The 109,120-nt window shown below is 64.4% G+C and carries 116 protein-coding genes, 1 tRNA gene and 2 pseudogenes (2 of these 119 cut by a window edge); 61 read left to right on the plus strand and 58 right to left on the minus strand.

Annotated features, from left to right (window positions below; genetic code table 11):
- Together MRBLMA1_RS00590 and ctrA are read left to right on the plus strand one after the other, a co-directional pair.
- A protein-coding gene (locus tag MRBLMA1_RS00590) for a LysR family transcriptional regulator (protein ID WP_133652337.1) crosses the window boundary here: on the plus strand, positions 1 to 514 show its 3' portion. 380 nt of this gene lie to the left of the window's left edge; the window shows 514 of its 894 coding nt (coding positions 381–894); its start codon lies beyond the left edge, outside the window; its stop codon occupies positions 512 to 514.
- Between the two features lie 209 nt (positions 515 to 723).
- Complete coding sequence (gene ctrA, locus MRBLMA1_RS00595; RefSeq protein ID WP_025549663.1) at positions 724 to 1,431, plus strand: response regulator transcription factor CtrA; 708 nt, start codon at positions 724 to 726, stop codon at positions 1,429 to 1,431.
- Between the two features lie 111 nt (positions 1,432 to 1,542).
- Here ctrA and MRBLMA1_RS00600 read toward each other — a convergent pair whose 3' ends face one another.
- The 3 genes from MRBLMA1_RS00600 to MRBLMA1_RS00610 all read right to left on the minus strand — a co-directional run bounded on the left by MRBLMA1_RS00600 (position 1,543) and on the right by MRBLMA1_RS00610 (position 4,280).
- Positions 1,543 to 1,887: a hypothetical protein gene (locus MRBLMA1_RS00600; protein ID WP_363734484.1), complete on the minus strand. Its 345-nt coding sequence runs from the start codon at positions 1,885 to 1,887 to the stop codon at positions 1,543 to 1,545.
- Between the two features lie 349 nt (positions 1,888 to 2,236).
- Entirely contained in the window at positions 2,237 to 2,929 is a 693-nt protein-coding gene (locus MRBLMA1_RS00605; RefSeq protein ID WP_363734485.1) for a hypothetical protein, read from the minus strand.
- Positions 2,930 to 3,029: 100 nt separating this feature from the next.
- Positions 3,030 to 4,280: a S8 family serine peptidase gene (locus tag MRBLMA1_RS00610; RefSeq protein ID WP_363734486.1), complete on the minus strand. Its 1,251-nt coding sequence runs from the start codon at positions 4,278 to 4,280 to the stop codon at positions 3,030 to 3,032.
- A gap of 163 nt (positions 4,281 to 4,443) precedes the next feature.
- On the opposite strand from MRBLMA1_RS00610, the gene MRBLMA1_RS00615 reads away from it, so the two are divergent.
- Both MRBLMA1_RS00615 and MRBLMA1_RS00620 read left to right on the plus strand, forming a co-directional pair.
- Positions 4,444 to 4,932 carry an RNA polymerase sigma factor gene (locus tag MRBLMA1_RS00615; protein ID WP_363734487.1) on the plus strand — a complete coding sequence of 163 codons (489 nt, stop codon included), beginning with the start codon at positions 4,444 to 4,446 and terminating at the stop codon, positions 4,930 to 4,932.
- Positions 4,929 to 5,627 carry an anti-sigma factor family protein gene (locus MRBLMA1_RS00620; protein ID WP_363734488.1) on the plus strand — a complete coding sequence of 233 codons (699 nt, stop codon included), beginning with the start codon at positions 4,929 to 4,931 and terminating at the stop codon, positions 5,625 to 5,627. Before MRBLMA1_RS00615 ends, MRBLMA1_RS00620 begins: the two co-directional genes overlap by 4 nt.
- A gap of 19 nt (positions 5,628 to 5,646) precedes the next feature.
- Here MRBLMA1_RS00620 and MRBLMA1_RS00625 read toward each other — a convergent pair whose 3' ends face one another.
- From MRBLMA1_RS00625 to MRBLMA1_RS00645, 5 genes are read right to left on the minus strand one after another with little or no spacing between them, the layout of a single operon-like run.
- The gene (locus tag MRBLMA1_RS00625; RefSeq protein WP_363734489.1) at positions 5,647 to 6,411 is read right to left on the minus strand and encodes a metallophosphoesterase; all 765 of its coding nucleotides are present in this window, start codon (positions 6,409 to 6,411) and stop codon (positions 5,647 to 5,649) included.
- A gap of 43 nt (positions 6,412 to 6,454) precedes the next feature.
- On the minus strand, positions 6,455 to 7,009 hold the full coding sequence (gene dcd / locus MRBLMA1_RS00630; protein ID WP_133652330.1) for a dCTP deaminase: 555 nt from the start codon (positions 7,007 to 7,009) through the stop codon (positions 6,455 to 6,457).
- A gap of 6 nt (positions 7,010 to 7,015) precedes the next feature.
- Positions 7,016 to 7,474 (minus strand): cytidine deaminase, encoded by a 459-nt coding sequence (locus tag MRBLMA1_RS00635; protein ID WP_363734490.1) that lies wholly within the window; start codon positions 7,472 to 7,474, stop codon positions 7,016 to 7,018.
- Complete coding sequence (locus MRBLMA1_RS00640) at positions 7,471 to 8,136, minus strand: glycoside hydrolase family 25 protein (RefSeq protein WP_363734491.1); 666 nt, start codon at positions 8,134 to 8,136, stop codon at positions 7,471 to 7,473. The genes MRBLMA1_RS00635 and MRBLMA1_RS00640 overlap by 4 nt, the downstream gene beginning before the upstream one ends.
- 32 nt (positions 8,137 to 8,168) lie before the next feature.
- Positions 8,169 to 8,651 (minus strand): UPF0262 family protein, encoded by a 483-nt coding sequence (locus MRBLMA1_RS00645; RefSeq protein WP_025549400.1) that lies wholly within the window; start codon positions 8,649 to 8,651, stop codon positions 8,169 to 8,171.
- Positions 8,652 to 8,786: 135 nt separating this feature from the next.
- Between MRBLMA1_RS00645 and MRBLMA1_RS00650 the strand changes: the two genes are divergently transcribed.
- Positions 8,787 to 10,268: a replicative DNA helicase gene (locus MRBLMA1_RS00650; RefSeq protein WP_363734492.1), complete on the plus strand. Its 1,482-nt coding sequence runs from the start codon at positions 8,787 to 8,789 to the stop codon at positions 10,266 to 10,268.
- Between the two features lie 38 nt (positions 10,269 to 10,306).
- On the opposite strand, the gene MRBLMA1_RS00655 is transcribed toward MRBLMA1_RS00650, so the two are convergent.
- The 8 genes from MRBLMA1_RS00655 to MRBLMA1_RS00690 all read right to left on the minus strand — a co-directional run bounded on the left by MRBLMA1_RS00655 (position 10,307) and on the right by MRBLMA1_RS00690 (position 17,811).
- Positions 10,307 to 10,702 carry an MAPEG family protein gene (locus MRBLMA1_RS00655; RefSeq protein ID WP_363734493.1) on the minus strand — a complete coding sequence of 132 codons (396 nt, stop codon included), beginning with the start codon at positions 10,700 to 10,702 and terminating at the stop codon, positions 10,307 to 10,309.
- 176 nt (positions 10,703 to 10,878) lie between these two features.
- Positions 10,879 to 11,670: a phosphoadenylyl-sulfate reductase gene (locus MRBLMA1_RS00660; protein ID WP_133652325.1), complete on the minus strand. Its 792-nt coding sequence runs from the start codon at positions 11,668 to 11,670 to the stop codon at positions 10,879 to 10,881.
- Positions 11,663 to 12,103 carry a DUF934 domain-containing protein gene (locus MRBLMA1_RS00665; RefSeq protein WP_363734494.1) on the minus strand — a complete coding sequence of 147 codons (441 nt, stop codon included), beginning with the start codon at positions 12,101 to 12,103 and terminating at the stop codon, positions 11,663 to 11,665. The genes MRBLMA1_RS00660 and MRBLMA1_RS00665 overlap by 8 nt, the downstream gene beginning before the upstream one ends.
- Positions 12,096 to 13,727, minus strand: coding sequence for a nitrite/sulfite reductase (locus MRBLMA1_RS00670; protein WP_363734495.1), 1,632 nt, complete (start codon positions 13,725 to 13,727; stop codon positions 12,096 to 12,098). Before MRBLMA1_RS00670 ends, MRBLMA1_RS00665 begins: the two co-directional genes overlap by 8 nt.
- A gap of 3 nt (positions 13,728 to 13,730) precedes the next feature.
- Positions 13,731 to 14,027: a DUF2849 domain-containing protein gene (locus tag MRBLMA1_RS00675; protein ID WP_133652322.1), complete on the minus strand. Its 297-nt coding sequence runs from the start codon at positions 14,025 to 14,027 to the stop codon at positions 13,731 to 13,733.
- Complete coding sequence (cobA, locus tag MRBLMA1_RS00680) at positions 14,024 to 14,812, minus strand: uroporphyrinogen-III C-methyltransferase (RefSeq protein WP_363734496.1); 789 nt, start codon at positions 14,810 to 14,812, stop codon at positions 14,024 to 14,026. Before cobA ends, MRBLMA1_RS00675 begins: the two co-directional genes overlap by 4 nt.
- A gap of 108 nt (positions 14,813 to 14,920) precedes the next feature.
- A complete protein-coding gene (astD, locus tag MRBLMA1_RS00685) occupies positions 14,921 to 16,354 on the minus strand; it encodes a succinylglutamate-semialdehyde dehydrogenase (protein WP_363734497.1) in 1,434 nt (477 codons plus the stop codon).
- Between the two features lie 62 nt (positions 16,355 to 16,416).
- Complete coding sequence (locus MRBLMA1_RS00690) at positions 16,417 to 17,811, minus strand: protein adenylyltransferase SelO family protein (RefSeq protein WP_363734498.1); 1,395 nt, start codon at positions 17,809 to 17,811, stop codon at positions 16,417 to 16,419.
- 40 nt (positions 17,812 to 17,851) lie between these two features.
- On the opposite strand from MRBLMA1_RS00690, the gene MRBLMA1_RS00695 reads away from it, so the two are divergent.
- The 5 genes from MRBLMA1_RS00695 (at position 17,852) to MRBLMA1_RS00715 (ending at position 22,309) form a co-directional block, all read left to right on the plus strand.
- Positions 17,852 to 18,721 (plus strand): alpha/beta fold hydrolase, encoded by an 870-nt coding sequence (locus MRBLMA1_RS00695; RefSeq protein ID WP_363734499.1) that lies wholly within the window; start codon positions 17,852 to 17,854, stop codon positions 18,719 to 18,721.
- Between the two features lie 15 nt (positions 18,722 to 18,736).
- Entirely contained in the window at positions 18,737 to 19,888 is a 1,152-nt protein-coding gene (locus tag MRBLMA1_RS00700; protein ID WP_363734500.1) for a glycosyltransferase family 4 protein, read from the plus strand.
- 94 nt (positions 19,889 to 19,982) lie between these two features.
- The gene (locus tag MRBLMA1_RS00705; protein ID WP_363735355.1) at positions 19,983 to 21,386 is read left to right on the plus strand and encodes an NAD(P)H-dependent flavin oxidoreductase; all 1,404 of its coding nucleotides are present in this window, start codon (positions 19,983 to 19,985) and stop codon (positions 21,384 to 21,386) included.
- A complete protein-coding gene (locus MRBLMA1_RS00710; protein WP_133652316.1) occupies positions 21,386 to 21,598 on the plus strand; it encodes a DUF2093 domain-containing protein in 213 nt (70 codons plus the stop codon). The genes MRBLMA1_RS00705 and MRBLMA1_RS00710 overlap by 1 nt, the downstream gene beginning before the upstream one ends.
- Positions 21,599 to 22,153: 555 nt before the next feature.
- Complete coding sequence (locus MRBLMA1_RS00715; RefSeq protein WP_166666310.1) at positions 22,154 to 22,309, plus strand: hypothetical protein; 156 nt, start codon at positions 22,154 to 22,156, stop codon at positions 22,307 to 22,309.
- 309 nt (positions 22,310 to 22,618) lie between these two features.
- On the opposite strand, the gene rplI is transcribed toward MRBLMA1_RS00715, so the two are convergent.
- The 3 genes from rplI to rpsF are packed head-to-tail and all read right to left on the minus strand — an operon-like array spanning position 22,619 to position 23,877.
- Positions 22,619 to 23,215: a 50S ribosomal protein L9 gene (gene rplI, locus MRBLMA1_RS00720; protein WP_133652315.1), complete on the minus strand. Its 597-nt coding sequence runs from the start codon at positions 23,213 to 23,215 to the stop codon at positions 22,619 to 22,621.
- A 13-nt stretch (positions 23,216 to 23,228) separates the two neighbouring features.
- Complete coding sequence (gene rpsR / locus MRBLMA1_RS00725; protein ID WP_004212076.1) at positions 23,229 to 23,453, minus strand: 30S ribosomal protein S18; 225 nt, start codon at positions 23,451 to 23,453, stop codon at positions 23,229 to 23,231.
- A 13-nt stretch (positions 23,454 to 23,466) separates the two neighbouring features.
- Entirely contained in the window at positions 23,467 to 23,877 is a 411-nt protein-coding gene (gene rpsF / locus MRBLMA1_RS00730; protein ID WP_363734501.1) for a 30S ribosomal protein S6, read from the minus strand.
- 326 nt (positions 23,878 to 24,203) lie between these two features.
- On the opposite strand from rpsF, the gene MRBLMA1_RS00735 reads away from it, so the two are divergent.
- Positions 24,204 to 25,607: a GntP family permease gene (locus MRBLMA1_RS00735; protein WP_363734502.1), complete on the plus strand. Its 1,404-nt coding sequence runs from the start codon at positions 24,204 to 24,206 to the stop codon at positions 25,605 to 25,607.
- Between the two features lie 73 nt (positions 25,608 to 25,680).
- Here MRBLMA1_RS00735 and MRBLMA1_RS00740 read toward each other — a convergent pair whose 3' ends face one another.
- From MRBLMA1_RS00740 to MRBLMA1_RS00760, 5 genes are all read right to left on the minus strand, one after another.
- Positions 25,681 to 26,040: an RcnB family protein gene (locus tag MRBLMA1_RS00740; RefSeq protein ID WP_363734503.1), complete on the minus strand. Its 360-nt coding sequence runs from the start codon at positions 26,038 to 26,040 to the stop codon at positions 25,681 to 25,683.
- 166 nt (positions 26,041 to 26,206) lie between these two features.
- The gene (locus MRBLMA1_RS00745; protein ID WP_363734504.1) at positions 26,207 to 27,412 is read right to left on the minus strand and encodes an ABC transporter permease; all 1,206 of its coding nucleotides are present in this window, start codon (positions 27,410 to 27,412) and stop codon (positions 26,207 to 26,209) included.
- Positions 27,413 to 27,476: 64 nt separating this feature from the next.
- Positions 27,477 to 28,178: an ABC transporter ATP-binding protein gene (locus tag MRBLMA1_RS00750; protein ID WP_133652310.1), complete on the minus strand. Its 702-nt coding sequence runs from the start codon at positions 28,176 to 28,178 to the stop codon at positions 27,477 to 27,479.
- 5 nt (positions 28,179 to 28,183) lie between these two features.
- Positions 28,184 to 29,749 carry an efflux RND transporter periplasmic adaptor subunit gene (locus MRBLMA1_RS00755; RefSeq protein ID WP_363734505.1) on the minus strand — a complete coding sequence of 522 codons (1,566 nt, stop codon included), beginning with the start codon at positions 29,747 to 29,749 and terminating at the stop codon, positions 28,184 to 28,186.
- On the minus strand, positions 29,742 to 31,211 hold the full coding sequence (locus tag MRBLMA1_RS00760) for an efflux transporter outer membrane subunit (RefSeq protein WP_363734506.1): 1,470 nt from the start codon (positions 31,209 to 31,211) through the stop codon (positions 29,742 to 29,744). Before MRBLMA1_RS00760 ends, MRBLMA1_RS00755 begins: the two co-directional genes overlap by 8 nt.
- 127 nt (positions 31,212 to 31,338) lie before the next feature.
- On the opposite strand from MRBLMA1_RS00760, the gene fabD reads away from it, so the two are divergent.
- The 13 genes from fabD (at position 31,339) to MRBLMA1_RS00825 (ending at position 41,451) form a co-directional block, all read left to right on the plus strand.
- Positions 31,339 to 32,274 carry an ACP S-malonyltransferase gene (gene fabD / locus MRBLMA1_RS00765; protein ID WP_363735356.1) on the plus strand — a complete coding sequence of 312 codons (936 nt, stop codon included), beginning with the start codon at positions 31,339 to 31,341 and terminating at the stop codon, positions 32,272 to 32,274.
- Positions 32,271 to 33,101 carry a crotonase/enoyl-CoA hydratase family protein gene (locus MRBLMA1_RS00770; protein ID WP_363734507.1) on the plus strand — a complete coding sequence of 277 codons (831 nt, stop codon included), beginning with the start codon at positions 32,271 to 32,273 and terminating at the stop codon, positions 33,099 to 33,101. The genes fabD and MRBLMA1_RS00770 overlap by 4 nt, the downstream gene beginning before the upstream one ends.
- A gap of 1 nt (position 33,102) precedes the next feature.
- A complete protein-coding gene (gene fabG / locus MRBLMA1_RS00775; RefSeq protein ID WP_363734508.1) occupies positions 33,103 to 33,843 on the plus strand; it encodes a 3-oxoacyl-[acyl-carrier-protein] reductase in 741 nt (246 codons plus the stop codon).
- A gap of 220 nt (positions 33,844 to 34,063) precedes the next feature.
- Positions 34,064 to 34,297 (plus strand): acyl carrier protein, encoded by a 234-nt coding sequence (locus tag MRBLMA1_RS00780; RefSeq protein WP_007689016.1) that lies wholly within the window; start codon positions 34,064 to 34,066, stop codon positions 34,295 to 34,297.
- A 179-nt stretch (positions 34,298 to 34,476) separates the two neighbouring features.
- Complete coding sequence (fabF, locus tag MRBLMA1_RS00785) at positions 34,477 to 35,736, plus strand: beta-ketoacyl-ACP synthase II (RefSeq protein WP_363734509.1); 1,260 nt, start codon at positions 34,477 to 34,479, stop codon at positions 35,734 to 35,736.
- Between the two features lie 10 nt (positions 35,737 to 35,746).
- Positions 35,747 to 36,718, plus strand: coding sequence for an endolytic transglycosylase MltG (gene mltG / locus MRBLMA1_RS00790; RefSeq protein ID WP_363734510.1), 972 nt, complete (start codon positions 35,747 to 35,749; stop codon positions 36,716 to 36,718).
- Positions 36,719 to 36,897: 179 nt separating this feature from the next.
- On the plus strand, positions 36,898 to 37,176 hold the full coding sequence (locus MRBLMA1_RS00795; RefSeq protein WP_363734511.1) for a hypothetical protein: 279 nt from the start codon (positions 36,898 to 36,900) through the stop codon (positions 37,174 to 37,176).
- 49 nt (positions 37,177 to 37,225) lie between these two features.
- A complete protein-coding gene (locus MRBLMA1_RS00800) occupies positions 37,226 to 37,681 on the plus strand; it encodes a periplasmic heavy metal sensor (RefSeq protein ID WP_363734512.1) in 456 nt (151 codons plus the stop codon).
- Positions 37,678 to 38,259 carry an RNA polymerase sigma factor gene (locus MRBLMA1_RS00805; RefSeq protein ID WP_363734513.1) on the plus strand — a complete coding sequence of 194 codons (582 nt, stop codon included), beginning with the start codon at positions 37,678 to 37,680 and terminating at the stop codon, positions 38,257 to 38,259. The genes MRBLMA1_RS00800 and MRBLMA1_RS00805 overlap by 4 nt, the downstream gene beginning before the upstream one ends.
- A 31-nt stretch (positions 38,260 to 38,290) precedes the next feature.
- The gene (locus MRBLMA1_RS00810; protein WP_363735358.1) at positions 38,291 to 40,045 is read left to right on the plus strand and encodes a copper resistance system multicopper oxidase; all 1,755 of its coding nucleotides are present in this window, start codon (positions 38,291 to 38,293) and stop codon (positions 40,043 to 40,045) included.
- Positions 40,042 to 40,974, plus strand: a complete 933-nt coding sequence (locus MRBLMA1_RS00815) for a copper resistance protein B (RefSeq protein ID WP_363734514.1) — start codon at positions 40,042 to 40,044, stop codon at positions 40,972 to 40,974. Before MRBLMA1_RS00810 ends, MRBLMA1_RS00815 begins: the two co-directional genes overlap by 4 nt.
- 81 nt (positions 40,975 to 41,055) lie before the next feature.
- Entirely contained in the window at positions 41,056 to 41,244 is a 189-nt protein-coding gene (locus tag MRBLMA1_RS00820; RefSeq protein ID WP_007688211.1) for a DUF1328 domain-containing protein, read from the plus strand.
- Positions 41,245 to 41,247: 3 nt separating this feature from the next.
- Complete coding sequence (locus MRBLMA1_RS00825; protein WP_133652298.1) at positions 41,248 to 41,451, plus strand: DUF5818 domain-containing protein; 204 nt, start codon at positions 41,248 to 41,250, stop codon at positions 41,449 to 41,451.
- 22 nt (positions 41,452 to 41,473) lie between these two features.
- Here MRBLMA1_RS00825 and MRBLMA1_RS00830 read toward each other — a convergent pair whose 3' ends face one another.
- A complete protein-coding gene (locus MRBLMA1_RS00830; RefSeq protein ID WP_363734515.1) occupies positions 41,474 to 41,740 on the minus strand; it encodes a hypothetical protein in 267 nt (88 codons plus the stop codon).
- A 411-nt stretch (positions 41,741 to 42,151) separates the two neighbouring features.
- Between MRBLMA1_RS00830 and acnA the strand changes: the two genes are divergently transcribed.
- From acnA to MRBLMA1_RS00845, 3 genes are all read left to right on the plus strand, one after another.
- Positions 42,152 to 44,821, plus strand: a complete 2,670-nt coding sequence (gene acnA / locus MRBLMA1_RS00835) for an aconitate hydratase AcnA (protein WP_363734516.1) — start codon at positions 42,152 to 42,154, stop codon at positions 44,819 to 44,821.
- Positions 44,822 to 44,947: 126 nt separating this feature from the next.
- Positions 44,948 to 45,187, plus strand: a complete 240-nt coding sequence (locus MRBLMA1_RS00840) for a CBU_0592 family membrane protein (protein ID WP_363734517.1) — start codon at positions 44,948 to 44,950, stop codon at positions 45,185 to 45,187.
- A gap of 173 nt (positions 45,188 to 45,360) precedes the next feature.
- Positions 45,361 to 46,071 (plus strand): glutamine amidotransferase, encoded by a 711-nt coding sequence (locus MRBLMA1_RS00845; RefSeq protein ID WP_363734518.1) that lies wholly within the window; start codon positions 45,361 to 45,363, stop codon positions 46,069 to 46,071.
- 42 nt (positions 46,072 to 46,113) lie between these two features.
- Here MRBLMA1_RS00845 and MRBLMA1_RS00850 read toward each other — a convergent pair whose 3' ends face one another.
- Positions 46,114 to 46,770: a glutathione S-transferase gene (locus tag MRBLMA1_RS00850; RefSeq protein WP_363734519.1), complete on the minus strand. Its 657-nt coding sequence runs from the start codon at positions 46,768 to 46,770 to the stop codon at positions 46,114 to 46,116.
- Between the two features lie 127 nt (positions 46,771 to 46,897).
- Between MRBLMA1_RS00850 and MRBLMA1_RS00855 the strand changes: the two genes are divergently transcribed.
- Positions 46,898 to 48,121: a polyhydroxyalkanoate depolymerase gene (locus MRBLMA1_RS00855; protein ID WP_363734520.1), complete on the plus strand. Its 1,224-nt coding sequence runs from the start codon at positions 46,898 to 46,900 to the stop codon at positions 48,119 to 48,121.
- Positions 48,122 to 48,170: 49 nt separating this feature from the next.
- On the opposite strand, the gene MRBLMA1_RS00860 is transcribed toward MRBLMA1_RS00855, so the two are convergent.
- From MRBLMA1_RS00860 to MRBLMA1_RS00880, 5 genes are all read right to left on the minus strand, one after another.
- Positions 48,171 to 48,524 carry a YbaN family protein gene (locus tag MRBLMA1_RS00860; protein ID WP_363734521.1) on the minus strand — a complete coding sequence of 118 codons (354 nt, stop codon included), beginning with the start codon at positions 48,522 to 48,524 and terminating at the stop codon, positions 48,171 to 48,173.
- Positions 48,524 to 49,828: a sensor histidine kinase gene (locus MRBLMA1_RS00865; protein ID WP_363735359.1), complete on the minus strand. Its 1,305-nt coding sequence runs from the start codon at positions 49,826 to 49,828 to the stop codon at positions 48,524 to 48,526. The genes MRBLMA1_RS00860 and MRBLMA1_RS00865 overlap by 1 nt, the downstream gene beginning before the upstream one ends.
- A gap of 161 nt (positions 49,829 to 49,989) precedes the next feature.
- Positions 49,990 to 50,655 carry a response regulator transcription factor gene (locus MRBLMA1_RS00870; RefSeq protein ID WP_044662519.1) on the minus strand — a complete coding sequence of 222 codons (666 nt, stop codon included), beginning with the start codon at positions 50,653 to 50,655 and terminating at the stop codon, positions 49,990 to 49,992.
- A gap of 50 nt (positions 50,656 to 50,705) precedes the next feature.
- The gene (locus tag MRBLMA1_RS00875; protein WP_414714620.1) at positions 50,706 to 51,044 is read right to left on the minus strand and encodes a hypothetical protein; all 339 of its coding nucleotides are present in this window, start codon (positions 51,042 to 51,044) and stop codon (positions 50,706 to 50,708) included.
- Positions 51,045 to 51,183: 139 nt separating this feature from the next.
- Entirely contained in the window at positions 51,184 to 51,924 is a 741-nt protein-coding gene (locus MRBLMA1_RS00880) for an SIMPL domain-containing protein (RefSeq protein WP_414714744.1), read from the minus strand.
- A 138-nt stretch (positions 51,925 to 52,062) separates the two neighbouring features.
- Between MRBLMA1_RS00880 and MRBLMA1_RS00885 the strand changes: the two genes are divergently transcribed.
- From MRBLMA1_RS00885 to MRBLMA1_RS00900, 4 genes are all read left to right on the plus strand, one after another.
- On the plus strand, positions 52,063 to 53,841 hold the full coding sequence (locus MRBLMA1_RS00885) for an ABC-F family ATP-binding cassette domain-containing protein (protein WP_363734522.1): 1,779 nt from the start codon (positions 52,063 to 52,065) through the stop codon (positions 53,839 to 53,841).
- A 71-nt stretch (positions 53,842 to 53,912) separates the two neighbouring features.
- Positions 53,913 to 54,638: a VIT1/CCC1 transporter family protein gene (locus tag MRBLMA1_RS00890; protein WP_363734523.1), complete on the plus strand. Its 726-nt coding sequence runs from the start codon at positions 53,913 to 53,915 to the stop codon at positions 54,636 to 54,638.
- A gap of 36 nt (positions 54,639 to 54,674) precedes the next feature.
- A complete protein-coding gene (locus MRBLMA1_RS00895) occupies positions 54,675 to 55,220 on the plus strand; it encodes a glutathione peroxidase (protein WP_363734524.1) in 546 nt (181 codons plus the stop codon).
- A 16-nt stretch (positions 55,221 to 55,236) separates the two neighbouring features.
- Positions 55,237 to 55,869 (plus strand): trimeric intracellular cation channel family protein, encoded by a 633-nt coding sequence (locus MRBLMA1_RS00900; RefSeq protein WP_363734525.1) that lies wholly within the window; start codon positions 55,237 to 55,239, stop codon positions 55,867 to 55,869.
- A gap of 54 nt (positions 55,870 to 55,923) precedes the next feature.
- Here the strand turns inward: MRBLMA1_RS00900 and MRBLMA1_RS00905 are convergent, their stop codons facing one another.
- Positions 55,924 to 56,229, minus strand: coding sequence for a plasmid stabilization protein (locus tag MRBLMA1_RS00905; protein ID WP_363734526.1), 306 nt, complete (start codon positions 56,227 to 56,229; stop codon positions 55,924 to 55,926).
- Positions 56,230 to 56,357: 128 nt separating this feature from the next.
- Here MRBLMA1_RS00905 and MRBLMA1_RS00910 point away from each other — a divergent pair, with 128 nt between their 5' ends.
- From MRBLMA1_RS00910 to MRBLMA1_RS00930, 5 genes are all read left to right on the plus strand, one after another.
- Positions 56,358 to 56,699: a hypothetical protein gene (locus tag MRBLMA1_RS00910; protein WP_363734527.1), complete on the plus strand. Its 342-nt coding sequence runs from the start codon at positions 56,358 to 56,360 to the stop codon at positions 56,697 to 56,699.
- Positions 56,696 to 56,944: a hypothetical protein gene (locus MRBLMA1_RS00915; protein ID WP_363734528.1), complete on the plus strand. Its 249-nt coding sequence runs from the start codon at positions 56,696 to 56,698 to the stop codon at positions 56,942 to 56,944. Before MRBLMA1_RS00910 ends, MRBLMA1_RS00915 begins: the two co-directional genes overlap by 4 nt.
- Before the next feature lie 144 nt (positions 56,945 to 57,088).
- Positions 57,089 to 58,018, plus strand: coding sequence for a DUF808 domain-containing protein (locus tag MRBLMA1_RS00920; protein WP_363734529.1), 930 nt, complete (start codon positions 57,089 to 57,091; stop codon positions 58,016 to 58,018).
- Between the two features lie 3 nt (positions 58,019 to 58,021).
- Positions 58,022 to 59,398: an MATE family efflux transporter gene (locus MRBLMA1_RS00925; RefSeq protein ID WP_363734530.1), complete on the plus strand. Its 1,377-nt coding sequence runs from the start codon at positions 58,022 to 58,024 to the stop codon at positions 59,396 to 59,398.
- Between the two features lie 104 nt (positions 59,399 to 59,502).
- Positions 59,503 to 59,823, plus strand: a complete 321-nt coding sequence (locus MRBLMA1_RS00930) for a hypothetical protein (RefSeq protein ID WP_133652280.1) — start codon at positions 59,503 to 59,505, stop codon at positions 59,821 to 59,823.
- 134 nt (positions 59,824 to 59,957) lie between these two features.
- On the opposite strand, the gene rnr is transcribed toward MRBLMA1_RS00930, so the two are convergent.
- Both rnr and sppA read right to left on the minus strand, forming a co-directional pair.
- Entirely contained in the window at positions 59,958 to 62,267 is a 2,310-nt protein-coding gene (gene rnr / locus MRBLMA1_RS00935; protein ID WP_363735362.1) for a ribonuclease R, read from the minus strand.
- A 274-nt stretch (positions 62,268 to 62,541) separates the two neighbouring features.
- A complete protein-coding gene (gene sppA / locus MRBLMA1_RS00940; protein WP_363734531.1) occupies positions 62,542 to 64,440 on the minus strand; it encodes a signal peptide peptidase SppA in 1,899 nt (632 codons plus the stop codon).
- 155 nt (positions 64,441 to 64,595) lie between these two features.
- Here sppA and gpmA point away from each other — a divergent pair, with 155 nt between their 5' ends.
- From gpmA to MRBLMA1_RS00980, 8 genes are all read left to right on the plus strand, one after another.
- A complete protein-coding gene (gpmA, locus tag MRBLMA1_RS00945) occupies positions 64,596 to 65,282 on the plus strand; it encodes a 2,3-diphosphoglycerate-dependent phosphoglycerate mutase (RefSeq protein WP_363734532.1) in 687 nt (228 codons plus the stop codon).
- A 125-nt stretch (positions 65,283 to 65,407) separates the two neighbouring features.
- Positions 65,408 to 65,902, plus strand: coding sequence for a 5-(carboxyamino)imidazole ribonucleotide mutase (gene purE, locus MRBLMA1_RS00950; RefSeq protein WP_363734533.1), 495 nt, complete (start codon positions 65,408 to 65,410; stop codon positions 65,900 to 65,902).
- A 1-nt stretch (position 65,903) separates the two neighbouring features.
- Entirely contained in the window at positions 65,904 to 66,974 is a 1,071-nt protein-coding gene (locus MRBLMA1_RS00955; RefSeq protein WP_363734534.1) for a 5-(carboxyamino)imidazole ribonucleotide synthase, read from the plus strand.
- Positions 66,975 to 67,072: 98 nt separating this feature from the next.
- Complete coding sequence (locus MRBLMA1_RS00960; RefSeq protein WP_363734535.1) at positions 67,073 to 67,606, plus strand: dihydrofolate reductase; 534 nt, start codon at positions 67,073 to 67,075, stop codon at positions 67,604 to 67,606.
- 8 nt (positions 67,607 to 67,614) lie between these two features.
- Positions 67,615 to 68,553, plus strand: a complete 939-nt coding sequence (locus MRBLMA1_RS00965; RefSeq protein WP_363734536.1) for a bifunctional riboflavin kinase/FAD synthetase — start codon at positions 67,615 to 67,617, stop codon at positions 68,551 to 68,553.
- Positions 68,554 to 68,587: 34 nt separating this feature from the next.
- A complete protein-coding gene (gene ileS / locus MRBLMA1_RS00970) occupies positions 68,588 to 71,455 on the plus strand; it encodes an isoleucine--tRNA ligase (protein ID WP_363734537.1) in 2,868 nt (955 codons plus the stop codon).
- A gap of 143 nt (positions 71,456 to 71,598) precedes the next feature.
- Complete coding sequence (gene lspA / locus MRBLMA1_RS00975) at positions 71,599 to 72,111, plus strand: signal peptidase II (RefSeq protein WP_363735363.1); 513 nt, start codon at positions 71,599 to 71,601, stop codon at positions 72,109 to 72,111.
- Positions 72,111 to 72,521 carry a DUF3035 domain-containing protein gene (locus tag MRBLMA1_RS00980; protein ID WP_133652272.1) on the plus strand — a complete coding sequence of 137 codons (411 nt, stop codon included), beginning with the start codon at positions 72,111 to 72,113 and terminating at the stop codon, positions 72,519 to 72,521. The genes lspA and MRBLMA1_RS00980 overlap by 1 nt, the downstream gene beginning before the upstream one ends.
- A gap of 14 nt (positions 72,522 to 72,535) precedes the next feature.
- On the opposite strand, the gene MRBLMA1_RS00985 is transcribed toward MRBLMA1_RS00980, so the two are convergent.
- The 8 genes from MRBLMA1_RS00985 to MRBLMA1_RS01020 all read right to left on the minus strand — a co-directional run bounded on the left by MRBLMA1_RS00985 (position 72,536) and on the right by MRBLMA1_RS01020 (position 80,641).
- Positions 72,536 to 72,865, minus strand: coding sequence for an ArsR/SmtB family transcription factor (locus tag MRBLMA1_RS00985; protein ID WP_363734538.1), 330 nt, complete (start codon positions 72,863 to 72,865; stop codon positions 72,536 to 72,538).
- Positions 72,852 to 73,307, minus strand: a complete 456-nt coding sequence (locus tag MRBLMA1_RS00990) for an SRPBCC family protein (protein ID WP_363734539.1) — start codon at positions 73,305 to 73,307, stop codon at positions 72,852 to 72,854. The genes MRBLMA1_RS00985 and MRBLMA1_RS00990 overlap by 14 nt, the downstream gene beginning before the upstream one ends.
- 64 nt (positions 73,308 to 73,371) lie before the next feature.
- Entirely contained in the window at positions 73,372 to 75,306 is a 1,935-nt protein-coding gene (dxs, locus tag MRBLMA1_RS00995; RefSeq protein WP_363734540.1) for a 1-deoxy-D-xylulose-5-phosphate synthase, read from the minus strand.
- A gap of 46 nt (positions 75,307 to 75,352) precedes the next feature.
- Entirely contained in the window at positions 75,353 to 75,823 is a 471-nt protein-coding gene (locus MRBLMA1_RS01000; RefSeq protein ID WP_363734541.1) for a Fur family transcriptional regulator, read from the minus strand.
- A gap of 52 nt (positions 75,824 to 75,875) precedes the next feature.
- Entirely contained in the window at positions 75,876 to 76,202 is a 327-nt protein-coding gene (locus MRBLMA1_RS01005) for a DUF423 domain-containing protein (RefSeq protein WP_363734542.1), read from the minus strand.
- A complete protein-coding gene (locus MRBLMA1_RS01010; RefSeq protein WP_363734543.1) occupies positions 76,199 to 78,019 on the minus strand; it encodes a monovalent cation:proton antiporter-2 (CPA2) family protein in 1,821 nt (606 codons plus the stop codon). Before MRBLMA1_RS01010 ends, MRBLMA1_RS01005 begins: the two co-directional genes overlap by 4 nt.
- A complete protein-coding gene (locus MRBLMA1_RS01015) occupies positions 78,019 to 78,441 on the minus strand; it encodes an iron-sulfur cluster assembly scaffold protein (RefSeq protein WP_363734544.1) in 423 nt (140 codons plus the stop codon). The genes MRBLMA1_RS01010 and MRBLMA1_RS01015 overlap by 1 nt, the downstream gene beginning before the upstream one ends.
- Positions 78,442 to 78,562: 121 nt before the next feature.
- Positions 78,563 to 80,641: a transglycosylase domain-containing protein gene (locus tag MRBLMA1_RS01020; protein WP_363734545.1), complete on the minus strand. Its 2,079-nt coding sequence runs from the start codon at positions 80,639 to 80,641 to the stop codon at positions 78,563 to 78,565.
- A 109-nt stretch (positions 80,642 to 80,750) separates the two neighbouring features.
- Here MRBLMA1_RS01020 and MRBLMA1_RS01025 point away from each other — a divergent pair, with 109 nt between their 5' ends.
- Positions 80,751 to 80,945, plus strand: coding sequence for a hypothetical protein (locus MRBLMA1_RS01025; protein WP_363734546.1), 195 nt, complete (start codon positions 80,751 to 80,753; stop codon positions 80,943 to 80,945).
- A 75-nt stretch (positions 80,946 to 81,020) separates the two neighbouring features.
- Here MRBLMA1_RS01025 and MRBLMA1_RS01030 read toward each other — a convergent pair whose 3' ends face one another.
- Complete coding sequence (locus tag MRBLMA1_RS01030; protein WP_363734547.1) at positions 81,021 to 82,316, minus strand: MFS transporter; 1,296 nt, start codon at positions 82,314 to 82,316, stop codon at positions 81,021 to 81,023.
- Positions 82,317 to 82,473: 157 nt separating this feature from the next.
- On the opposite strand from MRBLMA1_RS01030, the gene pgsA reads away from it, so the two are divergent.
- From pgsA to MRBLMA1_RS01045, 3 genes are read left to right on the plus strand one after another with little or no spacing between them, the layout of a single operon-like run.
- The gene (gene pgsA, locus MRBLMA1_RS01035; RefSeq protein WP_133652261.1) at positions 82,474 to 83,037 is read left to right on the plus strand and encodes a CDP-diacylglycerol--glycerol-3-phosphate 3-phosphatidyltransferase; all 564 of its coding nucleotides are present in this window, start codon (positions 82,474 to 82,476) and stop codon (positions 83,035 to 83,037) included.
- Positions 83,038 to 83,040: 3 nt separating this feature from the next.
- On the plus strand, positions 83,041 to 83,301 hold the full coding sequence (locus tag MRBLMA1_RS01040) for a MoaD/ThiS family protein (protein ID WP_363734548.1): 261 nt from the start codon (positions 83,041 to 83,043) through the stop codon (positions 83,299 to 83,301).
- Positions 83,298 to 83,738 (plus strand): molybdenum cofactor biosynthesis protein MoaE, encoded by a 441-nt coding sequence (locus MRBLMA1_RS01045; RefSeq protein ID WP_363734549.1) that lies wholly within the window; start codon positions 83,298 to 83,300, stop codon positions 83,736 to 83,738. Before MRBLMA1_RS01040 ends, MRBLMA1_RS01045 begins: the two co-directional genes overlap by 4 nt.
- Before the next feature lie 84 nt (positions 83,739 to 83,822).
- On the opposite strand, the gene MRBLMA1_RS01050 is transcribed toward MRBLMA1_RS01045, so the two are convergent.
- Both MRBLMA1_RS01050 and MRBLMA1_RS01055 read right to left on the minus strand, forming a co-directional pair.
- Complete coding sequence (locus MRBLMA1_RS01050; RefSeq protein WP_133652258.1) at positions 83,823 to 84,749, minus strand: hydrogen peroxide-inducible genes activator; 927 nt, start codon at positions 84,747 to 84,749, stop codon at positions 83,823 to 83,825.
- 39 nt (positions 84,750 to 84,788) lie between these two features.
- Positions 84,789 to 85,562 (minus strand): sulfite exporter TauE/SafE family protein, encoded by a 774-nt coding sequence (locus MRBLMA1_RS01055; protein ID WP_363734550.1) that lies wholly within the window; start codon positions 85,560 to 85,562, stop codon positions 84,789 to 84,791.
- A gap of 160 nt (positions 85,563 to 85,722) precedes the next feature.
- On the opposite strand from MRBLMA1_RS01055, the gene epsC reads away from it, so the two are divergent.
- From epsC to MRBLMA1_RS01070, 3 genes are all read left to right on the plus strand, one after another.
- Positions 85,723 to 86,433 carry a serine O-acetyltransferase EpsC gene (gene epsC, locus MRBLMA1_RS01060; protein ID WP_363734551.1) on the plus strand — a complete coding sequence of 237 codons (711 nt, stop codon included), beginning with the start codon at positions 85,723 to 85,725 and terminating at the stop codon, positions 86,431 to 86,433.
- On the plus strand, positions 86,433 to 86,792 hold the full coding sequence (locus MRBLMA1_RS01065; RefSeq protein WP_363734552.1) for a DUF2794 domain-containing protein: 360 nt from the start codon (positions 86,433 to 86,435) through the stop codon (positions 86,790 to 86,792). The genes epsC and MRBLMA1_RS01065 overlap by 1 nt, the downstream gene beginning before the upstream one ends.
- A 225-nt stretch (positions 86,793 to 87,017) precedes the next feature.
- The gene (locus tag MRBLMA1_RS01070; protein WP_363734553.1) at positions 87,018 to 87,947 is read left to right on the plus strand and encodes an NAD(P)H-dependent flavin oxidoreductase; all 930 of its coding nucleotides are present in this window, start codon (positions 87,018 to 87,020) and stop codon (positions 87,945 to 87,947) included.
- 71 nt (positions 87,948 to 88,018) lie between these two features.
- Here the strand turns inward: MRBLMA1_RS01070 and MRBLMA1_RS01075 are convergent, their stop codons facing one another.
- Both MRBLMA1_RS01075 and MRBLMA1_RS01080 read right to left on the minus strand, forming a co-directional pair.
- Positions 88,019 to 88,891 (minus strand): alpha/beta fold hydrolase, encoded by an 873-nt coding sequence (locus tag MRBLMA1_RS01075; RefSeq protein ID WP_363734554.1) that lies wholly within the window; start codon positions 88,889 to 88,891, stop codon positions 88,019 to 88,021.
- 137 nt (positions 88,892 to 89,028) lie between these two features.
- Positions 89,029 to 90,984, minus strand: coding sequence for a hybrid sensor histidine kinase/response regulator (locus MRBLMA1_RS01080; protein WP_363734555.1), 1,956 nt, complete (start codon positions 90,982 to 90,984; stop codon positions 89,029 to 89,031).
- Between the two features lie 164 nt (positions 90,985 to 91,148).
- Here MRBLMA1_RS01080 and MRBLMA1_RS01085 point away from each other — a divergent pair, with 164 nt between their 5' ends.
- The 4 genes and pseudogenes from MRBLMA1_RS01085 to MRBLMA1_RS01100 all read left to right on the plus strand — a co-directional run bounded on the left by MRBLMA1_RS01085 (position 91,149) and on the right by MRBLMA1_RS01100 (position 93,777).
- Entirely contained in the window at positions 91,149 to 92,081 is a 933-nt protein-coding gene (locus tag MRBLMA1_RS01085; protein WP_363734556.1) for a sugar kinase, read from the plus strand.
- A 62-nt stretch (positions 92,082 to 92,143) separates the two neighbouring features.
- Positions 92,144 to 92,217: transfer RNA gene (locus MRBLMA1_RS01090), tRNA-Gly, on the plus strand.
- Between the two features lie 152 nt (positions 92,218 to 92,369).
- Positions 92,370 to 92,486, plus strand: a pseudogene (tnpB, locus tag MRBLMA1_RS01095) (IS66 family insertion sequence element accessory protein TnpB); the annotation flags it as partial.
- A gap of 253 nt (positions 92,487 to 92,739) precedes the next feature.
- Positions 92,740 to 93,777: an SRPBCC family protein gene (locus tag MRBLMA1_RS01100; RefSeq protein WP_363734557.1), complete on the plus strand. Its 1,038-nt coding sequence runs from the start codon at positions 92,740 to 92,742 to the stop codon at positions 93,775 to 93,777.
- A gap of 2 nt (positions 93,778 to 93,779) precedes the next feature.
- Here the strand turns inward: MRBLMA1_RS01100 and MRBLMA1_RS01105 are convergent.
- Positions 93,780 to 93,950 (minus strand): annotated as a pseudogene (locus tag MRBLMA1_RS01105) (transposase); the annotation flags it as partial.
- A gap of 116 nt (positions 93,951 to 94,066) precedes the next feature.
- The gene (gene pobA, locus MRBLMA1_RS01110) at positions 94,067 to 95,236 is read right to left on the minus strand and encodes a 4-hydroxybenzoate 3-monooxygenase (RefSeq protein WP_363734558.1); all 1,170 of its coding nucleotides are present in this window, start codon (positions 95,234 to 95,236) and stop codon (positions 94,067 to 94,069) included.
- Positions 95,237 to 95,345: 109 nt separating this feature from the next.
- Between pobA and MRBLMA1_RS01115 the strand changes: the two genes are divergently transcribed.
- Positions 95,346 to 96,230 (plus strand): helix-turn-helix domain-containing protein, encoded by an 885-nt coding sequence (locus tag MRBLMA1_RS01115; RefSeq protein ID WP_363734559.1) that lies wholly within the window; start codon positions 95,346 to 95,348, stop codon positions 96,228 to 96,230.
- Here MRBLMA1_RS01115 and MRBLMA1_RS01120 read toward each other — a convergent pair.
- From MRBLMA1_RS01120 to MRBLMA1_RS01155, 8 genes are all read right to left on the minus strand, one after another.
- Positions 96,225 to 97,241 (minus strand): aldo/keto reductase, encoded by a 1,017-nt coding sequence (locus tag MRBLMA1_RS01120; protein WP_363734560.1) that lies wholly within the window; start codon positions 97,239 to 97,241, stop codon positions 96,225 to 96,227. The two genes, MRBLMA1_RS01115 and MRBLMA1_RS01120, sit on opposite strands and share 6 nt — an antisense overlap.
- A 52-nt stretch (positions 97,242 to 97,293) precedes the next feature.
- A complete protein-coding gene (locus MRBLMA1_RS01125; RefSeq protein WP_363734561.1) occupies positions 97,294 to 98,232 on the minus strand; it encodes a Gfo/Idh/MocA family oxidoreductase in 939 nt (312 codons plus the stop codon).
- Positions 98,233 to 98,262: 30 nt separating this feature from the next.
- Positions 98,263 to 98,637 carry a hypothetical protein gene (locus tag MRBLMA1_RS01130; RefSeq protein ID WP_363734562.1) on the minus strand — a complete coding sequence of 125 codons (375 nt, stop codon included), beginning with the start codon at positions 98,635 to 98,637 and terminating at the stop codon, positions 98,263 to 98,265.
- A gap of 94 nt (positions 98,638 to 98,731) precedes the next feature.
- The gene (locus tag MRBLMA1_RS01135; protein ID WP_363734563.1) at positions 98,732 to 99,628 is read right to left on the minus strand and encodes a class III extradiol dioxygenase subunit beta; all 897 of its coding nucleotides are present in this window, start codon (positions 99,626 to 99,628) and stop codon (positions 98,732 to 98,734) included.
- Positions 99,628 to 100,050 (minus strand): protocatechuate 4,5-dioxygenase subunit alpha, encoded by a 423-nt coding sequence (gene ligA, locus MRBLMA1_RS01140; protein ID WP_363734565.1) that lies wholly within the window; start codon positions 100,048 to 100,050, stop codon positions 99,628 to 99,630. The genes MRBLMA1_RS01135 and ligA overlap by 1 nt, the downstream gene beginning before the upstream one ends.
- Positions 100,047 to 101,069 (minus strand): amidohydrolase family protein, encoded by a 1,023-nt coding sequence (locus tag MRBLMA1_RS01145; protein WP_363734566.1) that lies wholly within the window; start codon positions 101,067 to 101,069, stop codon positions 100,047 to 100,049. Before MRBLMA1_RS01145 ends, ligA begins: the two co-directional genes overlap by 4 nt.
- Positions 101,066 to 101,953, minus strand: a complete 888-nt coding sequence (locus MRBLMA1_RS01150; protein ID WP_363735364.1) for an NAD(P)-dependent oxidoreductase — start codon at positions 101,951 to 101,953, stop codon at positions 101,066 to 101,068. The genes MRBLMA1_RS01145 and MRBLMA1_RS01150 overlap by 4 nt, the downstream gene beginning before the upstream one ends.
- Before the next feature lie 64 nt (positions 101,954 to 102,017).
- Entirely contained in the window at positions 102,018 to 103,169 is a 1,152-nt protein-coding gene (locus MRBLMA1_RS01155) for a LysR family transcriptional regulator (protein WP_363734567.1), read from the minus strand.
- A 105-nt stretch (positions 103,170 to 103,274) separates the two neighbouring features.
- Between MRBLMA1_RS01155 and ligK the strand changes: the two genes are divergently transcribed.
- From ligK to MRBLMA1_RS01170, 3 genes are read left to right on the plus strand one after another with little or no spacing between them, the layout of a single operon-like run.
- The gene (gene ligK, locus MRBLMA1_RS01160; protein ID WP_363734568.1) at positions 103,275 to 103,949 is read left to right on the plus strand and encodes a 4-carboxy-4-hydroxy-2-oxoadipate aldolase/oxaloacetate decarboxylase; all 675 of its coding nucleotides are present in this window, start codon (positions 103,275 to 103,277) and stop codon (positions 103,947 to 103,949) included.
- Positions 103,942 to 105,006 carry a 4-oxalomesaconate tautomerase gene (locus MRBLMA1_RS01165; RefSeq protein ID WP_363734569.1) on the plus strand — a complete coding sequence of 355 codons (1,065 nt, stop codon included), beginning with the start codon at positions 103,942 to 103,944 and terminating at the stop codon, positions 105,004 to 105,006. The genes ligK and MRBLMA1_RS01165 overlap by 8 nt, the downstream gene beginning before the upstream one ends.
- Positions 105,003 to 105,890 carry an amidohydrolase family protein gene (locus tag MRBLMA1_RS01170; protein ID WP_363734570.1) on the plus strand — a complete coding sequence of 296 codons (888 nt, stop codon included), beginning with the start codon at positions 105,003 to 105,005 and terminating at the stop codon, positions 105,888 to 105,890. Before MRBLMA1_RS01165 ends, MRBLMA1_RS01170 begins: the two co-directional genes overlap by 4 nt.
- A 57-nt stretch (positions 105,891 to 105,947) precedes the next feature.
- Here MRBLMA1_RS01170 and MRBLMA1_RS01175 read toward each other — a convergent pair whose 3' ends face one another.
- Positions 105,948 to 107,072, minus strand: a complete 1,125-nt coding sequence (locus MRBLMA1_RS01175; RefSeq protein ID WP_363734571.1) for a mannitol dehydrogenase family protein — start codon at positions 107,070 to 107,072, stop codon at positions 105,948 to 105,950.
- Between the two features lie 430 nt (positions 107,073 to 107,502).
- Here MRBLMA1_RS01175 and MRBLMA1_RS01180 point away from each other — a divergent pair, with 430 nt between their 5' ends.
- Positions 107,503 to 109,120 carry the 5' portion of an NPCBM/NEW2 domain-containing protein gene (locus MRBLMA1_RS01180; RefSeq protein ID WP_363734572.1) on the plus strand. It continues 275 nt past the right edge of the window, so the window shows 1,618 of its 1,893 coding nt (coding positions 1–1,618); the start codon lies at positions 107,503 to 107,505; its stop codon lies off the right edge, out of view.

The following is a 109,120-nucleotide window of genomic DNA, read 5'->3' on the forward strand; positions in this document are numbered from 1 at the left end:
CCACCTCTCCGACGCACGCATCGACCTGGTGGAAATGGGCCTGGACGCCACCATCCGCATCGCCGACATGCCCGACAGTTCGCTTCGGGCCCGACGCCTGGCCGATGTCGAACTGCATGTGGTGGCGTCGCCCGCCTATCTGGCGGAACGGGGACGCCCCGCCCATCCGTCCGACCTGGGCAGCCATGATTGCCTCTGCTATTCCAACACGCCGACGCCTGAGGTCTGGCGCTTTTCGGGGCCGGGCCAGCAGAATGTCGTGGTGCAGGTACGCGCCCGCCTGACTGTCAACAGCGGCGAGGCGATGCTGCCGGCCCTGCGTGCCGGGGTCGGCATTGCCCGTCTGCCCGACTTCATCGTCGGGCAAGCGCTGGCCGCTGGTGAACTGGAAGAACTGTTGGTGGACTGGCGGCCGCCGCCGATCGGCATCCATCTGGTGACGCCGCCGTCGCGGTTGCGGCCCGCGCGGGTCGATGCGGTGCTGGATTTCCTCACCCGCCATCATGGCTGCTGAGTTCTCGTTTCGAAGACGAATCCATATTGACTCCATCTGAATCATTTCGTGTTCAAAACGTTGAAAACAGATTCAAAATAGCACGACTCGTGGAATTCTGCCGGTTAGCGAAAAATTAACCTTTGTCCTTCAGAAGTTTTTTGGTTAATGAATTGGAGCGGTCGTCGTTCTCTGGGGGTGAACGGAACCGCTACGCAAAGGGGCTTCACATGCGCGTGCTGCTAATCGAAGACGAACCGACGACGGCCAAGGCGATCGAGCTGATGCTCACCACCGAGGGGTTCAACGTCTACACGACCGACCTGGGCGAAGAAGGTCTCGACCTCGGCAAGCTCTACGACTACGACATCATCTGCCTCGACCTGAACCTGCCGGACATGCACGGCTATGACGTGCTCAAGAAGCTCCGTGCGGCGAAGGTGCAAACGCCCGTGCTGATCCTGTCCGGCGTGGCGGAAATGGACAGCAAGGTTCGCTCCTTCGGCTTCGGCGCCGACGATTATGTGACGAAGCCCTTCCATCGCGAGGAACTGATCGCCCGCATCCATGCGGTGGTCCGTCGGTCCAAGGGGCATTCGCAGTCGGTTATCCGCACCGGCAAGCTGGCGGTGAACCTGGACGCCAAGACCGTGGAAGTGGACGGCAACCGCGTCCACCTGACCGGCAAGGAATATGCGATGCTGGAGCTGCTCTCGCTCCGCAAGGGCACGACGCTGACCAAGGAAATGTTCCTGAACCACCTTTATGGCGGCATGGACGAACCCGAACTCAAGATCATCGACGTCTTCATCTGCAAGCTGCGCAAGAAACTGGCGCTGGCCTGCGGCGGGGAAAATTACATCGAGACCGTATGGGGCCGCGGCTATGTGCTGCGCGATCCCGACGAAGCCGAGGAATTCGCGACCAAGGTCGCCTGACCGTACCATAGCGACGGAAGAAAAGGCTGCCGGTTCCAGTGGGATCGGCGGCCTTCTTCATTCATGTGTTCTGCGACGGGCAGAACCTGACGGCTCCGGAAAGATGCGAAATCATCGCCACTTATTATCGGTGTCCGGCCCCTGTGCACGCGTCCGAAAGCCAGGCCGTTTCGTTTCGATCGAGGGACGGAATGCGTCAGGCACATGATATCCTTCGGTCGGCCGATCGATAGTGACGCGGTTTCTGACCGCCTCCGGATTGATCTCGGCCGTCAGTTGCACGCCAAAGCTCTGCCCCTTGCGCCACGCGATCCGACCATGGGCAGGCCGGCAGTCGGGCAGGAGGATGACCACGCTCTCTCCCACGGCGAGTTCGCGGTCGCACCGCCCGCCCAGGCCCATTTCCGAAACGTCGCGGACCAATATGTCGATCTCACCATGATCTGGATGACGCATACGTGCCTTCAGCAGTCTGCGCTGGCGATCATGAAGCCGCTTGGAAGCAAAATCGGAATCCGAAACGGACATTCCGTACCGTATCTCTTCAATATGGTGCCGCGACGCACCTTTGGCGACCTTCGGTTCCGTTCGACATGGCCGAAGGAACCCTATGATGTGCAATCTAGACCTTTAGGCGCGCCATGAAAAGCGCGATCATCTTAAACCATTTATATCAAAGGCTTTTGATGCCCGGTTCAGAAAGCGTGAAGGCTGGCGATCCGGTGAGGATCGCCAGCCTTCGATCAGGCGGGGAGGCGGCAATAGGGCTGAAAGCCGGGCGGGGACATGCCGCCTCCGGGCGAGGTCAGTTGGCCGCCTGATCCGAGTTTGTCGAACTGCCTGAACCGGATGCCTGTCCGCTGCCCGACATCTGCCCGGAGGCATCAACGGATGCCAGGCCGTTTGCGCTGTTCGCCGCGCCGCTGGCGGCGCCCGCAACGCTGCCCGCGGCATTGCCGGCTACAGTACGGGTGTCATTCGCGGCATTGGCGGCGCGGTCGCGCGCTGCCCCTGCGGTGGCGCTGGCACGGTCCCTGGCCTCGCCTGCGGTTGTGGCGGCGCGATCCCGCGCTGCGCCGACGGTGCTGCCGGCCTGGTCGCGCAGGCCACCCACGGCGTTGCGCACGTCGCCGGTGCCAAGCGTGTCGGCCGTCAGGCTGCCGCTTGCCGATCCGCTGGCAGAACCCGAAGCGTTGCCGCTGTGGCTCTTGCCGTGGCGGCTGACCGATCCGGAGGCAGAACCGTTGCCGCTGCCATGGCCGGAACCGCTGGCGCCGACGCGGCCATTCTCCAGGTCGATGCTGCGGTCGAGGCCAACGCCGCCCGAACCGCTCAGCGTACCGCCCAGCGATCCGCCCACGCCGCCCATGCCGCCCAGCGCGCCGCCCAGGCCGCCGCCGAGCATGCCGCCGCCACCGCCACCCAGCAACTGGGCAGAGGCGGGCGCGGCGGTGAGAGCAGCGAGAGCGGCGGTAGCAATCAGGAATTGGACTTTCATCGATCGTCTCCTTGTTCGTTGTCGATCCGATGGCAGGACAACGGAAGGGCGATCCACTTTAATCCCCGAATGTCATAAAAATTTTTCAAATATTTGAAAATCAATCATTATTTCTGCAATTGCCGCAAATGACGCTGAGCCCGGCATTGCGCTTTGCTTCCGCGCGCAAGGCTTGCACGCTGCCGGTAGCGAACAGCCGCCCCGCCACCAGCGGCGCCGCGAAGGACGTGCCGCGAACCTTGCCCTTGCCGCCATCGACCCGCGCTGCATTCATGTCGGCCCCCGGCGCTGCGAAGTCGACGTGACGCGCTCGCCCGGCCTCGGGCAGGACACGGCCGCGCCCGTCTATGCCGGTGACGGCGACTACCCCGGCATAGGAGGCGGGATAGGCCGGAGGGGCGGCCGGACCGTCATTGCCTACCGCCGCGACAATGGACAGGCCGTGTTCCCGTGCCAGTCGGATCGCGCCGGCAAGCAGCGGATTGTCCGGCCCCACCAGGCTGACCGTCACCACTTCGGTCCCGCGCGCCACCATCCAGCCCAGCGCCCGCGCAATCGCGAAGGCGCTGCCGCCCGCCGGATCATCGCCATAGACATCCGCCACCAGCAGCGGCGCGCCAGGCGCCGCACCCCTGATGCTGCCTGTCCCGCTGATCAGGGAGGCTACCGCTGTCCCATGTGCGCTGGCGCGAGGAGCGCCGCGGGCGAAGCCCCGCTGCTCGATCACGCCGGTCAGCGCCGGGTGGCGGGCGACGCCGCCGTCGATCAGGCCTGCCACCTTGCCGCGAGCCGTCCCGCTCTCCGCCAGTGCGGCTGCGGAAATGCCGATCGAAGGTCCGCTGGGGAAATAGAGATTGTCGGCGCTGGCCTGTGCCTCCGGCGCGAGCGATCGAACCTGTTTCAACGCGCGCGACAGGCTGCGGCCCTGCGGCACGGTCAGACGCGCGATGTTTAGGTCCAGCCCTTCTATGGCCGCATTTTCCACGCCATAGCCGGCTGAACGCAGCGCCTCGACGCTTTCCGTCCGCGCTCCGGTCAGCAATATCACCCCGCGCCGCGCCGGCTGGCGCCGGTCGTCCAGTTCCACCTCATCCCCATGCCGCCGCAGCAGATCGTCGATTCGCGCCGCCCGCGCCGCTACCAGCCGGTCGGCCAGCCGCGCGGGCGACAATTGGTCGAGCCCAGCCTGATCCAGCGCGCCGTCCACCCGGTCCAGCACTTGCGGCACGATGCCGCCCACTGGTCCGCTGACCTGACCCAGGGTGCCGCCGGTCGCGGGTAACAACTGCGCCTGCGCGCCCGGTGCGGTCAGCAGCAGGCCTGCGACGATCCATGGACGCGTGAATTTCATCTCGACCTCTCTACCACCGACCTTTTCACAATCGGACTGCTTTACGGTCCTTTCGCTCTCAAAATGATTCATTGCGAAAAAATTTCCGATACAAGTTCCGTGCTCAGGGATGAAACGTGCGGCGATGGTCGTTTCATCCTTCAGGAAGCTGAATGGAGACCGGATGTCGTTCGAAAGCGATCTGTTGGCGATCCTGCCCCGGCTGCGCCGCTTTGCCGCCAGCCTGTCGCGGGACCGCGCCGATGCGGACGATCTTTGCCAGGCGGCGTTGGAAAAGGCGCTCCGGGCACGCGATCAATGGCAGCCGGGGACAAGACTGGATAGCTGGATGTATCGGATCATGCGCAATCTCTGGATCGATGAGGGCCGCTCCCGGCAGCGCGCCGCCCGCACCTTCGCGCCGGAGGAGGCCGGCGAGCATGTCGGCCATGCGGGCGACCGGGATGTGGAGGCGCATGTCATGCTGTCCGACGTCGACCGCGCCATGCACAGCCTGCCCGAGGAGCAGCGGGAGGCGATCGCGCTCGTACTGGTGGAGGGGCTGTCCTACAAGGAGGCGGCGGAGGTGCTGGACATTCCGATGGGCACGTTGACGTCGCGGCTGGTACGCGGGCGCGGCGCGCTCATCGAACTGCTGGGGGAAGCGGCATGACGGATATCGACGAAACCATGCTGATCGCCCTGGTGGATGGCGAACTGGACGAGGTGAGCCGGCGGCGCATCGAGCGTGCGGTGGCGGAAGACCCGGCTTTGGCGGCCCGGCTGGATATGCATGTCCGCCTGCGGGAGCGGTTGGCGGATCATTATGCGCCGATCGAGGCCGAGCCTGTGCCGGCTGCGATGCGGGCCTTGTTGCAGGCGGAGGCGAAGGTCGTCCCCCTCGCTCGTCCGGTGGCGGCGCGGCGGCACGCCTGGATGACGGGCGGCGCGATTGCCGCGAGCCTGTTGCTGGGTCTTGGCATCGGACATTTTTCTGGCGGCGGCGGCGACAGTCCGGTCGCGGTGGAGCAGGGCACCATGGTCGCGCAGGGCGAACTGGCATCAGCGCTTGAAACCCAACTGGCTTCCGCTCAGGACAGCGTGCCGATTCGCATCGGCCTCAGCTTCCGGCGCAAGGGCGGCGGCTGGTGCCGCAGCTTCGAAGGGCAGGCCATTTCGGGCGTCGCCTGTCGCCAGGAGCAGGGCTGGCAAGTGCAGCAGCTTGTGCCGGGTTCGGGGCAGGAGACTGCCTATCGGCAAGCGTCTTCGGGCGATGCGCGCCTCATGGCGACTGTCGATGCCCTGATGGATGGCTCCCCCCTCGATGCCGCGCAGGAGAAAGCGGCCAAGGCCAGGCGCTGGCAATAGGACAGGCCGGGAAAGCTGGTCAGGCCCCGGTCTGCAGAAACCAGCGCCTGTCCTCTTCCAGCCCGATGGCGGTCAACAGGCCGCTGCGGAAGGCGCCGGTGTCGATGCCGATCCGGTTGGGCTGCACGTCCACATCGTCGCTGATGCTGTGGCCATGAACGATCATCTTGCCGAAATGGTGGCGATGGTTCAGGAAATCGCCCCTGATCCATCGCAGATCGGCGGCAATCTGCGCGTCGAGGGCGATCCGCGGCCGAACCCCGGCATGTACGAAGAGATAGTCGCCAAGCGGCAGCATATCGGGGAAAGCGTCCAGAAAATCGACATGATCGCGGGGGACATGCGCCAGCATCCATTGCGCGATCGCCTCGTCGTCCATCCCGACGCTCTGCCCGGGCTCCAGGCCGTAGCTTGCCAGCGTCTCCACCCCGCCATAACGACGGAAGAGGGCGGCGGCCCGCACATTTCCGCGCGCCGCCGCCACGAACATTTCCTCATGATTGCCCTTGAGGAAATGGACGTCCTCGCCCGCATGCGCCAGGTTGATCGCCCGTTCGACCACTTGCCGCGACTGCGGTCCCCGGTCGACCAGATCGCCCAGCAGGATCAGCAGCCGGGGCAAAGGGCGTCTGTCCGCTTCGTCCAGCGCGATCCTGTCGAGCAATTGGGCAAAAAGGTCGTCGCGGCCGTGAACGTCACCTATGGCATAGACGCGCCTGTCCGGGCCCACGCTGGGGGAGGGCGCGTCGTCCGGCGCCTTCCGCCTGCGGAACGGGATCAGCATGGCAGGCTTGCCTCACACATCATGCCGCCAATGTCGCACAGCGTTACAGGCGCGGCAATGTCACGCCCTGCTGCCCCATATATTTGCCCGCCCGGTCGGCATAGCTGGTCTCGCACGGTTCGTTGCCCTTGAGGAACAGGAACTGGCACGCGCCCTCATTGGCGTAGATCTTGGCGGGAAGCGGCGTCGTGTTGGAAAATTCCAGCGTGACATGCCCTTCCCAGCCGGGTTCCAGCGGTGTCACGTTCACGATGATGCCGCACCGCGCATAGGTGGATTTGCCAAGGCAGATCACCAGCACGTCGCGGGGCACGCGAAAATATTCGACCGTGCGGGCCAGCGCGAAGCTGTTCGGCGGGATGATGCAGACGTCGGTCTTGCGGTCGACGAAGCTGTTGGCGGCGAAATCCTTGGGATCGACCACGGCGCTGTCGACATTGGTGAAGATCTTGAACTCGTCCGCCACCCGCGCATCATAGCCGTAGGAGGAAAGGCCATAGCTGATGCAGCCGTCGCGTCGCTGGCTCTCCACGAACGGCTCGATCATGGCGTTGTTTTGCGCCTGTTCGCGAATCCACTTATCCGACAATATCGACATGGCTGTTCAGCTCTTTCCGGGGGTGATGCCCAAATCGGCAGGACCGAAGGCAAGGGGCAGAAGGTCGGCGACGCGATGTTCGACCAGCGCGTCTCCTTCCGGTGCAGCGCAATAGATGGCGAGCGTCCGCCCGGCCATCTGCTCGGCTTCGTTCATGACCTGGCGGCATCGGCCGCAGGGGGTGACGATGGCCTCGCCCGATGCGACGCCGTCCGCGCCCATGGCGCCGCCCACGACCGCGATCGCCTCGACATCGGCAAGGCGGCCCTGGGTATTCGCCGCCGCCAGCGCCACCGTTTCGGCGCATAGTGACAGGCCGTAACTCGCATTCTCGAAATTGCAGCCGGTCACGACCTGCCCGTCGGTCAGCCGCACCGCCGCGCCGACGGCGAAGCGACTATAGGGCGCATGCGCATGGCGCATCGCCTCCCTTGCCGCCTCGATCAGCTTTTCCGTCGCATTCATCGTGCCATCACATCCCATCGCACCGGACCGTCGATGCCGTCGATATGCCGCATATCATTGGCTGTCCACATCACCCATCTGCGCTTCCCGCTATCGGGCGCGAAGAAATTGCGGTCCAGCCACAAAGTCCGGTTGATCCCCGATGCAATGGCATATCGGGCATCGAAATCGTCGCTGACATTCAGCAGGACCGGCGTGCCCGCATGACTTTCGATCAGGTTGATGAGCGTGTTCAGTTCCGAAAGCACTGCATCCTGCCCCGGCCGGGCGCGGCAGCCCGGCTCGAACGCCAGCCTGATGACCGGCGGCAGGGCGGCATTGTCGCGCGGCACCATGGCCATGAAGCCGGTGGCCTGTTCCGAGGCACTGGCGCAGAGGCTGAAATCGAGCGCAGCGCCATAGCGCATCCCTGCCGCGCGCGCTGCGGCCCAGTTCGCCTCGAACGCCGGATCGCGAAAGCGCCCGCCGCGCGAGGCGCGGATATAGGCGAAATCGGTTCCCTGCGCCGCCAGCGTGCCCCAGTCGATCGAGCCATTGTCCGATGATACCGACACGCCCTGCGTCGGGAACGCCTCCCGATCGGGGGCCCATTCGCGCGCGTAGAGCCATCCGCCCAGCGCCATCAGGCCCAGGACGGCAAGAAGCAGGCAGAAACGAGCCATGAAATGGCCGGCGCTGATGATACGGATGCCCCTTACCCCTTGATATGCAGGACGCAGATCAGCGTGAACAGGCGACGGGCCGTGTCGAAGTCGACCTTGATCTTGCCGTCCAGCCGCTCGATCAGTGTCTCGGCGGCAGCATTGTGGATGCCCCGGCGTGCCATGTCCACCGTTTCGATCTGCTGCGGTGAAGCATTGCTGATCGCCTGGTAATAGCTGTCGCAGATCGCGAAATAATCGCGGATCGGGCGGCGGAACCGCCCAAGGCTCAGAATGATCGCCTCCAGCGGGTCGCCATTTTCACGGCGTATCTCTATGACCAGCCGGCCTTCCTCGACGCGCAGATGCACCTTGTAGGGGCCGGCATAGCCGTCCTCATGGCTGCGCTGCGGCTCGAAATAATTATCCTCCAGCAGGTCGAAGATGGCGATGCGCCGCTCCTGCTCCACATCGGCATTGCGCCAGAGGATCGTCCGCTCGTCGAGCGTGATATCGATGATGCGCGGATCGGCCATGAACGCTATGGTCAGTGCGGCGGAGCACAGGGAAATGCAACCGGGAAAAGCAGGGCGCCGGGTTGTCCACAGCTTTTCCCAATCGTTTCAATGTCGGACCTTGCGCGCCGCCGTCAGCGAAGCGATGAGGGGGCAATGGTCGAACTCGTGCAAATCAACCCCGCCGCAGAAACCGGCATCACCGAACTCCCGCGCAACGTCGAGGCGGAGGCCGCGCTGCTGGGCGCGCTCATGATCGACAACCGCATTGCCGAGGATGTGCAGCTCAAGCTGAAGCCAGAGCATTTTTTCGAGCCCTTGCACGGCCGCATCTACGAAGCGGTGATGCGGCTGGTCGAACGCGACATGGTCGCCAACCCCGTGACGCTGAAACCGATGCTGGAGCAGGATCCGGCGCTCAAGGAACTGGGCGGTGTCGGCTATCTGGCGCAATTGACGGGCAATGGCGCCGCGTTGCTGGGTGCGCGCGACTTCGCGGCGCAGATCTATGACCTCGCCCTGCTGCGCCAACTTGTCCATGTCGGGCGCGAACTGGTTGAAAGCGCTCTCGACACCAGCGAGGACGTGAATCCACGCGAACAGATCGAGCAGGCTGAGGTCGCCCTTTACAAGGTTTCCGAAGGGGAGGGGGAAACCGGCTCGGTCAAGAGCTTCGCCACCGCCACGACCATGGCGGTCCAGATCGCGGAGCGGGCGCTCAACAGTGGCGGGCATGTGTCGGGCATCACCACCGGCATCAACAGCCTGAACGAAAAGATCGGCGGCATGCACAATTCGGATCTCATGATCCTTGCGGGTCGTCCGGGCATGGGCAAGACGTCGCTGGCGACCAATATCGCCTATAATGCCGCCTCGCGCTGGCTGCGCGACAATGCGGACGGCATTTCGCCGGAAAAGAACATGGGCGCGAAGACCGCCTTTTTCAGCCTGGAAATGTCCGCCGACCAGCTCGCCACGCGCGTGCTGGCGGAACAGTCGGGGATCAGCGGCGAAGCGCTGCGCATGGGCAAGATCAGCCGGTCAGACTTCCAGAATCTTTCGCGGGCAGCGCGCGAGTTGCAGGAATTGCCGCTGTTCATCGACGACACGCCTGGCCTGACCATCGCCGCGCTGCGCACGCGCGCCCGCCGTTTGAAGCGGCGGCATGACATTGGTTTCGTCGTGGTCGACTATCTCCAACTGCTCCAGGGCACGGGTAAGGGCGATAATCGCGTCAACGAAATTTCGGAAATTTCCCGCGGCCTCAAAACCTTGGCCAAGGAACTCAACTGCCCGGTTCTGGCGCTGTCCCAGCTCAGCCGCGCCGTCGAACAGCGCGAGGACAAACGGCCCCAATTGTCCGACCTTCGCGAATCAGGCTCCATCGAGCAGGACGCGGACATGGTCTGGTTCGTGTTCCGCGAGGATTATTATGTCGCCGCGAAGGAGCCGGGGAACAAGGAGAGTTCCGAGCATCTGGAATGGGCGCAGGAGATGGAGCGCATCTACGGCCTTGCCGAAGTGATCATCGCCAAGCAGCGCCATGGCTCGACCGGGCGCATCCGCATGAAGTTCGATGCGAAGATCACCCGCTTCTCCGATCTGGCGGAGGGCAGCTACATGGACGATTATGAATAGCGGCGCGATGCGCAGGAAAATGGGCGCAGGAAAATGGTTCAGCCCGAAACGAAGGCCTGAAAGACCAGCGCGAGCCCGATCATGCTGACCAGATAGGCGATCGTCCGCACCACGGGCACGCCCATGCCGTAGAGCGGGAGATACACGGCCCGCGCACCCAGCCAGAGCCAGCCGCCGATCGCTGTCATCCCGCTGGTTTTCCCCACGATCACCACGCCGATCAGGGTGATGATCGCGATGGGATAGGTTTCCAGGAAATTGGCCTGCGCCCGCACCAGCCGCCCACCGACGGGATCAAGCGGCGGCAATTCCTCATCCCGCGCACCCATATTCCACTTGGTGCCATATTGCCGCGTCTTGATATGCGCCGCCGCGAAGATGTGGACCAGCAGCAGCACGCAACTCCACGCCAATATCTTCAGCTCGACGGCCATATCCTGTCCTCCGCTCGGTCTGTCATGAACGGCGACCATATCGCGCCTGAAGGGCGCGCGCCATCAGTCTCCGTTCCGGCATAAGACGATGGCTCGCTCCGGGGCCGGCTCCGGGGTTGCTGCCCGGCTGTCAGGTCAACCGGACATGCGCGTCGCGGGCAGGATGTCCTTTTCGGTCAGAACACCGGCTGGTTGGCCGGATCGTCCGGATCGGCGATGGGGGAGGGGATTGGCGTCACCGGCGTGTGAATGCCGCACTCCACCTTGTCCCAACCACGCCAGCGGCCGGCGCGCGGGTCTTCGCCCGGCAGCACCTTGGACGTGCACGGTTCGCAACCGATGGACAGATAGCCTTGCGCCTCCAGCGGGTGGCGCGGCAGCTTTTCCGCCTCGAAATAGGCCTCCAGATCGTCCTTCGTCCAGTCGCCCAGCGGATTGATCTTCAGACGGCCGTCTTCGATCTCGAAACGGGGCAGGTTCTGCCGCGTCACCGACTGAAACGCCTTCCGTCCGGAAATCCAGGCATCCAGGCCATTTTTCGCGCGGCTCATCGGTTCGACCTTGCGGATCTCGCAGCAGCCATCGGGGTCGTAGGACCAGCGCAGGCCCGTCTCGTCCTTCTTCGCCAGCACGTCCGCATCCGGCACGACCGTCCGGCTGTCGGTAAAGCCCAGTGTGCTGATCAGCGTTTCGCGATAATCCAGCGTCTCACGAAACATCTTGAGCGTGTCGACGAAGATCACCGGCACGGTCCTGTCCGCCTTCGCCACCAGCGACAGCAGAACCGCGCTTTCCGTGCCGAAGGAGGAGACGACGGCGACATTCCCCGCCAGCCCCTCGGCAAAGACGGTCCTGAGCATCGAAAGCGTGTCGACGCCACTGAAGCGCGCATTGAGAGCATCCGCGTCCGCCTGGGTAAAGGCGGGGCGGGCATCGATCACGTCAAGCTTGCGGGCAGGTTCAGCCATTTGCAGTCTCCGGGTGCCGCTTCGCCCAGACTGGGCGGCGGCCGTCGATCGTCTTCTGATAGACATCGTCATAACGGCGGAGCGCGCGCTCCACGGCGGCATCGTCCAGCGCCTTGTCGGGCCGGAAGCTGTCGAAGCCGCAGCGGCGCATCGCGACGATCTGGTCCACCAGCACATCGCCCACGGCGCGCAGCTCGCCGATATAGCCGGCCTCGCGCAATATCCGCGCCGCCGAATAGCCGCGCCCGTCGCCGAACGCCGGGAAATTCACCTCCACCAGCGACAACCTGTCCAGATGGGGCAGCAATTCGCGGGCATCCTCGCCCGCTTCGATCCGGACGGCGGTCGAATTGGACTGGCCGGTGAAGGATTCGACCGTGACGGCCGGTTCCTGGCCGACTTCGCCTTCGCGGAAGGAGAGGAACTCAACCATAGATCGCCTCCTTGAAGGGCTTCATGCCAAGACGGCGATAGGTGTCGAGGAAGCGTTCACCTTCCTCCCGCTGCGCAAGATAGATGTTGGTGACCTTCTCGATCGCATCGACCACGCCGTCCTCCGAAAAGCCGGGTCCGGTGATCTGCCCGACGCTTGCATCCTCCGCACCCGATCCGCCGAGCGAGAGCTGGAAATTCTCCACGCCCTTCCGGTCCACGCCCAGCACGCCGATATGGCCGGCATGATGATGGCCGCAGGCATTGATGCAGCCGGAAATCTTGACCTTCAGCTCGCCCAGTTCCTTCTGCCGGTCCGCCGCGGCGAACCGTTCCGACAGCTTCTGCGCCAGCGGGATGGAGCGGGCATTGGCAAGGCTGCAATAATCCAGGCCGGGGCAGGCGATGATGTCGGTGATCAGGTCCAGATTGGCCTCCGCCAGTCCGGCCTCGTCCAGCTTTTGCCAGACGGCGTGGAGGTCCGCCTTCTTCACATGCGGCAGGACCAGGTTCTGCGCATGGGTGACGCGCAGTTCGTCGAGCGAGTATTGCTCGGCCAGGTCCGCCACCAGCGCGATCTGCTCTGCCGAGGCATCGCCCGGAATGCCGCCGCGCGGCTTCAGGCTGATGTTGACGATGGCATAGCCCGGTTGCTTGTGCGCCGCGACCTGCCGGTCCACCCACAGGGCAAAGGCTGGATCGTTGCGATCGACGCTGCCGTCCAGGCCCGTTTCATAGGCGGGACCAGCGAAATAGGCGCGGATGCGGTCCAGTTCCTCGGTCGGCGGGTTGAGGCCCAGCGTCCGCATATGGGCGAATTCTTCCTCGACCTGCCGCTTATATTCCTCGACACCCAGCTCGTGGACCAGGATCTTGATCCGCGCCTTGTACTTGTTGTCGCGCCGGCCATAGCGGTTATAGACGCGCAGGCACGCCTCCAGATAGGAGACGATCTCCTCTTCGGGCACGAAATCCCTGATGAGCGGGGCAACCATCGGGGTGCGGCCCATGCCGCCGCCGGCATAGACCTCCGCACCGATCCGGCCGTCGCGCGACACCAGCTTCAGGCCGATGTCGTGCAGCCGCATGGCGGAACGGTCTTCCTCGCTTGCGATCACCGCGATCTTGAACTTGCGCGGCAGGTAGGTGAATTCGGGATGGAAGGTCGACCATTGGCGCAGCAGTTCCGCCCAGGGGCGCGGATCGGCCACCTCGTCCGCCGACACCCCGGCATATTGGTCGGAAGAGATGTTGCGGATGCAATTGCCGCTGGTCTGGATGGCATGCATCTCGACCGTCGCCAGTTCGGCAAGGATGTCCGGCGCGTCGGCCAGCTTGATCCAGTTATATTGCAGGTTCTGCCGCGTCGTGAAGTGGCCGTAGCCCCGGTCATATTTCGCCGCGATCTCTCCCAGCTTGCGCATCTGACGGGCGCTCAGCGTGCCATAGGGGATGGCGACGCGCAGCATATAGGCGTGAAGCTGGAGATAGAGGCCGTTCATCAGCCGCAGCGGCTTGAACTGGTCCTCCGTCAGTTGCCCGGCCAGACGGCGCTGGGTCTGGTCGCGAAATTCCTCGACGCGGGCGTCGACGATGGACTGGTCGTAGCTGTCGTAACGATACATGGTTCAGATCACCCAGTTGCCGGCATCGGCGTCATTCGGTTTCAGCGTCAGGTCGGGGCGCACCGTTGGCCCCAGAGCGCGGATGCGGTCCTTGATATGTGCGGGGCGCACGCCCTCTCCGGTCACGGTCGCATCGATCACATAGGCGCCCACGACCCGCAACGCGGCTTCCTCCGCGCGGGCCAGATCCTCGCCCTTGTCGCTCACGTCGACGGAATCGCCGACCTGCCGCGACCAGCCGTCGCCCGCCCACCAGATCACGTCCCCGGTGCCGAGGTCATTGCCGGTCAAAATCTTCACTTGTCAGTCTCCGCCCCAAATGTCTCCTGCGCGACCCAGCCGGCCAGCACATCCTGCGCCAGCGCATAGGCCGCAACCTCTCCCACCACAATCAGGGCGGGACTTTTCACCTTTTCCCGCGCCACCATCTCGCCCAGATCGGCAAGCAAGGTGCGCAGCGTCCGCATGTCGGCGCGCGTGCCGTTTTCCAGCACGGCCACGGGAATCGCCGGGGACACGCCGTCGGCGATCAGCTTGTCGGCAATGTCTGCCGCCGTCGCCACGCCCATATAGATGACGAGCGTGCGCCCCGCGCCGGCCAGGCCCGACCAGTCCTGATCGGTCAGCCCCTTGCATTGCCCCGCAACGAAGCTGACCGCGCTCGCCGCTGCGCGGTGGGTGAGGGGCAGCTGCGCCTGCGCGGCACAGCCGACGGCGGCGCTGATGCCCGGCACGATCTCCACCGGCACCCCGGCGGCGCGGCATGCCTCCATCTCCTCGCCGCCGCGGCCGAAGATGAAGGGGTCGCCGCCCTTCAGCCGGACGACCCGGCGCCCGGCGAGCGCCAGTTCGACGAGCAGGGCATTGATCCCGTCCTGCGGCACCGAATGACGGCTGCGCTGCTTGGCGACCGAGATCAGTTCGGCTTGCGGGGAGGCAAGCGCCAATATCTCGACGGAAACCAGCCCGTCATGCACGATCACCTCGGCCTCGCCGATCAACCGCGCCGCGCGCAGCGTCAACAGTTCCGGATCGCCCGGACCAGCACCGACAAGGGTGACAGTGGCAGTGGGAGTTTCAGCCATGCTGGGCAGATGGCGAAATCGGCCCGTGGTTTCAATTCAGAATGCATTGGCCAGGGCGAAGGAAAATTTGGGAGGGGTCGATCTGACGCCGTCGCCCCGACCCGACGCTCAATCGCCCATCGTGCTGGTGTCGATGTCCTTCAGGCCGACGCCGATGGACGCGCGCGGCTGCTCGATTTCCACCGACACGACCGGATAGGCGCAATAATCCGCCGCATAATAGGCGCTGGGCCGATGGTTCCCGGAAATGCCCACCCCGCCAAAGGGCGCGGAGGAGGATGCTCCGTTGGTGGGGCGGTTCCAGTTGACGATGCCCGCCCGGATATTGGCCCAGAACTGGTTATATTGTTCCGGCGATCCCCCGATCAAAGCCGCGGACAGGCCGTAGCGGGTGTTGTTCGCCTCCCGGATCGCGGATTCGAAATCCGGGACGCGGACGACCTGCAACAAGGGGCCGAACAGTTCGATGTCGGGCCGTTCGGCCATGGCGGTCACGTCGATGATCGCTGGCGTGACGAAGGGCAGCCCCTTGGTCGTGCGGACCATATGCTTGATCGGCTTGCCGCCGTTGCTCATCAGGTAGAGGAAGCTCTCCGTCAGCTGATCGGCCGCCTGATTGTCGATCACCGGGCCCATATAGGGCGCGGGGTCGGCATGGGGATGATCGACGATCAGCCGGTCGGCCAGCTTCTTGACCTCTCCGACCAGCGTGTCTGCCAACTCGTCCTTGACGATCAGCCGGCTCGCCGCGGTGCAGCGCTGCCCGCTCGACAGGAAGGCCGACTGCACGATCAGCGTCGCGGCGCTGGGGACGTCTGCCGTATCCCAGGCGACGATCGGGTTGTTCCCGCCCATTTCCAGCGCCAGTATCTTGCCCGGATTGGCGGCGAACTGCCGGTTGATCGCAATGCCCGTCTGGGCCGACCCGGTGAAGAGGATACCACTCACATCGGGATGGGCGGCCAGCGCCTTGCCCTCATCCGGGCCACCCAGCACCAGCCGGACGGCATCCTCCGGCACGCCGGCCTCATGGTAGAGGCGCACCAGCATTTCACCTACCGCAGGCGTCTTTTCCGATGGCTTGAAGACGACGGCATTGCCTGCCAGCAGGGCAGGTACGATGTGACCGTTGGGCAGATGCGCCGGGAAATTATAGGGGCCCAGCACCGCCATGACGCCATGGGGCTTGTGCCGCACGGACTGGCGAGCGCCCATTGCCGCCTCCAGCCGCCTTTGTCCGGTGCGTTCGGAAAAGGCGGCGACGGATATATCGACCTTGTTCATCACCGCCGTCACTTCGGTCCGCGCATCCCACAGGGGCTTGCCGGTCTCGCGCGCGATCAGGTCTGCCAGCGCCTCTTCATTGGCGCGCACGACATTGACGAAGCGGCGCAGCGTTTCGATGCGATAGGCGATGGGCTGGGCGGCCCATCTGGGCCAGGCGGCACAGGCGCGGGCAACCTCCGTCGCCACATCGCTGGCAGTCCCCTGCCACAGAAGTTCGCCAGTGGCGGGTTCGAACGAAGTCAGCGCGGCGGACATGCTGCCGATATGGCAATTAATTCCGCTTTAGGGAAGAGCCTGGCTCCCGATAGAAGCTCCGCTCAGGGCACGCCTGGCGCCTCCCCCAAAGCATCGCCCATGCGCCGGATCGCAGCCACCTTGGCATGCAGCGGCGTCCAGTCATCATCCCTGTCGATGGCGCTCCAGATCGCCTCCACCTCATCGATATGCATGGAGCAGGGCAGCGGATCGGCCCAATAGCCATGATCCTTCGGCCCCTTTGCCTCAAATCCGGCAATGGCCTCGCGAAAAGCGGCCCATTCTTCCCCGGCATAGGGCGCGCCGTCGCGCGGATCGCCGCCACGCCAGTCATGGAAGAAGATGTCGATGGGCCTTTGGCTGGCGATCATGCCTCGCACGGCGGCCTCGACCATGGTGGAGGCGTCATCCGTCGGCTCCACGCCCAGCCGCCAGCAGAAGCGGCGCGCCATCGCCTCGGCATAGAGTGCCGGAAAACGCTCCAACTGCTCGACCAGCGGTTCCGCCTCCACCAGCGGACGCAGCGACACGGCAAGCTGCGCCGCGTCCCAATGGATCGCCTCCGCCTGCCGTCCGAAGGCATAGAGGCCGGCATGGTCGAAATAGGCGGCTGTGAATCCCGGCTCCCATAGCGGCGTGAACCGCCACGGGCCATAGTCGAAGCTTTCGCCCGTCACATTGATATTGTCGCTGTTCAGCACGCCATGGACGAAGCCCGCCACCATATAGCTTGCCGCCAGATCGGCCGTGCGCTCCACGACCCGGCCCAGCAATTGCGCCGGCGGATTGTCCCCTGGCACTTCGCCATAAAGCTTCGTCAGCGCATAGTCGACCAGCCGCTCCAGCAGCGCCCTGTCGTCGAAATAGGCGGCGCGCTGGAATGACCCGATGCGGATATGCGAGTGGCTGAGCCGCACCATCACCGCGGCGCGGGTGGGGGAGGGTTCGTCATGGCGCTCCAGCGCCTCGCCCGTCTCTATGATGGAAAATGTCTTGGAGGTGTTGACGCCCAGCGCTTCGAGCATCTCCGTCGCCAATATTTCCCGCATGCCGCCCTTCAGCGTCAGCCGTCCGTCGCCGAAGCGGCTGTAGGGCGTCCGGCCCGAACCCTTTGTGCCCAGGTCCAGCAGCCGACCCGCCCCGTCGCGCAGTTGCGCGAACAGGAAGCCGCGGCCGTCCCCGATATCGGGATTGTACACGCGGAACTGATGCCCATGATAGCGCAGCGCCAAGGGCTGGGGCAGCGATCCCTCCAAAGGCCGGAATCGCCCGAAATGCGCCAGCCATTCCTCCTCGCCCAGCTCGCCCAGGCCCACCGCATCTGCCCAGCGATCGTTGCGGAAACGCAGGATGGCCTGGGGAAAGTCGGCGGCCGCGACGGGGTCGGCGAAATCGGGCTGCAGCGCGGCGATTTCATTCGCGGGGCTGAATTTGGCGGGTTGCAGGGCAGGGCGCATGCGGCGATATGGGGGATGCAGGGTGGAAGGATCAAGCAGCTTGAGCAGCTATGGCGACGGATACTGGTGGTCCCCCGATGGACTGAGGCTCCATTATCGCGATTATGCTGGCGGGGATGACGGTCGTCCGCCCTTGCTCTGCCTGCCCGGCCTGACGCGCAACGCCCGCGATTTCGAGCCTCTCGCCGCGCGCCTTGCCGGACAATGGCGCCTCATCTGCCCCGACATGCGCGGTCGTGCCGAAAGCGCGCAGGCGAAGGATCCGATGACCTATGTCCCGCTCACCTATCTGCAGGACATCAGCCGCCTGCTGGCGGATCTGGGCATCACCCGCTTCGTCGCCATCGGCACGTCGCTGGGCGGCATCATCACCATGCTGATCGCGGCTACCCACCGCGAGTGGCTGGCGGGCGCGCTGCTCAACGATGTCGGGCCGACACTGGAGGAGGCGGGGCTTGCGCGTATCCGCACCCATGTCGGCATCGGCCAGTCCCATCCAAGCTGGGTTCACGCCGCTCGCGCATTGGCGGAATCCAATCGCGACATCTATCCCGGCTATGGCCTCGATCAATGGCTGGCCATGGCCAAGCGGCTCTACCGCCTGAACAGCTCGGGCCGGATCGTCCTTGACTATGACATGCGCATAGCCGAGCCGCTGCGGGTCGCCGGCAGCGAGGCGAGCGTCGACATGTGGCCGGTCATGCAGGCCTTCCGCGGAATCCCGACGCTGGTGCTGCGCGGCGAGCGCTCCGACCTGCTTTCCGCCGCCACTGCCGCCCGAATGGTGGAGGAGATCGGCCCCGGCGCGGAGTGCGCGGTCATCTCCAATGTCGGTCATGCCCCGGTCCTCGATGAGCCTGAATCCGTTGCCGCCATTGATCGGCTGCTGGAGCGGGTCCTGAATGGCTGAAGCGGCTTGAGCTGGATGGAGCGTTTCTCCGCGCGGCAGTCTCGGCAGATCGACGGCCCGCCCCGGTTGCTGCATGTCCACGGCAGCTTCTCCCTTGGCGGCAAGGAGGCGCGCGCCGTGCGCCTGATGAACCTTTGGGGTGATCGCGCCCGTCACAGCATCGTCAGCGCCGCGCCCCGATTGATGAGCGCGCGCGACGCCATCGATCCCGCAACGCCCGTCGATTTCCCGGAGGCGCCACCGCTGGCCGGCAGGCCGAGCATGGCGCGGTTCAGGGCCATTGCGGCTTTCCTTGCGGATTATGACCTTGTCCTCAGCTATAATTGGGGCGCGATGGATGCGGTGATGGCGCAGCGTATCCATGGCGGCCCGCCGCTGGTTCACCATGAGGACGGCTTCAACGCGGATGAGGCGGGCGGGCTCAAGCCTCAGCGCAACCTCTATCGCCGCCTGGCGCTTCAGCGGGCCCATGCGCTGGTCGTCCCGTCCGTCCGGCTCGACGGCATTGCGCGCGATGTGTGGCGTCAGCCGCCTCGCAAGGTCCATCTGATCCGCAACGGCATAGATACGGCGCGCTATGCCCTGCCGCCCCTGCCGAACGCCATTCCAGCCCTCGACCGGACGGCCGGCAAGCTGCTGGTGGGGACGGTGGCCGGCCTGCGCCCGGTCAAGAATATCCGTCGCCTCGTCCGCGCCGTCGCGCCGCATCGCGACCGGCTTCAACTGGTTGTGGTGGGGGAGGGGCCAGAGCGCGAGGCCATATTGGCGGAAGCGGGAAATCATGGCCTGGCCGACATCTGCATGGCCGGGTTCCTGCCGGAACCCTGGCGCTTCATGGGTCTGTTTGACATCTTCGCCTTGTCTTCCGACAGCGAGCAATTTCCGATCTCGCTGGTGGAGGCGATGGCGGCGGGCCTCCCGGTCGCATCTACCGATGTGGGCGACGTCGCGACCATGGTCGCGCCCGAAAACCGCCCGTTCGTCGTTCCGAACGAAACGGCCCTGTCCTCCGCGCTCGGCACCCTCGCCGACGATGCCGACCTGCGGCAACGGCTTGGCGAGGCGAATTGCCACCGCGCCAGGCGCGATTTTGCCGAAACGGCGATGGTGGATGCCTATGCCGCCCTTTATGGCCAGGCACTATCCAGCCCCCATATTTTGCGGTAGGGCGCGCCCAACTATTCGTCATCCGACCGTAAAGCTGCTATAGGGCGGCGTTCATGTGGTCGGGGGCCACGGGATTTTTGCGCGGGAGATTGCGTTGTTCAAGGGGTTGAAGCCCATCGTTTACGGCGGCCGGGAAGTCTGGCCCTTGGTAGAAGGCGGCAAGGGGGTGGCCGTTTCCAACCATGCCAGTTCCGGCGCCTGGGCGGCCGCCGGCGGCATCGGCACGGTGTCGGCCGTCAACGCGGACAGCTATGACAGCTTCGGCAACGTCATTCCCCAGATCTATCACGGCCGCACCCGTCGCGACCGCCATGAAGAACTGATCGCCTATGCCATAGACGGCGCGGTCGAACAGGTGAAGCGGGCCTTCGAAATCGCGGGCGGCAAGGGCGCGATCAACATCAACGTGCTGTGGGAGATGGGCGGCGCGCAGCGCGTCCTCCACGGTGTGCTGGAAAAGACCAGGGGAATGGTCGCGGGCGTGACCTGCGGCGCGGGCATGCCCTACAAGCTGTCGGAGATCGCCGCCTCCTACGGCGTCAACTATCTGCCCATCGTCAGTTCCGGCCGCGCCTTCCGCGCGCTCTGGAAGCGCGCCTATTCGAAGGCGTCGGAATGGCTGGCGGCGGTGGTCTATGAAGACCCGTGGCTGGCGGGCGGCCATAACGGCCTGTCCAACGCCGAAGATCCCAAGGTGCCACAGGATCCCTATCCTCGCGTCCGCGACCTGCGCGCCACCATGCGGGAGGGGGGCATTTCCGACGATGTGCCCATCGTGATGGCCGGCGGTGTGTGGGCGCTCAAGGATTGGAACGACTGGATCGACAATCCGGAACTGGGCGCGATCGCCTTCCAGTTCGGCACCCGGCCGCTGCTGACGCAGGAAAGCCCGATCCCGCAGGCGTGGAAGGAAAGGCTGATGCAGCTCGAACCCGGCGACGTGCTGCTCCATCGCTTCTCTCCCACCGGCTTCTACAGCTCAGCTGTGCGCAACCCCTTTCTGCGCCAGCTTGAAGCCCGTTCCGAACGGCAGATTCCGTTCAGCACCGAACAGGCGGGCGACCATACGCATCAGCTTGATGCAGGCGTGAAGGGCAAGAATTTCTGGGTGACGCGTGGCGACCTGCTGCGCGCTCGCGAATGGGTGGGGCGTGGTTTCACCTCCGCGCTCAAGACGCCGGACAACACGCTGGTCTTCGTCACCGAGGACGAAAGGGCAGAAATCCGCAAGGACCAGACCGATTGCATGGGCTGCCTCAGCCAGTGCGCCTTTTCGAGCTGGATGGATAGCGAGACCAACTCGACCGGCCGCCTGGCCGATCCGCGCAGCTTCTGCATCCAGAAGTCGCTGCAGGAGGCGGTGCATGGCGGCGACCTTGACAAGAACCTGCTCTTCGCCGGCCATGGTGCCTATAAGTTCAAGCAGGATCCCTTCTATTCCAACGGGTTCGTGCCGACCGTGAAGCAGCTTGTCGATCGCATCCTGACGGGCGACTGATGGCGGACATTCAGGGATTGGCGGTGCTGCATTACGACACGCCGCATTTTGATGTCGTGCGTCCGGGACAGTTCGTCCTTTGCGCGGTTTCGGGCGCGCGGATCGATCTGGAAGACCTCAAATATTGGAGCGCGGAGTTTCAGGAGGCCTATCGCGGGCCGGAGGAAGCAACTCGCTCCTTCCTGAAGCATCGCGGCGCGGATTTTCGCTAGGCGCCATAATCAGCCTGATTGCCGTAAATCCTGCTGCGCGGCCTCATTTCCGGTTGGGCTCTGGCCCTTCAAGGCCGTATTTTTTCCTTTTGGCGCGCTAATGGCGCAGCTTGCCGCACTTATCCTGTTCCTTTATCCGCGCTGATGGTTTATCCTCTGTGAACGAAGCGGCGAAGATCGCTCGAACAAGGAAGGATGGTAATGATGTCGCGGATCGACATTTTTGGTGATCGCATTTGTGTCGTGACGAGCCTGCTGATCGTGGGCTGGTTCATCTACAACGTTGCATTCTGATCGGCGTTTCACCCTCATCCTCGAACATATTGCCCTGACTCGTCGGCGGATGCCGGACTTGGTATCGGTGAAACCTGCCGCCTGACTGCCCCTAAGCAAAACTATCTTTCATATATCTACAATAGAAGTAGAGATAATCGCGAGCGCAGTGCTCCGCGGCTTTTGAAGGATGTCAGCTTGCTCCGCGTCACCAACGGCTAAAGCGCACGGTACCGAAGCGACGACGCCAGGTTTCGTGTTCCTCCTCGACAGGAGAAGACGATGACCCAGAATGCCATTCGCACCCGCCGACAGCGCCCGTTCGGCGCCAGCCCGCAGATCCATATCCCGCATTCCTCCTGGAACCGCGCCAATCGTTCAGCCGAAGGCGCGGCTCCGTTCAAGCCGGACGAATTCTGGAGTCGGCTCGGCCTTTGAACGGCGAGTGGGATTTTCCCGCGGATCAGCTTTCGGGAGCGCGGGCATTCATGCTTGCGCTCCCGTCCTCATTTGCCGTCGGGCAATGCCTGTCCTCTTCCCGGCGTCCTGCTCGTTGCCTGCCGGAAGGGAAGGCTGGCTGTCCCGCTACACCCCCGGCCGCCTTGTCAGAATAGGGTTCATGTATGCGCCCTGTCGATCCGTCGACGTTCGAAAATCCCTTTCGCTATTCCATGTCGATGCCGACGACCCAACAAAAAAGCCGCCCGGTGAGGGGCGGCTTCTCTGTTTTGGTCCGGAAAGGGAAACTCAGGCTTCTTCGGCCGGCGCTTCTTCGGCTTCCACGGCGATTTCGCCGGGTTCCGCATTCGGATCATAATCTTCGGTAAAGCCGCTCTCGTCCTTTTCGAACAGATCGGCCATCACGTCGACGCCCTGCGACTGCAGTTCGGCTTCTTCGGGCGAGCGGGCGACGTTCACCGTGATGGTCACGGCGACTTCGGGGTGCAGCGCGACCTTGACGTCGAACACGCCCAGCGTCTTGATCGGGCGTTCCAGCACGACCATCGCCTTGGTGACGTTGGTGATGCCTTCGGCATGCAGCGCTTCGACGACGTCACGGACGGCGACCGAGCCGTAGAGGTGGCCGGCGTTCGACGACTGGCGGATCAGGACGATCTGCTTGCCGTTCACGCCTTCGGCAGCCTTTTCGGCGTCCGTGCGGCGGGCGGCGTTGTCGGCCTCGATCTTCGCGCGGTTCGCTTCGAAGACCTTCTTGTTGGCGTTGTTGGAGCGCAGCGCCTTCTTGTTGGGCAGCAGGTAGTTACGGGCGTAACCGTCCTTCACGGTGACGACGTCACCAATGGCGCCCAGCTTCTCGATCCGTTCGAGGAGAATGATTTCCATGAGTCTTACTCCCTCACTTCACGATGTAGGGCAGCAGGCCCAGGTGACGGGCGCGCTTGATGGCCTGGGCCAGCTCGCGCTGCTTCTTGGCGGAAACCGCGGTGATGCGGCTGGGGACGATCTTGCCGCGCTCGGACACGAAGCCCTGCAGCAGACGGACGTCCTTGTAATCGATCTTCGGCGCATCCTTGGCGGCGAAGGGGCAGCTCTTGCGGCGGCGGAAAAACGGGCGTGCCATGATTCAGATCTCCTTATTCGCCGGCGGCTTCTTCGCGCTCGCGGCGCGGGCCACGATCGCCGCGGTCACCACGATCGCCGCGCGGACCGCGCTCGGCGCGTTCCTGCTTGCGCATCATGACCGACGGGCCGGTTTCCAGCTCATCGACCTTGATGGTCATGTAGCGGATGATGTCTTCGTTGATCTGGGTCTGGCGCTCCAGTTCCGCCACGACGCCGGCGGGGGCATCGATGTTCAGCATCACATAATGCGCCTTGCGGTTCTTGGCGATCTTGTAGGCGAGGCTGCGCAGGCCCCAGGTTTCCACCTTGGTCACCTTGCCAGCATTTTCCTCGACGATCTTGGTGGCGGTTTCCGCCAGAGCGTCCACCTGCGCCTGTGCCAGATCCTGGCGCGCAAGGAACACATGCTCGTAAAGAGCCATGGGTATTGCCTCATCTGTTGGCCGATCGCTGACGCCCACCCCATGTGGAACGCCCCTCCGGCTGTCGTCCAAATGCATTCATCCGCGCGGCCGCGAGTCACCCCAAGCCGTGCGAAGCGGCGCCTATGACGGAAATGCGGTGGAAAGGCAAGGATGGATTGGCGCAGAAGGATGCGGCAAATACGCCGTTGGCCTTGAGCTTGTCGAAGCCGTCTACTTCCCCTTATCCTTGTCGGCAAGAAACAGAAAGCACTTCGGCGTTCCGTCGAGGCGGTGGCCCGATCGAGCGATAGGAACGAATGCGGGTTGGCAAGGGGGGAATGTAGATGGCGGTCGGGATCGCGGCGCTTTCGCTGATTTTGCTGATGATCGCGGCCTATCGGGGGATGAGCGTCATCGTGATGGCGCCGCTGCTGGCGATGCTGGCCGTCTTCCTGACCGATCCTGCTGCCGTGCCCGCGGTCTTTTCCGGCCTGTTCATGGACAAGGTCGGCAGTTTCCTGAAGCTCTACTTTCCCGTTTTCCTGCTGGGCGCATTGTTCGGGAAGCTGATCGAGATTTCGGGCTTCTCGCGGGTGATCGTGACGGCCGTGATCCGGCTGGTGGGCGCCGACCGCGCGATCCCGGCGATCATGCTGGTGACCGCGCTGCTGACCTATGGCGGCGTGTCGGTCTTTGTCGCGGTGTTCGCCGTCTATCCCTTCGCCGCGGAGATGTTCCGGCAGGGCGACATTCCCAAGCGGCTCGTGCCCGCGACCATCGGCCTTGGCGCCATCACCTTCACCATGGATGCGATGCCGGGAACGCCGCAGATCCAGAACATCATTCCCACCAGCTTCTTCGGCACGACCGCCTGGGCCGCGCCGGTGCTGGGGCTGATCGGATCTGCCTGCATCATGGGGCTGGGCCTCGCCTATCTGGGCTGGCGTCGGCGGACGATGCGCGCGGCGGGGGAGGGCTATGGCGCGCCCGAGACGCTGTTGAACGAACCCGAAGCAGCGGACATGGGCGAGAGAGCCGCGCATCCGCTGATTGCCCTTCTGCCGCTGCTGGTGGTGGGATTGGGCAATCTGACGTTGACCATGCTGATCCCGCGCCTGGTGCCAGGGGCGGATGTCAGCGTGTCGCTGGCCGGCCTGACCGATCCCGTCACCGTGAAGGTGGCGCAGGTCGCCGCCCTCTGGGCCGTGGAGGGCGCATTGCTGCTGGGCATCGCAACGATCCTGCTCTTCGCCTTCGCGCAGGTGGCGCGGCGATTTGCCGATGGGGCAAAGGCAGCAGTGGGCGGCGCGCTGCTGGCGGGGATGAACACGGCGGTCGAATATGGCTTCGGCGCGGTGATCGCCGCGCTGCCGGGCTTTCTGATCGTGAAGGAAGCGTTGAAGGCGGTGCCCGACCCGCTGATCAATGAGGCGATCACCGTGACCTCGCTTGCCGGGATCACCGGCTCGGCTTCGGGTGGGCTGTCCATCGCTCTGGCGGCCATGGCGGAACAGTTCGCCGCGGTGGGCGATGCGGCGGGCATCCCGCGCGAGGTGCTGCACAGGGTGGCATCGATGGCCAGCGGCGGCATGGACAGCCTGCCGCATAATGGCGCCATCATAACCTTGCTCGCCGTGACCGGCCTGACCCACCGGCAGGCCTATAAGGACATTTTCGCCTTGACCCTGATCAAGACCTTCACCGTGTTCATGGTGATCGCGGTCTATTATCTGACAGGGTGGGTTTAGACGGACCCCGGAGCATGGCTCCGGGGTCCGATCTTATCGACCGGCGATCGGTTCCGATCGCCTTGAAATCGCTCTAGCGGATCGCGCCGGTGATGACCGAGGCGATGATGCCGCTGGTGACCGCGACCAGAAGGGCGTCATTGCCCGACCGGACCCAGTGATAACCGCGCGGCGGCGTGCGCAGGCGATAACCGCGATAATTGTCGATCACGCGATAGTTGCTCGCATAACGGCGGTCGAAGCGCTGGCCCTTCGCCCAGCGGCGATGATTGTCCTTGCGGACCACCGTGGTCTTGGTGACGGTGCGGCCGTGGGGGCCATGCTTCACCACCTGATGCACTTCTCTCTGGGGTGCTGCCTGCGCCTGGCTGGCGACCATGGGGCTTGCGATCATGGTGGTGGCGGTCAGGGCCGCCAGAAACTTCCTGAACATGGACTTGCTCCTTCTTCTATCTTGCCGCCGGCTGTCCCGGCGTTGAAGCAGAAGTAGGATTTATTTGTCGCACGCTTGTGCCATCGACCAGCAAGGAGTGTCGGAAATTGTAACAGAAAGGGAATAGGGCTGAACTTCCATTCAGGATTATTCTGTTGGCCTCGACCTATTCATGGCGCAGCGCGTCTATGGGATTGAGCGCGGCGGCACGGCGCGCCGGGAAATAGCCGAATACAACCCCGATCGCCGCAGAAAAGAGGAAGGCGATCGCATTCACCTTCACGTCGAAGATGAAGGGCACCTGCATCAGCGGTGCTATGGCGACGGAGGCGACAAGCGCAAGGAACAGGCCGATCAACCCGCCCAGGCAGGACAGCACGATCGCCTCCACCAGAAACTGCATCAGCACTTCGCGCGCGACCGCGCCGATGGCAAGGCGGATGCCGATCTCGCGGGTACGTTCGGTGACGGACACCAGCATGATGTTCATGATGCCGATGCCGCCGACCAGCAGGGAAATCGCCGCCACCGCCGCCACGATCTGCGTCAATATGGTGGTGGTGCCGGTCAGCGTGTCGCTGATCTGCTTGGTATCGAAGACGTTGAAATTGTCCTCCGCCCCTGGCTTGATCTTGCGCCGCTCGCGCATGAGCTCCTCCAGGCTCGTCTGGACGACACTGGTGTCATAGGCGTCGTCCACGGCGACCATGATCTGGCTGATGTCGCGGTCGCCGGTGAAACGGCGCTGGACGAACTTGATCGGCATGACGACGACGTCGTCCTGATCACCGAAGCCGCCCTGGCCACGCGTGGCGAGCGCGCCGATCACCTGGCAGGAAACGCCCTTGATCCGCATGCGCTTGCCGACGGGATCATTGCCCTGGAACAGGTTGGTGCGCACCGTGTTGCCGATGATGCAGACGGGCTTTCCCGCCTCTTCCTCCTCCGGCATGAAGAGGCGGCCCGTATCGGCCTTCCAGCTTTGCACCTCGAAATAGGCGGCGGTGGTGCCATAGACGGTGGTGGACCAGTTGCTGCCTTCATAGATTGCCGTGCCGCTCGACTGCACCATCGGCGCGACCGCGCGGACGCCGGTCAGCTGATTTTCGATGGCGGTGAGGTCGGCCGGCTTGAAGTCGGGCGGGCGCGGGCCGCCACCGCCCCGGCCGAAACCCTGTCCCGGGCGAAGCTGCAGCACATTGGCGCCCAGCGAACTGATCTGCTCGCGTACGGCGGCGGTCGCGCCATTGCCCAGCGTCACCATGGTGACGACCGCCGCCACCCCGATGATGATGCCCAGCGTGGTGAGGAAGCTGCGCAGCTTGTGCCGGTTGATCGCGCGGAAGGCGAGGATGACGGTGGTGCCCAGCATTTTCAGCGCGCGCCCTTGCGCAGTTTCGTCACCCTTGCGGGAATGACAGATAGAGCGAAGCCGGTCACGCCGTGACCCCCTGCTCGACGCGTTCCACCAGCCCGTCCTTGAAATGGACGATGGTCCGCGCAAAGGCGGCCATGTCCGGTTCATGCGTGACCATCAGCACGGTGATGCCGCCATTGCGGTTGAGATCGGTCAGCAGTTCCATGATCTCCACCGATCGTTCGGAATCCAGATTGCCGGTCGGTTCGTCGGCCAGCAGCACGTCGGGCTGGGTCACGATGGCGCGGGCAATGGCGACGCGCTGCTGCTGGCCGCCGGACAGTTCGGCGGGCGTGTGGTCCCACCAGTCCTTGAGGCCTACCTTGTCCAGCGCGGCCATGCCCGCCTCATAACGGGTCTTCTTGTCTTCGCCGCGATAGAGCAGCGGCAGCTCTACATTCTCCAGCGCGGTGGTGCGGGAAAGAAGGTTGAACCCCTGGAACACGAAGCCAAGATAACGGCGGCGCAGCAGCGCGCGTTGATCGCGGTCCAGCGTTTCGACATGGCGGCCCTTGAACAGGAACGATCCGCCGGAAGGCACGTCGAGGCAGCCCAATATGTTCATCGTCGTCGACTTGCCGGAACCGGACGGCCCCATGACCGCCACGAAATCGCCCTGCGTGATGTCGAGGTCGATGCCCTTCAGCGCCTGAAACGCCGTGGGGCCGGATCCGTAGATCTTGGTTACACCGCGAAGGGAGATGATCGGGTCTGTCGCCATGGGCGTCAGGTTCCGCTCTGGCGGCCGGAGCCACGCGGTTCGCGGGTCGGGCCCTGGGGCGCAGCCGGAGCGACGGGGGCGGTTTCCGGCTTCCCGTCGCCCGAATTGCCGAGCTTGCTGACGGTGGCGGGGCTGCCGTCGGTGGACGCGCCACCGTCTGACCTGCGGTTGCGGTCACGCGGCCCCCCGGCCTGCGATCCACCCTGCGGGCCGCCATTGGCCTGATCCTCTGCCGGGGCCTGCTGGCCGCTGGCAAGCTGGCCCGTGATGACGCGCATGCCGGGCTTGAGGTCGCCGCCGGTGATGACGGTACGCGCGCCATCGCTCGCACCGACGGTCACCTGCACCGCCTTGGGGTTGCCGTCCTCGCCGATGACGTAGACGGTCTGGCTGCTGCCCATTCCGAAGCTGACCTGCCGGCTCGCCCCGCCCCGGCGGAAACGGCGGGGACCGGGGATGATCTGGCTGGTGATGCCGCCGTCATTCTTGCCCGCGCTGGGCTTGAAGCGGAGCGCGCTGTTGGGGACGAGCAGCACGTCATGCAGTTCCTGCGTCACGATGTCGGCGGTCGCGGTCATGCCGGGGCGCAATATCTCGTCCTTGTTGTCCACTGACAGCACAGCCGTATAGGCCACCACCGCTCCCGCCGTGCTGCTGGCCGTGCTGCTGCCCGACGAGGAGGACGAACTGCTGCTGGCGCTGTTGGAGCCGACATTGACCCGCGTCACCCTTGCCGGAAAGGTGCGGCCGGGGAAGGCGTCGACGGAGAAATTGGCGCTCTGGCCATCCTTCACCTGTCCGACATCCGCCTCGTCCACCGAAACCTCGACCTCCATCTGTGTCAGGTCTTCCGCAATGGTGAAGAGCACCGGCGCGTTGAGCGAGGCGGCGACGGTCTGGCCCGGCTCTATATCGCGGGACAGCACGACGCCGGTCACCGGCGATACGATCTGCGCGATGGAAAGATTGGTCTGGGCCGTGGAAAGCTGGGCCTGCGAAACGTGCACCTGCGCCTGCGCCGAGCGCAGATTGGCGAGCGCGGAACTGTAGTCCGCGCGGGCGGCGTCCAGTTCCGTCTTGGCGGGAACGCGTCCGCCCGAGAGCCTGAAGACGTTGAGCTGGCGGTCCAGCGTCGCCTTGGCCAGCGCCGCCTGCGCTTCCGCCTGCGCCACGCTGGCCTGCGAGGAAGAAAGCTGCGCGCGGTTCTGGTTGATCGCGTCGACCAGCCGCCGGGTGTCAAGTTCGGCCAGCTTCTGTCCCTTGGTCACGCGATCGTTCACATCGACATAGACCGCCGTGATCTTGCCCGATTGTTCGGAACCGACATCGACCTGGTTGATGGGCTTCAGATTGCCGGTTGCGGAAACGGAGACGGTAAGGTCGCCCTTCCGCACCTCGCGCGTCGCATAGCTCGGCTTGTCGTCCCCCGAAAAGCATCGCGCAAGCAGCAGGACGAGGATCAGCAGGGCGACGCCGACGGCGCCGCGCACCGCCCATTTGCGCCACGGCTTCTGAGGCCGCGCCCCCAGAAAGTCGTTGAGGTCCTGATCGCTGGTCACATCGTTACTCATTGGGGCGATTTTCCATGTTCTGCCAGCCGCCGCCCAGCGCATTGTAGAGCTGGGCAAGGCCAAGGACCTCGTCGGATTGCGCGCTGGCAAGGCTGTTGCGCGCGTTCAAAAGGCTGTTCTCGCTCTGGGACAGCGTCTGGAAGTCGATCAGGCCCGCCTGATACTGGCTGCGCGCCAGGATCGCCGCGTTGTTCGACGCTTCATAGGCGGTCGCGAACTCCGCCTTGCGGGCGCGGGCGCTCGACAGCGATGCCATGGCATTCTCCACATCCTCCAGCGCGGTCAGCACCGTCTGCTTGTAGGCGGCGAAGGCAGCGTCGGTGGCGGCCCGCTGCGAACGCACCTGCGACGCCAGGCGGCCGCCATCGAAGATGACCTGCGCCACATTGGCGAAGACGCCGCCGGTGATGAGGCTGAACAGGTCTTTGAAACTGTTCGAAGTGGTGCCGATATTGCCGCTCAACCCCAGCGAAGGGTAAAGCCGCGCCTGCGCCACGCCGATGCGCGCGGTCGCGGCTGCCAGCGCCCGCTCGGCGGAACGCACGTCGGGGCGCTGGCGCAGCGTGTCCGCTGGAATGCCGGTTGTGATCTGCGTGGAGGCAGCGGGGATCGGGGCAGGGGTTTCAAGGCTCCGGGTCGCCTCGCCAGGAGCCTGGCCCGTGAGCACGGCAATGCGGTTGAGGCTGCCCCGGAGGCTGGCCTCAAGCTGGGGCACGGTCGCGTTGGTCTGCGCCAGTTGCGCCCGCGCCTGCTCCGCGTCGAGCGAGGAGACGAGGCCTGCCTGGAGCCGCCAGTTGGCGATGTCGTAATTGTCGCGCTGGATCGCCTGCGTCTCGCGCGCGACGCGCAACTGCGCCTGCGCCAGGCGCGCCTGCACATAGTTGGTGACGAGTTCGGAAATGATCGTCGCCCGCACATTGGCGAGGTCGTAGCCGGAGGCGGCCAGATCGGCCCGCGCCGCTTCGGCCGACCGGGAAAGCTCGCCGAACAGGTCGACCTGCCAGCTTGCACTGGCGCTGACCGAATAGCTGCTCGACCAGTTTGACCCGCCGCCGCCGATGGGATTGCCGCTGGGGTCCAGCCGCCCGCCCGCGTCGCGGCTGCTGTAATTGCGTCCGCCGCTGGCCGAACCGTTCACCTGCGGCAGGAAGGCGGCGCGCGCCTGCCGCAACGACTCCCGCGCCTGGCGAAGGCGCGCCTGCGCCTGCACGATATCCAGATTGCCGGCGATCGCCTGGTCGATAAGGGCACTGAGCGCCGGATCGTCGAGGCGCCTCCACCAGGTGGCAAGCTCCGCCTCGTCGACCGGAGCGGCGGCGCCCTCCATATAGGTGGCCGGCACGCCAAGCGACGCGGGAGCGGGGGCGCGATAGCCGGGACCGGCCGCGCAGCCCGACAGGACCAGCGCGGTTCCCGCGATCCATGCAATGCGATATCGCACCTTTTCCTTAAACTCCGTCATCGTTAAAGGCGGTCCACCAAATAGAACTGCCGAATTGGGCCGGGTGCCTCAACGGTGTTTGTGTCTCAAAGTGTAACGACTTTGAAAAATTGCGCTTTTGCAGGCGCGCGCATGTAGAAGGTGGATGATGAGGGCATTTCTTTTTCCGGGGCAGGGCAGTCAGTCGGTCGGCATGGGCAAGGCGCTGGCAGACGCGAGCCCGGCCGCGAAGGAGCTGTTTCAGGAGGTCGACGACGCTCTGTCGCAGCATTTGTTCCGCATCATGACGGAAGGTCCGGAAAGCGACCTGACGCTCACGGAAAATGCGCAGCCCGCGATCATGGCCAATGCATTGGCGACACTGCGGGTGATGCAGAAGGAAGGCGGTTTCTCCCTGGCCGAAAAGGGCGATTTCGTCGCCGGCCACTCGCTGGGCGAATATAGCGCGCTCTGTGCCGCCGAAGCGTTCGATATCGGCACCACTGCCAGGCTGCTGAAGCTGCGCGGGCAGGCGATGCAGGCCGCTGTGCCGGTTGGCGAGGGCGCCATGGCGGCGCTGCTGGGCGCCGACATCGAAAAGGCGCAGGCGCTGGCGGAGGCCGCCGCCGAAGGCGAGGTCTGCACCGTCGCCAATGACAATGATCCGACGCAGGTGGTGATTTCCGGCCATCGCGGCGCGATCGAGCGCGCCGTCGCCCTGGTGAAGGAGCATGGCATCAAGCGCGGCGTGCTGCTGCCCGTGTCAGCGCCCTTCCACTGCCCGCTGATGCAGCCGGCCGCCGATGTGATGGCGCAGGCGCTGGGCAATGCCCCGATCAACACGCCGCTGCTGCCGGTCTATGCCAATGTGCTCGCAAGCGCGATCGCCGATCCGGAGGAAATCAAGCTGCGCCTCGTCGAGCAGGTGACGGGCCGCGTGCGCTGGCGCGAATCCGTCGCCGCCATGTGGGATGCGGGCGTCACCGAATTCGTCGAGCTGGGCGGCAAGGTGCTGGGTCCGATGGTCAAGCGGATAGCGCCCGACGCCACGGTCCGCAGCATCGTGACGATGGACGATGTAGAGGCGGCATTGGGGGCATTGTGAGCAACGACAAGGGAAGCGATGCGAACGCCGCTCCCATCCTGACCAGCCGCGACGGGGCCGTGCTGACGGTCACGCTGAACATGCCCGATCGGCGCAATCCGATCTCCGATCCGGCGATGGTCGATGCCCTTTGCGCCTTGTTCGAGGAGGCGGAGCGCGACCTGTCGGTGCATGTGGCGATCCTGACAGGCGCGGGAAGCGCCTTTTCCTCAGGCGGGGACCTCAATGCGATGCGCCCCGACGCCGGCGGCCTGCGCGCATCACTGCCGGCGCAGACGCGGCGCAATTACCGGGTGGGAATCCAGCGGCTGCCGCTGTTGTTCCAGGCGCTCGAGCTGCCGGTGATCGCGGCGGTCAACGGCCCGGCCATGGGCGCGGGCTGCGACCTGGCCCTGATGTGCGATGTCAGGATCGCGGCGCAGTCGGCCAGATTCGCCGAGTCCTTCGTCAAGCTGGGCATAATTTCCGGCGATGGCGGCGCGTGGCTGCTGCCGCGCATCATCGGCTTTTCCAAGGCTTCGGAACTGGCGCTGACAGGCGAGACCATCGATGCCGAAGAGGCGCTGCGGATCGGGTTGGTGAGCGAGGTGGTGCCGGATGGCGATCTGCTCGCCGCCGCCCGCAAGGTCGCCGACAGGATCGCGGCCAATCCGCCCCATGCGACGCGGATGACCAAGCGGCTGCTGCGCGCGGCGCAGACGGCGGAATTGAACCAGATCATGGAAATGGCGGGCGCGATGCAGGCGCTGGCCCATGCGACGGCGGATCATGATGAGGCGATCGACGCCTTTTTCGAACGCCGGGCGCCGAACTTCAAGGGAGACTGACATGTTCGATCTGACAGGCATGACCGCGCTGGTGACTGGCGCTTCGGGGGGCATCGGCTCCGCCATTGCAAGGGCCCTCGCGGCGCAGGGCGCCACGCTCGCCCTTTCGGGCAGCAATGAGGAGAAGCTGAAGGCCTTTGCCGCGGAACTGGGCGGCGATCACAGGACGCTGGTCTGCAACCTCGGCGATCCCGCGGCGGTCGACGGACTGGTCGGCCAGGCAGTGGAGGCGCTGGGCGGCAAGATCGACATTCTCGTCAACAATGCCGGCATCACCCGCGACAACCTGATCCTGCGCATGAAGGACGATGAATGGTCCGACGTGATCGCCGTCAATCTGGAGGCTGCCTTCCGTCTGGCCCGCGCCGCCGCCAAGCCGATGATGAAGGCGCGTTTCGGCCGCATCATCTCGATCACCTCGGTCGTTGGGGTCACCGGCAATCCGGGGCAGGCCAACTATGCCGCGTCCAAGGCGGGCATCATCGGCATGTCCAAGTCGCTGGGCCAGGAACTGGCGAGCCGCGGGATCACCGTGAACTGCGTCGCGCCCGGCTTCATCCGATCCGCCATGACCGACGCGCTGAACGATGCGCAGAAGGGCGCGATCCTGGCCAGGATCCCGGCCGGCGATCTGGGCACGGGCGAGGATATCGGCGCGGCCGTCGTCTATCTCGCCAGCAAGGAAGCGGGCTATGTCACTGGCCAGACGCTGCACGTGAACGGCGGCATGGCGATGATCTGAAGGGCACGGAAGCGCAAGACGCGGGCCCATGTCCATCGCCCGGAAATTTTCGGCATTTGCAAAATGGCGGCCTTGTGCCATCGGGACCGGCGAGTCGAATGCAGGTGGGGCGATGCCATCCGATTGTTTCTTGCCTCTTGCCTCTCGTTGGGCTTGCCTCTAGGGCATGCCTTAACAAATATTCAGAACCATCAACGATACCCAGTAAGAAGGACCACTCATGAGTGAGACCGCGGATCGCGTAAAGAAAATCGTCGTCGAGCATCTGGGCGTCGAAGCCGAAAAGGTGACCGAGGATGCAAGCTTCATCGACGATCTGGGCGCTGACAGCCTGGACATCGTTGAGCTGGTGATGGCGTTCGAGGAAGAGTTCGGCGTCGAAATCCCTGACGATGCGGCGGAGAAGATCGCCACCGTCAAGGACGCCATCGATTATATCGACAGCAAGCAGTAAGAACGTCTGGCGGCCTGCCCGACACCGGGCGGGCGCAGCGTTTTAAAAGGAAATGGCTCCTCCTGTCCGGCAAAACCGGGTCTTGGGGAGCCTTTTCGTATCTGCTCCCCGTTCACAAGACCGTCTTGAATGGCTAGATGAACGGCGTTGAGCCAAAGAAGAATTTTCGGAGCAAGCATATGCGTCGTGTTGTCGTCACCGGCCTTGGCATGGTCAGCCCGCTTGGCGGGGATGTGGAAACGACCTGGAAGAACATCATCGCTTCCAGATCCGGCGCGGCGACGATCACCCGCTTCGACGCCAGCGAATATAAGTGCCGCATCGCCTGTGAAGTGAAGCCGGCCGATCATGAATATGGCTATGACGCCGGCCTTGATGTCGATCACAAGATCCAGCGGCAGGTCGACCCGTTCATCGTCTTCGGCATTTCCGCCGCCAGCCAGGCGCTGCGCGACGCCGGCCTTGACAATATGAGCGAGGAGGAGCGGCTGCGCGCCGGCTGCTCCATCGGTTCTGGCATTGGAGGCCTGCCGGGCATTGAAAGCGAATCGCTGGTGCTGGCGAACAAGGGACCGGGCAGGGTCAGCCCGCATTTCGTCCATGGACGGCTCATCAACCTGATCTCTGGGCAGGTGTCGATCAAATATGGCCTGATGGGCCCCAATCATGCCGTCGTGACGGCCTGCTCCACCGGCGCCCATTCCATTGGCGATGCCGCGCGCATGATCGCGATGGATGATGCCGACGTGATGCTGGCGGGCGGCGCGGAAAGCGCGATCTGCCCGATCGGCATCGCCGGCTTCGCGCAGGCCCGCGCGCTGTCGACCGCCTTCAACGACGCGCCGGAAAAGGCCTCGCGGCCCTATGACGTCAACCGCGACGGCTTTGTCATGGGCGAGGGCGCCGGCGTCGTCGTTCTGGAAGAATATGAGCGGGCCAAGGCGCGCGGCGCGAAAATCTATGCGGAGGTGATCGGTTATGGCCTGTCGGGCGACGCCTATCACGTCACGGCGCCCCATCCCGAAGGCAGTGGCGGCTATCGCTCGATGGAAATGGCCCTCAAAAAGTCGGGCCTCAGCCTTGCCGACATCGACTATGTAAACGCACACGGCACCTCGACCCCGCTGGGTGACGAGCTGGAACTGGGCGCGGTGAAGCGGCTGTTCGGCGAACATCTGGGCACCATGTCGATGAGCTCGACCAAGTCGGCGATCGGCCACCTGCTGGGCGGCGCGGGCGCGGTGGAGAGCATCTTCTGCATCCTGGCGCTCCGTGACCAGATCGTCCCGCCGACGTTGAACCTCGACGAGCCGAGCGAAAGCTGCAAGGGCGTCGACCTGGTTCCGCATGTCGCCAAGGAGCGCAAGGTGCGCGCCGTGCTGAACAATTCGTTCGGCTTCGGCGGCACCAATGCCTCGCTCATCATGAAGGCGGTCTGAGGCACCCGGGATGCGGCGGCTTGGCTTTGGCATGGTGCTGATCGGCCTGGCCGTCGCCGCTTTCATCGCTTTCCGATTTGTCTATGGCTGGACCGAGGCAGGGCCGGCGACGAAGGACATCACCATCGTCGTGCCCGAAGGTGCGACCATCGCGGACGCGGCCATTCTCCTGAAACAGAAGGGCGCGGTGCGCTCGGCCGACGCGTTCCTGACGCGGGCCAAGGTCTTCGGTCGGGGCAAGTCGATCAAGGCCGGGGAATTCCTGATCCCCCAGGGTGCCAGCAACTCCGACATCTTCCGTATCCTGGGCGGCGGCAAGACGCTGACCCGGCTCGTGACCATACCGGAGGGGATGCCCTCCATATTGGTGCACGAACGGCTGATGGCGAATGAGGAACTGACCGGCGACATATCCGTGCCGGCGGAAGGCAGCGTGCTGCCTGACAGCTATGCCTTCGACAAGGGCGAAAGCCGGGCGGTGGTTCTGAAGCGGATGCAGGATGCGATGAACAGGACCCTGGCCAAAATGTGGGCCGAAAGGGCGCCGAACACCGCCGCCAGGACACCGAAGGAAGCCATTGTCCTGGCCAGCATCGTCGAGAAGGAAACGGCGGTGCCCGCGGAACGGCCGACCGTCGCCGGAGTATACGGCAATCGGCTGAAGGCGCGCATGATGTTGCAGGCCGATCCGACGATCATCTATCCGATCACCAGGGGCAAGCCGCTTGGCCGGCGGATCAGAAAGTCGGAAATCGCGGCGGTCAACGATTATAATACATATGCGATGATCGGCCTGCCCAAGGGACCGATCGCCAATCCCGGACGCCTGTCCATCCTGGCGGTCCTGCACCCGGCGGAGACGAAGGCGCTCTACTTCGTCGCGGATGGGAAGGGCGGACATATCTTCGCGGATACGCTGCAGGAGCATAATGAGAATGTCCGCAAATGGTTTGAGATCCGCCGGGCGAGGGGGGAACTCTAGGACGGGTCGCCTGATGTTCCGGCGTCCTCCTTCATTAAATTGCGGGCCGCCGCATGCGAATTTGCATGAGGGGTCTTTGCCCGGCCTGCGTATTGTCGGCGAGACTATTTTGTTGTGCATCGAGATTTTCCCCACTGCCGGATGAGGCCGGCCGGAAATCGCCCTGTGGAGTGCAAGTGATGAGCGACCTCGATCAGCTGCTGGGCCAGGTGGCCGCCCGCATGCGGCATATCCCCGCCGACCCCCGTCTGGAAGCGCTGGAGGATGGGGTGATGGCCGGTGTCGCCCGGCGCCGCGAACGGGCGGTGGCGCGCCGCAGCCTCGCCCTGGCCGGGATAGTCGCGATCGGCATCGGATGGGCGGGCAGCCTGGTGCCGGGCAGTCCCGCGCAGGCCGCATCACGGCCCGCGATCATCGGCATGTCGGATTACGCGCCATCGCGCCTGCTGGGGCAGTGAGCCATGCGCGGGCGGCACATGAGGGGCGGGGCATGATGGGCTTAGGGGCATGAAGGGAATCGCCCGCTACGGGCTGGTGGCGCTTGTCGCCTTTGCAGCGGCGCTGGCGGCGGTGCTGGTGGCAAGGGTCTGGATAGCGCCGGAACCGCGCGTGGAGAGCGAGGTTCACGCCCTGATCCACGAAAAGCTCAAGCTCGATCCGGCGCAGGAGCAGCGCATTCACGCGCTGGAGAGCGATTTTGCCCAACGCCGCGCGTCGTTGGAGGCGGAGATGCGCGCCGACAATGCGCGACTGGCGCAGGCGATCGCGGCCGAACATGGCTATGGCCCGAAGGTGGCGGAAGCCGTCGATCGCTCGCACCATGTCATGGGAATGCTGCAGAAGGAAACGCTGAAGCATATCTTCGCCATGCGTGCCGTGCTGCGACCGGATCAGGCGGCGCAGTTTGATGCCGCTGTCGTCAATGCGCTGACCCGGCCAGCCGCGGTTCCGCCGGATCGGTGAACGCTTCGCTGGCCCGATGCAGCGATGCGGAACTGGCCGCGCTGGCGCTCGCCGGGCAGCAAAGCGCCTATGGCGAATTGATGCGCCGCCATCGGGAAGCTGTGTTCCGGGTGGCGCGGGGGCATGTCGGTGATGCGACAGAGGCGCTCGACATCACGCAGGAGACGTTCATCTCCGCCTTCACCGCCCTTGCCCGCTATGACGGCACGCGACCCTTTCGGCTGTGGATAGCGCGGATTGCCGTCAACAAATGCCGTGATTGGGCGCGGCGCAGGGCGGTGCGGCGATTCTTCACCTTCGCGCGGCCGATCGAGGAAGCGACAGCCGTCGCGGACAACCTGCCGACGCCCGAGGAGGCGGTCGGATCGCAAGCGGAACTGGCGCATATCCACGCGGCCATCGCGTCTCTCCCAGGCAATCTCAAGGATGTGCTGGTGCTGCGCACATTAGAGGGGGTGAGCCAGGCGGAGGCCGCGCAGATATTGGGCATCAGCGAGAAGGCGGTCGAAACGCGCCTCTACCGCGCACGCAACAAATTGGCCGAAGGGTTGAGGGATGGAGCGGCTGACCGCGTATAAGGGGGAAACCGCCCTTATTGCAGAGCTTTCCATGTCCTTCTCCCTTCCCGACGTCGATCGTCGCACCCTTGTCCGCAGCCTCTCGGGCCTGGGCGGCGCGCTGGCGCTGGGCCGGGTTTTCCCCGCCTGGGCGCAAAGCGGAACGGCGGGCCTGTCCCCGGCGCCGGGCATGTTGCAGGGCGAGACGATCGCCCTCACCGTGGCGGAGGGGCATTTTTCGGTTGGCGGCCGTTCGGCCCATGCCGTGCTGATCAACGGCACGCTGCCTGCTCCCCTCATCCGCCTTCGGGAAGGGCAGAATGTCCGGCTCTCGGTCACCAACCGGCTGCGGGAGGATACGTCGATCCACTGGCACGGCCTGATCGTGCCCTTTCAGATGGATGGAGTGCCGGGGGTCAGCTTCCCCGGCATTCGCCCCGGCGAGACCTTCACCTATGAATTTCCGGTCCGTCAGTCAGGCACCTATTGGTATCACAGCCATTCCGGCATGCAGGAGGCGGTCGGTCACTATGGTCCGATCGTGATCGATCCGGCCGGGGCCGACCCGGTGGAATTCACGCGCGAGCATGTCATCGTCCTGTCCGACTGGAGCCCGATCCACCCGCATGTCCTGTTGAAGCGCCTCAAACAGGCGGGCGGCTATTTCAACATGCAGAAGCAGACATTGTCGGGACTGCTCGCCGGAAAGGACCAGGGCGTCAAGGATCGCCTTGAATGGGGGGCCATGCGCATGGACCCGACCGACATATCCGACGTCACCGGATCGACCTACAGCTTTCTGGTGAACGGCCATGGCACGGCGGAGAACTGGACGGGCCTGTTCACGCCGGGCGAGCGGGTGCGGCTTCGCATCATCAATGCGGCGGCGATGACCAATTTCAATCTGCGCCTGCCGGGCCTGCCGATGACGGTCGTGCAGTGCGACGGCCAGCATGTGCAGCCGGTCGAAACCGACGAGCTGCAGATCGGCATTGCCGAAACCTATGACGTGGTGGTGCAGCCCCCGGAAGCGAAACCCTATGCCCTCGTTGCGGAGGCGATAGACCGTTCGGGCCTGGTGCGGGCGACGCTGGCGCCCCGCATGGGCCTTGCGGCGGATGTGCCGCCGCTGCGCGACCGGCCGCTGCTGGGCATGAAGGACATGGGCATGGACATGTCGGGAATGGACATGGGGCAGGGCGGCGTCATCGACCTCAGCGAGCCCGCCAATGAGAGCATGGCCGGCCATTCGATGAAGATGCGCGACAAATCGGTGGCGCCGCAGGTGAAGATGGGGCCTGGCGTCGCGACGCTCTCACCCATGCCTGCGGACCGGACCGCCGATCGTCCTACCGGGCTGGAGAGCGTCGATCATCGGGTGCTGACCTATGCCGATCTGAAATCGCTGACGCCCCATGCGGACACGCGCCCGCCGACGCGCACGCTGGACATCCACCTGACCGCGAACATGGAACGCTATATGTGGTCCTTCGACGGGGTGAAACTGTCCGACGGGGCAGCCCCCATTCCCTTCCGTCACATGGAACGGGTGCGGGTCAACCTCATCAACGACACGATGATGCCGCACCCGATCCACCTGCACGGCCATTTCTTCCAGCTGGTGACCGGGGCGGGCGACCATGATCCGCTCAAGCATACGGTGAATGTGCTGCCGGGAGGAAAGGTGAGTTTCGATCTTACCGCGGACGCGCTGGGGGATTGGGCCTTTCACTGCCACATGTTGATGCACATGCACGCAGGGATGATGCGGGTCGTGACCGTCCGGCATGCGGAGGAAGCAGCATGAAGCCGCTGCTTGCCGCCACGGCGCTGCTGCTTGCCGCCGCCGCCTTTCCCGCCCGGGCACAGGACCACGGTCAGATGGATCATGGGCAGATGGATCATGGCGCGATGGAGCAGGAGGATCATTCGGCCCATCAGGCGCCGGCTGCAGACGCCCATGCCGGTCATGACGGGCCCGCGTCCGATGGCGACATTCCCGCAGGCACGGCGCCCTCCGTCCCGGCTGATCATGCCGCCGATGCCTTTTACAACTCCGCCGAAATGGCACGCGCCCGCGCTGCCATGCTGAAGGAAAGCGGCGGCATGGCCTTTTCCCAGCTCATGCTTGATCGGCTGGAATATCGGATGGGCAAGGGCGCGGACGGCTATCATTGGGAGGGGGAAGGCTGGATCGGCGGCGACATCAACCGCTTCGCCTTTAAGACGGAGGGGGAGGGCGCGTTCGGCGGTCCGCTGGAACGTGCGGAAGTGCAGGCGCTCTACAGCCGCGCCATCGACCCCTGGTTCAACCTGGAAGCAGGCGTCCGCCACGATATCCGCCCCGATCCCCGGCGGACCTATGCGGTGGTTGGGATCGAGGGCCTTGCTCCCTATTGGTTCGAGGTGTCGGCCCAGGCCTTCCTGTCGAACAGGGGCGACGCCCATCTGCGGCTGGAGGGCAGCTATGACCAGCGCATTAGCCAGCGGCTGATCCTGCAACCCGCCGCGGAGATCAACGTCGCGGCCCAGGACGTGCCCGAACTCGGCATCGGCTCGGGCGTGTCCGATGTCGAGCTGGGACTGCGGCTGCGCTATGAATTCGCCCGCGAATTCGCGCCCTATGTCGGCGTCAACTGGGAACGAAAGCTGGGCGACACCGCTCGCTTTGCCCGTGCTGATGGAGAGCGGGCTTCGGCCACCAGCCTCGTGATGGGCGTGCGATTCTGGTTCTGATCGCTCCCTGATCGACAACAGGAACCGGCGGCCTCGCCATCCGTTGGAAAGGGCAGGTCTTTCAACGGAAAGGAGTGCCGCATGATCCGTCTGGCCATCATTTCGCTCGTGATCGCCGCCGTGCTCGCCATATTGGGCTTTGGCGGCGCGGCGGGCACGTTCGTGGGTATCGCGAAGTTCCTGTTCGTGCTGGCGATCGCGCTGTTCGTCATCTTCCTTGTCCTTGGCCTGATGGCTGGCAAGGGCATCAAGAATGCGATAGATCGATAACCCATGACGCAGATCGGTGCTGGAGTGGACGAAACCGGGCGGTTGATCCGCGACGAGTCAGGGTTTCTGCTCCAGCGCGATCTGGGCGGCAGCTTCCGCCTTGTCCTGCTGCGCGTCCCCGTCGACCATGTGGAAAAACGCGTGCGGGTGCAGGGCTATTATGCCGGCGACGGCATAGTGGAGGTGGAGGGAGTGGCTGCGGCCTGACGGCGCGCAGCCCTCCATCCGTTTACGGAGTAAACGACTCGCGGGGGTCGGGCGACGTCATGACGTCATGCGTGCTGACGAAACGGGCGCACGCCCCGACACCTCGGTTATTCTCCAGCGGCAGTGCGGTTTCGCAATAGGCGCACTCCGCCATCAGGCGTCCGACCATCCACTGGCTGCGACCGCAACTGGGGCAGTGATTGGCTTCCCCCGGATGATAATGAATGATGTAACCCCTTAAGGCCGGGTCGAAAGACCTGCCGGTGGCGAGGGTGGAAACTGGGCGCATCGTCTCTTCCTCCTCAGACATATATCTCGGCATCGATATGAAATCCGGAATTGCCCCCGAGCTTCACACCAGCATTGATGCAACGACGAACGTCAGAGCGAGCGACCCTTTATCATCTCTGCAAGGCCCGCTCCTTGCACCAGAACGCGACCGCAGCCCAATGTATCCCGCGCTTGATCGCGCCGTCTACAAGAAAGATTCGCCCGGCCTGTGCCATTTCGCGCCTTCGCATTTGACTTGAGGCGCGCAGGCGCTATGGCGGCGCGCATCGGGACATATTCGCTTCGGCCATGAGTGGGGGCGCATCCCGCCACCTTGCCGTCCGGTATTTTCGCCGTCCGGCGAGCTTCTGGTGGAATAGCGTCATCCTGCCTGCTCCTGGCCCGGCAACTGCGAGGAGACGCACGACTCATGACCGCCATCGGACAGGATACACTTGGCACGCGCGACACCTTGAAGGTGGGCGGCAAGGACATTGCCTATTATTCGCTGAAGAAGGCCGCGGCCAAGCTGGGCGACGTCTCGCGCCTGCCCTTCTCGATGAAGGTGCTGCTGGAAAACCTGCTCCGCTTCGAGGACGGCGTCACCGTCACCACCGCCGACATCCAGGCGATCGTCGACTGGCAGAATGACAAGGGCAAGGCCGAACGGGAGATTCAGTATCGCCCCGCCCGCGTGCTGATGCAGGACTTTACCGGCGTTCCCTGCGTCGTCGACCTCGCCGCGATGCGCGACGCGATGACTGCGCTGGGCGCCGACGCCAGCAAGATCAACCCGCAGGTGCCGGTCCACCTCGTCATCGACCACTCGGTCATGGTCGACGAATTCGGTACGCCCAAGGCGTTCGAGCAGAATGTGGAAATTGAATATCAGCGCAATATGGAGCGCTATGACTTCCTGAAATGGGGTTCCAAGTCGCTCGCCAATTTCTATGCCGTGCCCCCGGGCACCGGCATCTGCCATCAGGTGAACCTGGAAAATATCGCGCAGGCGGTCTGGTCGAGCGAAGGCCCTGACGGCGTCACCGTCGCCTATCCCGACACCTGCGTCGGCACTGACAGCCACACCACCATGATCAACGGTCTGGGCGTGCTGGGCTGGGGCGTCGGTGGTATCGAGGCTGAGGCCGCGATGCTGGGCCAGCCCGTCTCCATGCTCATTCCCGAAGTGGTCGGCTTCCGCTTCACCGGTGAATTGAAGGAAGGCGTCACCGCCACGGACCTTGTCCTCACCTGCACCCAGATGCTGCGCGCCCGTGGCGTGGTCGGCCGCTTCGTCGAATATTTCGGCCCCGGCCTTGCCACCCTGTCGCTCGCCGATCGCGCGACGCTGGCCAATATGGCGCCGGAATATGGCGCGACCTGCGGCTTCTTCGGCATTGACGACAAGACGCTGGACTATATGCGTCTCACCGGTCGCACCGAAGAGAATATCGCGCTGGTCGAAGCCTATGCGAAGGAGCAGGGCTTCTGGATCGATCCGGCGGTCGAACCGGTTTTCACCGACACGCTGGAGCTGGACCTCTCGACCGTCGTTCCCAGCCTTGCAGGGCCGAAGCGTCCGCAGGATCGCGTTGCGCTGCCGGACGTGGACGATGTCTTCAACGCCGACATGGAAAAGGTGTACAAGAAGGCCCAGGCTCGCGTTCCGGTGGAAGGCAAGGATTTCGACATTGGCGACGGCGACGTCACCATCGCCGCGATCACCAGCTGCACCAACACCTCGAACCCCGGCGTCCTCGTCGCGGCCGGCCTCGTTGCCAAGAAGGCGAACGAACTGGGCCTGAAGCCCAAGCCCTGGGTAAAGACCTCGCTGGCGCCGGGATCGCAGGTGGTTACCGACTATCTGGAAAAGGCCGGGCTTCAGTCGCATCTCGACGCCATAGGCTTCAACCTGGTCGGCTATGGCTGCACCACCTGCATCGGCAACTCCGGTCCGCTGGCCGAGCCGATCAGCAAGGCGATCAACGAAAACGGCCTGGTCGCCGCCGCCGTCATCTCCGGTAACCGCAATTTCGAAGGCCGCGTGTCTCCCGACGTGCGCGCCAACTTCCTGGCCTCGCCGCCGCTGGTCGTCGCCTATGCGCTGAAGGGTACGGTGGTCGAAGACTTCATCACCACGCCGATCGGCACGGGCAAGGACGGCCAGCAGGTGTTCCTGAAGGACATCTGGCCGACCAATGACGAAGTCGCCTCGACCATGGCGGGCTGCATGGACCGCCAGATGTTCCAGGCGCGCTACGCCAATGTGTACAAGGGCGACGCCCACTGGCAGGCGATCAACGTCACGGGTTCGGCTACCTACAGCTGGCGCGCTGGTTCGACCTATGTCGCCAACCCGCCCTATTTCGAGGGTCTGACCATGACCCCGAAGCCGGTCACCGACATTGTCGAGGCCAAGCCGCTGGCCATTTTCGGGGACTCGATCACCACCGACCATATTTCGCCGGCCGGCTCGATCAAGGCGACCAGCCCCGCGGGCAAGTGGCTGCAGGAGCGTCAGGTGGCGCAGGCCGACTTCAACAGCTACGGCGCCCGCCGCGGCCATCACGAAGTCATGATGCGCGGCACCTTCGCCAATATCCGCATCAAGAACCTGATGCTGGACGGCGTCGAGGGCGGCATGACCCGTTATGAAGGCGAAGTCATGCCGATCTACGACGCGGCGATGAAGCACAAGGCCGACGGCACTCCGCTGGTCGTCATCGGCGGCAAGGAATATGGCACCGGGTCGTCGCGCGACTGGGCAGCGAAGGGCACCAACCTGCTGGGCGTGCGCGCGGTCATCGTGGAAAGCTTCGAGCGCATCCACCGTTCGAACCTGGTCGGCATGGGCGTCCTGCCGCTCCAGTTCAAGGACGGTCAGAACAAGGACACGTTCGGCCTCACCGGCGACGAAACCTTCACCATCCAGAATGTCGCCGGCCTGAAGCCGCGCCAGGATGTGGAAGTGATCGTGAAGCGCGCCGACGGTTCCACCTTCACCTTCACCGCGCTGTGCCGCATCGATACCGTCAACGAACTGGATTATTTCCTGAACGGCGGCATCCTGCAATATGTGCTGCGCAAGCTGGCCGCCTGACCGGCGCACGCATGACTGAAGGAAAAGAGGCTCTCTCCGCAAGGGGGGAGCCTCTTTCCTTGGGAGAGGGGCCTGGAGCGGTTTCCAAGCGACCGAGCCAGACCATCATTATCCATGGGGGATGGATTGCCGATCCTGATTGAAATCGCCGGCTGGGCGGGTGCGCTGTTGATCCTGGGCGCCTATCTGCTCGTATCGAGCGGCCATGCCTCGGGCAGGTCCACCCTCTTCCAGGGGATGAACACGCTGGGTTCCGGGCTGTTCGTCATCAACACCTGGTGGCACGGCGCCATCCCGTCGACGGTCGTCAACATCATCTGGTTCGCGATCGGGACCAGCACATTGATCCGCATCGCCCGCCGATAGCCTTCATTTCAAAAACCCAAGAAAGGCTGGGGTGGCCGGCCATGCCGTCTTTGGCTAGAGCGATTTCCAGGCGATCGGAACCGATCGCTGGTCAAGAAATCGCGGAAAACAAGGAAACCAGAGCGGCGATCTGATTCAATCAGATCGAAATCCGCTCTGGCAGCATGGCGGAAATGAAAACAGCGCTGATTGTCCGACATGTGCCGCGAGAGGGTGCGGCAGGCTATCTCCAGCCGATCGAAGCTGCCGGCTATCGGATCGAGCGGATCGACGTCGCCAGCGCCGACTTTGCCGATGTCGATCTCTGCACCCCTGACCTGCTTATCATGATGGGCGGCCCGATGGGCGTTTACGAACATGATCTGCACCCCTGGATTCCGCTCCAGATCGCAAAGCTCGCCGCCCGGCTGGAACAGGATCTGCCGACCCTGGGCGTGTGCCTGGGCAGCCAGATGATCGCCGCGGCGCTCGGCGCGTCCGTCTATTCCGGCGGGCGGATGGAACTGGGTTTCGCGCCGGTCATGTTGAACCGGGCGGGAGCCGAATCGCCGCTGCGCCATCTGGACGGGGTTCCCGTTCTGCATTGGCATAGCGACACGTTCGACCTGCCGGCCGGCGTCGAACTGCTGGCCTCCACCGAAAATTACGCGCATCAGGCCTTTCGCCGCGGATCCAAGCTGCTGGCGCTGCAATTCCACGCGGAAATGGGCGAAGATCCGCGTTTCGAGGATTGGCTCACCCATTTCTGGGCTGATCTCGACATAGCGAAGCAATGCGGCATCGCCCTGCGGCAGGACCATGCCGACCATGGCCCGGCGGCCGTCGCAGCCGGTCGCGCAATGATCGCCGAATGGCTGAGCGGGATCGAGAGCCGGACGTCGTGATTTCCTGACCAGCGATCGGCTTTGATCGCCTGGGAAATCGTCCTAAAACTCGACCTCCAGTTCCTCGACCTCATCCTTCTCCCGGCGGGCGGCGTCGATCCATTCGCGCATCAGTTCCCAATCGTTGCTCCAGTTGCAATAGGCCGCCGATTGCGCCGACAGCGCCACCGCGTAGGTCAGGAAGCGCTGCGCCACCGGCGCGAACATGGCGTCGGCCACGCTCGCCCTTTCCCCGAACAGCCAGGGGCCGCCATAGGTGTTCAGGCATTCGGTCCAGATTTCCTCGATCCGTTCGATGTCCTGCTTGGCCCCTGAAAAGACCGGAAATTTGTCGTGCCGTACCTTGAGGTTCATCGGCAGCGCCGATCGCAGGTTGATGAAGCCGGAGTGAATCTCGCCCGAAACCGATCGGCAATGCGCCCGCGCGATCCGCTCTTCGGGATAAAGCCCGGCATGCGGGTAAAGTTCATGCAGATATTCCGCAATTGCGAGCGTGTCCCAGACGCTCGCCCCCTCATGGGTCAGGCGGGGAACCAGAACCGACGGCGACAAAAGCAGCAATTCCGCCCGGTTTTCAGGATCATCGAGCGCGATCGTCTTCTCGACGACTTTCAGGCCCGCCATGCGGCACAACAACCATCCGCGCAGGGACCAGGATGAATAAGTCTTGCTGGAAATGGTCAGTTCGGCGTCGGCCATGGCATTCCTCCCGCTTCATCCCTATGTTCCCATCAATCATGATGCGGTGCAATATGGAAAACCTGTATAACGGTTTTTGCATGGGACCGAATCGGCACCGGAAGAGCTTAGGACGCGTTTGAGCAAGATGATGATGCTATATAGCGGCTATCAGGCCTGGAACGACATGATGGCCCCTGCGCGCTTGGGTGCTCAGATCGCACTTTCCTTCAGGGACAAGATGGGTCCGGTGGCGGATTGGGCCATGCCGCGCCGCATGTTCGCGTTGATGGACGTGTTCCAGGGTGCGAAGCTGACCCATCATCGGCCTGCCTATGGCATAACGCAGGTGCACAGCGGCAATGCCGTCGTGGCCGTGAGGGAAGAGGTGGCGCTGGACCTGCCTTTCGGGAACCTGCTGCATTTCGTGAAGGACGATGTGGAGGCGCCCCAGCCCAAGGTGCTGGTGGTCGCGCCCATGTCGGGCCACTTCGCGACCCTGCTGCGCAACACGGTGCAGACGCTTCTGCGTGATCATGACGTGTACATCACCGATTGGAAGAACGCCCGCGACGTACCGCTGAGCGCCGGAAGGTTCGGCTTCGACGACTATGTCGACTACATAATGATGTTCATGCGGGAAATCGGGCCGGGATCGCATCTGGTTTCGGTCTGCCAGCCCTGCGTGCCGGCCATGGTGGCGGTGTCGATCATGTCGGAGGACAAGGATGCGGCGACGCCGCGGTCCATGACTCTGATGGGCGGGCCGATCGATACCCGCGCTGCTCCGACTGTGGTCAACGAACTCGCCAATGAACAGTCGATCGAATGGTTCGAGGATAATCTGATCAGTCTGGTGCCGATGCGCTATGCTGGGCGCGGCCGGCGCGTCTACCCCGGTTTCCTTCAGCTTTCGGCCTTCATGTCGATGAACATGGACCGGCATGGCTCGGCCCATCGGGAACTTTACCAACTGCTGGCCGATGGCAAGCAGGTCGAAGCGAACAAGATCAAGACCTTTTACGAGGAATATTTCGCCGTGCTCGACATGACGGCGGAATTCTATCTGGAAACGGTCGACAAGGTGTTCCAGCGGACATTGCTGGCCAAGGGTGAACTCACCTATCGCGGGCGGAAGGTCAATCCCGGCGCGATCCACAAGACCGCGCTGCTGACGGTCGAGGGTGAAAAGGATGATGTCTGCGCCGTGGGCCAGACCGCTGCCGCCCATGTGCTCTGCACCGGCCTGCGCCCGCATATGAAACGCCATCATCTTCAACCCGGCGTCGGCCATTATGGCGTCTTTTCCGGCAGCAAATGGGAAAAGCAGGTTTATCCTCAGGTGCGGAACATGATCCTGGCCATGAACTGAGGGCTGTCGGACGCCGTCTGCGTCCCCTTTTGAGGGAGCATCAAGGGTCTCAGCCCTCGGGGCGGGTCCAGATCCATGTGCCGCCGATCAGGGCCGCGGCCAGCGGGATCAGAAACCAGGGAAAGGGCGATAGCAGCAGCGCCAGCACCGCGCTGAACGCAAAGGCGGCCAATGCCGCCTTCTTTCCCCGCCGGCTGATCGCTCCCTTTTCCCGCCAGCGCCGGATATGCGGGCCAAAATGGCGATGCTCCAGCAATCGGGCCTCCAGCGCCGGGCTGGATCGCGCAAAGCAGAATGCCGCCAGGATCATGAACGGCACGGTCGGCAGGAGAGGCAGGAAGGCGCCGATCGCGCCCAGCCCCAGGGACAGGAAACCGCAGGCAAGGTAGAAGTGCCGCCGCATCAGGCAGCGGGCAGCCGCAGCCGGACCAGCACGCCGCCCAGATCCTCGCTCTCCTCCAGCGCGACCGACCCGCCATAGATTTCCGCCACGTCCCGCACGATGGCAAGGCCAAGGCCCGTCCCCGGCTTCCCCGAATCCAGCCTGACGCCCCGGTCGAAAATGCGCGTGCGGTCTGCCTGGGGAATGCCCGTGCCGTCATCCTCGACCAGGATTTCGACCATGGATCCCTTGCGTCCGACCGTCGCAAACACGCTGCCACCGCCATATTTTGCGGCATTCTCGATCAGATTGCCCAGCATTTCGTCCAGATCCTGCCTTTCGACCCGCACGGCGGCCTCCTTGTCGCCGTCCATGTCGATGCGCACTTCGGGATAAAGCCGCTGGACGGCGCGTTCTACCGCGTCCAGGCTGGCCCATACTTCCGCCCGGCTATGCGCCGCGCCGCGCCGGCCGACCGCTCGCGCCCGCGCCAGATGATGGTCGACCTGGCGGCGCATCGTCGTCGCTTCCCGGATCACGGTGTCGCCCAGGTCGGGCGATTGCGCGGTCGCCGCGTTCATGATTACGGTCAATGGCGTCTTCAGCGCATGGGCAAGGTTGCCCGCATGGGTCCGCGCTTCCTCCGCCTGCCGTTCATTATGGGCGAGCAGCGCGTTGAGCTCCTCCACCATCGGCAGCACCTCGGCGGGCATCGGCTCGGTCACGCGGTTCTTCTCACCCGCGCGCATCCGCACGATCTCGTGGCGAACCTTGCGCAGCGGGCGCAGCCCGTAGATCGTCTGCAGGGTCGCCAGCACGATCAGCCCCAGCGCCAGCAGGGCAAAGCTCTCGAACAGGGTCGAACGCAGCGTCTTTATCTGCGCGTCCAGCCCCTCGCGCGCCTGCGCCACCATGAACATCCATCGCGTGTTTGACCCGGGCAGGATGATGCTGCGTTCCATGACGCGCAGGTCTTCGCCCGGAAACTGGTTGCTGTCATAGATATGCGGCGCGTCGTCATGATGCTCCGGATTGACCTTCAGCGCCCGGTCCCACAGCGAACGCGACCGCCAGTCCTCATGCCCCTTGCCGCTGATCTGGTAGTAAATGCCGCTATTGGGCTCCAGGAAACGCTGATCGGCGGGCTCGCGGTTGAACAGCACCTCGCCGTCCGGCCCGATCTCCGCCGATGCGATCATGGCGGTCAGGACATAGTTCATCCCGTCGTCGAAATTGCGCGTGATCGCATCGGACAGCACGCGGTCGAGCGCCAGCCCGCCGCCCAGCAGCAGCAGGCTGATCCACAGCGCCGCGATGCCGATCATGCGGCGGCTGAGCGATCCGGTGGAACGGACCTGCGGAGGGGAGGGGGGATCGGTCAAAAAAAGCCGAAACCTTCGTTTCCGTTCGCCCCGCGCTTGTCGAAGGGCTTCATTTTCCTTGAAGAACCAGGCTCGACAAGCTCAGCCGAACGGAAGGAGGGGGTTTATCGCCCCGGCTCGTCCAGGCTGTAGCCCAGGCCCCGGATGGTCGTGATGACATCCGCGCCCAGCTTCTTGCGGATGCGGGTCACGAATACCTCGATCGTGTTGGAATCGCGGTCGAAATCCTGGTCGTAGATATGCTCGATCAGTTCGGTGCGGCTCACGACCTTGCCCTTGTGGTGGAGGAGGTAGGACAGCAGCTTATATTCCTGCGCGGTGAGCTTCACCGGCTCGCCCTTCAGCGTCACCTTGCCCGATCGCGTGTCCAGCCGCACGTCGCCCGCCGTCAGCTCGCTCGACGCATTGCCCGACGCGCGACGGATCAGCGCGCGCAGCCGGGCGATCAGTTCCTCGCTCTGGAACGGCTTGGCCAGATAATCGTCAGCGCCTGCGTCCAGTCCGGCCACCTTGTCGGACCAGCTGTCCCGCGCCGTCAGCACCAGTACCGGAAAGCTGCGCCCTTCCTTGCGCCAGCGGTCCAGCACGGTAAGGCCGTCAATGGTGGGCAGGCCCAGGTCCAGGACGACCGCGTCATAGCTTTCGGTCGCGCCCAGGAAATGCCCGTCCTCGCCATCGTCGGCCAGATCCACGGCATAGCCCGCGCCCTCCAGCGTGTTCCGGAGCTGTTGCCCCAGGCTAGGTTCATCTTCGACGATCAGCAGACGCATATGGCCCCGTTTCTGTTGTTATGTCCAAAGGACAAGGCGGTACGCGCCTGTCAGCGCGCCCAGCCGATTATATCGCCCGTGCGACCGTCCGCATCAACCCATACCACCTTGCCGTCCTTCACATATTTGAGGCGGTATCGATTGGTGGACGGGTTGAATTCGCTGCCCAGATAGGTGGCGCCGCCCATGGCGGCATCCACCCGGCGCTTGATGACGGAAAACGGCATGACCTGCCCGTCCAGCATCGCGCGGCGCGCGGCATCCTGCTCGTCGCGCTGGCTGCTGGCCTGGGCAGGCGGATTGGCGGCGAAAAGCGCCGCCATGACCCCCATGGCTGCTATCAGTCTTAACCGCTTCATTTCCATGACCTTGGCATAGCGGGCAGCCATTGAACAGGTGGTGAATGACGATGAGGGGGGTCGGGTTCCGGTATATGCCCCCTCCCGCAGGGTGGGAGGGGGCAGGGGGCCGGCGCTACATCAGCGATGATCTTCCAGGATGATCTTCGGCGATGAGGCTATCCCGCGCTTATTTCTCCAGCGCATATTGCACGGTCAGCGTCACCGATGACCCGACCTGTCCCGGTTCCACGGGCGTGGCAGGCGCTGAATCCGCCTTGAACCGCGCCGCCGCCATCATCGGCACGGGCGGCTGCCCGCCGCTGTTGCTCTCCGTCAGCGAAACCAGCCGTGCCGAGCGGTATCCGGCCGCCTGCGCGTAGAAATCCGCCTGCGCCCTGGCGCTCTTGAGTGCGGCCGAGCGTGCCTGCGCCAGCATCGGCGCCGGATCGCTGATCGAGAAGCTGGGCCCGCTCACATTGGTCGCGCCCGCATCGACCATGGTATCGAGCAGCCCGCCCACCTTCCGGATGTCGCGCAGCTTCACCGATAGCTGGTTCGACGCCTCATATCCGATGAAGCGCGGCGCGGAAGCCTGACCGTCGCGGTTGCTATAGTCATATTGGGCGCTCAGATTGATCCCACTGGTCTGGATGTCCTTCTTCGGAATGCCCGCCTTCACCAGCGCCGCGATCAGCTTGTCCATCTGCGCCGCATTGTCGCGCATCGCCTGCGCCGCGGTCTGGGCGCGGGTCTGGACCCCGGTGCCCACCGTCGCCATGTCGGGCGCCGCCTCCACGGTTTCGGTGACGTTCAACGTCACCACCGGCGCGGTTTCTGCAATGGTCACGCTGGTCTGCGCAGCGGCCGCGACGGGCAGGGCAGCGGCGGCAACGACAGCAGAGGCCATCAGGGCGAACATGGATTTCACAGGGCTTTCTCCTCAAAAAGCGATGCAGCGACATTGTGACGGCTGCGATGAATGGACGCTGACATGCGCTGAAAGCCGTCAGACAGCTTCCGGTTCCCCCTCTTGCCCCAGCTTTCCAGAACGCCTAGCTGCACGGCCATGGCGGCTCCCATTCTCTCCTTCGAAAATCTTGGCCTCTCACAGGGCACCCATTGGCTTTTCCGCAATCTCGACATTTTCGTCGGGGAACGGGACCGGCTGGCGCTGATCGGCCGCAACGGGGCGGGAAAGACCACGCTGCTCAAGCTGATCGCCGGTCAGATCGAACCGGACGAGGGCACCCGATCCTTCCGGCCCGGCGCCCGCGTCATCATGCTGGAGCAGGATCCGGATGTTTCCGGCTTCGCCACGCTGCGGGACTTCGCGCTGGCCGGCCAGTTCGCCCCGCCCGCCCATGAGGTCGACGCCATCGCCAGCCAGCTCGGCACCGATCTCAACCGTGAAGCCGCCACCGCATCGGGGGGCGAACGCCGTCGCGCCGCCATTGCCCGCGCCCTGGCGAGCGAGCCGGACCTGCTGCTGCTCGACGAACCGACCAACCATCTCGACATCGACGCGATCGACTGGCTGGAAGGGTGGCTCGGCCGCTATAACGGCGCCTTCATCGTCATCAGCCATGACCGCGCCTTCCTCACCCGCCTGACGCGCCAGACGCTCTGGCTCGACAGGGGCGGCATCCGCCGCAATGAAATCGGCTTTGGCGGTTTCGATGAGTGGATGGAGGCCGTCTATGCCGAGGAAGCCCGCGCCGCCGAAAAGCTGGACGCCAAGCTGAAGATCGAGGCGCACTGGCTGGAACGCGGCGTCACCGCCCGGCGCAAGCGCAACCAGGGCCGCCTCGCCAAATTATGGGAAATGCGCGCCCAACGCGCCGCCATGGTGGGTCCGCAGGGCGTCGCGAAAATTGCCGTCGCCAGCGACGACAACAAGACGAAAAGCGTCATCACCGCCGAACATGTCACCAAGCAATTCGGGGATCGCACAGTCATCAAGGACTTCTCGCTGCGCATCCAGCGCGGCGACCGCATCGGCATCGTTGGCGGCAACGGCGCGGGCAAGACCACGCTCCTGAAACTGCTGACCGGCGAACTCGCGCCCGACAGCGGCGAGATTCGCCAGGCCAGGTCGCTCGACATGATCTTCATCGACCAGCAGCGCAGCCTGATGCAGCCCGACCGGCGGGTCCGCGACGTCCTGGCCGAAGGCGGTGACTGGATCGACGTGCGCGGCACGCGCAAGCATGTCCACGGCTATCTCAAGGAATTCCTCTTCGACCCCTCCCTGGCGGAGGCGCGGGTCGGCACCTTGTCGGGCGGCGAACGCTCGCGCCTGCTGTTCGCGCGCGAATTCGCCCGCGAATCGAACCTGCTGGTGCTGGACGAGCCGACCAACGACCTCGACCTCGAGACGCTCGACCTGCTTCAGGAGGTCATTGCCGATTATGAAGGCACCGTGCTGATTGTCAGCCACGATCGCGACTTTCTCGACCGCACCGTGACGGTCACGCTCGGGCTGGACGGTTCCGGCACCATCGACGTGATCGTCGGCGGCTATGCGGACTGGGTCGCCAAGCGCCAGCCGAAGAACGCGCCGAGGACGGAGAAAAAGAGTGCCGCGCCGCCCCCGCCGAAAAGCGCATCGACCAAGCTCAGCTACAAGGACCAGCGCGACTTGGACCTGCTGCCAAAGCGGATCGAGGAGATAGAGGCGGCCATTGCGCGGGACGAGGAAGCGCTGGCCGATCCCAATCTCTACGGCCGCGACCCCGGCAGGTTCGACCTGCTCACCAGGGCGATCGAAAAGGCCCGCGTCGAAAAGGAAGCGGCGGAGGAACGCTGGTTGGAACTGGCGGAAAAGGCTGAAGGGCTGGGCGCCTGAAGCGATTTCCAGGAAGCCCTTGCGCCGATCGCCTCATCTGTTAGCCAAGGGCAGCCAGAGGGGAAAGGCGCATGGAACAATCCGCGACGATGCAGGACGAAGACGTGATCGACGGCCATCATGCGGTCCATTATGTCAATCGCGTCGGCTGGCTGCGCGCTGCCGTTCTGGGGGCCAATGACGGCATCGTCTCCACCGCCAGCCTGCTCACCGGCATCGCGGCGTCGGGGGCGGCGCGGGACACCATCCTTCTGTCGGGCATTGCCGCGCTGGTTGCGGGCGCCATGTCGATGGCGGCGGGCGAATATGTGTCCGTCAGCGCCCAGTCCGATACGGAGCGCGCCGACCTGGCCAAGGAGAAGAAGGCGCTGGCCCAGCAGCCCCATGTGGAATGGCAGGAATTGCGCGACATCTATGTCGATCGCGGCCTGACTGCGGAGCTTGCGGGCCAGGTGGCGACGCAGTTGATGAATGTCGACGCGCTCGCCGCCCATGCGCGGGACGAACTGGGCATTTCCGACATCAGCACAGCGCGCCCGGTTCAGGCGGCGCTGACCTCTGCCGCGACTTTCTCCGTCGGCGCGATCGCCCCCGTGCTGGCCGCCGTCGCCAGTCCGGGGCACGCGATCGCCGCTGTCGCCCTCGTATCGCTGCTGTGCCTGGCGGTGCTGGGCTATGTCGGCGCGCGCCTGGGCGGCGGCGGAATAGCGCGAGCAGTGGCGCGCGTCGTCTTCTGGGGTGTTTTCGCGATGCTTGCGACATCCGGGGTAGGCAAGCTTTTCGGCGCGGCCATATGATGGGGGCAAGCCATCCGGTCCGAAGGAGAATATGACATGACAGATATCCAGCAGATTCCGCTCAAGACCATCAAGGGCGCCGACGCCAGCCTGGCCGACTATGCGGGGAAGGTGGTTCTGGTGGTCAACGTCGCCTCCAAATGCGGCCTGACCCCGCAATATGAAGGGCTGGAACAGCTTTATCGCGACTATAAGGACAAGGGGCTGGTCGTCGCTGGATTCCCCGCCAATGATTTCGGCGCCCAGGAACCGGGCAGCAACGAAGAGATCGCGACCTTCTGCACCACCAATTTCGGCGTCGATTTCCCGATGTTCGAAAAGATCGTCGTCACCGGCCCGGAAAAGCACCCGCTCTACGCGGCGCTGACCGGCGCGCAGCCCGCGGCGCGGGGGGAAGGCGCCCAGTTTCGCGAAAAGCTGGTCGGCTATGGCATCACGCCCAATCCCGAACCTGAAGTGCTCTGGAATTTCGAGAAATTCCTGATCGCGAAGGACGGCAGCGTGGCGGCCCGTTTCGCACCCACGACCGCGCCCGATGATGCGGATCTGGTGGCGGCGGTAGAGGCCGAACTCGCGAAATAACGCCCAGCGCCGCCCCATGAACCAGACGCTGCTGCCGCAGATCGGCCCGGTGCTTGAGACGCTCAGCATCGTCGGCACTTTCGTCTTCGCGGCATCCGGCGCGCTGGCGGCGGCGCGCCTGCGGCAGACGCTGGTCACCTTCGCCTTCTTCGCACTGGTGACGGGGGTAGGGGGCGGAACGGTTCGCGACCTGTTGATCGGCGCGCCGGTCTTCTGGGTCCGCGACGCCGTGCCCGCGATCGCATGCATGTTGGCCGCGCTGCTCGTCTGGTGCACGCCGCGCCGCTGGTGGAGCGACAGCGCGCTCGACTGGCTGGACGCGGTCGGGCTCGCCGCCTTCGCTGTCTATGGCGCGGCCAAGGCGATGAGCTACGGCGTGCCGCCGCTGGTGGCGGCGATGATGGGCGTCGTTACCGGCTGCGTCGGCGGCATCATGCGCGACCTGCTGGCGGGGGAGCCGTCCATAGTGCTGCGTCCGGAACTTTATGTGACGGCCGCGGCGCTTGCATCGGGGCTGTTCGTCTTCCTGCGCTGGCTGGGACTCGACATTCCCGTGGCCGGTTTGATCGCCGCCTGCCTTGGTTTCCTGTTGCGGGCCGTTGCGATGCGCAGGGGGTTGGCGCTGCCGCACTATCGGTCTCAGGACTGAACCGGCGCCGGCGGGTTCATCCGCCGCGCGCCGGACAGCCATCCTCCGGCCAGGTCAGCCATGCGCCTTCCTGCGCCGGGTTTCCCAACCCTTTCTGGCGGCTGCGGAGCGATCGGCCGCCGGTCGCCGCGCCGATGCCGCGCCGCCCTTCTTCCCGCCCTTGCGCGAAGAGACATGGCTGTCGGGCTTCCCCCGGCCGGATCCGGATTTGTTGCCGCCGCCCGATTCCTTGTTGACGGTGGCCCAGGCGCGCCGTTCCGCTTCCTTGCGGGATACGCCGCGATCCTCATAACCCTGTTCGATATGCTCCGCCTTGCGCTTCTGCTTGCCGGTATAGCTGTTCTTGTCACCCTGGGGCATGATCTTCTCCTTCTCCTTGCAACTGTTCCTTGCATGCGGCGTCAACGATCGATGCGGCGCGACGTTCACTTCGCTGCACAGGCGTCACGATAAGGGAACAGAGCGGTTCGGCCGGCGTTCATCAGCACATGGAGCAGCGCAATCTTCTGGAACGGCTGGCGCGGCATCTGGCGGCCGCCAATCCCGCTCTCGGCCCCGATCACTGGCAGGAGCAGGTGGAGGCCGCCGCTGGTCTGCTCGCCATCATCAAGGATCCCGACGATGTCATGTTGCAGGCGGGCGACGACCACGTCTGGCGGGCGATGATCGATGCGGCACTGCGGCAGCGCTGGGCGATCGCATCCGCCCCGGCCGCGGAGCCGCCGGGCGGCACCGATGAGGAGGGCGACATCCCGCTGACGCCTGACATCGTCAGCGGCAATCGGGCCGAATGGGTCCATCTGCATGAACCACAGGAGAAGCCGAAATGAAGGGGTTGTTGAAACTGGCATTTCTCACCGGGCTGGGCACCGTGGCCTGGCGGGGTTGGAAGGAATGGCAGGCTGGCCGCAACGCATATGACCATCGCGGGACGGGCTTCTCTTCCGGCCCGGTGCGCGACGCCGGCCCGCACGAACAGCATATCGACGCGCGCGATTGGGACATGGTGGACGAGCAGGTGGATGAAAGCTTCCCTGCCAGCGACCCGCCGGGCAATTATCGCGGGCTGCATTGAGGCGCGATTGAGGCGCAGGGCCGCCGCCCTGTTCGGTCCGCCTATATCGATCCGACCCTTTGCCAATCCATTGCGCCAGGCATGCCCCGCCTCTATTGAGGCGGCTGCCGGTCCCACGCCGGGGCCAACAGGGGAATAACATCAATGCCTTCGGGTCTGATCGCGCTGCTCGATGACGTAGCGGGGATTGCCAAGCTTGCGGCCAGTTCGCTGGATGATGTTGCCGCTGCCGCGGGCAAGGCCGGGTCGAAGGCGGCGGGCGTGGTGATCGACGATACGGCAGTCACGCCGCGCTATGTCATGGGCCTGACGGCGGACCGCGAACTCCCCATCATCTGGAAGATCGCCAAGGGTTCGCTGCGCAACAAGCTGCTGTTCCTGCTTCCCGCCGCCCTGGTGCTGAGCGCCTTCGCGCCCTGGTTGCTGCCTCCCCTGCTGATGCTGGGCGGTGCCTTTCTCTGTTTCGAAGCGGCGGAAAAGCTGCTCGAAGCGGTGCAGGGCGGTCATGACCTGGTCGAAGAAGCGCTGGAAACGCACAGCTCCAGCGAATTGGAGGAGCAGAAGGTTTCCGGCGCGATCCGCACCGACTTCATTCTGTCGGGCGAAATCATGGCGATCGCCCTCGGCACCGTCGCGGCGGAACCGATCTGGGAACAGGCGATCATCCTGATCGTCGTCGCCTTCCTGATCACCGCGGGCGTCTATGGCGTTGTCGGCTTCATCGTGAAGATGGACGATATCGGCCTGCATCTGGCGGAGCGGCGTTCGGCTGGCGCGCGGGTGCTGGGGCGGGCGATGGTGAAGGCCATGCCGGTGCTGATGCGGATGTTGGGCGTTGTCGGCACCGCGGCCATGCTCTGGGTCGGCGGCGGGCTGATCGTCCATGGGCTTCACGAATTTCATTGGGATCTCGTTCCCGGCGCCATCCACCATGTCGCGCAAGGCGCGGCCCACGGCCTGCCCGCCATCGCTCCGGTGGTGGAATGGGTGGTGAACGCTGTGGGCGCCGGCATTGTCGGGCTGATCGTTGGCGGCATCGTCGTCGCCCTGTTGCACCTCTTCAAAAAGCACTGACCGATGCGTTCACCCTGGCGCCTGGAGGCCGGGGCGCTGACGGCGCTCGCACTGCCGATGATCGCGGGCAACATCGCCTGGGCCGGCATCGCCGCGACCGACCTGCTGCTGCTGGGCCGGCTGGGTGCGGGCGCGGTGGCGTCTGGCGCGCTGGCGATCAACCTGTTCAATGCGTTGCTGATCTTCGGCATGGGGCTGGTGACCGCCGCCGCGCCGTTGATCGCCACGGAGCGGGGGCGTCGGCGGCATTCGGTGCGGGACGTCCGGCGGACCGTGCATCAGACGCTGCGCGCGGCCACCCTGTTCGTGCTGCCCGCCTGGGCGCTGCTGTGGGAAAGCCGATCCATCCTGCTGCTGATGGGGCAGGATGCGGAACTGGCGGCCCAGGCGGGCGAACTGATGCGCGGCCTGCAATGGGCGCTGCTGCCCTTTCTGGGATTCACCACGCTGCGCAACTTCATCTCCGCGCTCGAACGGCCCGTCTGGGGCCTGATCATCATGGTCTGCGCGATCCCGTTCAATGTGCTGGTGGGCTGGACGCTGATCTTCGGCCATTTCGGTTTCCCCGCGCTAGGGATCTTCGGCGCGGGAATCGCCAGCAGTCTGTCCTCCTCCTTCCTGTTCATCGGGCTGCTTGCGGTCATACTGATCGACCGGCGGTTCCGTCGCTACCGCCTGCTAGGGCGATTCTGGACCCGTGACCGGGAACGGCACCGGGCCGTCTGGGCGCTGGGCCTGCCGATCGCGATCACCCTGGGGCTGGAGACGACGGTGTTCAACGCCTCCGCCTTCCTGATGGGATTGATCGACCGCGACTCGCTGGCGGCGCATGCCGTCGCGATCCAGATCGCCGCGCTGGTCTTCATGGTGCCCATGGGCATTGGCCAGGCGGCGACCGTGCGCGTGGGCCTCGCTTATGGGAAGGGCGACCTGGCGGGGGTCGGTCGTGCGGGCTGGCTGGCGCTGGCGATCGGGACGGGGTTCGCCCTGATCGCGGCGGCGATGCTCATCGCCTTTCCGCGCCTTCTGATATCCGCTTTCCTGGACCTTGCCGATCCCGCCAACCGGCGGACCGCGACGCTTGCGGTCAGCTTCCTGGGCGTCGCGGCGCTGTTCCAGCTGGTGGACGCGGCCCAGGCCGTGGGGGCAGGGGTGCTAAGGGGCATTCGGGATACGCGCGTGCCGATGATCTTTGCCCTGATCGGCTATTGGGTGATCGGCATCGGAGTCGGCGTCGTCCTGGCCTTTCCGCTGGGGTTGCAGGGCCTTGGCATCTGGCTGGGCCTTGCAAGCGGGCTGGGCGTGGTCGCGCTGTTGCTGGTGGCGCGCTGGGTCTTGCGGGAGAGGCTGCACCTTGTGTCGCACAGGCGAAACGCCTGATCCCGCCTGGCGTGCAAGTTGTATGGCAAGTTGCACGGCGAGGTGATGGTGCGACGCACAAAGCAATTGAACCGGCGCGTCAAATCGGTAATGAAAAGCAGATTATGACCGCTCCTACCATGTTCTTCGAGGCGATTGCGCTTCAGAAATGTCTGATGGCGACCTACAACAAGATGGTCGTGAAGCTGGCCCCGCATATCCTCTATACGCGCCATGACGAGATGTTCATCGACGCGGTCACGATCGAGCGTGACGGCCGCCCCCCCAGGGAACTGAAGCTGGGCACGTTCAAGCTCGCCGGATTGAACGACGTCAGCCTGATCGACGAAAAGTTCGAGGCGATGCACGGCCTCTATGATCAGGGCGACAGCAAATATAAGGGCGTGACCCTGTTCGCTGTCGAGCCGGAGAGCGCAGCGGCCTGAAGCCGCGACGCGGGCATGAAAACGGAAAATGGGGCGGTCCTGCGGGACTGCCCCGTTTTCGTTCGGGCCCATTTTCGTTCAGGCCATTTTCGTTCACTGGCATGCGGTAACAGGTTTACAGCGCATAGGGGCCTTCACCGCCGGTGCTTGCCCCGCTTCGCCCCCATATGCCGTATATTGGCCGGCCGCCCGCGCCGGACGCTGCCGGGCCGGACGCGATCCTTCTTGAAGCTAGGACGCTGGGGCAGGGCATCGGGCAGTTCGAAGCGCAAGGCCCCGTTGATCGGGTCCGCTTCGGCCAGCCGCAATTGCAGCCGCTGGCCGATCGTATATCGGTCCCCGCTCTCCACGCCCTCCAGCGCCCGCCCCGCCTCGTCAAAGAAGAAGCGCTCGTCGCCCAGGGTCGATACCGGCACCAGCCCGTCGCCGCCCAGCCCCTCGACCGTGGCGAAGAAGCCGAAGCTCTGCACCCCGGTGATCCGCGCCTCCACCAGGTCGCCGACATGCGCCGCCAGGAATGCCGCGACATAGCGGTCGATCGTCTCGCGTTCCGCCTCCATGGCGCGGCGCTCATGCTGGCTGATCATCTCGCCGACGCGGGCCATATTCTCCATATCCTCCCCGCTCAACGAGGATCGGTCGGGTATATCCCCCTTGGGCGCGGGCAGCTCCAGCCCATAGGCGCCCACCAGCGCCCGATGCACCAGCAGGTCCGCATAGCGCCGGATCGGCGAGGTGAAATGCGCATAGGACCCCAGGGCCAGCCCAAAATGCCCCTGATTGGCGGGTGCATAATAGGCCTGCGTCTGGGTGCGCAGGATCTGCTCCATGATCTGGGGCTTCTCCTCCGCTTCGCCGACCCGGGCGATCAGCCGGTTGAAGGTGGCGGGCTTCACCACCTGGCCCAGGGCGAATTCGATGTCGAAGGTCGCAAGATAGTCCTTCAGCGCCACCAGCTTGTCCCGGCTCGGCGGTTCATGGACGCGGTACATGACCGGCGCCTTCTTCGCCTCCAGCGCCTTTGCCGCCGCGACATTGGCGGCGACCATATAATCCTCGATCAGCATATGCGCGTCGAGCCGCTCGCGCACCGCGACGCTGACGATCTTGCCATATTCGTCCAGCACCACCCGCCGCTCCGGCAGGTCCAGCGCCAGCGGCTCGCGCTTGTCCCGCGCCTTGCGCAGCAACGCCCAGCAGGCCCAGAGCGGCTTCAGCGCCGTTTCCAGAAGCGGCTCATCCCGCGTGCCGTCGATCGCCGCCTGCGCGTCCTCATAGGCCAGCACCGCCGCCACCCGGATCACCGCGCGGGAAAAGCGCCAGCTCTTCATCTTGCCCGCGGCATCCAGCACAAAATGACAGGCCAGCGCCGCTCGGTCCTCCCCCGCGCGCAGCGAACACATGTCGGAGGAAAGCTGGTGCGGCAGCATGGGCACCACCAGATCGGGGAAATAGACGCTGTTGCCGCGCTTCCGCGCCTCCCGGTCCAGCGCGCTGCCCGGCCGCACATAATAGCTGACGTCCGCGATCGCGACGATCGCCTTGTAGCCGCCCTCATTGGCCGGATCATCGTCCGGCGCGGCCCAGACCGCATCATCATGGTCCCGCGCGTCGACCGGGTCTATGGCGACGATGGGCAGGTGCCGCAGATCCTCCCGCTTCTCCTCATGCAGGGGGAGTCTGGAAGCCGCCACCGCCTCTTCCTCGACCCGCTCGGAAAAGACGTGGGGAATGCCGTGCTTGTGGATGGCGATCAGGCTGAAGCTGCGCGGCGCGAAGGGATCGCCCAATATGTCCGTCACCCGCGCCGTGATCCGGGGCGGGCGCCCTACCGGCTCGGCGAGCACCAGATCGCCCTTCTTCGCCGTGCCGGGGTCCGATATCGGCGTGTCCCGCCGAATGCGCTTGTCGACCGGGCGCAGCCACAGCTTGCCGCCGTCCGCCTCCTCGACCACGCCCAGCAATTCCTCGCTCGCCTTGGCAAGCTTCTTCATCGGATGCGCGACCCAGCCGCGCCCCGCTTCCTCGGTTCGCGCCAGGATCCGGTCGCCGATCGTCAGCGCGCCCCTCTTGCCCCGCTCCACGATGCGCAGCCGGGGCGCGGGCTGCCCCTCCGCCTCCCAGCGTTCCGGCGTGGCGATCAGGGTGGTGTCGTCGACATCGACGATGCGCAGCACGGTGACCTTCGGCACGCCGCCCATCTTGTGGAAGGCCCGCGCCGGACCGATGTCGATCAGCCCTTCGTCCGCCATGTCCTTCAGCAGCGCCTTGAGCGCGATCTTCTCCTGCCCCTTGAGACCGAACGCCTTTGCGATCTCCCGCTTTCCGGCCGGCTGGTCGGATGTGGCGATGAAATCCATCACCTGCTCGCGCGTCGGGAAACCGGCGGGCCGGACCTTGGTCCGGGCGGGATCGGATTTCTTCTTCTTTTCGGTGGATGCCATGGACCAGCTATAGGGAGAGCGGTTCCGCCGCGCCAGTGCGGACCGCTTCAAAGTGTGGACCGCTTCAAATCGGGGCGGCAAGATCGGGAAGCGGATTTCGTGGAGTATCCGACCGGGTGGACAGGGAAGGCCTGAAGGGCTGCCTTCTCTCAAGCGCGCCCCGTGCTCCTGCGCAGGCAGGAGCCCAGTCCTGCCCTTGGTGAATCATCGCAACAGCTGAACTGGACTCCTGCCTGCGCAGGAGCACAGGACGCTCAATGGCCAATAACGCCCATCACCGCCAAAGCCCCAGCAACAGCGCCGCCAGTCCGTGCTCGTCGGGTTTTGCGACCCGCGGCGCGCCATAGCCCCGGCACTCCAGGCAATCGGCCCGCACGCCCGCGCCGCTCACCAGCGCGCGCACATCGGCAATGGCCTGCAATGCCCAGTTCCGCTGCACGATCGCCTGCCGCCCCAGCAGGTCGCGTCCGACCATGGCAGACGACGTCCCGGCATCATCCTCATCCTCCCGATCGATGATCGACTGGACGAATTCGGCGAACTTGTCGGGTTCCTTGGCGATGCGATAGGGCTTGGCCTTGGCCGGATCGACCTTTGCCAGCTTCGCCGCCTCGGCAATCGCCTCCTCCAGCCCGCCGAAGCGATCCACCAGCCCGATCTGCCGCGCCGTGCCGCCGTCCCAGACGCGACCCTGCGCGATGGCGTCGATCTGCTGGGGGGTCTTGCGCCGCGATTGCGCGACCAGCCCGACGAAGCGGCCGTAAATATCCTCGACCCCCATCTGCATGATCCGGTCGAATTCCGGTGTCGTGCCGCCGGCAATGTCCGGCTGGCCCGACAGCGGCGTCGTCTTCACCCCGTCCGTGGTGACGCCCATCTTCGCCAGCGTTCCCTCGAAACTGGGTATGATGCCGAACACGCCGATCGATCCGGTGATCGTATCGGGCTCCGCAAAGATCACATCGGCAGGCGTCGACACCCAATAGCCGCCGCTCGCCGCCACATTGCCCATCGATACCACGACGGGCAGTCCCTCGGATTTCGCTTCCATGATGGCGCTGCGGATCTTCTCCGACGCCATGACCGATCCGCCGGGCGAATCGACCCGGACCACCAGCGCCTTCAGATCCTTTTCCGCCAGCGTCTTGCGCAGCAGCGCCGAAATCGTGTCGCCCGCCGCCGTGCCCGGCCCGGCCTCGCCATCGACGATGTCGCCGGCAATGGTCAGCACGCCGATATCCCCGCCATTGGCGGGCTTGTGCGCCTTCATGTAGTTGCCAAGGTCGATGGCCGCGAAGTCGCCCGCCTTGTCGTCCGGTGCATCGCCCACGATCTCGGCCACCCGCGCGCCGAACGCCGCTTCGTCGCCCATCCTGTCGACCAGCCCGGCGCCCATCGCCGCCTTCGCCAGATTGCCGCCAGCGGCCTCGGCCAGGCTCGCAGGATCACGCACATAGGCCGCCAGCCTGGCCTTGGGCCGGGCCTTTGCGACTTCCTGCTGCCAATCTTCCCAAAGCGCGTCCGCCAGCGCCTGGTTGGCCTGTTTCGCTTCGGGGGACTGATCGGTCCGCGTGAAGGGCTCGACGAAGCTCTTGTAGGTGCCGACGCGATAGACATGGGTGTTGACGCCCAGCTTGTCGATCAGCCCCTTGTAATAGAGCCCTGAACCGCCGCGCCCGACGATGGCGACGCCGCCCAGCGGGTCCACCCAGCTTTCGCTCGCATGCGTGGCCAGTTGATAGCTGTCGTCGCTGTAGATGGTCGCATAGGCGAAGACCGGCTTCTTCGCCGCGCGCACCGCGTCCAGCGCCTTGCCGACCCGCGCCAGTGCGACCTGGCCGCCGCCCATGAAGCCGTCCAGGTTCAGCACGACGGCCTTCACCTTCCGGTCGTCCCGCGCGGCATCCAGCGCGGCGACGATGTCGGCCAGCCCATATTCCTTCGCCCGGTCGTTCCGGCCGGTCAGCAGCGCCATCGGATCGACTTCCGACGGCTGCTCGACGATGGTCCCGTCCAGTTTCAGCAGCAGCGCGCCGCTGCCGACGCTCTGCGCGGGTTTGGGCGACCAGGACAGGGCGGCATAGAGCGCCCCGAAGAACATCAGCAGGAACAGCAGTACCAACCCGTCCTTGATGGCGACCAATATGCGCCACATGCCCTTCACAAATGCCAAGTTGCCGGTTCCTTCCTTCAGCTCCTGCCTGGGCTATCCCATCGACGGACCGACTGCAATGTGGGGGCGTGCGGGGACCGCGCAAGCTTGCGTCGGATATTTCCGGCGCTATGGGAGGGCGCAATTCTTCGCTTCTCGTGCAGGAGACACGCTTCATGCCCACGCTCGTCCTCATCCGTCATGGCCAGTCGGCCTGGAACCTTGAAAACCGCTTCACCGGCTGGTGGGACGTGGACGTGACCGAAAAGGGCGCGGAGGAAGCCCGCGCCGCGGGCCGCCTGCTCAGGGAAAAGGGGCTGGATTTCGACCAGTGCTACACCTCCGTCCAGACCCGCGCGATCAAGACGCTGAACCTGGTGCTGGAGGAAATGGGCCGCCTGTGGCTGCCGGTCGAGAAGGACTGGCGCCTCAACGAGCGTCATTATGGCGGCCTCACCGGCCTCAACAAGGCGGAGACGGCGGCCAGGCATGGTGACGATCAGGTGAAGATCTGGCGCCGCAGCTTCGACACGCCGCCGCCGCCGCTGGAGGCGGGCAGCGAATTCGACCTGTCGAAGGACCGCCGCTATGCCGGCATCGCCATTCCGTCCACGGAATCGCTGAAGGACACCATCGCCCGCGTCCTGCCCTATTGGGAGGAGCGCATCGCCCCCGACCTCAAGGCCGGCAAGCGCGTCGTCATCTCTGCCCATGGCAATTCGCTCCGCGCTCTGGTGAAGCACCTCTCCAACATTCCGGACGATGAGATCACCGAACTGGAAATCCCCACCGGCCAGCCCATCGTCTACGACCTCGACGACGACCTGGCGGCCAGGGACCGCTATTATCTTTCGGAGCGGTAAAAATCCGACCTGCTCCCGCGCGGGGCGGCTGATGGGGTGGAACGAACCAAAATCCCGCATTGCCCCCCGCCAGTCCTCCCGCTAAGGGGCTTTGCTTTCCGCATTGGCAGGGAAGTGCGAAGCGAATGACCGGGGCAGTCGAAGCCGTGCAAGTCGGTATCATCATGGGCAGCCGATCCGATTGGGAAACGATGCGGCACGCGTCGGAAACGCTCGATGCGCTCGGCGTAACCCATGAATGCAAGGTCGTCTCCGCCCACCGCACGCCCCAGCGTCTCTACGATTATGCCACGGGCGCGGTCGGCCGGGGGCTGAGGGTCATCATCGCCGGCGCCGGCGGGGCGGCGCATCTCCCCGGCATGACCGCATCGATGACGCGCCTGCCCGTGCTGGGCGTGCCCGTGGAGTCCAAGGCGTTGAAGGGCATGGACAGCCTGCTGTCCATTGTTCAGATGCCGGGCGGCGTTCCCGTCGGCACGCTCGCCATCGGCAAGCCGGGCGCGATCAACGCCGCGCTGTTCGCCGCCTCCATCCTCGCCACGACGGACGCGGCGCTGGCGCAGCGTCTCGACGCCTGGCGCGAAAAGCAGACCAACGACGTAGCGGACACGCCCGAATAAGATGACCACCATCCCGCCCGGCTCCACCATCGGCATCCTCGGCGGCGGCCAGTTGGGCCGCATGATCGCCATCGCCGCCGCGCAGCTTGGCTATCGCACGCACATCTATGCGCCGGAAGGCAGCGGCCCCGCCGCCGATGTCTCGCCGCGCTGGACCCAGGGCGCCTATGAGGATGCCGATGCGCTGGCGGCCTTCGCCGACAGCGTCGACGTCGTCACCTATGAGTTCGAGAATATCGATCCCTCGGCGGTCGAAGTCCTCGCCACCCACGGCCTCGTCCGCCCCGGCGCCCATGCGCTGCGGGTCGCGCAGGACCGCCTGGCGGAAAAGCGCTTCGTCTGCGACCTGGGCGGCCTGACGGCGCCCTTCGCCCCGGTCGACAGCCTCGACGACCTTGAAGAGGCGCTCGACCAGATCGGCAGCCGCGCGATCCTCAAGACCAATCGCATGGGCTATGACGGCAAGGGGCAGGCGCGCCTTTCCGACCCCGGCGACGCGGTCGGCGCATGGAACGCCATCGGCCGCCAGAGCGCCATATTGGAGGGCTTCGTCACTTTCGCGGAGGAATTTTCCGTCATCCTCGTCCGCAGCGCGCAGGGCGACATCCGCTTCTGGGACAGCGCCGTCAATGTCCACAAGGACGGCATTCTGGACAGTTCGACGGTTCCGGCCGGCCCGCTGATCGAAGGCCAGCTTGCCGAAGCCCGCGCCCTCGCGTCGAAAGTCGCCGAAGCGCTCGACTATGTCGGCGTCCTGACGCTGGAATTCTTCGCCAGCGCCGACGGCCCGGTCTTCAACGAAATGGCCCCACGCGTCCACAATAGCGGCCACTGGACCATCGAAGGCGCGGTGACCAGCCAGTTCGAAAACCATGTCCGCGCGATCTGCGGCCTGCCGCTGGGCGACACCGGCCTTGCCGCGGCAAGGGTCGAGATGCGCAACCTGATCGGGGTCGAGGCCAATGACTGGCTTCAGATCCTGTCCGACCCGGCCAATCATCTGCACCTCTATGGCAAGCATGAGGCACGCCCCGGCCGCAAAATGGGCCATGTCACGCGCCTGACCCTCTGATCGACCAGCCGCTCTCGCCAGTGTCCGGCGGGCAAATAGCCGGTCCCGTCCCCTGTCAGGGCCCTTCTCTTCTTCCTGAAGGGCGTTAGGTAAGGCCCATGACCAGCTCATCCGAAATCGTCCTCATCCTTGCCCGCGCCGACAATGGCGTGATCGGCAAGGATGGCGACCTGCCCTGGCGCCTGCCCGCCGACCTGAAGCATTTCAAGGCGCTCACCCTCGGGCACCCGATGATCATGGGGCGCAAGACCTTCGATAGCCTGCCCGGCCTCCTTCCCGGCCGCCGCCATATCGTCCTCACCCGCGACCAAGGCTGGACGGGGGAGGGGGCGGAAACCGCCCATGGCCCGCACGAAGCCATCGCCATGGCCGGCGCCTCCATGGCTGCCGTCATCGGCGGCGCGGATATCTATGGTCTCTTCCTCCCGCTCGCGCACCGCATCGAACTCACCGAAGTCCATGCCGACGTGGACGGCGACACCCGCATCGCCTATCCCGACCCCGCTGAATGGCGGGAAAGCGCGCGGCAGGACCATCCGGCCGAAAATGGCCGCCCCGCCTACAGCTTCGTCACTTTCCATCGCAGGGCAGGCGCCGCCGCGCATTGCCAGCGGCCGGACGCGCCCCTATAGCGCCCCCCATGGAGCGGCTGCACAGCAGCGCCCCGATGCCCGCCCATCTGCGCGGCAGCATCATGGCGCTGGGGAATTTCGACGGATTTCACGCCGGGCACCAGGCCGTGGCCCGCCGCGCCATGGATCTTGCCCGCGCGCAGGGCCGCCCGGCGATCATCGCCACCTTCGATCCGCATCCGATGCGGCTCTTTCGCCCGGAAACACCCTGGTTCCGCCTGACCAGCCTGAACCAGCGCGAACGCCTCTTCGCCCGGGCCGGCGCCGACGCCATGCTGGTGTTCGACTTCACCCGCGAACTGGCCGCGCTGGACCCGCTGTCCTTCGTCCGCCTGCTGGTCGAATGGGGCGTGGCCGGCGTCGTCACCGGGGAGGATTTCACCTTCGGCAAGGATCGCGCTGGCTCCACCCAAACCCTTGCGGAACTGGGCGGCCCCCTTGGCCTCGTCGCCCAGGCCGTGCCGCCCGTCACCGGCACGGACGGCGGGATCATCTCCTCCACCGGCATCCGCAAGGCGCTCCAGTCCGGCGACTGCGCGACCGCCACCCGCCTGCTGACGCGCCCCTTCGCGATTGAAGGCGTGGTCCAGCATGGCGACAAGCTTGGGCGCACCATCGGCTTTCCCACGGCCAATATTGACCTCGGCCATTATCTGCGGCCCCGCTACGGCATCTACGCGGTGCGCGGGCTTCTCCCCGACGGCAGGGTGCTGGACGGCGCGGCCAATCTGGGCATCCGCCCCAGCTTCGATCCGCCCAAGGAACTGCTGGAGCCGCATTTCTTCGACTTCGCCGAAAACCTCTATGATCAGGTCATCGAGGTCCAGCTCATCCACTTCCTCCGACCCGAAGCCAGATATGACGGCCTCGACCCGCTGATGGCGGCGATCGCGAAGGATTGCGAGGACGCACGGCAAATCCTTGCGGGAACGCCACACCTCGCCTAATGCCGCGCGGTTGAATTAACGCGCGCGGACCCAAATGACCGACCAGCCTAGCCAAGAAACCAAAGATTATAAGAGCACCGTTTTCCTGCCCGTCACCGACTTTCCGATGAAAGCGGGTCTCGCGCAGAAGGAACCGGCCATTCTCGCGCGCTGGGAGGAAATGGACCTTTACGGCAAGCTGCGCGATCGGCGGAAGGGCCGGACGCGCTTCATCCTCCACGACGGCCCGCCCTATGCCAATGGCGACATTCATATGGGCCATGCGATGAACAAGGTGCTGAAGGACATCATCGTCCGCAGCCAGTCGCTGCTCGGCAAGGACGCGCCCTATGTCCCCGGCTGGGACTGCCACGGCCTTCCGATCGAATGGAAGATCGAGGAGGAATATCGCAAGAAGAAGCAGAACAAGGACGAGGTTGCGCCCCAAGAATTCCGCGCCCAGTGCCGCGCCTATGCGGACAAGTGGGTGGGCGTGCAGAAGGAACAGTTCAAGCGCCTTGGCGTCATGGGCGATTGGGACGATCCCTATCTCACCATGAAGTTCGACGCCGAAGCCACGATCGTCGGCGAACTGCTGAAATTCGCGGAAAGCGGCCAGCTCTATCGCGGCGCCAAGCCCGTCATGTGGTCCCCGGTCGAAAAGACCGCGCTGGCCGAGGCGGAGGTCGAATATGAAGACATCGTCTCGACCCAGATCGACGTGGCGTTCGAGATCGTGGAAGCGCCCGAGGTGCCAAAACTTATCGGCGCTTTTGCGGTAATCTGGACCACGACGCCTTGGACGATCCCGGTTAACCAAGCCCTCGCGTATAATGATTCATTTGAGAAAACAGATTACGACGCCTGCTACGGTGTCTTCAAGGCCTCGGATGGTCGGCGATATGTTCTTTCCAAGGCATTGGCTGATGCGTTTTCGGCGCGAACTGGACTCGAACTCGATCTTGAAACAACGCTCTCGGACGACGCGCTGAAGGGAGCAGTCGCCCGCCACCCGATGCACGCCCTCGGCGGCTTCTTCGCCAAGCCCCGCCCATTCCTCGCAGGTGATTTCGTCACCACCGACGCGGGCACCGGCCTAGTCCACATGGCGCCCGACCATGGCGAGGACGACTTCGCGCTCTGCAAGGCGAACGGCATCAACCCGGTCTTCGCCGTCGAGAATGACGGCAAATATCGCGAGGACTGGCTCTGGCTTGGCGGTCAGGGATCGGTCATCAACCCGAAATTCGTCAGCAAGGACGGCCCGATCTGCTCGGACCTGCGCGAAGCCGGCGGGCTGCTGGCCGCGTCCGACGATTTCAAGCACAGCTATCCCCATAGCTGGCGCTCCAAGGCGAAGATCATCTTCCGCTGCACCCCCCAATGGTTCATCCCGATGGACCAGCGGCAGGCGGGCGCGGTGGTCGAAGCGGGCGAGGGCATCCTGCCCACCCCGATCGTCACCAACGACCCGACCCTGCGCGAACTGGCGCTCGACGCGATCGAACACACCCGCTGGGTGCCGGAACGCTCGACCAACCGCATCCGCTCGATGGTGGAGGGCCGCCCCGACTGGGTGATCAGCCGCCAGCGCGCCTGGGGCGTGCCCATCGCGCTCTATGTTCATCGCAAGACCGGCGAATATCTTGTTGATAAGGCGGTCAATGCCCGCATCATAGAGGCATTCAAGGGCGCAGGTGCCGACGCCTGGTTCGGCGCCGACCATCAGGCGCTGCTCGGCCCCGATTACGACCTCAACGACTATGAGGTGGTGAACGACATTCTCGACGTCTGGTTCGACAGCGGCTCGACCCACAGCTTCGTGGTGGAAGGCCGCTATGGCCCCGATGCCCGCGCCGACCTCTATCTCGAAGGCTCCGACCAGCATCGCGGCTGGTTCCAGTCGTCCCTGCTGGAGAGCAGCGGCACCCGCGGCCGCGCGCCCTATGACGCCGTCCTCACCCACGGTTTCGCGCTGGACGGGCAGGGCCGCAAGATGTCGAAGAGCCTCGGCAATGTGGTCGACCCGCTGAAGATCATCGCCGAAAGCGGCTCCGACATTCTCCGCGTCTGGGTCGCCAGCACCGACTATTTCGACGACGTCCGCATCGGCAAGGAAGTGCTGGCCGGCTCCTCCGACGCCTATCGGAAATTACGCAATACTTTCCGTTACCTGCTCGGCGCTCTTTCTGATTTCTCCGAAGAGGAGAGGTTGCCCGTCGCTCAGATGCCGGAACTGGAGCGCTACATGCTCCATCTGCTGGCAAAGCTCGACGCCGATCTCCGCAGCGTGGTCGACAAGGCGGCCGACAGCGAGAACTGGCTGGAATTCAGCCGCTACACCCGCGCGCTGATGGATTTCGCGAACAGCGACCTTTCGGCCTTCTTCTTCGATATCCGCAAGGACTGCCTCTATTGCGACGCGAAGGCGGACCCGAAGCGCCGCGCCTACCGCACCGTGCTCGACACGCTGTTCCACGCACTGGTCCGCTACGCCGCGCCGATCATCCCCTTCACGGCTGAGGAAGTGTGGCAAAGTCGCTATCCAAACCCCGAAGAAAGCGTCCATTTCCTTGAATGGCCGGAGGTCGATGCCGCCTGGCTCGACCAGGGTCTGGATGACAAATGGGCCGAAATCCGCAACCAGCGCGATCAGGTCAACGAAGCCATAGAGCCGCTGCGCCGCGAAAAGATCATCCGCTCCAGCCTGGAGGCCGATGTCACCATGGGCCAGTTGGTCCCCAGTGACGGTGTGAACTTCGCCGAAATCGCCATCGTTGCCCGTATCGAAACGGGCAAGGGCGACGGCATCATCGTTCAGCCAAGCGAATGGCACAAATGCGGCCGCTGCTGGCGCCTGCTGCCCGAAGTCCAGGAAGACGGCACGCTTTGTCAGCGTTGTGACGAGGTGCTCGCCGGATAAAACTTCCTTCTGTCCTACAGCCGGATTCCTCGGCTATAGCCCTGACGACGCAGGCTGTGGCGAGTGAACAAGACAATAATGGCGTTTTTCTGGGGTTCTATCGTGTCACCTATGTCGCTCAAATCCGTGCCGGTTCAGCGCTGATGGCCGCCGTCAACCACCGCCCCCTGGGCCTGGCCGTCGCGATCGTCACGCTGGTGCTGGACCAACTGGTCAAATATACGGTCACCTATCCGCTGGCGCTGAAAAGCCGGATGGACGAGGGCATAGAGATCCTGCCGATCTTCCGCCTGCGCTGGCTGGAAAATCGCGGCGTTTCCATGGGCTTCTTCCACGCCGACACCAACCTGATGCGCTGGATACTCGTCGGCATGACCATGCTGATCGCGGGCTTCGTGGCAGTGTGGATGTGGCGCGAAAAGGCGCGTCAGGACGTTGTCGCGCTTGGGCTGGTGCTGGGCGGCGCCATCGGCAATATCGTCGATCGCATGCGCCTTGGCTATGTGGTTGATTATGCCGACCTGCATTTCGGCGAGTGGCGACCTTTCCTGATTTTCAACCTGGCCGACGCGGCCATCACTTTCGGCGTGCTGATCCTGCTTGCGCGGGCGCTTCTGCTGCGCGAGAAGGGCGCAAAGACGGAGTCAATGAACTGATGCGTAAACTGATCCTCGCCGCTGGCCTGATTTCGATGCTGTCCGCTTGCGGCGGTGGCGGCGGCCTCTTCAACCGTTCACGTCCCGACGAATTCGCCGTTTCGCGTCAGGCTCCGCTGGTGATCCCGCCTGACTTCGCGCTGGTTCCGCCCGCGCCCGGCACGCCTGCCGCGGCCTCCGTCGATTCGAGCAAGGCTGCGATGGAGGCGATGTTCGGTGGTCCCGCCGCCCGCAGCCCGGGCGAAAGTGCCACGCTGAACGCCGCCGGGCGCGCCAACGCGGCTGCCGGCATCCGTTCTTCCGTCGGTGATCCTGCAACCGAAGTGGTCGACAAGGGCGCCACTACCCGCGACATCATCGCCGCTCCCGAAGGTGACGGCCAGGACGCGCGCGCGGCCACGCCGCAATAATCGGTCAGCGGGATTCAGGGCTGGTTCTCGACGAAATCCTTGAACCGGCCCAAAGTCCCGTCCCACTGGCTTTCGACCTTCGCGAGCCAATCCCTGGCCTCTGCAACGCCCTTGGGCCGTAAACGGAACAGCGCCTCCCGTCCCGACCTGGTCCGGTTGACCAGCCCGGCGCCGAGCAGGACGTCCAGATGCTTGGCCACCGCCTGACGGCTGATCGGCAATCCGTGGCCCAACTGACCGATCGAACGCTCTCCCCCATCGGAAAGGCGGCCGATCAGGTCCAGCCGCGTCGCATCGCCCAGGGCCGCGAACAGCCGGGCCGGCGCAGCGTCAACGTTCGGCATAATCGCGAATATTCTTCACCTGCTCGGTCCAGCCGCCGTCATTGTCCCGCATGACATTACTCCGGCGTGGTTCGGGTACCCCGTCGAACCCGCTTTCCCTGACGGTCAGCCGCGTGCCCGCCGCGACCGGCTCCAATATGAACTCGACCAGCGTCCATTCGGCCACGGCTACGCCGCTTTCCATCAATTGCTTGTCGCCTCCGGTCGCCGGCCATTCATAGGCGAATCGCGTCATCGGCTCGATCGCCACGACCCGCGCTTCCCAGCGATAATCCTCATATCCCGGATAGGTCATGTGCCCGGTCGATGCCTGACCCACGACAAAGGGCTGGTCCAGCGCAACCCGGAACCAGCTTCCGAACTTTTTATGATCGATCAGCGCATCCCACACCCTCTCGACGGGCGCAGCGATCTCTATCGTCTTGATGATGGAATCAGGCATATAGGCAACCTCCAGATTGCCTATATAGACTTTCAAGCAGATCATGCAACCCTATGGTTGCCTATTACGCCCGAACTTCGCTCCCTATGCCAGCGCTGTTGTGACGCAGCGCGGTCAGCACGGTGTCGACAATGGCACTCGCGTCCAGCCGCGCGTCGGCATATTGCTTTTCCGGCTTGTCCTGGTCCTGGAAGACGTCAGGCAGCCGCATGGTCCGCAATTTGAGGCCGTTGTCGATCAGTCCCTGGTCGCTGGCCAGCGTCAGCACATGGGCACCAAGGCCGCCAACAGACCCTTCCTCGATGGTCACGGCGACCTCATGCGTGGTCAACAATCTGCGGATCAGCGCTTCGTCCAGCGGCTTGGCGAAGCGCAGATCCGCAACGGTGGCGGACAGCCCCTTGGCCTCCAGCGTTTCCGCGGCCTTCAGCGCTTCCTCCAGCCGGGTACCGAGTGACAGGATCGCCACTTGCCGTCCCTCCCGTACGATCCTGCCCTTGCCGATTTCCAGCCTTTCCGGCGTGGCGGGCAGGGCGACGCCCGTGCCGTTGCCGCGCGGATAGCGCACCGCAATCGGCCCCTCGTCGTACAGGGCGCAGCTATGCACCATATGGACCAGTTCCGCCTCGTCCGCTGCCGCCATCACGACGAAATTGGGCAGGCTGGCGAGATAGGTCACGTCAAAGCTGCCGGCATGGGTCGATCCGTCGGCGCCGACCAGGCCGGCGCGGTCGATGGCGAAGCGCACCGGCAGATTCTGGATCGCCACGTCATGCACGACCTGATCATAGGCGCGCTGCAGGAAGGTCGAATAAATGGCGCAGAAGGGCCGCATGCCCTGCGCGGCAAGCCCGGCTGCGAAGGTTACGGCATGCTGTTCGGCAATGCCGACGTCGAAGGTCCGGTCGGGAAAGGCGGCGCCGAACTTGTCCAGCCCGGTTCCCGAAGGCATGGCCGCCGTGATCGCGCATATCGTCGGGTCGCGTTGTGCCTCAGCGATCAGCGCCTGGGCGAAGACGCCGGTATAGCTCGGCGGGCCGGGGGGAGCCTTGTCCTGCGTGCCGGTGACGACGTCGAACTTCTGAACGCCATGATATTTGTCCGCCGCTGCTTCGGCCGGGGCATAGCCCTTGCCCTTCTGCGTCACGACATGGACGAGGCACGGCCCCTCCGCCGCGTCGCGGACATTTTCCAGCACCGGGATCAACTGGTCGAGATTATGCCCGTCGATCGGCCCGACATAATAGAATCCCAGTTCCTCGAACAGCGTGCCGCCCATCGCCATGCCGCGCGCAAATTCGTCGGTCTTGCGCGCCGCGTTGTGAAGCGGGCGCGGAAGGCGCCGCGCGAGCCGCTTGGCAAGGTCGCGCAGGCCCAGAAACTCCCGGCTGGACACCAGCCGCGCCAGATAGGCGGAAAGGCCGCCGACCGGCGGTGCGATCGACATGTCATTGTCGTTGAGGATCACGATCAGCCGGTTGCCGGCCTCCCGGGCGTTGTTCATCGCCTCATAGGCCATGCCCGCCGACATGGAGCCGTCGCCAATGACGGCGATCGCCTTGCCGGGCTGGCCCTTCATCCTGTTCGCCACCGCAAAGCCGAGGGCCGCGCTGATCGAGGTGGAGCTGTGCGCCGCGCCGAACGGATCGAACTCGCTCTCCGCCCGCTTGGTGAAGCCGCTGAGGCCGCCGCCCTGCCGCAGCGTGCGGATGCGGTCGCGCCGCCCGGTCAGGATCTTGTGCGGATAGCATTGATGGCCGACGTCCCACACCAGCCTGTCGTTCGGCGTGTCGAACACATAATGAATCGCCGTGGTCAGTTCCACCACGCCAAGGCCGGAGCCCAGATGACCGCCCGTCACGCCGACGGCGGAAATCATCTCCTGCCGCAATTCATCGGCCAGTTGCCGAAGCTGACCCGATTGCAGCTTTCGCAGGTCCGCGGGCCAGACGACCTGGTCGAGCAGCGGGGTGGAAGGACGATCGTTCATATAAGACATAGACTCCCGGCCGCGCTAAGCCGTTCCGATTCGAAGCGCAACGCCATCACGCGGCGCATCTGGCGCAGAGGCCCAATATCTCGATGACGGGTCGATCCGGGTGAAAACCCTCGCCGCGGGCGACGGCGCGGACCTTGTCCGTCACCTTGTCGTCGTCGACATGCGCCGCCTGCTTGCAGCGGGTGCAGACGAGGAAGATGCAGTCATGGTGACAGCCCGGATGCGCATTGGCGATATAGGCATTGGCGCTTTCCACCCGCATCGCGATGTTGTTGTTCACGAACAGGTCGAGGATGCGATAGACGCTGTTGGGGGCGACCCGCTTGCCACGCGCCTTGGATACGCTGTCGGCGATGTCATAGGCTGATGCCGGGGTATTTTGCGCTGCCAGAGCGTCGAAAATGGCTGCGCGCATCGGCGTCCATTGCTCCTGGCTCGCCTCCAGCGTGGCGCGGGCTGCATCCGCCAGGCTGTCGCCTGACGGTTCAAGATGGTCATGATGATGATGATCGGCCATGGGTTCAATCTAAGCCTGGGTTGGTGCGGGGGCAAGTGGCGGCCTGGATCTGTCATCCCCGCCAGTAGATCCAGGCAGTCCATATCCAGCCTGCGATCATCAGCGTTCCGCCGATGGGCGTGACCGCGCCCAGCCATTTCGGCGCGCCGAGTGCCATGGCATAGAGAGAGAACGCGAAGATCGCCGCTCCGCCCAGTTGCAGCGCCGCCGGACCCCGCGCCACCCCCATGATGGCAAGCGCGCCGACCGCATGGATCAGTTGATACAGCCCGCCGGTGCGCAACCATTCCGCTGCCTGCGGATTGGCCGCGCCATGCGCGCCAAAGGCGCCTGCCGCTATCGCCACGGCTGCCGACAATGCCGCCAGAACACCGATCATGCTTCTTCCTCCCCGTCGCCGCGCGCCAGCAGGCGCATTCGCCTGCCTGGTCGATACATTAATTCCTTCGCAGCCATCAGAGTGCCATGCTCGATCTGCAGTTCCATGCGCTGCTCGTCATTGCGGCGATACTGCCGCTCCACCTCCTCCACCTCACCGGCCGGAACGCCGAGCGCTTCCATCGCCTGCACGCCCATGCAGATAGCCGATTCGAACACCTCGCGCACGACCCCGGCCAGATCCATGTCCCTGAGCGCCAGCAATTGCCGGCGGTCGAAGGCGCGTACCAGCAAGGCCGCCTGGGGAAAGGCCTCGGCTATGGGTTCCAGCACCCGCGCGTCGAGCGAAGGATCATCGATGCAGAAGGCGATCAGTCGCGCCTCTTCCCCGCCCGAACGGCGCAGCAGGTCGATGCGCGTGCCGTCGCCATAATAGACCTTCATGTCGAAGCGGCTGGACACCTCGATCTGGGACGGCTTCTTGTCGATCAACACGACGCCGAAGCCATGGCCCATCAGCATCTGGGCGACCGTCTGCCCGAACCGGCCATAGCCCACGATGATCGCGGTGCCGCGCGGCGCGTCTTCGGGAACGGAAAAGTCCCCCTTCACCTTGGGTTTGGCGAATTCCAGCTTGCGCGCGAACAGCATCAGGAAGGGCGTCGTCGCCATGGAGAAGGTGACGATCGCACTGAACAGGCTGGCGGCCTGGGGCGCGATCAGCAGGGCGCCCTGCGCCTGTGCGAACAGCACGAAGCCGAATTCGCCGCCCTGGCTCAACAGCAGGCCCGAGCCGATGGCCTGGTTCCATTCCATGCCGAACAATCGGGCAAGGCCGGTGATCAACGCGGCCTTGGTCAGCACCAATATCACCGCCATGCCGATGACGAACAGGGGATTGGCCGCCACCGCATGCAGGTCCAGCACCATGCCGACTGCCAGGAAGAACAGGCCGAGCAGGATGGAACGGAAGGGTTCGACATCCGCCTCTATCTCGTGCCGGTAGGGCGAATCCGCCAGCATCACGCCGGCCACGAAAGCGCCGAGCGCGGTGGAAAGGTGCAGCGCGTGCATCAGCGCCGCCGCTGCCAGCACGGTGAACAGGCCGACCACGACGAACAGTTCCCGCTCGCCCAGGCGCCCCACCAGGCGGAGCAGCGGACGCAGGATGAACCGGCCGGCCAGCACCAGCCCGGCAATGGCGGCCACTGTATAGCCGGCCATCATCCATCCCGGCGGACCGCCCACATCGGCCGGATTGCGGGACAGGGCCGCCACGATGGTGATCAGCGGGACGATCGAGAGATCCTGGAACAGCAGGATCGAGAACACCTTTTCACCAAAGGGCGAATTGATCCGCCCGCTGCTTTTGAGGCCCGGCAGCACCTGCGCCGTGGAGGACAGCGCCAGGGGCAGTCCCAGCGCGATGGCCGCGCCCCAGGTGAAGCCCGTGGTGTAGAAGATGATCGCCGTCAGCGCGCAGCCGCACAGCACCACCTGCGCCGCGCCCAGGGCAAAGATGTCGCGCTTCAGCCGCCATAGGCGGGCCGGATGCAATTCGAGCCCGACGAGGAACAACAGCAGCACGATGCCGATCTCGGCTATGGCGAGCTTCGATTCCGCTCCGCCGACGAGCCTCAGTCCCTGCGGCCCCACCAGCGCGCCCGCGACCAGATAACCGAGCACGGCGCCCAATCCCAGGCGGCGGAACAGGATGACGAACAGGACCGCCGCGCCGAGCAGGATAACGCCCTCGGACAATAATATGTCGGTAGCGGACACGGGAACCACGGCTGTCGACGCAAGCTGATCCTGCATCAGGCGTCGGCCATGCGCGCCGCTTCGGCAATGGCTTCGAAGCCCAGCCGGATGGAGGCGTGGCGAGCCGGATAGTCGCGGGCAGGGGCAAGGACAGCCAGCCCCGGCCAGAAATCTAGTTCATCGCTCTCCCCCGCCAGATAGGCGGTGAGCCGGTCCCGCGCGTCCGCCAGTTCATCGGCGGTAAGGCCGATCGCCTGCGCAGCCATCAGTGCCGCGGATGCCTGCCCCAGGGCGCAGGCCTTCACGTCCAGCCCGATGTCGGCGATCCGGCCATTTTCCATCCTGACGTCAGCGGTCACCCGCGACCCGCAGGTGGGCGACCGCTTCTCGACGCTCGCCTGCGCGTCGGGCAGCCGCCTGTGATGGGGTATGTTCGCGGCCAGCCGCAAAATGTCCTTGTTGTAGAGGGGGGCGCTCATGCCGATCCATGTAGGGCAGGAAGCGCGCCGGAGAAAGGGCGGATGGGGCCGCGAATGGCGCGGACGGTGAAAATAGTGTCGCGCGCCGGCGCAGGCAGAAGCGCATCATCGCCCGCCGCCATCAAGGTTGTTGATCGGCGGCGGCGGGCGCGGTCGGAACGATGATGCGCGGCGGGGGCGTGCCCGGCTGCGGTCCGGGAGTTGTCGGCTGCGGCCCTTGCGGCTGGTCGATCGGAAGGCGGATCTGGCCGTTCCCGACGTTCACCGTCACCCCCTGCGTGTCCAGGCCCACGCTCATATTGCCCAGCCCCGCCTCCGTAGCGACATTGGCGATGGCGTTGACCAGATCGCTGTCCTTGCTTTCCTCCGGCGCATCCTCGACCGGCTCGTTGATCGCTCCCGCCATGAAGTTGCGCCAGATGCGGGCCGGCACGCCGCCTCCCGCCGCGCCGCCGGGCAGGGGGCTGTTATCGTCATTGCCGATCCACACCGCCGTCACCAGCCCGCCTGCATAGCCGACGAAGATCGCGTCGCGGCTGTCCTGGGTCGTGCCGGTCTTGCCGAAAGTGCTGGTGCGCAGGGCGGCCGCGCTGCCGGTGCCGCGATTGGCGGCGGAAGACAGCAGGTCGCGGATCATTTCCAGCTGGTCGTCGCTGAAATGCTTCTGGCGGCTCAGCAACCGGTCGAACCAGCCCTGTTCTTCCGGAGGCAGGCCATGGGCCGGCACCGGATATGCGCCCGCCGCCACCGCCGCATAGGCTTCCGTCAATTCGACGAGCGGTATTTCCGACGTGCCGAGCGCCAGGCTCAGATCCTCCGTCAAGGGAGCGGTCACGCCCAGATCGCGCGCCACCTTGATGACATTGTCGACGCCCACCTTCTGCGTCAGCCTGACCGCCGCGACATTGCTCGATGCGGCGAAGGCCTGCCGCAATGTGATGCGCCCACGATATTTGCCGCCATGATTGGCCGGGCGATAGCTGCCCGTGGTGATCGGCGTGTCCTCGATGAAGTCATCGGGCGTCATGCCGGCGCGGAAGGCAGCCAGATAAACGAACAGCTTGAAGGTCGAACCCGGCTGCCTCCTGGCCTGAACGGCGCGGTTGAAGGCGCTTTCGCCATAGTTCCTGCCGCCGACCATCGCCACCACGCTGCCGTCCGGCTTCATCGCCACCAACGCGGCCTGCGCCTTGCCCAGCGGCGCGCGGCGGATCGCGGCCTCCGCCAGCCTCTGTATGCGCCAGTCCAGCGTAGTCGTCACATTCTGCGCACCATAGACCGCGCCGGCCCGGTCCCGCGCCTGCGGCAGCACCCAGTCCGCGAAATAGGTACCGCTGGTCGGATCGGGCGCATCTTGCACATTGAGCCGCGCCGGGGGCAGGGCGTCGCGTTCCGCCTTGCTGATATAGCCCGCCTCGACCATGGCCTGCGTCACCAGGGCGGCACGATCGCGCGCGCCCTTCAGGTTGGTGGTCGGGGCAAGGCGGGACGGCGCCTTCAGCAATCCCGCCAGCATCGCGGCCTGGGGGATCGTCAACCTTTCCGGCTGGCGGTTGAAATAGTGCAGCGATGCCGCGCGCAGGCCATAGACATTGTCCCCGAAATAGACGTTGGACAGGTATCGCTCCAATATCTGGTCCTTGGTCAGCCATGCCTCCAGCCAGAAGGCGATCAGCGCTTCGCGCGCCTTGCGTCCGAAGGTGCGGTCGCTGGAAAGGAACACCCCCTTGGCAAGCTGCTGCGTGATCGTGCTGCCGCCCTGGGAGGAACCGCTGGACCAGAGATTGTGCCAGGCCGCGCGCGCTATGCCGCGAGGGTCGACGCCCCAATGGTTATAGAATCGTCGGTCCTCGATCGCCATGAAGGCCTGCGGCACATGCTTGGGCAGGGCAGCGATGGTAACCGGCTTGTCGATGATCGCGCCGCGCCGCGCAATCAGATGGCCGTCCGCCGACATCAGGCTGATGCTGGGCGGCGCGATCGGCTTGAGCGATCGCGACATGGGCGCGGTGACCGCAAGCCAGGCGACAAGGATCATCAGCAGCGCCAGCAGCGCCGCGACGACCCACCCGGCTATCTGCGCCCGGCGCTTCCACGGCCGGGGCGGCGCGAAGGCGCTGGGCGGGCCGGCGCCGAAGGCGCGCTCTGGCAGGGCATCCGGGTCGGGAGTCGTCAGGGGGTCGTTCATTGCTTCGGCCATGCTGTGTTATTTGCTTGATACAGTCAAGCATGTCCCGTGGCGGGACAGGCACGGATTAACCGTAAACAGCGGTCTTTCCGATGGTAAAGAATCCGTTAACCTGCTGCCCATGAGAAGAACTCTGGTCCTGACGAGCGAGTCGACCCGCCACCCGTTCCGCCAACGGTTGCCGCGCCATGTGCTGCGCCCAGCCGTTGCAGAGGCGAGCCGCGATCGCGCGCCGCCGTCCGACGACAATGACTGGAAGCTGTTCATGCTGAGCTTCGGCGCCTTCTTCACGGCTTTCTACAGCTTCATTTTCTAGTTTTTCGGCGACCTGCCACCGGGAAGAGCGTCCGCGCTTCCGCCCGAAGGCAGGAGATTCGCCGGTATCGCCGTCTCAATCGCACGCCTTGTGCAATGTCCATGCGATCCACGCGCAGGGCAGGCACAGCGCCGCCACCAGCAGCAATTGGTTCACCACCGACAGGCCGGCGATGCTGAGGCTGATCGTCAGCAGCGACCCCAGCACCATCGCCCCTGAATTGACGATGTTGTTGGCCGCGACGGTCCGTGCCGCCTCGCACTTCTCGACGGTCGTGGTGAGGAAGGCGTAGAGCGGCACCACGAACATCCCCCCGAACGTCGCCACGCAAAGCAGGCAGAGCGACAAGGGGATCGCCAGCGGATGATGGAGGAAACCGGACAGGCTGAGCATCCTGCCGTCCGACCCGGCCATCCATAGGTCGCATATGATGTGGAAGGCGATGATGCTGATGCCCATGCCGATGACGGACGCAGGCGCATATCGGGCCGAGACATGGCCGCTCAGCAAGCGATTGATCGCCACCGATCCAATGGCGATGCCGATCGAAAAAATGCCCAGGAACAGGCTGGCTACCGATTTGTCGGCGCTCAGCACATTCTTGACCAGCGGCGGAAACTGGATGAACAGCACGGTGCCGACCGCCCAGAAGAAGCTGATAGCCATGATGGCGAGATAGAGCCGCCGGATGTGCATCGTTCCCCGCACCAGCGTGATCGAGGATCGGATGATGTGGAAGTCGATCGGCTGCCGCTCCAGCAGGGATGGTGCCGCGGGCACGTTGCGCCCCGTCAGCCAGCCGATAATGGCCGTCAGGATGATGCAGGCCGCTGCCGCCTGCACCGGGATGATCCCTGCCAATATCGTCCCGGCAAGGATGGCGATGTAAGTTCCGGCCTCGACCAGTCCGGTTCCGCCCAGCACTTCCTCGTCATGCAGATGCTGGGGAAGGATCGCATATTTGATCGGGCCGAAGAAGGTCGAATGGACCCCCATGGCGAACAGCGCGAGCAGAAGGAGAGGGATGGCGAGCAGATGCACGGCCACCCCGCTCCAGATGAGCGCCAGCCCGACCGCGCCGACCGTCATGATGACGATTTCGGCCGCCTTGACGATGCGGATGATCGCGGCCTTGTCGCGCTGGTCGGCAAGCTGGCCGGACAGGGCGGACATCAGGAAGAAGGGGAGGATGAACACGCCGGTCGCCAGCGCGCTGAACCAGGTTTCCGACTTCTCGTCATTGTAGACGGAATAGACGACGAACAGCACCATCGCATTCTTGAACAGGTTGTCGTTGAACGCGCCGAGGAGCTGAGTGATGAAAAGCGGCAGAAAACGTCGCTTGTTGAGGAGCCTTAGAGAGGCTTGCATGGGCGAGGGGGTCTTCTTCGCTGTGGATGAGCGTGGCGGGGTCTAGCGATAGAAGACGGGTGAGCACAAGCCCTCCGCGCCGAATGTCGACGCCCAATCATCCCGCCATGTTGCACGCCTGCTTGTGCGGCGGCCCCGACTGTGGCAGTTCGCCGCCATGCTGACGCTGCCTAATCTGCTGACGCTTTCGCGCATATTGACGGTGCCGCTGCTGGTCGCGCTGCTGTGGCCGGCGGAGGTCGGTGCGCGCTGGACGACCGGCTACATGCTGGCCTTCGCGCTTTACTGCCTGATGGGGATCACCGATTATTTCGACGGCTATCTGGCAAGGGCGCAGGGCGCCGTATCGAAACTGGGCATTTTTCTTGATCCCATAGCGGACAAGATCATGGTCGGCGCCGTGATCCTGATGCTGGCCGCCACCCGCGATATTTCCGGCATCCATATCGCTGCGGCGATGATCATCCTGCTGCGGGAGATCGCGGTGTCGGGCCTGCGCGAGTTTCTTGCCGGACTCCAGGTTTCCGTGCCGGTGTCGCGCCTCGCCAAATGGAAGACGACCTGCCAGCTCATCGCGCTGGGTGCCCTGATTCTAGCCGGCGCAGTGCCGCAATTCCCCTTTGTTCAATTGGTCGGCATCGCCACGCTCTGGGCGGCGGCGATCTTGACCCTCGTTACGGGTTGGGACTATCTGCGCGTCGGCATCAAGCATATGGATTGAACCGTGTCCGACCTGACGCTCGTCTATTTCGCCTGGGTTCGTGAGGCCATTGGCCGCGATGAGGAACAGGTCGAACGGCCTGCCGCCGATGTCACCATCAGTGCGCTCATCGCTACGCTGGCCACGCGGGGGGCAGGCTATGCCGAAGCCTTCGCCCGTCCGGAAAAGCTGCGCGCGGCGCTCGACCAGCATTTCGTGCCGCTGGACAGCGTGATTGGCGACGCGAAGGAACTGGCCATCTTTCCCCCGGTAACGGGCGGATGAGCCGCATCTCCATCCAGCTTGGCGATTTCGATCCCGGCGCGGAACTCGCCGCGCTGGAGGCTTTTGGTGGTGGCGGCGTCGCCAGCTTCACCGGCATCGTCCGGGGGGATGGCGATCTGGTCGCGCTCGAACTTGAACATTATCCTGCGATGACGACGGTACAGGTCGAACGCATCGTGGCGGAGGCATGCGAGCGCTGGCCTTTGCTTGGCGTGCGAGTGATCCACCGTTTCGGACGGCTGGTTCCGGGCGAGAGGATCGTGTTCGTGGGCACGGCATCCCGTCACCGAACAGCGGCGCTGGAGGCTTGCGCCTTCCTCATCGACTGGCTGAAATCCCGTGCGCCCTTCTGGAAGAAGGAACATTTTGCCGAGCGCACCGCCTGGGTGGATGCCCGCGCCGAGGATGATGAGAAGGCGGAGAGCTGGCAGCGTTGAGCCTGTCATGCACCTGTCTTGTTTTCCGCTATTTCTCGACCAGCGATAGGTTCCGATCCCCTGGAAGTCGCTCCAGGATCCGTCCTAGGCAGCCGCGCTGATCTCCTGCAGGTCCGCTGCGTCGCGCAGCAGTTCCGCCAACAGCCGAAACTCCTTGTCGCGCGGGCTGTTCTTCCGCCAAACCAGCGCGATGTCCCGATGCGCGCGTTCCGAACGAAGCGGGCGAGCGGTAATCTGCGTGTGGTTGAGCAAACCGCTGGCTATCGCCATTTCGGGCATGATGGTCATCCCCAGACCGTTGTCGACCATCTGGACCAGCGTATGCAGGGACGTTCCCATCATCATCGCGCTCGCGCGAATTTCCGGCCGGTTGCACGCCGCCAACGCATGGTCCTTCAGGCAGTGCCCGTCCTCCAGCAGCAACAGCTTGGTCTCGTCGATCATCTCGGGTGAGATCCATTCGGGCGGATCGCGCGGGTCGTCGCGGGGAAAGGCGACATAAAGCCGGTCCTGGAACAGAAATTCGCTGTCCAGTTCCCCAGTCGGAAAGGGCAGGGCGAGCAGCACGCAATCCACATTGCCGTGCCGCAGGGACTCGATGGCCGCCTGTGTCGTTTCCTCGCGCAGATAGAGTTTCAGTTCCGGTCGCTCGCCACGCAGCCGGGGCAGCAGCCGGGGGAGCAGGAAGGGGGCGATGGTGGGAATGACGCTCATCCGCAGTTCGCCCGTCAACGGCTTGCCCGACGCCTCGGCGATGGCGGCCAGTTCTTCGGCCTCGCGCAGCACCCGATGCGCCTTTTCAACGATACGATCGCCCAGAGCGGTGAAGCGGACGACCCGCCGCGTCCGCTCGACCAGCGTGATGCCGATCAGCGATTCCAGCTCGCGAATACCGGCGGACAGCGTCGACTGGGTGACGAAGCAGCTATCCGCGGCCTTGCCGAAATGGCCATGCTCCTTCAGCGCGACAAGATATTGAAGCTGCTTGAGGGTGGGCATGTAACTGGACATTGATCGCTTTCCTCGATTGGAAAGCCCAATATAATTAACTCAACCAATATATCCAAGCCATTTGGCCACGCCGAACAGCGATGTGAGGGTCAGGATCGATCCCACGGCGATGAAGAGGGTTCTGGGCGCGACATGCCGGGCCAGCATCGCGCCGAAAGGTGCGGCGATCACGCCACCGATCAAAAGGCCGACCGTGTAGGTGGTGAAGGTTTCCCAGCCCAGATGCAGCAGGAAGGTCAGGCTGATGGCGGTCGTCAGGATGAATTCGACGCTGTTCACCGTGCCGATGGTATGGCGCGGGCTGGATCCCTGGATCAGCAGGTTCGACGTCACCACAGGCCCCCATCCGCCGCCGCCCGTGGCATCCATGAAGCCCCCGACCAGGCCGAGCGGCGCCACCCATTTGGGATTGCGCGCCTGGGGCGGATAATGAAAACCGCGCCATATCAGGTAGACGCCGATCGCCGTCAGATAGGCCTGCACAAAGGGTTTGATCACCGCCCCGTCCACATTGGACAGCAGATAGGCCCCGGCCACGCCCCCGACCACGCCCGGAATGATGAGGCGCGCGAACAGGCGCCAGTCGACATTTCTGTGAAGGATGTGGCTGATGGCCGACACGCCCGTCGTGAAGGTTTCGGCCGCATGGACGCTTGCCGACGCCCTGCTGGGCGGCACGCCCAGCGCCAGGAGGAGCGTGCTGGAAATGACGCCATAGGCCATGCCGAGGGCGCCGTCGATCATCTGGGCGCCGAAACCGATGAGAATGAAGGGCAGGACTTCGCCGAAACGGGCGATCAATATGTCGATCATTCACTGGTCCCTGTTACATTGTCTACCGCTTTGATTGGTATATCACGGGCCGCCAAGAAACTTTCTGTTTTATCGGACGAAGCCGAAATAGCCCACCATCTGGAAAATTCATCCTTTTGCGCTTATGTACCGCCTGGTCGGTTTTCATCAGGGGCGCTTCATGCTGCGCAATCTTATTGCCTATCTGGATTCGGTCAAAGCTCGCGATCCTGCTCCGCGTTCGCGCGCCGAAATTCTGCTCTATCCGGGTGTCTGGTCGCTGGCCTTTCACCGGGTCGCGCATCGGCTTTACAGGGCGCGCCTCTATTTCCTGGCCCGCGCGGTGAACCATTTTTCCCGGTTCCTGACCGGCAACGACATTCACCCCGGCGCGCGCATCGGCAAGCGCTTCTTCATCGATCATGGCTTCACCGTGATCGGGGAGACGGCCGAGATCGGGAATGACGTCACCCTCTACCAGAATGTGACATTGGGGGGGACGGACCCCGCCAATGGCATCGCCGGGAAGCGCCATCCGACGCTGGAAGACGGCGTGATCGTCGGTTCCGGTGCCCAGGTGCTGGGTCCGGTGCGCGTGGGCGCCCGTGCCCGCGTCGGCGCCAACGCCGTCGTGACCAAGGATGTGAAGGAGGGCGCGACCATGGTCGGCATTCCCGCGCGTCCCATGCTGGTCGACGTGACGGCCTATCAGCGGGAATTCCTGCCCTATGGCACGCCTTGCTCCGACTGCGTCGACCCGGACAAGCAGAAGCTGGAAATGCTCCAGCTTGAAATCGACCAGTTGCAGAAGCGCCTCGCCGACCTGCTGGCCGAACGGAGCAATGCGCCTGCGGATCATCTTGCCGAGCTCAGGGAGCGTGGCCGCGCCTGATGAGCAATGTGACGCCGTTTCCGTCGCAAGCGGCCCGGGGCGCGGCTGGCCCGGCCGGTCAGACCGGGTTCGATCGCCTCGAACTTCAGCGTATCATGGATCTTTACGGCCGCATGGTCGCGGCCGGGCATTGGCGCGATTACGCCATTGACATGGGGCGGGAAGCGGCGATCTTCTCCGCATTCCGCCGGTCCGCCGAGCGACCGGAATTCCGCATCGAAAAGCGGCCCTCGCTGCGTCATCGCCAGGGCATGTGGGCCTTGATCGGGGAGGCAGGCCATGTGTTGAAGCGCGGCGCCGAGCTTCAGGGCATACTCGCGCCCGTGGAACGCCGGCTGCTCAAGATCGTGGGGGATTGATCCGCTGCCTCGTGAAGGCGCGGATGGATCGTTCCCTATAATAATGCGGCTTTTCCCTGGCCCGTCTCTCAGACCCGTTCATTTTTATCGAAACATGCGCATCGTTGACGCTACGGCGTTCGACGGCCATGCGCCCGCCGCCGCAAGGTCGCCAAATTCGATCTTTTGTCGCGCTGTGCGAGGTGATAGCGCGTTTCCGTAAATCATGAAGGAGGGGCCTGGCCCATGAGTTTGCCGGCATTTTTGGAGGGCCGTTTGTCCCTGCCGCTGATCGGCTCGCCGATGTTCATCATCTCGCAGCCGGCGCTCGTCATCGCCCAGTGCCGCGCCGGGATCGTGGGCGCCTTTCCTTCGCTCAACGCCCGTCCGTCGGGCGTGTTCGAACAATGGCTCCAGCAATTGGGGGAAGCCCTGACGGACAGGGACGCGCCCTTCGCGGTCAACCTGATCGTGCACAAGACCAACAGCCGGCTGGAGGAGGATCTCGCTCTCTGCGTCAAATATCGCGTGCCGATCGTGATCACTTCGCTGGGCGCGCGGGAGGATGTGAACGAGGCGGTGCACAGCTACGGCGGCATCGTCCTTCATGACGTCATCAACAATATCTTCGCGCGCAAGGCGATCGAAAAGGGCGCGGATGGCCTGATCGCCGTGGCCGCGGGGGCAGGCGGTCATGCCGGCACCCTCTCGCCCTTTGCGCTGGTCGAGGAAATCCGCGCCTGGTTCGACGGGCCGCTCGCTCTCTCAGGCGCGATAGCGACCGGCCGCTCGATCGCGGCGGCGCGGATGATGGGGGCTGACTTCGCCTATATGGGGTCATCCTTCATCGCGACCGAGGAAGCCAATGCCGAGCTCGCCTACAAGCAGATGATCGTCGACAGCGGGTCGGCCGACATTGTCTATTCCGACTATTTCACCGGCGTGCTCGGCAATTATCTGCGCCCCAGCATCACCGCTGCCGGGCTGGACGCAGACAATCTGCCCAAGGCTTCGCAAATGGATTTTTCCAGCGCTTCAGGTGGCGCAAAGGCGTGGCGCGATGTCTGGGGCGCGGGCCAGGGCATTGGCGCAATCCGCGGCGTCCAGCCTGCCGCCGACTTCATCGCCCAGCTCCGATCCGAATATCAGGCCGCCATTGCCGCCTTCAAAGCATAGCGGGGCCAGGCCCTTCGCAGGAAAAACTAGGCCCCAGGACGTCCCACCCAGCCTTCTGCCTTATGGCCGGATCAGAGGAAGTCCCGCAGTTCCGCGATGAAGCGGTCGAACTGGTCATGATGCAGCCAATGGCCGGCATCCGCGAATTCGACCAGCCGCGCATCCTGGAAATGCGCGGCGCGTCCGTCCTTCACCGGATTGGACGCCCAGCTATCCAGCCCCAGGCACAGGAGCGTGGGGCATGCGATCCGCTCCCAGAACTGCGGCAGGCTGATGTCGGACCAGGCCTGCGGCGCGGGATCATGGAGATAGGGGTCGAATTTCCAGCGATAGCTACCATCCTCGTTGCGATTGACGCCATGGATGGTGAGATGCATCGCCTGCTCGACCGACAGATGGTCGTTGCGTTCCCGCATGCGCGCGACCGCGGCCTCGATGGTCGGGTAATGCCGCCGCGTCTGGCGCGCGCGCCCTCGCCGCTTCTCGATCCACTGCAGCCACTGGTCCGGTTCGGCCTTTTGCGCCTGCTCCTCGATCCGGCCCGGCGACAGGCCCAGCCCTTCAATGGCGACGACCTTGGCGACCCTTTCCGGGAAAAGCCCGGCATAGCGGAGCGCGATCGAGCCGCCCAGCGAATGGCCGACCAATATCACCGGCTCCCGGCCCAGTTGCTCGATCAACTGCGCCAGATCGTAGACATAGTTCGCCGTCATATAGGAACCCTCGGCCGACCAGGCGCTGTCGCCATGGCCACGCAGGTCCGGTGCGATGACATGATAATCCTTCGCCAGTGCCCGCGCCGTCCAGTCCCAGCTGCGGGCGTGGTCGAACCCGCCATGCACCAGGATCAGCGTCGGGGCTGCACTGTTGCCCCAATCCAGATAGTGGAGGCGCATGCGCAGCGACGTGTAGAAATGGGAAGTCGGCGCGGCTTGCCTGTTCATGCGATCCTGCGGAAGAGGGTACGGGGGAGGGACGACGTTCATGTCTCTTTGGCGAACTTCCCGACGCATGCAAGGGGCTAGGGCAAGGAAATCCTTGCTTTACGCCTGTTTCGTCAAGCTTTGGTAACGATCGCCGCCTACAGGTTGTCGGACGGCGGGGCCAACCGCACGAGCTTCTGGCCGCCCTGCGTCACCGCTGTCACGATGCGCGCCAGCTCCGCCTGCTTGAACGGTTTGTCCAGCCGGGGCCGTCGCGTCATGTTGGGCGGCAATTCGGCAAAGCCGGTGATGATCACCACGGGCAGGCCGGAGAATCGTTCGTCGATCTGATCGGCAAGCTGGGTTCCCGTCATGCCCGGCATGGCATAGTCGGTGATGACCAGGTCGACGCTGCCTTTTTCCAGCACGCGCAGCGCGTCCCGTCCCGACGTCGCCTGGAATACGGTATGCCCCAGTTCCTCCAGCATGCCGGCGGTGTTCGTCAGCACCAGGTCATCGTCGTCGACCGCGAGGATCACCAGCGGCTCGGCCAGCGCCAGCATGTCGGGTATGTCCGCGACATCCTCCCTGACCTCGTCGGCCGGCGCCCAGGGCAGCCACAGCGATACCGTAGTCCCCTTGCCCGGCTCGCTGGCGATGGTCAGCAAACCGCCGCATTGTTCGGCAAAGCCATGCACCATCGACAGGCCCAGGCCCGTGCCCTTGCCGACCCCCTTGGTCGTGAAAAACGGTTCGCGCGCGCGTTCCAGCGTGGCTGCGTCCATGCCCTCGCCTTCATCGATCACGGACAGGCGCACATAGCGACCATCCGCCAGGTCGGGGCGCTGCGCCTTCGACAGCGTAGCCTCCGCGCCCTCTATGATGATCCTCCCGCCGTCCGGCATGGCGTCGCGGGCGTTGACCGCCAGGTTGAGCAGAGCCAGTTCCAGTTGCGCCGGATCGGCATGGGCGGCGCTCAGTTGCAGGGGAAAGCGGGTCTCTATGGCCACACCGTTGCCCAGGGTCGTCTTCAACAGGTCCGCCATGTCCCGGACCAGCGTCACGCAATCCACGCTTCGCAGCTTCAGTTCCTGCTTGCGCGCGAAGGCGAGCATGCGCTGCGTCAGCGTCGCGCCGCGCTCCGCCGCCGTCATCGCATTGTCGATATAGCGGGATATGTCCGCCCCGCTCGCCAGCCGCTGCCGCGCCAGGTCCAGACTGCCGACGATCACGGCCAGCAGATTGTTGAAATCATGGGCGACGCCGCCAGTCAGCTTGCCGATGGCATCCATCTTCTGCGCCTGGAACACCACTTCCCGCGCTTCTTCCAGCGCCAGTTGCGTCTCCCTTCGCTCGGTCAGGTCGCGCGTGATCTTGGCAAAGCCGATCAATTCACCCTGCGCGCTGCGGATCGTATCGATGATGACATGCGCCCAGAATCGGGATCCGTCCTTGCGGATGCGCCACCCCTCGGCCTCGAACCGGCCCTCGCGCGCCGCCGTATCCAGCGCTCTGGAGGGCAGCCCCGCCATGCGGTCCTCCTCCGAATAGAAGCGAGAGAAATTCTGACCCAATATCTCTTCGGTCTTGTATCCCTTGAAGCGTTCCGCGCCCGGATTCCAGCTCGTGATCGTCCCCACGGGGTCGAGCATGTAGATCGCATAGTCGGTGACGCCCTGCACCAGAAGACGGAAGCGTTCCTCGCTGCGCCGCAATTCCTCCTCGGCGGCGCGGCGCTCCGTCAGGTCGCGGGTGACCTTGGCGAAGCCGATGAGCCGGCCGCCGGGTTCGCGGATGGGATCGATGACGACATGCGCCCAGAAACGCGATCCGTCCTTGCGCACGCGCCATCCCTCCGCCTCGAACCGCCCGGCATGTTCGGCGGTCTCCAGCGCCCGGGCGGGAAGTCCGGCCGCCTGATCCTCCGCCGTGTAGAAGCGGGAAAAATGCTGGCCGATGATCTCTTCGGCATCATAGCCCTTGAAACGCCGCGCGCCGGCGTTCCAACTCGCGACGATGCCGGTTTCCGACAGCATGTAGATGGCATAGTCGGTAACATTCTGGACCAGCAACTCGAAGCGGTTTCCAGATCCTTCCGGCGCCGCCGTGTGCATTTGGGCATTCCCGTCGAATAGCGTGTCCGTTTCCTGCAACGCGCAGCCGCAGGGGACGTTCCGTTTGCGAAAGAAATTGTCGGCATGGGCGGAGCCCGCGCGGCATTGACTTGCCCGTGCCCTACGCGCCAAGGAGGCGCCCATAGCAGCAGGATGGGACGCATATGGGCATGACCGAAGGGGTAACCGTCGTCGGCGAAGCGATGCTGGAGTTGAGCCGCGCTTCGGGGGAGGGTGGTCCGGACGGCGGCTGGAATTTGCGTTATGGCGGCGACGTCATCAATACCGCGATCCATCTGGCCCGCTGCGGCGACCAGGTGCGCTTCGCCAGCGCGATCGGCGCCGATCCCATGAGCGCGGAACTGCGCGCCGCATGGGAGGGGGAGGGGGTCGACACGTCCCTGCTGCTCGCGGCGGAGGGAAGGCTACCCGGCCTCTATGCCATAGAAACCGATGCGCAGGGCGAACGCAGCTTTCACTATTGGCGGGGAGAGGCGGCCGCCAGGCGCATGTTCGACCTGCCGGGAAGCGCCGCCATGATGGAACAGGCGGCCCGGTCGAAACTGCTGTATTTCTCGCTGATCACCCTGGCCATATTGCCCGAAGAGGCGCGCGAGAAGCTGCTTGGCCTGTGCGGCACGGTCCGTGCCAATGGCGGCAAGGTGGCGTTCGACGGCAATTATCGCGCCCGGCTCTGGCCCGATGCGGACACGGCCCGGCAGTGGCGGGACCGGGCGATCGCCGTCAGCGACATGGGCCTGCCGACCCTCGCTGACGAAGTGGAGATGGGCGAAGTCGACGATGCCGGGGACGCCGCCCGCCGCTGGGGCGCGGATGAAGGCCGGGAGGTCGTTGTGAAGCTCGGCGCGGAGGGATGCCTGGTGGACGGGCGGATCGTTGCTCCTCCGGCAAAGCTGAGCGTCGTCGATTCGAGCGGCGCGGGCGACGCGTTCAACGGCGGCTATCTCCACGCCCGTCTCGCCGGCCGCACCCCCGGCGAAGCGGCGATCGCCGGGCATCGTCTGGCCGGCTGGAATATCGGCCGCCGCGGCGCCATACCGGCCCGCGATGCCGAGGCACCCTATGCCGATCTCTGAAACTCTCCGCCGTGATCGCGTTGACGGCACCAGGATCAAAGGCTAAGCCGCGTTCCACCCGGGCGGGTGTAGCTCAATGGCAGAGCAGAAGCTTCCCAAGCTTACGACGAGGGTTCGATTCCCTTCACCCGCTCCAATTCTCGATCTCAGGACATTCCCGACAGCTTTATAAATCGCTGAAATATGCGGTATTTTTCGGGTCATCCGGCTCGTGAAATCTCCCTTCATGCCATGGAAGCCCAGGCAAAAGTGGGGCCTTTTTCGAAAATAGCGGGCCAAAAAAATGCACGAGGCCCCCGTGGCCGGTTCGTCTGGTCGGTGACGAAGACGGGCAAGGTCGGCCTGACCTCGGCGCAGCTTTCCATGCTGCTCGAAGGCATTGACTGGCGACGCCCGCATCGGACAGATCGCTCCGCCGCCAGTCATAAGATCCTCCATCGTTCAATTTTCTGGATCATTCGTCTCCAAATAAGTGGATGTTCCCGAATTGCAGATCCTGTCAGATCGCCGTGGCAAAAACATCGCTGGAGCGGTGCCGTGGCGCAGGTTCTCGTTCTCTATCATTCGACTTACGGGGACGTCGAGAGGATGGCGCAGGCAGCAATTCAAGAATCTGGCCCGCGCCAGCGCGGCACTCTAAATCGGCACCGAGGAAAACATGCGCATCCTTGAAACTGAAATCACAATCGACGCCTCGCCCCATGCTGTATGGAGCGTTCTAGACGATCTGGATAGCTATCCAGAGTGGAACAAGCTGGTGCCGGATCTGACTGGTCGGACCACGGTGGGCCAGACCGTGCGCGGCACACTCGTGCAGGCCAACCTGCCAGATGTCGCCCTTCAGCCTGAACTCACGAGGATCGTTGGCGCTCGCGAACTACGTTGGCTGACGGATGTACCAGGAGAGCAGGGCTTTACGGCCGAGCACTGCTTCATCCTGGAGCCGCTTCAAGATGGCACTACCCGTGTGAGGCATTTCGAAAATTTCGATGGACCTTTTTCCGAAATCATGTGGCCGGGGATCGATATCCACAGCCGTGTCGCATACAACCAGATGAACGTTGACCTGAAGGCTCGGGTTGAAGCTCTGGCTTCAGCCAATATTGCCATACATCCCTGCGTTGACGCCGGGCAAAGGCCGCAATCAGAAGAACCTGTCGAGCACCTGACTTGCAAATGTACATCCGATCCCGTCGAAGCGAGCGTCGTGGGTCCGGTCTACCACAGTCATTTGTGCGGATGCAGCAAGTGTTGGAAGCCCGAAGGCGCACTCTTCGCATTGACTGCCGTTGCGCCGTCCAGTTCGATCCAGATCCGCTCCAACGCTGCTAAGTTGGCCATTGTCGACGAGAACCAGTCGATCCAGCGACACGCTTGTACCTCTTGTGGTGCCCACATGGTGGGCAAGGTTCCAAACCCTGATCATCACTTCTACGGCCTAGATTTCCTGCATCCCGAACTAGGCAATGTGCCGCCGCGTGCCCCTGAATTTGCGGGATTTGTCTCGTCAATTGTAGAGACCGGTACCCCCGCCTCGAAAATGAGCGGTATCCGGCGTCAACTAGCTGATAATAATATTGCAGCTTATGACGCCTTCTCACCGGAGCTAATGGACTTGATCGCTTGGCACAAGGTGAAGATCTCAAGGGCAGCTTCACTTTCTTCTAAGAGCCCGATTCATAATCATTCGACGTAATTTCATGGCCTTGCGATGCGGCGCGCGAAGATCTGGACCGAGGCGATGAAGAGCCACGCGGTTGCCGATGCGATAGTCTGCTCGAAGTCTTTGGCGAGGCGTCGGTTCCGTTTCAGCCATGCCAGCGTGCGTTCCACCACCCAACGCCCGGGCAGCACTTCGAAGCCTTTCACCGCTCCATTTTCCCGTCCTCAGACATGGCGATAACTTTCAGGCCATATCTCGACGCGCGTCGGCCTGCACAGGCTTTGTTCGCGCGGATATCCTCCCGCCGTGCAGGTCTGCCGCATCAAAGCGGCAGGCCGACATAATTTTCGGCGATGGTCGTCTGCGCCGCGACGGACGAGGCGATATAATCCAGGTCCGCGAGCTGCATCCGCCTGTCAAACGCGTCATTGTCCGGGAAACGATGCATCAGCCGCGTCAGTTGCCAGGAGAAGCGCTCCGCCTTCCAAATCCGGGCGAGGGCGCGGTCCGAATAGCCGGCAATGGCGTCATTGTCGCCGCGCCGGAAATAGGCGACCAGCGCCTCCGACAGGTAATGGACGTCGGATGCCGCAAGATTGAGCCCCTTCGCCCCGGTCGGCGGCACGATATGCGCGCTGTCGCCAGCCAGCATGAGGCGGCCGTGACGCATCGGTTCGAACACGAAGGATCGCAGCGGCGCGATCGACTTTTCCAGCGATGGCCCCCGGACGATCTGCGCGCCCGCTTCCGGCCCCAGCCTGATGGCCAGTTCATCCCATAGCCGCTCGTCCGGCCAGTCCTCGACCTTCTCGTCCAGCGGAACCTGGATATAATAGCGGCTGCGCGTCTCCGAACGCATGGACGCCAGTGCGAAGCCGCGATCATGATTGGCGTAGATCAGTTCATGATTGCAGGGCGGCACGTCGGCCAGGATGCCCAGCCAGCCGAAGGGATAGATTTTTTCGAAGGGCTTTCCCACCGATGCTGGAATGGCGGCACGGGAAGGGCCATGAAATCCGTCGCAGCCGCAGATGAACTGCGCATCGATCCGCCGGGTTGCGCCATTTTCGGTAAAGCTGAGATAGGGCGCGTCCCCCTCCAGGTCGTGGAGCGCCACGTCCCCCGCTTCGTAGATCACGTTGAGGCCGCGTTCGAGCGCCGCGTCCATCAGGTCACGCGTCAATTCCGTCTGTCCATAGACCATGACCTGCCGGCCGGTGAGCGCGGCGACGTCGATGCGGATGAGGCGTTCGCCATCCGCCAGATGGAAGCCGTCATGCGGCAGCCCCTCCCGGTGCATCCGTTCGCCCAGGCCCAGCCGGTCCATCAGATCGGTCGTCGTCCGCTCCAGAACCCCGGCGCGAATGCGTCCAAGCACATAATCGGCCGAGGCCCGCTCCACGACGACGACGTCCAGCCCCTCGGCGCGCAGCAAATGGCCCAGCAAAAGGCCGGCCGGTCCCGCGCCGACAATGGCGACTTGCGTTTTCATGGCGCTGTTCCTCTCATGTCTTGTCCGGCTTCTTCTGGCGCGGACGGGGCTTGCCTGCCATGGCTATGCCAGCATATAGATTGGACGATCCAACAGTTTTTTGGGCGTCATGAGCACAGCCGTTCCGACCTTCTACCTCTATGGTGAGCCGCAAAGGGCAGTCGAAGCCGGCTTTGTCCATGTGGAAAGCCTCGACGATCGATCGCGACCCAGCGAATGGACGATCCAGCCGCACATCCATCGCGATCTCAACCATGTCATCCTGATCTGCGAAGGCGGCGGGGCCATGCGCGCCGACGGTGACACGGTGTCGTTCGATGCCCCCTGTCTGCTGCTCGTCCCCGCCGGGATAATCCACGGCTTTACCTGGCTTCGCGAATCTCTCGGCTGGGTGACGACGATTTCCGACAGCTACCTGCAACATCTCCTCAGCCGCGACGATGATCTTCAACCGCTGTTCCGCGCTCCACATGCGGTCTCGCTGCCGCCAGCCGATTTCGCGGAGGCGGAGGCGGCCATCCAGCGCATGGCGAGGGAACTTGCCTGGTCAGGCCCCGGCCAGCGCGGCGCGGTGGAAGCGCTGCTTCTCGGCCTGCTGGTTCAGGCGCTTCGCCATGCGGCCCCCGGCGATGCTGGTGCCGCCAGCAGCGGCAGGCAGGCCCGCCTCGTGGCCCGCCTGCGCGAACGCATCGAACAGCGCTTTCGGGAACGGGATCCGGTTGCCGCCCATGCCCTCGCGCTCGGCGTCAGCGAAACGACGCTGCGCCAGGCCTGCTCCTATGTCGCGGGCATGTCTCCGGCCGCCATGGTCGATGAACGCGCCCTGTTGGAGGCGCGCCGCCTGCTCATCTATTCCAATCTTTCGATCGCGGAAATTGCCTATGCGATCGGCTTTGACGACCCGGCCTATTTCTCCCGCTTCTTTACTCGCCATGTGGGGCGCCCGCCCAGCGACTGGCGAGCCGGCGGAGGCGGGGCCAGCCGGTCGTCATGAAACGTCCAGCGGTTCGCCTTCCCAGATTTCCGTATCGACCTGCGCCTGGGCGGATTGCGGATAGCGCGGGCCGGAAACGGCGCCCCGACTGAACAGGGCATCCGCCTGCGCCAGCGCGTCCGCTGATATGGACATGGACAATGTCGCCATATTCTCCGCCAGATGGTCGGGACTGGCGGTCCCCGGAATAGGCAGGACATGGTCTCCACGCGCCAGCAGCCACGCAAGGCTGAGTTGAGATGTCGTGCAGCCCGCCGATCGCGCAATGGCCGCGAGTTTGCCGGCCAGAAGCAGATTGGCCTCGACATGAGGCGACCTGAAACGCGGCAGCGTGGCCCGCAGGTCGGGCGGTTCCACTGCGGAGGGCGGCAGGGACCCCGTCAGCATCCCCCGTCCAAGCGGTGAGAACGCAACAAAGGCGGTTCCCAGCTCCCTGCACGCATCCAGGACCGCAATTTCCGCATTGCGGGTGAGCAGCGAATATTCCGTCTGCATCGCGGCGATCGGGTGCACGGCATGGGCGCGCCGCAATGTCGCCGCCGACATTTCGGACAGGCCGATCGCCCCGATCTTCCCGGCCTCGACCGCCCGCGCCAGGGCGCCGACCGAGTCCTCTATCGGCACCTTGGGGTCCAGCCGGTGCAGATAGTACAGGTCGATATGGTCGGTGTTCAGCCGCCGCAGCGAATCCTCAAGAACACGGCCAATGGCCTCCGGCGATCCATCCAGACCACGTTTCCCGTCGATCTCCGCGAGCACGCACTTGCTGGCCAGGGTGAATTCGGAACGGCGATGCATGATCGCGCGCCCCAGCAATTGCTCATTGGCGCCAAAACCATAGAGCGCGGCCGTGTCGAAGAATGTGACGCCCAGGTCCAGCGCGCGAAGCAACAGGCGCTCGGCATCGGCCGGTTCGGGCTTGGGCAGATAGGCGTGCGACAGGCTCATGCAGCCCAGCCCAATCGCGGACACGCTGGCTGAACCGACCCTGCGCTGCGGCAACTGGACCACGGACCTTCCTCCTTCCTCGGGAGCAGGGACAATGCCCCGCTCCCCGATCATCCTATGCGAGCTGCTTTTCCAGTTCGCCCAGTACGCGATAGCAGTCAAACACCTTGGCGACGCTGGAATTGGGTTCGCGGCCTTCGCGGATCGCGCTGACGAACTCGCGGTCCTGCAATTCGATGCCGTTCATCGACACGGCGACCTTGCTGACGTCGATCGGTTCTTCCTTGCCGTTCACCAGATCGTCATACCGCGCGATATAGGTGCCCTTGTCGCCGATATAGCGGAAGAAGGTGCCGAGCGGCCCGTCATTGTTGAAGCTCAGCGACAGGGTGCAGATCGCGCCGGTTTCGCTCTTGAGCTGGATCGACATGTCCATGGCGATGCCCAGTTCGGGATGGATCGGCCCCTGCATGGCATGGGCATCGACGATCCGGCCGGCCTGATAGGCAAAGAGGTCCACGGTATGCGCGGCGTGATGCCACAGCAGATGGTCGGTCCAGCTGCGCGGCTCGCCCTTGGCATTGATGTTCCTGCGGCGGAAGAAATAGGTCTGGACGTCCATCTGCTGGATGTTCAGCTCGCCCGCGCTGATCAGATTATGGACATATTGGTGCGATGGATTGAAACGGCGGGTATGACCGACCATGCACACCAGGCCGGTTTCCTGCTGCTTCGCGAGCACGGCCTGCGCATCGGCCCAGCTGTCGGCCAGCGGGATTTCGACCTGGACATGCTTGCCCGCATTCATGCAGGCGATCGCCTGGTCCGCATGCATCTGCGTCGGGGTGCACAGGATCACCGCGTCGACATCGTCGCGGGCCAGCGTTTCATCAAGGTTGGTGGTGGCATGGCCGATGCCATATTTGGCGGCGATCGCCTGGGTCGGTTCCAGATTGCGGCCGACCAGCGAGGTGACGGTCACGCCGTCGATATTCCTGAGGCCATCGAGATGCTTTTCGCCGAACGCTCCGGCGCCCGCCAGGGCAATACGCATATCCGTCATTCCTTCTTCACTTGGTTCGTTTCACCCGCTCTCCAGCCGGCGAAAACTCTCATCCATATTCTCGTGCGCGCTGCGAAGCCTGGTGACGGACTCGACATAGGCCGGGTCTCTCGTATCCAGCAGAACGGCGGGCCACTGGGCCTGATGTTCCGCCACCGCCGTCCGAAACCGCGACACCGCCTTGCGGAAGCCGTCGAACTGCGGCGTATCGCAACCTGGCCGGCCCGCACTCACCAGCGGAATGAGAGCCCCGATCTGCTCTGCCATCCGCCGTCGCAGTCGCACCACTTCCTGCCGCCACCCATCCGTCCCGGCGCTTGAAGCCGCGGCGATCTGCCGGTGAAGGAGCTGTACCTCGGCAAGCACCTGCCCGATGTCGAAGAAACGGCCGGTCACCCGATCGTTCCCACGCAACCCCGTAATGCCTGTGTCATATGACCCTCCCTTGACGCCCGTCTCCCTCTTGCCGGGGATTTTCGGGCGATGTGCCTCATGTCGGAGCGATAGGCGGTCCTCCTTCGCTGCCGGTCATGTCATATCCTTCGCCATTATCCGGCCGCAGCACAAGATGGCCGATCGCGGTGTTGGAACAGGGCACATGATAATGGCGGTGGAGCGCGCGGGTCTTGCTGCCCAACGCGCCGCGCATGATGAGCCACATCACCATCTCGATGCCCTCGCTGCCTGTTTCGCGCAGATATTCGATATGCGGGATGCGGCGCAGATGGTCGCTCTCCCCGATCAGGCCGTCAAGGAAGCGATTGTCCCATTCCCTGTTGATGAGGCCCGCGCGCGCCCCCTGAAGCTGGTGGCTCATGCCGCCCGTGCCCCATATCTGCACGTTCAGGTCCTCGGGGAAGCTCGCCACCGCCCTGGCGATCGCCTCGCCCAGCGCCCAGCAGCGATTGCCCGACGGCGGCGGATAGGTGACGACATTGACCGCCAGCGGAACGACCTTGCACGGCCAGGCGTCGGGCTTGCCGAACATCATGGAAAGCGGGACGGTCAGGCCGTGGTCGACATCCATCTCGTTGATGATGGTCATGTCGAACTCGTCCAGGATCAGGCTCTGGGCGATATGCCAGGCGAGGTCGGGATGCCCCTCCACATCGGGGACGGCGCGCGGCCCCCAACCTTCGTCGGCGGGCTTGTAGCGTTCGCCGCAGCCGATGGCGAAGGTCGGGATGACCTTCATGTCGAAGGCCGACGCATGATCGTTGTAGACCAGGATCACGACGTCGGGCTTCTCCGTCTTCTCCCACTCGCGGGTCCAGTCATAGCCGGCGAAGATGGGCCCGAAATACTCGTCCCGGTCCTTGCCGAAATCCGACGCGACGCCCAGCAGCGGCACATGGCTTGATGCGACGCCTGCGGTAATGCGGGCCATCAGCGTTTCTCCTTGATGGACCGAAGCCCTTCGGGGGAGCGGCCCCCTTTGTTCATCATCTCCCGATATTCGGGAAAGCTCATGTCGGTCATCGTGCTGACCGCCTCGGCAAAGGGCAGGCCGTCCGTCGAGAACAGCTTGGACAGGAAATAGATGTTCCCGCCCAGGTCCAGGCACGCATTATAGTCGCGCGCCAGCAACGCCTGCTTCTGCGCCTCGGTCAGCGGCCATTCGTCCATATAGGCGCGCTCGTCCGCCTTGAACCGCTCGCGATTCTCCGCCTTCATCAGGCTCATGGCGAACTGGTTCATGTGATAGCCCTGCCGCGCGCGCTTCGCGGTAAAGACGCGCGTGCCCGGAATATCCTCGAACTCGGCGAGATATTCATGAATGTCCTGATGCGCGGGGCGTTCGGTCGTCATAGTCCCCGCTCCCTCAGCATCGCGTCCAGCCGCGGGAAGACGCGGCGGGCATTGCCCTCGAAGATGGCGTGCTTTTCCTCCGCGCTGATGTCGAGCGCGTCGACATAGCGCTTGGTGTCGTCGAAATAATGACCTGTGGTCGGGTCGATCCCGCGCACGGCACCGACCATTTCGGATCCGAACAGGATATTCTTGTTGTCGATCACATCCGCCAGCAGGTCGATGCCCGGCTGGTGATAGACGCAGGTGTCGAAGAAGATGTTGTTCATCAGATGCGTGTCGAGGCTGGGCTTCTTGAGCATGTCGGCCAGCCCGCGATAGCGCCCCCAATGATAGGGCACGGCGCCCCCGCCATGCGGAATGATGAAGCGGAGGGTGGGGAAATCAGCGAACAGGTCTCCCTCCAGCAACTGCATGAAGGCGATCGTGTCGGCCGCGATATAATAGCCGCCGGTCGCATGCATCGCCGGGTTGCAGCTCCCCGAAACATGGATCATCGCCGGCACGTCCAGCTCCACCATCTTCTCGTAGAACGGGTACCAGTAACGGTCGGTGAGCGGCGGATGCCGGAAATGCCCGCCGCCCGGATCGGGATTGAGGTTGCAGCCGATGAAGCCCATGTCGACGCAACGTTCCAGTTCCGCGATACTGTTCGCCATGTCGGCCTGCGGCGACTGCGGCAACATGCACACGCCGGCAAATGTGTCGGGGAACATGGCCACGACCCTGGCGATCAGGTCGTTGCAGCGGATCGCCCATTCCCTGGCGACTTCCGCATCCCCGAAATGGGGCGCCATGGCCGATGCGCGGGGGGAGAAGATGGTCAGGTCAGCGCCGCGTTCCCTGATCAGGCGCAGCTGGTTGGACTCGATGGTGTCGCGGATCTCGTCGTCGGAAATTTCCGGATAGGCGGGGGCGGGCACGCCTGCCTTGTATGCCGCCTTCTGTTCCTCGCGCCAGGCGTCATGCCCCTTGGGCAATACGGTATAATGGCCGTGACAGTCGATGATCAGGCTCATGCGGCATCCGCCTTTCGTGCATTTGATTGAATGATCTGGCTGATCTTCGCGCCCAGCCCCTTGCCCGGCGCTTTCACGCCCAGCGCGCCGATCGCGTGCTGCCGTTCCACCGTGCCCCGGCTCATCGCGGCGCCGGTGCCCAGCCCGTCGAGCGTGCGGACCACCTCTTCCATTTCGGCGGCGCGGCGCAGGCCATGGATCATCATGCGGTCCAGATTATAGTCCGCCCGGTCGCCCCATGATTGCGCCTTGTCGCTGGCGTCCAGGGAAGCGAGCACTTCCTCGCGCACGCCCGCTGCCTCGGCCGCCAGCACGCATTCGGCGGTCAGCGCCTCCAGCCCCTTCACCATGACGGATCGGATCATCTTGATGGAGGAAGCGCGGCCGACGTTTTCGCCGACCAGATTGATGTTCGAAAAGCCAAGGGCCGCGAGCCGGGACGCGGCCTGCGCGGCCATGGACCCGCTCAGCAGCAGCGGAACGGACAGGCGCGCCGGGTTGACCGGCGCCATCACCGCCACGTCGACATAATGGCCGCCCGCCGCCTCGACCAGGCGCGCGGCCTGCTCCTTCGTCTGGGGGGCGACGCTGTTCATGTCGCAATAGATCGATCCAGCGCGCAGCCATGCCGCCGCCGCCTCCGCCACGGCCAGCGCCTGGTCCGCGGTCACCAGCGACATCACCAGATCGACGCCGGACAAGGCCTGCTCCATAAACGGCGCATATGTCACGCCGGCTGCGGCATAGGCATCCCGCATCGCCTGCGCGTCGGCGGGATCATCTGTCTTGCGGTCGAACACATGGGCGCGCGCGCCCCATTTGCCTGACCCTGCAAAGGTGGACCCTGCCTCGCCAAATCCGATCAGACCCAGTTCCTGCTCCATGCAGCGGGGCATGGCGCATAGCCCGGCGGTCCGCCAATCGAATCCATGCGCCCCTTATAAGAATTTACGAATATATGTTGCCCGCCTCGGTTTCCACGGCGTCCAGGAAACGGGCCTGCAGGCGCGTCGGACGCCAGCCCGCCCGAATGGTGACGCCGATGGTCCGGCTGACCGAACCGGGTGCCGGACCGATGCCGGCGACAATCCCCACCTCCAGTTCCAGCGCGAGCTGGTCGACCGACAGCAGCGTCAGATAATCGCCGCCCAGCAGCAACTGCCGGATCGTCATCACCGAACCGCACTCGATCGGCACGGCCGGCAACGTTCCGCCCAGCGCGGCGAACATCCGTTGCCACAATTGCCGCAGCGGTGCGCCTTCGGGCGGCAATATCCAGGGAAAACGGCGCAGGTCATCGGGGGTCCACCCGCCTGCCAGCGGATGTCCCGCCCGCCCGATGATGATCGGCCGATCCTCGAACAGCGGCCTTTGCACCAGATCCTGCCCGATCGAAGGGTCGCGCAGCGCGCCGATCATCATGTCGATCTCCCCGTCGCGCAGCGGCCCGACAAGCTCCGCATGGGAGCCTTCATGGACGCTGATGTCGACATGCGGGAAGCTTGCGCGGAAACTTGCGATCGCGGCGGGGAGAAGGCGCGCGCGCGACAGCGGCATGGCGCCGACGATGATCCGCCCGCCTTCCTGCCCGCCTATGTCGGCCATGTCTTCCAGCCCGGACCGCAGCTCCGCCAGCGCCAGCCGCAACCGTCGCGCCAGCGCCGCGCCCTGCCGCGTCAGCACCAGCCCTCGACCCCGCCGCTCCGCCAGTCTGTAGCCCATGGCCAGGCCCAGATCGCTTACCGCCCGGTGCAGCGAAGGTTCGGTCACGCCCGCTTCGGCCGCCGCCGCGGGGTAGCTGCCCGCCCGCGCCAGCGTCACGAATGCGCGGATCTGCGCCGCCGTGACCCGGCTGCTGCCGATCAGGCGCAATGCCGCGTCCACGCGCGGCGCCAGCGCCAGCGCCGCCTCGGTCGGGGCCATGCCGCCCGGCTGCCGTTCGAACAGCGGCAGTCCCAGTTGCGCCTCCAGCTTCGCGATGCCCTGGGTCACGGCGGGTTGCGTCAGATTGACCGCGCGGGCGCCCAGCGAGACGCTCCCCCGCTCGACGACGGCGGCCATGGCCGCAAGATGACGGATATTGAACTGGTCAGGAGCCATGGTGGATAATTAGCAAAAATTTATGGCCGGCGCATAGATCGGATTTGTCCCCATTCACCGCCTCGTTCATGGAAATGCGAATTGCATTGCATGGGGAGCAGGATCATGTCCGGCGTCGTTGTCCAGAATATCGAGCGGGCGGACCTCTCCGTCATTGACGGCCTCGCCCGATGCGGCGTCGCCACCGTGCACGAGGCGCAGGGCCGCACCGGCCTGCTGGCGCCCTATATGCGCCCCATCTACCCCGGCGCGCGGATCGCGGGCAGCGCGGTCACCATTTCGGCACCGCCGGGCGACAACTGGATGGTCCATGTCGCCATCGAGCAGTTGAAGGAAGGCGATGTCCTCCTCCTCGCGCCCACCAGCCCCTGCACCGACGGCTATTTCGGCGATCTCCTCGCAACCTCGGCACTGGCGCGGGGTTGCCGCGGGCTGATCATCGACGCCGGGGTGCGCGACGTGCGCGATCTGAAGCAGATGGACTTCCCCGTCTGGTCGAAGGCGGTACACGCCCAGGGCACGATCAAGGCGACGCTCGGCAGCGTGAACGTGCCCGTCGTCTGCGCCAACGCCCTGGTCAATCCGGGCGATGTCGTGATCGCGGACGATGACGGCGTCTGCATCGTGCCGCGCGCGAATGCCGCAGCGGTGCTGGAAAAGGCGCAGGCGCGCGAGGCGGCGGAGGAGGCGAAGCGCGTGCGGCTGGCGGCCGGGGAACTGGGTCTCGACATCTACAACATGCGGCCGCGCCTGGAAGAAATGGGGCTGAAATATGTCTGATCCCCATCGGTCCGCCCGCGTGATGTGGATGCGCGGCGGCACGTCCAAGGGCGGCTATTTCCTGAGCGAAGACCTGCCCACCGACGTCGCCGCGCGCGACGCCTTCCTGTTGCGGATCATGGGTTCGCCCGACCCGCGCCAGATCGACGGCATGGGCGGCGCCGATCCGCTGACTAGCAAGGTTGCGGTGGTGAAGAAGTCGGAGCGGGAGGGTGTCGACGTCGATTACCTCTTCCTTCAGGTCTTCGTGGACCAGGCCATCGTCAGCGACGCGCAGAATTGCGGCAACATCCTTGCGGGCGTCGGCCCCTTCGCCATCGAGCGCGGTCTCGTCGACGCGCCGGACGATGAAACCTGCGTCGCCATATTCATGGAGAATACGGGGCAGATCGCCATTGCCACGGTGAGCACGCCCGGCGGCAAGCCGTGCTATGACGGTGCAGCCAGGATCGACGGCGTGCCGGGCTCCGCAGCGCCCGTCCCACTGGAGTTTCGCGACACGGCCGGCTCATCCTGCGGCGCGCTGCTACCCACCGGCAATGCCTTCGATGTGGTGGAGGGCGTGCGCGTCACATTGATCGACAACGGCATGCCCTGCGTCGTGATGAAGGCGCAGGACGTCGGCATCAGCGGCTATGAGGACCGCGAGACGCTGGACAATGACGCCGCGCTCAAATCACGGATAGAGGCGATCCGCCTGGCCGTGGGCGAACGGATGAACCTGGGCGACGTCCGGGAAAAATCGGTCCCCAAGATGATGCTGGTCGCGACGCCCCGCAGCGGTGGCGCGGTCACGGTGCGCAGCTTCATCCCGCATCGCGCCCATGCCTCGATCGGCGTGTTGGGCGCGGTCAGCGTTGCCACGGCCTGCCTGATAGAGGGTTCTCCTGCCGCCGAGGTTGCAAGCGTTCCTTCCGGCCCGCGCAAGATATTGTCGGTCGAACATCCAACCGGCGAAACCACCTGCGTGATGGAACTGGACGAAAGCGGCGCCGTCACCAGCGCGGCCATGCTGCGCACCGCCCGCAAGTTGATGGATGGAGAAGTTTTCGCATGAGCGCCCCAGAAAGCAACCGGATCGTTTCCTGGCACGCAAACCCCTCTGTCCCCAGCTTCATCCCGCCGGCGGGGGCGGTCGACGCGCATTGCCATGTCTTCGGCCCGATGGCGCAGTTCCCCTTCAGTCCCAAGGCCAAATATCTTCCTGAAGATGCCGGCCCGGACATGCTGTTCGCGCTGCGCGACCGGCTGGGTTTCGCGCGCAACGTCATCGTACAGGCAAGCTGCCATGGCACCGACAACAGCGCGACCCTGAACGGCATCGCAAGGTCGGCCGGCATGGCGCGCGGCGTCGCCGTGGTCGATCCCGCCATCACCGACGCCGAACTCGAACGACTGCACGAAGGCGGTATGCGGGGCGTGCGCTTCAATTTCCTCAAGCGGCTGGTCGACGACGCGCCCAAGGACAAGTTCCTGGAAATCGCAAAGCGTATCCAGTCGCTCGGCTGGCATGTGGTGGTCTATTTCGAAGCGGACATATTGGAGGAAATGCGTCCTTTCCTGGACGCGATTCCGACCCTGATCGTGATCGATCATATGGGACGGCCCGACGTCAGCCAGGGCCTGGACGGCATGGACATGAAGGCGTTCCGCCGCCTGCTCGACAGTCGTGATGATATATGGACCAAGGTGACCTGCCCTGACCGGCTCGATCCCAAGGGTGCGCCCTGGGACGATTTTGCCCGCTCCGTCGCGCCGCTGGTGGCGGATTATCAGGATCGGGTGCTGTGGGGCACCGACTGGCCGCATCCCAATATGGAAAAGGCCATTCCCGACGATGGCGCGCTGGTCGACATGATCCCCCGCATAGCCCCGACCGTAGAGTTGCAGCGCAAGCTGCTCGTCGACAATCCCATGCGCCTTTACTGGCCGGAAGGCTGACGGCGATTTTCCCCGGTCAAGCTGCGTGGTTTGATTGCAGTCTCGGCTTGCGGAGGATCAGATGTTCGCGGCTCTTACGGCTCGTAATCGCGGCATGGGAAGATCGCCATCGGCTGTTTGCGATATCCAGTCGATGAACCCGCCGATGCGTTTCGCGACCTTTGCGCCGTGGCCCTGGTGAATATCGGCAAGCCGATGGGCCAGATATGGGTTGGAAAAGCGATCAAGCGTCGTTGCGACATAGTCCCTGGCCTCATCACCCATTCCGTGCCGTGCGAAGCCGGGGATCACTTCGTCGTTGAAAACATCGCGTAGCGCAGCGGCTTCGTCCGGGTCGTGCATGGCATCGAGAACCGTCATCTCCCGCCGGGCGCCTGCTCGCGCCCAACGGTCGGCAAGCCAGCTATGGCCGAGATTCAGAATGTGTAACTTCAGGCGTTCGAACCGTTCCAGTTCATCGGTGATCACGATTGCGGGATGGCTGAAGGGCAGGGCAAGGCCAGGCCGGCTCCCGATCGCCCATAGTGCATAGGGTTCGGCAATCGCGCCCAGCGGTTCCAGCGGCTCGCTGACGATGCGGTCGACGAGCGTATCGGGCCAAAGGCAATCTGCATCGAGCCACCGAAGAAAGTCGGCAGGCAAAGCCAATGCGCGGGCCAGTTCGGCCACAGAGCGATGCAGCGCCTGGCCATTCGATGGAACCAGTTCGCAAGGCAGGATGGTGATGCCCCCCTTCGCAGCGGCCCAGCGGCGGTACAGCAGCGCCAGCAGCAGCAGGGCAAAACCGCCGCGAGGCGGTTCATCGCCCACCATGGCGGCCGCAGCGGTTTCGGCGTCGCCCGGCACGACATAGCCGCTGTCACCGGTGTTCGAGACTACATGTGTCGCTTTGGTTGTGAAAAGGTCGCGGATTTTCGTCCAATCCGTCGCAACTGCATAGCCCGCAACCACACTGCGCACCCGCGTCGTACCCTCGACCGGGTTACCGTCGATCAGCCCGCGTATGATCACGTCGAAACCGGCCGGGTCGCCAAAGGCCGTGACGCGGCTGGTGCGGGCAGCGTCGCGCGTGGTCTTGACCACGACAACGGGGGGCACGTCCGCGCCGGCGAGGCGCGCTTCATGCGCGAACAGGTCGACATGCGCCTGCAGGAATCGGCTTGTTCCAAACTGGATGATCACGCCGTCTCATTGCATGAAAGAAAATGAAATAACATATATAAAAATAGACGTGAGATTCTTCAGCCTGAAAAGGAGGGGAATGGAAAGACGTCATACATAACTACTCATACATAAAATTGTTCCTCGGCGAATTATCACGCCTTTGACCAGGGCGGCTTGTGAATCTGGCTTACGCATTATCGCTCCGGCAAGACAGGATAAACCTTGTGTCGGTTAAGGTGAGCGCATCCATGGAAAATCCGAACCCGGCGCCAGTGCATGGTCATCGAGCGCTTGCCTTCTTCAATATTGTATGACTAATAAGCATGTCTTGATCGAACGCGGTCTTTGGATCGCGCTTGAATGGGCAGCGCGGTGGAAGCCAGCCATCGGCATTGTTCTGGCAACGGATTCCGTCGCGCGACGATCGATAATCAAAAGGGGTGAAGGAATGCTGCGTTCGCTTTATTGGGCCAGTGCCGGATTGGCCATGATCGCCGCAGGGCCGGCATTCGCGGACGATCTTGCCGCAACCGGCGGATGGAGCGCCAATACCAAGGGTCAGGCTGCAACCCCACCGATGGGCTGGAACAGCTGGAACGCTTTTCATGGCGACATTGACGAGGAAAAGGTTCTCGCATCGGCGAACGTCATCGTTAACAGCGGACTTGCCGCCAAGGGCTTCAAGAGCATCAATATCGACGACGGCTGGTGGTTGAAGCGCGATATGGCGACAGGTCGCGTGATAATCCGCACAAAGACATTCCCGTCGGCGGCGATGCCGGACGGCTCCACCAGCTTCAGGCCGTTGACCGACCGGCTGCACGCAATGGGACTTCGGGCGGGGATTTATTCGGATATCGGGCGCAACACCTGCGGGCAGGTCTTTGGCAACGGTTCGAGCACGAACCCGGAGGGGTCTGTGGCCGAGCGCGAAGTCGGGCTTTACGGCCATGTGGATCAGGACATCGGGATCTTCTTCAAGGAATGGGGTTTCGACTACATCAAGGTCGATGGTTGCGGCATCCGTGCCCTGCCGGCTTCCAGTCCATTGGTGAAGAATGGCACCTATCGCGCCTTTCCACCCTTGATCGACTTCGATTCCATCCAGCGCACCGATGTCAAGGCGGTCCGCGGGTTGTTCGAGGAGGTTGCGCAGGCGCTGGACCGACACAATCCGGACGGGCAATATACCTTCTCGCTATGCATCTGGGGATCGGCGGACGTCCGCAGCTGGGCCGCCAAGGTCGGCAACCTGTCGCGAACGAGCGAGGATATCACCCCGCAGTGGAGCCGGATGCTTCACAACATGGACACGGCGGCGCGGCGCGAGCTTTATGCGCACCCTGGGTCGTGGAACGATCCCGACATGCTGTTTATCGGCAGCGGCGAGTTCGACGCCGCCCATATGACCGAAGCGCGCAGCCATTTCAGCATGTGGGCCATGCTCAACGCACCGCTGATCATCGGCTTCGATCTTCGCAAGGCCAATGCCGAACAGCTTGCCGTCCTGGGCAACAGCGCGATCATTGCGCTCAACCAGGATCCTGGCGGGCATCAGGCCGTCCTGGCTTATGATTCCAACGATCTGCAAATCTACGTCAAGACGCTGGCGAACGGAGACAAGGCGGTTGCCCTCCTCAATCGGACCAGCGCCCCGATCGAAGCGGACCTGACGGCTGCACAGCTTAAGCTGGCCTCCGACGCGCAGATCGGCATGACCGATCTGTGGAGCGGCAAGACCATGCAGTTCGTCGGGGAGACCAAGCTGCCGGTGGGCCCCCGCGAGACGCTGGTCTATCGCGTCTCGGGCCGGCATTTGCTGCCCAATGGATCTTATCTGTCAGAGCTGCCCGGCAATGTCTATCCGGCGGTCGATGGCGTCACGGCGCGCCAGCTCGATCCCATGATTCATCGCGGGCTGGGGCCGTGGACGGGCACGCGGGGCGGGGGCGAACCGCCGCGTTACGCCGGTTGGGGCGGCGCTCGCGCCGATCGCGCTCCATTGGGCCAGGAACTGAGCATTTACGGCACCAAATTTCCGTACGGTATCGGAATCATGGCCAATT

This window comes from Sphingobium sp. LMA1-1-1.1 (assembly GCF_040676365.1).
Lineage (GTDB): Bacteria > Pseudomonadota > Alphaproteobacteria > Sphingomonadales > Sphingomonadaceae > Sphingobium.

Bases quoted from the DNA above. Each gene is read 5' to 3' on its own strand.
- MRBLMA1_RS00885 (WP_363734522.1), top strand. From the start codon at position 52,063: ATGGCGGCTCCCATTCTCTCCTTCGAAAATCTTGGCCTCTCACAGGGC.
- MRBLMA1_RS00745 (WP_363734504.1), bottom strand. From the start codon at position 27,412: ATGCTGGGCACCACCGTCATCCTCGCCTTCCGCGCGATCAACCGGCAC.
- MRBLMA1_RS00815 (WP_363734514.1), top strand. From the start codon at position 40,042: ATGAAGCCGCTGCTTGCCGCCACGGCGCTGCTGCTTGCCGCCGCCGCC.
- epsC (WP_363734551.1), top strand. From the start codon at position 85,723: ATGCTGCGCAATCTTATTGCCTATCTGGATTCGGTCAAAGCTCGCGAT.
- MRBLMA1_RS00960 (WP_363734535.1), top strand. From the start codon at position 67,073: ATGACCAGCTCATCCGAAATCGTCCTCATCCTTGCCCGCGCCGACAAT.
- MRBLMA1_RS00860 (WP_363734521.1), bottom strand. From the start codon at position 48,524: ATGCGGCGGCACTTCTACCTTGCCTGCGGTTTCCTGTCCCTGGGGCTG.
- fabD (WP_363735356.1), top strand. From the start codon at position 31,339: ATGAGGGCATTTCTTTTTCCGGGGCAGGGCAGTCAGTCGGTCGGCATG.
- rpsF (WP_363734501.1), bottom strand. From the start codon at position 23,877: ATGGCTCTTTACGAGCATGTGTTCCTTGCGCGCCAGGATCTGGCACAG.
- MRBLMA1_RS00955 (WP_363734534.1), top strand. From the start codon at position 65,904: ATGACCACCATCCCGCCCGGCTCCACCATCGGCATCCTCGGCGGCGGC.
- MRBLMA1_RS00690 (WP_363734498.1), bottom strand. From the start codon at position 17,811: ATGCGCCCTGCCCTGCAACCCGCCAAATTCAGCCCCGCGAATGAAATC.
- MRBLMA1_RS00990 (WP_363734539.1), bottom strand. From the start codon at position 73,307: ATGCCTGATTCCATCATCAAGACGATAGAGATCGCTGCGCCCGTCGAG.
- dcd (WP_133652330.1), bottom strand. From the start codon at position 7,009: ATGTCGATATTGTCGGATAAGTGGATTCGCGAACAGGCGCAAAACAAC.
- MRBLMA1_RS00965 (WP_363734536.1), top strand. From the start codon at position 67,615: ATGGAGCGGCTGCACAGCAGCGCCCCGATGCCCGCCCATCTGCGCGGC.
- MRBLMA1_RS00800 (WP_363734512.1), top strand. From the start codon at position 37,226: ATGAAGGGAATCGCCCGCTACGGGCTGGTGGCGCTTGTCGCCTTTGCA.
- MRBLMA1_RS00605 (WP_363734485.1), bottom strand. From the start codon at position 2,929: ATGAAAGTCCAATTCCTGATTGCTACCGCCGCTCTCGCTGCTCTCACC.
- MRBLMA1_RS00870 (WP_044662519.1), bottom strand. From the start codon at position 50,655: ATGCGTCTGCTGATCGTCGAAGATGAACCTAGCCTGGGGCAACAGCTC.
- MRBLMA1_RS00780 (WP_007689016.1), top strand. From the start codon at position 34,064: ATGAGTGAGACCGCGGATCGCGTAAAGAAAATCGTCGTCGAGCATCTG.
- MRBLMA1_RS01100 (WP_363734557.1), top strand. From the start codon at position 92,740: ATGCGCATCCTTGAAACTGAAATCACAATCGACGCCTCGCCCCATGCT.
- ileS (WP_363734537.1), top strand. From the start codon at position 68,588: ATGACCGACCAGCCTAGCCAAGAAACCAAAGATTATAAGAGCACCGTT.
- MRBLMA1_RS00735 (WP_363734502.1), top strand. From the start codon at position 24,204: ATGGCGGTCGGGATCGCGGCGCTTTCGCTGATTTTGCTGATGATCGCG.
- MRBLMA1_RS00930 (WP_133652280.1), top strand. From the start codon at position 59,503: ATGACCGCTCCTACCATGTTCTTCGAGGCGATTGCGCTTCAGAAATGT.
- MRBLMA1_RS01045 (WP_363734549.1), top strand. From the start codon at position 83,298: ATGAGCCGCATCTCCATCCAGCTTGGCGATTTCGATCCCGGCGCGGAA.
- MRBLMA1_RS00900 (WP_363734525.1), top strand. From the start codon at position 55,237: ATGAACCAGACGCTGCTGCCGCAGATCGGCCCGGTGCTTGAGACGCTC.
- rpsR (WP_004212076.1), bottom strand. From the start codon at position 23,453: ATGGCACGCCCGTTTTTCCGCCGCCGCAAGAGCTGCCCCTTCGCCGCC.
- gpmA (WP_363734532.1), top strand. From the start codon at position 64,596: ATGCCCACGCTCGTCCTCATCCGTCATGGCCAGTCGGCCTGGAACCTT.
- MRBLMA1_RS00910 (WP_363734527.1), top strand. From the start codon at position 56,358: ATGGAGCAGCGCAATCTTCTGGAACGGCTGGCGCGGCATCTGGCGGCC.
- pobA (WP_363734558.1), bottom strand. From the start codon at position 95,236: ATGAAAACGCAAGTCGCCATTGTCGGCGCGGGACCGGCCGGCCTTTTG.
- MRBLMA1_RS01165 (WP_363734569.1), top strand. From the start codon at position 103,942: ATGTCTGATCCCCATCGGTCCGCCCGCGTGATGTGGATGCGCGGCGGC.
- astD (WP_363734497.1), bottom strand. From the start codon at position 16,354: ATGTCCGCCGCGCTGACTTCGTTCGAACCCGCCACTGGCGAACTTCTG.
- MRBLMA1_RS01085 (WP_363734556.1), top strand. From the start codon at position 91,149: ATGGGCATGACCGAAGGGGTAACCGTCGTCGGCGAAGCGATGCTGGAG.
- fabG (WP_363734508.1), top strand. From the start codon at position 33,103: ATGTTCGATCTGACAGGCATGACCGCGCTGGTGACTGGCGCTTCGGGG.
- MRBLMA1_RS01155 (WP_363734567.1), bottom strand. From the start codon at position 103,169: ATGGCTCCTGACCAGTTCAATATCCGTCATCTTGCGGCCATGGCCGCC.
- MRBLMA1_RS00905 (WP_363734526.1), bottom strand. From the start codon at position 56,229: ATGCCCCAGGGTGACAAGAACAGCTATACCGGCAAGCAGAAGCGCAAG.
- MRBLMA1_RS01125 (WP_363734561.1), bottom strand. From the start codon at position 98,232: ATGCGTATTGCCCTGGCGGGCGCCGGAGCGTTCGGCGAAAAGCATCTC.
- MRBLMA1_RS01070 (WP_363734553.1), top strand. From the start codon at position 87,018: ATGAGTTTGCCGGCATTTTTGGAGGGCCGTTTGTCCCTGCCGCTGATC.
- MRBLMA1_RS01050 (WP_133652258.1), bottom strand. From the start codon at position 84,749: ATGTCCAGTTACATGCCCACCCTCAAGCAGCTTCAATATCTTGTCGCG.
- MRBLMA1_RS01025 (WP_363734546.1), top strand. From the start codon at position 80,751: ATGAGAAGAACTCTGGTCCTGACGAGCGAGTCGACCCGCCACCCGTTC.
- MRBLMA1_RS00635 (WP_363734490.1), bottom strand. From the start codon at position 7,474: ATGAATGCGACGGAAAAGCTGATCGAGGCGGCAAGGGAGGCGATGCGC.
- MRBLMA1_RS00670 (WP_363734495.1), bottom strand. From the start codon at position 13,727: ATGTATCGTTACGACAGCTACGACCAGTCCATCGTCGACGCCCGCGTC.
- pgsA (WP_133652261.1), top strand. From the start codon at position 82,474: ATGCTGACGCTGCCTAATCTGCTGACGCTTTCGCGCATATTGACGGTG.
- MRBLMA1_RS00865 (WP_363735359.1), bottom strand. From the start codon at position 49,828: ATGATCGGCATCGCGGCGCTGTGGATCAGCCTGCTGCTGCTGGGCGGC.
- MRBLMA1_RS00655 (WP_363734493.1), bottom strand. From the start codon at position 10,702: ATGGCCGTCGAGCTGAAGATATTGGCGTGGAGTTGCGTGCTGCTGCTG.
- MRBLMA1_RS00920 (WP_363734529.1), top strand. From the start codon at position 57,089: ATGCCTTCGGGTCTGATCGCGCTGCTCGATGACGTAGCGGGGATTGCC.
- MRBLMA1_RS00660 (WP_133652325.1), bottom strand. From the start codon at position 11,670: ATGGCTGAACCTGCCCGCAAGCTTGACGTGATCGATGCCCGCCCCGCC.
- ligK (WP_363734568.1), top strand. From the start codon at position 103,275: ATGTCCGGCGTCGTTGTCCAGAATATCGAGCGGGCGGACCTCTCCGTC.
- MRBLMA1_RS00845 (WP_363734518.1), top strand. From the start codon at position 45,361: ATGAAAACAGCGCTGATTGTCCGACATGTGCCGCGAGAGGGTGCGGCA.
- lspA (WP_363735363.1), top strand. From the start codon at position 71,599: ATGGCCGCCGTCAACCACCGCCCCCTGGGCCTGGCCGTCGCGATCGTC.
- MRBLMA1_RS00855 (WP_363734520.1), top strand. From the start codon at position 46,898: ATGATGATGCTATATAGCGGCTATCAGGCCTGGAACGACATGATGGCC.
- MRBLMA1_RS01065 (WP_363734552.1), top strand. From the start codon at position 86,433: ATGAGCAATGTGACGCCGTTTCCGTCGCAAGCGGCCCGGGGCGCGGCT.
- MRBLMA1_RS00825 (WP_133652298.1), top strand. From the start codon at position 41,248: ATGACGCAGATCGGTGCTGGAGTGGACGAAACCGGGCGGTTGATCCGC.
- MRBLMA1_RS01020 (WP_363734545.1), bottom strand. From the start codon at position 80,641: ATGGCCGAAGCAATGAACGACCCCCTGACGACTCCCGACCCGGATGCC.
- MRBLMA1_RS01055 (WP_363734550.1), bottom strand. From the start codon at position 85,562: ATGATCGACATATTGATCGCCCGTTTCGGCGAAGTCCTGCCCTTCATT.
- MRBLMA1_RS00740 (WP_363734503.1), bottom strand. From the start codon at position 26,040: ATGTTCAGGAAGTTTCTGGCGGCCCTGACCGCCACCACCATGATCGCA.
- MRBLMA1_RS00645 (WP_025549400.1), bottom strand. From the start codon at position 8,651: ATGGCCGATCCGCGCATCATCGATATCACGCTCGACGAGCGGACGATC.
- dxs (WP_363734540.1), bottom strand. From the start codon at position 75,306: ATGTCTTATATGAACGATCGTCCTTCCACCCCGCTGCTCGACCAGGTC.
- MRBLMA1_RS00850 (WP_363734519.1), bottom strand. From the start codon at position 46,770: ATGGCCGACGCCGAACTGACCATTTCCAGCAAGACTTATTCATCCTGG.
- MRBLMA1_RS00890 (WP_363734523.1), top strand. From the start codon at position 53,913: ATGGAACAATCCGCGACGATGCAGGACGAAGACGTGATCGACGGCCAT.
- MRBLMA1_RS00915 (WP_363734528.1), top strand. From the start codon at position 56,696: ATGAAGGGGTTGTTGAAACTGGCATTTCTCACCGGGCTGGGCACCGTG.
- MRBLMA1_RS00875 (WP_414714620.1), bottom strand. From the start codon at position 51,044: ATGGCTGCCCGCTATGCCAAGGTCATGGAAATGAAGCGGTTAAGACTG.
- MRBLMA1_RS01080 (WP_363734555.1), bottom strand. From the start codon at position 90,984: ATGCACACGGCGGCGCCGGAAGGATCTGGAAACCGCTTCGAGTTGCTG.
- MRBLMA1_RS01030 (WP_363734547.1), bottom strand. From the start codon at position 82,316: ATGCAAGCCTCTCTAAGGCTCCTCAACAAGCGACGTTTTCTGCCGCTT.
- MRBLMA1_RS01145 (WP_363734566.1), bottom strand. From the start codon at position 101,069: ATGAGCCTGATCATCGACTGTCACGGCCATTATACCGTATTGCCCAAG.
- MRBLMA1_RS01010 (WP_363734543.1), bottom strand. From the start codon at position 78,019: ATGCAGGATCAGCTTGCGTCGACAGCCGTGGTTCCCGTGTCCGCTACC.
- MRBLMA1_RS00795 (WP_363734511.1), top strand. From the start codon at position 36,898: ATGAGCGACCTCGATCAGCTGCTGGGCCAGGTGGCCGCCCGCATGCGG.
- MRBLMA1_RS00980 (WP_133652272.1), top strand. From the start codon at position 72,111: ATGCGTAAACTGATCCTCGCCGCTGGCCTGATTTCGATGCTGTCCGCT.
- MRBLMA1_RS00610 (WP_363734486.1), bottom strand. From the start codon at position 4,280: ATGAAATTCACGCGTCCATGGATCGTCGCAGGCCTGCTGCTGACCGCA.
- MRBLMA1_RS00820 (WP_007688211.1), top strand. From the start codon at position 41,056: ATGATCCGTCTGGCCATCATTTCGCTCGTGATCGCCGCCGTGCTCGCC.
- rnr (WP_363735362.1), bottom strand. From the start codon at position 62,267: ATGGCATCCACCGAAAAGAAGAAGAAATCCGATCCCGCCCGGACCAAG.
- MRBLMA1_RS00620 (WP_363734488.1), top strand. From the start codon at position 4,929: ATGACGGATATCGACGAAACCATGCTGATCGCCCTGGTGGATGGCGAA.
- acnA (WP_363734516.1), top strand. From the start codon at position 42,152: ATGACCGCCATCGGACAGGATACACTTGGCACGCGCGACACCTTGAAG.
- purE (WP_363734533.1), top strand. From the start codon at position 65,408: ATGACCGGGGCAGTCGAAGCCGTGCAAGTCGGTATCATCATGGGCAGC.
- MRBLMA1_RS01150 (WP_363735364.1), bottom strand. From the start codon at position 101,953: ATGGAGCAGGAACTGGGTCTGATCGGATTTGGCGAGGCAGGGTCCACC.
- cobA (WP_363734496.1), bottom strand. From the start codon at position 14,812: ATGGCTGAAACTCCCACTGCCACTGTCACCCTTGTCGGTGCTGGTCCG.
- mltG (WP_363734510.1), top strand. From the start codon at position 35,747: ATGCGGCGGCTTGGCTTTGGCATGGTGCTGATCGGCCTGGCCGTCGCC.
- MRBLMA1_RS01075 (WP_363734554.1), bottom strand. From the start codon at position 88,891: ATGAACAGGCAAGCCGCGCCGACTTCCCATTTCTACACGTCGCTGCGC.
- ctrA (WP_025549663.1), top strand. From the start codon at position 724: ATGCGCGTGCTGCTAATCGAAGACGAACCGACGACGGCCAAGGCGATC.
- MRBLMA1_RS00615 (WP_363734487.1), top strand. From the start codon at position 4,444: ATGTCGTTCGAAAGCGATCTGTTGGCGATCCTGCCCCGGCTGCGCCGC.
- MRBLMA1_RS00985 (WP_363734538.1), bottom strand. From the start codon at position 72,865: ATGCCGAACGTTGACGCTGCGCCGGCCCGGCTGTTCGCGGCCCTGGGC.
- MRBLMA1_RS01115 (WP_363734559.1), top strand. From the start codon at position 95,346: ATGAGCACAGCCGTTCCGACCTTCTACCTCTATGGTGAGCCGCAAAGG.
- rplI (WP_133652315.1), bottom strand. From the start codon at position 23,215: ATGGAAATCATTCTCCTCGAACGGATCGAGAAGCTGGGCGCCATTGGT.
- MRBLMA1_RS00830 (WP_363734515.1), bottom strand. From the start codon at position 41,740: ATGCGCCCAGTTTCCACCCTCGCCACCGGCAGGTCTTTCGACCCGGCC.
- MRBLMA1_RS00755 (WP_363734505.1), bottom strand. From the start codon at position 29,749: ATGAGTAACGATGTGACCAGCGATCAGGACCTCAACGACTTTCTGGGG.
- MRBLMA1_RS01000 (WP_363734541.1), bottom strand. From the start codon at position 75,823: ATGGCCGATCATCATCATCATGACCATCTTGAACCGTCAGGCGACAGC.
- MRBLMA1_RS00750 (WP_133652310.1), bottom strand. From the start codon at position 28,178: ATGGCGACAGACCCGATCATCTCCCTTCGCGGTGTAACCAAGATCTAC.
- fabF (WP_363734509.1), top strand. From the start codon at position 34,477: ATGCGTCGTGTTGTCGTCACCGGCCTTGGCATGGTCAGCCCGCTTGGC.
- MRBLMA1_RS00640 (WP_363734491.1), bottom strand. From the start codon at position 8,136: ATGGCTCGTTTCTGCCTGCTTCTTGCCGTCCTGGGCCTGATGGCGCTG.
- ligA (WP_363734565.1), bottom strand. From the start codon at position 100,050: ATGACGACCGAACGCCCCGCGCATCAGGACATTCATGAATATCTCGCC.
- MRBLMA1_RS00810 (WP_363735358.1), top strand. From the start codon at position 38,291: ATGTCCTTCTCCCTTCCCGACGTCGATCGTCGCACCCTTGTCCGCAGC.
- MRBLMA1_RS00715 (WP_166666310.1), top strand. From the start codon at position 22,154: ATGACCCAGAATGCCATTCGCACCCGCCGACAGCGCCCGTTCGGCGCC.
- MRBLMA1_RS00650 (WP_363734492.1), top strand. From the start codon at position 8,787: ATGGTCGAACTCGTGCAAATCAACCCCGCCGCAGAAACCGGCATCACC.
- MRBLMA1_RS01015 (WP_363734544.1), bottom strand. From the start codon at position 78,441: ATGAGCGCCCCCCTCTACAACAAGGACATTTTGCGGCTGGCCGCGAAC.
- MRBLMA1_RS00625 (WP_363734489.1), bottom strand. From the start codon at position 6,411: ATGCTGATCCCGTTCCGCAGGCGGAAGGCGCCGGACGACGCGCCCTCC.
- MRBLMA1_RS00760 (WP_363734506.1), bottom strand. From the start codon at position 31,211: ATGACGGAGTTTAAGGAAAAGGTGCGATATCGCATTGCATGGATCGCG.
- MRBLMA1_RS00700 (WP_363734500.1), top strand. From the start codon at position 18,737: ATGGAGCGTTTCTCCGCGCGGCAGTCTCGGCAGATCGACGGCCCGCCC.
- MRBLMA1_RS00925 (WP_363734530.1), top strand. From the start codon at position 58,022: ATGCGTTCACCCTGGCGCCTGGAGGCCGGGGCGCTGACGGCGCTCGCA.
- MRBLMA1_RS00665 (WP_363734494.1), bottom strand. From the start codon at position 12,103: ATGGTTGAGTTCCTCTCCTTCCGCGAAGGCGAAGTCGGCCAGGAACCG.
- MRBLMA1_RS01170 (WP_363734570.1), top strand. From the start codon at position 105,003: ATGAGCGCCCCAGAAAGCAACCGGATCGTTTCCTGGCACGCAAACCCC.
- MRBLMA1_RS01135 (WP_363734563.1), bottom strand. From the start codon at position 99,628: ATGGCCCGCATTACCGCAGGCGTCGCATCAAGCCATGTGCCGCTGCTG.
- MRBLMA1_RS00600 (WP_363734484.1), bottom strand. From the start codon at position 1,887: ATGCGTCATCCAGATCATGGTGAGATCGACATATTGGTCCGCGACGTT.
- MRBLMA1_RS01005 (WP_363734542.1), bottom strand. From the start codon at position 76,202: ATGATCGGTGTTCTGGCGGCATTGTCGGCAGCCGTGGCGATAGCGGCA.
- MRBLMA1_RS00895 (WP_363734524.1), top strand. From the start codon at position 54,675: ATGACAGATATCCAGCAGATTCCGCTCAAGACCATCAAGGGCGCCGAC.
- MRBLMA1_RS00710 (WP_133652316.1), top strand. From the start codon at position 21,386: ATGGCGGACATTCAGGGATTGGCGGTGCTGCATTACGACACGCCGCAT.